General features: G+C 63.1%; 111 protein-coding genes and 1 pseudogene (1 of these 112 running past the window's edge). 56 read left to right on the top strand and 56 right to left on the bottom strand.

The window, feature by feature from the left end:
- Positions 1-60 precede the first annotated feature (60 nt).
- From NKJ01_RS01620 to NKJ01_RS01565, 12 genes are all read right to left on the bottom strand, one after another.
- On the bottom strand, positions 61-702 hold the full coding sequence (locus NKJ01_RS01620; protein ID WP_352725467.1) for a ribbon-helix-helix domain-containing protein: 642 nt from the start codon (positions 700-702) through the stop codon (positions 61-63).
- Complete coding sequence (locus NKJ01_RS01615) at positions 692-1981, bottom strand: HlyD family type I secretion periplasmic adaptor subunit (protein ID WP_352599806.1); 1290 nt, start codon at positions 1979-1981, stop codon at positions 692-694. Before NKJ01_RS01615 ends, NKJ01_RS01620 begins: the two co-directional genes overlap by 11 nt.
- A 42-nt stretch (positions 1982-2023) precedes the next feature.
- Positions 2024-4156: a type I secretion system permease/ATPase gene (locus NKJ01_RS01610; protein ID WP_352725465.1), complete on the bottom strand. Its 2133-nt coding sequence runs from the start codon at positions 4154-4156 to the stop codon at positions 2024-2026.
- A gap of 39 nt (positions 4157-4195) precedes the next feature.
- Positions 4196-5644 (bottom strand): TolC family protein, encoded by a 1449-nt coding sequence (locus NKJ01_RS01605; protein WP_352725463.1) that lies wholly within the window; start codon positions 5642-5644, stop codon positions 4196-4198.
- A gap of 355 nt (positions 5645-5999) precedes the next feature.
- Positions 6000-6536 carry an invasion associated locus B family protein gene (locus tag NKJ01_RS01600; protein ID WP_352725461.1) on the bottom strand — a complete coding sequence of 179 codons (537 nt, stop codon included), beginning with the start codon at positions 6534-6536 and terminating at the stop codon, positions 6000-6002.
- Positions 6533-7015 carry a DUF4189 domain-containing protein gene (locus tag NKJ01_RS01595; protein WP_352725459.1) on the bottom strand — a complete coding sequence of 161 codons (483 nt, stop codon included), beginning with the start codon at positions 7013-7015 and terminating at the stop codon, positions 6533-6535. Before NKJ01_RS01595 ends, NKJ01_RS01600 begins: the two co-directional genes overlap by 4 nt.
- A gap of 45 nt (positions 7016-7060) precedes the next feature.
- Positions 7061-7726, bottom strand: coding sequence for a hypothetical protein (locus NKJ01_RS01590; RefSeq protein ID WP_352725457.1), 666 nt, complete (start codon positions 7724-7726; stop codon positions 7061-7063).
- 13 nt (positions 7727-7739) lie between these two features.
- Positions 7740-8321, bottom strand: coding sequence for an invasion associated locus B family protein (locus NKJ01_RS01585; protein WP_352725455.1), 582 nt, complete (start codon positions 8319-8321; stop codon positions 7740-7742).
- Between the two features lie 7 nt (positions 8322-8328).
- Positions 8329-13344: a YadA-like family protein gene (locus NKJ01_RS01580; protein WP_352725453.1), complete on the bottom strand. Its 5016-nt coding sequence runs from the start codon at positions 13342-13344 to the stop codon at positions 8329-8331.
- 216 nt (positions 13345-13560) lie between these two features.
- Positions 13561-13977 carry a helix-turn-helix transcriptional regulator gene (locus NKJ01_RS01575; RefSeq protein WP_352725451.1) on the bottom strand — a complete coding sequence of 139 codons (417 nt, stop codon included), beginning with the start codon at positions 13975-13977 and terminating at the stop codon, positions 13561-13563.
- A gap of 613 nt (positions 13978-14590) precedes the next feature.
- On the bottom strand, positions 14591-14794 hold the full coding sequence (locus NKJ01_RS01570) for a hypothetical protein (protein WP_352599794.1): 204 nt from the start codon (positions 14792-14794) through the stop codon (positions 14591-14593).
- A gap of 164 nt (positions 14795-14958) precedes the next feature.
- Entirely contained in the window at positions 14959-15111 is a 153-nt protein-coding gene (locus NKJ01_RS01565; protein ID WP_352725449.1) for a hypothetical protein, read from the bottom strand.
- Between NKJ01_RS01565 and NKJ01_RS01560 the strand changes: the two genes are divergently transcribed.
- From NKJ01_RS01560 to NKJ01_RS01540, 5 genes are all read left to right on the top strand, one after another.
- Positions 15110-16573, top strand: coding sequence for a phospholipase D-like domain-containing protein (locus tag NKJ01_RS01560; protein WP_352725447.1), 1464 nt, complete (start codon positions 15110-15112; stop codon positions 16571-16573). The two genes, NKJ01_RS01565 and NKJ01_RS01560, sit on opposite strands and share 2 nt — an antisense overlap.
- 192 nt (positions 16574-16765) lie before the next feature.
- Positions 16766-17620: an endonuclease/exonuclease/phosphatase family protein gene (locus tag NKJ01_RS01555; protein WP_352725445.1), complete on the top strand. Its 855-nt coding sequence runs from the start codon at positions 16766-16768 to the stop codon at positions 17618-17620.
- Between the two features lie 63 nt (positions 17621-17683).
- On the top strand, positions 17684-18049 hold the full coding sequence (locus NKJ01_RS01550) for a hypothetical protein (protein WP_352725443.1): 366 nt from the start codon (positions 17684-17686) through the stop codon (positions 18047-18049).
- Positions 18050-18143: 94 nt separating this feature from the next.
- Positions 18144-18902: an SDR family NAD(P)-dependent oxidoreductase gene (locus NKJ01_RS01545; protein WP_352725441.1), complete on the top strand. Its 759-nt coding sequence runs from the start codon at positions 18144-18146 to the stop codon at positions 18900-18902.
- A 242-nt stretch (positions 18903-19144) separates the two neighbouring features.
- A complete protein-coding gene (locus NKJ01_RS01540) occupies positions 19145-20008 on the top strand; it encodes a hypothetical protein (protein WP_352725439.1) in 864 nt (287 codons plus the stop codon).
- 118 nt (positions 20009-20126) lie between these two features.
- On the opposite strand, the pseudogene NKJ01_RS01535 reads toward NKJ01_RS01540, so the two are convergent.
- The 13 genes and pseudogenes from NKJ01_RS01535 to NKJ01_RS01475 form a co-directional block, all read right to left on the bottom strand.
- Positions 20127-20596 (bottom strand): annotated as a pseudogene (locus NKJ01_RS01535) (IS1 family transposase); the annotation flags it as partial.
- Positions 20583-21008 (bottom strand): DUF6941 family protein, encoded by a 426-nt coding sequence (locus NKJ01_RS01530; RefSeq protein ID WP_352663746.1) that lies wholly within the window; start codon positions 21006-21008, stop codon positions 20583-20585. The pseudogene NKJ01_RS01535 and the gene NKJ01_RS01530, both read right to left, overlap by 14 nt.
- Positions 21008-21421, bottom strand: a complete 414-nt coding sequence (locus tag NKJ01_RS01525; protein WP_352663748.1) for a helix-turn-helix domain-containing protein — start codon at positions 21419-21421, stop codon at positions 21008-21010. The genes NKJ01_RS01530 and NKJ01_RS01525 overlap by 1 nt, the downstream gene beginning before the upstream one ends.
- Before the next feature lie 553 nt (positions 21422-21974).
- The gene (locus NKJ01_RS01520) at positions 21975-22214 is read right to left on the bottom strand and encodes an RNA-binding protein (RefSeq protein ID WP_352725437.1); all 240 of its coding nucleotides are present in this window, start codon (positions 22212-22214) and stop codon (positions 21975-21977) included.
- A gap of 1 nt (position 22215) precedes the next feature.
- Positions 22216-22395, bottom strand: a complete 180-nt coding sequence (locus NKJ01_RS01515; RefSeq protein WP_352725435.1) for a hypothetical protein — start codon at positions 22393-22395, stop codon at positions 22216-22218.
- 197 nt (positions 22396-22592) lie between these two features.
- On the bottom strand, positions 22593-24107 hold the full coding sequence (gene amaB / locus NKJ01_RS01510) for an L-piperidine-6-carboxylate dehydrogenase (RefSeq protein WP_352725433.1): 1515 nt from the start codon (positions 24105-24107) through the stop codon (positions 22593-22595).
- Between the two features lie 185 nt (positions 24108-24292).
- Positions 24293-25567 carry an RNA polymerase sigma factor gene (locus NKJ01_RS01505; RefSeq protein ID WP_352725431.1) on the bottom strand — a complete coding sequence of 425 codons (1275 nt, stop codon included), beginning with the start codon at positions 25565-25567 and terminating at the stop codon, positions 24293-24295.
- Positions 25564-25938, bottom strand: a complete 375-nt coding sequence (locus tag NKJ01_RS01500; protein ID WP_352599780.1) for a YciI family protein — start codon at positions 25936-25938, stop codon at positions 25564-25566. Before NKJ01_RS01500 ends, NKJ01_RS01505 begins: the two co-directional genes overlap by 4 nt.
- A gap of 109 nt (positions 25939-26047) precedes the next feature.
- On the bottom strand, positions 26048-27139 hold the full coding sequence (locus NKJ01_RS01495; protein WP_352725429.1) for a DNA topoisomerase IB: 1092 nt from the start codon (positions 27137-27139) through the stop codon (positions 26048-26050).
- A gap of 100 nt (positions 27140-27239) precedes the next feature.
- The gene (locus tag NKJ01_RS01490; RefSeq protein ID WP_352725427.1) at positions 27240-28124 is read right to left on the bottom strand and encodes a transglutaminase family protein; all 885 of its coding nucleotides are present in this window, start codon (positions 28122-28124) and stop codon (positions 27240-27242) included.
- 28 nt (positions 28125-28152) lie between these two features.
- Positions 28153-30564, bottom strand: a complete 2412-nt coding sequence (locus tag NKJ01_RS01485; protein ID WP_352725425.1) for a circularly permuted type 2 ATP-grasp protein — start codon at positions 30562-30564, stop codon at positions 28153-28155.
- A 6-nt stretch (positions 30565-30570) separates the two neighbouring features.
- Positions 30571-33930, bottom strand: coding sequence for a transglutaminase family protein (locus NKJ01_RS01480; RefSeq protein WP_352725423.1), 3360 nt, complete (start codon positions 33928-33930; stop codon positions 30571-30573).
- Positions 33931-34042: 112 nt separating this feature from the next.
- Positions 34043-35239 carry an acyl-CoA dehydrogenase gene (locus tag NKJ01_RS01475; RefSeq protein ID WP_352725421.1) on the bottom strand — a complete coding sequence of 399 codons (1197 nt, stop codon included), beginning with the start codon at positions 35237-35239 and terminating at the stop codon, positions 34043-34045.
- Between the two features lie 156 nt (positions 35240-35395).
- Between NKJ01_RS01475 and NKJ01_RS01470 the strand changes: the two genes are divergently transcribed.
- The 3 genes from NKJ01_RS01470 to NKJ01_RS01460 are packed head-to-tail and all read left to right on the top strand — an operon-like array spanning position 35396 to position 36905.
- Positions 35396-36292 carry a LysR family transcriptional regulator gene (locus NKJ01_RS01470; RefSeq protein WP_352725419.1) on the top strand — a complete coding sequence of 299 codons (897 nt, stop codon included), beginning with the start codon at positions 35396-35398 and terminating at the stop codon, positions 36290-36292.
- Between the two features lie 52 nt (positions 36293-36344).
- Entirely contained in the window at positions 36345-36599 is a 255-nt protein-coding gene (locus NKJ01_RS01465; protein WP_023761653.1) for a type II toxin-antitoxin system ParD family antitoxin, read from the top strand.
- Positions 36600-36602: 3 nt separating this feature from the next.
- On the top strand, positions 36603-36905 hold the full coding sequence (locus NKJ01_RS01460; RefSeq protein ID WP_352725417.1) for a type II toxin-antitoxin system RelE/ParE family toxin: 303 nt from the start codon (positions 36603-36605) through the stop codon (positions 36903-36905).
- Positions 36906-36965: 60 nt separating this feature from the next.
- On the opposite strand, the gene NKJ01_RS01455 is transcribed toward NKJ01_RS01460, so the two are convergent.
- From NKJ01_RS01455 to NKJ01_RS01420, 8 genes are all read right to left on the bottom strand, one after another.
- Positions 36966-39290, bottom strand: coding sequence for a Tex family protein (locus NKJ01_RS01455; protein ID WP_352725415.1), 2325 nt, complete (start codon positions 39288-39290; stop codon positions 36966-36968).
- A 127-nt stretch (positions 39291-39417) separates the two neighbouring features.
- Positions 39418-40599 carry a serine hydrolase domain-containing protein gene (locus tag NKJ01_RS01450; RefSeq protein ID WP_352725413.1) on the bottom strand — a complete coding sequence of 394 codons (1182 nt, stop codon included), beginning with the start codon at positions 40597-40599 and terminating at the stop codon, positions 39418-39420.
- Positions 40600-40634: 35 nt separating this feature from the next.
- Entirely contained in the window at positions 40635-41831 is a 1197-nt protein-coding gene (locus tag NKJ01_RS01445) for a serine hydrolase domain-containing protein (RefSeq protein ID WP_352725411.1), read from the bottom strand.
- A 67-nt stretch (positions 41832-41898) separates the two neighbouring features.
- Positions 41899-42927, bottom strand: a complete 1029-nt coding sequence (locus NKJ01_RS01440) for an extracellular solute-binding protein (RefSeq protein WP_031260861.1) — start codon at positions 42925-42927, stop codon at positions 41899-41901.
- A gap of 28 nt (positions 42928-42955) precedes the next feature.
- A complete protein-coding gene (locus tag NKJ01_RS01435) occupies positions 42956-43768 on the bottom strand; it encodes an ABC transporter permease (RefSeq protein ID WP_352725409.1) in 813 nt (270 codons plus the stop codon).
- A complete protein-coding gene (locus tag NKJ01_RS01430; RefSeq protein ID WP_023761661.1) occupies positions 43761-44693 on the bottom strand; it encodes an ABC transporter permease in 933 nt (310 codons plus the stop codon). Before NKJ01_RS01430 ends, NKJ01_RS01435 begins: the two co-directional genes overlap by 8 nt.
- Positions 44693-45787: an ABC transporter ATP-binding protein gene (locus NKJ01_RS01425; protein WP_352725407.1), complete on the bottom strand. Its 1095-nt coding sequence runs from the start codon at positions 45785-45787 to the stop codon at positions 44693-44695. The genes NKJ01_RS01430 and NKJ01_RS01425 overlap by 1 nt, the downstream gene beginning before the upstream one ends.
- A gap of 156 nt (positions 45788-45943) precedes the next feature.
- Positions 45944-47617 (bottom strand): amidohydrolase, encoded by a 1674-nt coding sequence (locus NKJ01_RS01420; protein WP_352725405.1) that lies wholly within the window; start codon positions 47615-47617, stop codon positions 45944-45946.
- A gap of 258 nt (positions 47618-47875) precedes the next feature.
- On the opposite strand from NKJ01_RS01420, the gene NKJ01_RS01415 reads away from it, so the two are divergent.
- On the top strand, positions 47876-48529 hold the full coding sequence (locus NKJ01_RS01415) for a TetR/AcrR family transcriptional regulator (RefSeq protein ID WP_352725403.1): 654 nt from the start codon (positions 47876-47878) through the stop codon (positions 48527-48529).
- 23 nt (positions 48530-48552) lie between these two features.
- Positions 48553-49584 (top strand): histone deacetylase family protein, encoded by a 1032-nt coding sequence (locus tag NKJ01_RS01410; RefSeq protein ID WP_352725401.1) that lies wholly within the window; start codon positions 48553-48555, stop codon positions 49582-49584.
- Positions 49585-49679: 95 nt separating this feature from the next.
- Here the strand turns inward: NKJ01_RS01410 and NKJ01_RS01405 are convergent, their stop codons facing one another.
- Positions 49680-50873: a TMEM43 family protein gene (locus NKJ01_RS01405; RefSeq protein ID WP_352725399.1), complete on the bottom strand. Its 1194-nt coding sequence runs from the start codon at positions 50871-50873 to the stop codon at positions 49680-49682.
- A 584-nt stretch (positions 50874-51457) separates the two neighbouring features.
- On the opposite strand from NKJ01_RS01405, the gene NKJ01_RS01400 reads away from it, so the two are divergent.
- Both NKJ01_RS01400 and NKJ01_RS01395 read left to right on the top strand, forming a co-directional pair.
- Positions 51458-52168, top strand: coding sequence for a helix-turn-helix transcriptional regulator (locus NKJ01_RS01400; protein ID WP_352599750.1), 711 nt, complete (start codon positions 51458-51460; stop codon positions 52166-52168).
- Complete coding sequence (locus tag NKJ01_RS01395; protein ID WP_352599748.1) at positions 52165-52935, top strand: helix-turn-helix transcriptional regulator; 771 nt, start codon at positions 52165-52167, stop codon at positions 52933-52935. The genes NKJ01_RS01400 and NKJ01_RS01395 overlap by 4 nt, the downstream gene beginning before the upstream one ends.
- Positions 52936-52940: 5 nt before the next feature.
- Here the strand turns inward: NKJ01_RS01395 and NKJ01_RS01390 are convergent, their stop codons facing one another.
- From NKJ01_RS01390 to motA, 6 genes are read right to left on the bottom strand one after another with little or no spacing between them, the layout of a single operon-like run.
- Positions 52941-53417, bottom strand: a complete 477-nt coding sequence (locus NKJ01_RS01390; RefSeq protein ID WP_352599746.1) for a BspJ family T4SS effector nucleomodulin — start codon at positions 53415-53417, stop codon at positions 52941-52943.
- Entirely contained in the window at positions 53414-54496 is a 1083-nt protein-coding gene (flhB, locus tag NKJ01_RS01385) for a flagellar biosynthesis protein FlhB (RefSeq protein ID WP_352725396.1), read from the bottom strand. Before flhB ends, NKJ01_RS01390 begins: the two co-directional genes overlap by 4 nt.
- 9 nt (positions 54497-54505) lie before the next feature.
- The gene (locus NKJ01_RS01380; RefSeq protein WP_352725394.1) at positions 54506-55516 is read right to left on the bottom strand and encodes a flagellar motor switch protein FliG; all 1011 of its coding nucleotides are present in this window, start codon (positions 55514-55516) and stop codon (positions 54506-54508) included.
- A 43-nt stretch (positions 55517-55559) separates the two neighbouring features.
- Positions 55560-55946: a flagellar motor switch protein FliN gene (gene fliN, locus NKJ01_RS01375; RefSeq protein ID WP_023761675.1), complete on the bottom strand. Its 387-nt coding sequence runs from the start codon at positions 55944-55946 to the stop codon at positions 55560-55562.
- A 15-nt stretch (positions 55947-55961) separates the two neighbouring features.
- Entirely contained in the window at positions 55962-56909 is a 948-nt protein-coding gene (locus NKJ01_RS01370; protein ID WP_352725392.1) for a FliM/FliN family flagellar motor switch protein, read from the bottom strand.
- A 32-nt stretch (positions 56910-56941) separates the two neighbouring features.
- A complete protein-coding gene (gene motA / locus NKJ01_RS01365) occupies positions 56942-57817 on the bottom strand; it encodes a flagellar motor stator protein MotA (protein ID WP_023761677.1) in 876 nt (291 codons plus the stop codon).
- A gap of 147 nt (positions 57818-57964) precedes the next feature.
- Between motA and NKJ01_RS01360 the strand changes: the two genes are divergently transcribed.
- The 31 genes from NKJ01_RS01360 (at position 57965) to NKJ01_RS01210 (ending at position 86225) form a co-directional block, all read left to right on the top strand.
- Positions 57965-59086, top strand: coding sequence for a DUF1217 domain-containing protein (locus tag NKJ01_RS01360; protein ID WP_352725390.1), 1122 nt, complete (start codon positions 57965-57967; stop codon positions 59084-59086).
- Between the two features lie 7 nt (positions 59087-59093).
- Positions 59094-59816: a flagellar basal-body rod protein FlgF gene (gene flgF, locus NKJ01_RS01355; RefSeq protein WP_352599738.1), complete on the top strand. Its 723-nt coding sequence runs from the start codon at positions 59094-59096 to the stop codon at positions 59814-59816.
- 3 nt (positions 59817-59819) lie between these two features.
- On the top strand, positions 59820-61223 hold the full coding sequence (gene fliI, locus NKJ01_RS01350) for a flagellar protein export ATPase FliI (RefSeq protein WP_352725388.1): 1404 nt from the start codon (positions 59820-59822) through the stop codon (positions 61221-61223).
- Positions 61204-62049, top strand: a complete 846-nt coding sequence (locus tag NKJ01_RS01345) for a hypothetical protein (protein ID WP_352725386.1) — start codon at positions 61204-61206, stop codon at positions 62047-62049. Before fliI ends, NKJ01_RS01345 begins: the two co-directional genes overlap by 20 nt.
- 84 nt (positions 62050-62133) lie before the next feature.
- Positions 62134-62514 carry a flagellar basal body rod protein FlgB gene (gene flgB / locus NKJ01_RS01340; RefSeq protein WP_023761682.1) on the top strand — a complete coding sequence of 127 codons (381 nt, stop codon included), beginning with the start codon at positions 62134-62136 and terminating at the stop codon, positions 62512-62514.
- Between the two features lie 2 nt (positions 62515-62516).
- Positions 62517-62933 (top strand): flagellar basal body rod protein FlgC, encoded by a 417-nt coding sequence (gene flgC / locus NKJ01_RS01335; RefSeq protein WP_023761683.1) that lies wholly within the window; start codon positions 62517-62519, stop codon positions 62931-62933.
- Positions 62933-63259, top strand: coding sequence for a flagellar hook-basal body complex protein FliE (gene fliE, locus NKJ01_RS01330; RefSeq protein WP_352599734.1), 327 nt, complete (start codon positions 62933-62935; stop codon positions 63257-63259). The genes flgC and fliE overlap by 1 nt, the downstream gene beginning before the upstream one ends.
- 11 nt (positions 63260-63270) lie before the next feature.
- Complete coding sequence (gene flgG, locus NKJ01_RS01325) at positions 63271-64059, top strand: flagellar basal-body rod protein FlgG (protein WP_013529795.1); 789 nt, start codon at positions 63271-63273, stop codon at positions 64057-64059.
- A 3-nt stretch (positions 64060-64062) separates the two neighbouring features.
- A complete protein-coding gene (gene flgA / locus NKJ01_RS01320) occupies positions 64063-64602 on the top strand; it encodes a flagellar basal body P-ring formation chaperone FlgA (RefSeq protein ID WP_352725384.1) in 540 nt (179 codons plus the stop codon).
- Complete coding sequence (locus tag NKJ01_RS01315) at positions 64599-65840, top strand: flagellar basal body P-ring protein FlgI (RefSeq protein ID WP_352599730.1); 1242 nt, start codon at positions 64599-64601, stop codon at positions 65838-65840. The genes flgA and NKJ01_RS01315 overlap by 4 nt, the downstream gene beginning before the upstream one ends.
- Positions 65841-65843: 3 nt before the next feature.
- A complete protein-coding gene (locus NKJ01_RS01310) occupies positions 65844-66431 on the top strand; it encodes a MotE family protein (RefSeq protein ID WP_352725382.1) in 588 nt (195 codons plus the stop codon).
- Positions 66428-67138, top strand: a complete 711-nt coding sequence (gene flgH, locus NKJ01_RS01305; RefSeq protein WP_352725381.1) for a flagellar basal body L-ring protein FlgH — start codon at positions 66428-66430, stop codon at positions 67136-67138. The genes NKJ01_RS01310 and flgH overlap by 4 nt, the downstream gene beginning before the upstream one ends.
- 19 nt (positions 67139-67157) lie before the next feature.
- Positions 67158-67652 (top strand): flagellar basal body-associated FliL family protein, encoded by a 495-nt coding sequence (locus tag NKJ01_RS01300; RefSeq protein ID WP_352725377.1) that lies wholly within the window; start codon positions 67158-67160, stop codon positions 67650-67652.
- A complete protein-coding gene (fliP, locus tag NKJ01_RS01295) occupies positions 67649-68380 on the top strand; it encodes a flagellar type III secretion system pore protein FliP (RefSeq protein WP_023761690.1) in 732 nt (243 codons plus the stop codon). The genes NKJ01_RS01300 and fliP overlap by 4 nt, the downstream gene beginning before the upstream one ends.
- 234 nt (positions 68381-68614) lie before the next feature.
- Positions 68615-69604: a flagellin N-terminal helical domain-containing protein gene (locus NKJ01_RS01290; protein ID WP_023761691.1), complete on the top strand. Its 990-nt coding sequence runs from the start codon at positions 68615-68617 to the stop codon at positions 69602-69604.
- Positions 69605-69870: 266 nt separating this feature from the next.
- Positions 69871-70938 (top strand): flagellin N-terminal helical domain-containing protein, encoded by a 1068-nt coding sequence (locus NKJ01_RS01285; protein WP_031260865.1) that lies wholly within the window; start codon positions 69871-69873, stop codon positions 70936-70938.
- 134 nt (positions 70939-71072) lie between these two features.
- Positions 71073-72719 carry a flagellar basal-body MS-ring/collar protein FliF gene (fliF, locus tag NKJ01_RS01280; protein WP_352725374.1) on the top strand — a complete coding sequence of 549 codons (1647 nt, stop codon included), beginning with the start codon at positions 71073-71075 and terminating at the stop codon, positions 72717-72719.
- Positions 72720-72722: 3 nt separating this feature from the next.
- Positions 72723-73343: a hypothetical protein gene (locus NKJ01_RS01275; protein WP_352725372.1), complete on the top strand. Its 621-nt coding sequence runs from the start codon at positions 72723-72725 to the stop codon at positions 73341-73343.
- On the top strand, positions 73340-74719 hold the full coding sequence (locus tag NKJ01_RS01270; RefSeq protein ID WP_352725370.1) for a MotB family protein: 1380 nt from the start codon (positions 73340-73342) through the stop codon (positions 74717-74719). The genes NKJ01_RS01275 and NKJ01_RS01270 overlap by 4 nt, the downstream gene beginning before the upstream one ends.
- Entirely contained in the window at positions 74716-76098 is a 1383-nt protein-coding gene (locus tag NKJ01_RS01265) for a MotC family chemotaxis protein (RefSeq protein WP_352725368.1), read from the top strand. Before NKJ01_RS01270 ends, NKJ01_RS01265 begins: the two co-directional genes overlap by 4 nt.
- On the top strand, positions 76095-77504 hold the full coding sequence (gene fliK, locus NKJ01_RS01260) for a flagellar hook-length control protein FliK (RefSeq protein WP_352725366.1): 1410 nt from the start codon (positions 76095-76097) through the stop codon (positions 77502-77504). The genes NKJ01_RS01265 and fliK overlap by 4 nt, the downstream gene beginning before the upstream one ends.
- Entirely contained in the window at positions 77434-78021 is a 588-nt protein-coding gene (locus NKJ01_RS01255; RefSeq protein ID WP_352725364.1) for a transglycosylase SLT domain-containing protein, read from the top strand. The genes fliK and NKJ01_RS01255 overlap by 71 nt, the downstream gene beginning before the upstream one ends.
- A 220-nt stretch (positions 78022-78241) precedes the next feature.
- Entirely contained in the window at positions 78242-78910 is a 669-nt protein-coding gene (locus tag NKJ01_RS01250) for a response regulator transcription factor (RefSeq protein WP_023761699.1), read from the top strand.
- Between the two features lie 100 nt (positions 78911-79010).
- Positions 79011-80267 (top strand): flagellar hook protein FlgE, encoded by a 1257-nt coding sequence (locus NKJ01_RS01245; RefSeq protein WP_023761701.1) that lies wholly within the window; start codon positions 79011-79013, stop codon positions 80265-80267.
- A 27-nt stretch (positions 80268-80294) separates the two neighbouring features.
- Positions 80295-81746 (top strand): flagellar hook-associated protein FlgK, encoded by a 1452-nt coding sequence (gene flgK / locus NKJ01_RS01240; RefSeq protein ID WP_352725361.1) that lies wholly within the window; start codon positions 80295-80297, stop codon positions 81744-81746.
- A gap of 3 nt (positions 81747-81749) precedes the next feature.
- Entirely contained in the window at positions 81750-82793 is a 1044-nt protein-coding gene (locus NKJ01_RS01235; RefSeq protein ID WP_031260869.1) for a flagellar hook-associated family protein, read from the top strand.
- 31 nt (positions 82794-82824) lie between these two features.
- A complete protein-coding gene (gene flaF, locus NKJ01_RS01230) occupies positions 82825-83172 on the top strand; it encodes a flagellar biosynthesis regulator FlaF (protein ID WP_023761704.1) in 348 nt (115 codons plus the stop codon).
- On the top strand, positions 83169-83612 hold the full coding sequence (gene flbT / locus NKJ01_RS01225) for a flagellar biosynthesis repressor FlbT (RefSeq protein ID WP_023761705.1): 444 nt from the start codon (positions 83169-83171) through the stop codon (positions 83610-83612). Before flaF ends, flbT begins: the two co-directional genes overlap by 4 nt.
- Positions 83612-84019, top strand: coding sequence for a flagellar hook assembly protein FlgD (gene flgD / locus NKJ01_RS01220; protein ID WP_352725359.1), 408 nt, complete (start codon positions 83612-83614; stop codon positions 84017-84019). Before flbT ends, flgD begins: the two co-directional genes overlap by 1 nt.
- A gap of 24 nt (positions 84020-84043) precedes the next feature.
- Positions 84044-84310, top strand: coding sequence for a flagellar biosynthesis protein FliQ (fliQ, locus tag NKJ01_RS01215; protein ID WP_352725357.1), 267 nt, complete (start codon positions 84044-84046; stop codon positions 84308-84310).
- A gap of 271 nt (positions 84311-84581) precedes the next feature.
- Entirely contained in the window at positions 84582-86225 is a 1644-nt protein-coding gene (locus tag NKJ01_RS01210; RefSeq protein WP_352725355.1) for an MFS transporter, read from the top strand.
- A 47-nt stretch (positions 86226-86272) separates the two neighbouring features.
- Here the strand turns inward: NKJ01_RS01210 and NKJ01_RS01205 are convergent, their stop codons facing one another.
- Together NKJ01_RS01205 and NKJ01_RS01200 are read right to left on the bottom strand one after the other, a co-directional pair.
- On the bottom strand, positions 86273-88054 hold the full coding sequence (locus tag NKJ01_RS01205) for a chloride channel protein (protein WP_352725353.1): 1782 nt from the start codon (positions 88052-88054) through the stop codon (positions 86273-86275).
- A gap of 112 nt (positions 88055-88166) precedes the next feature.
- A complete protein-coding gene (locus NKJ01_RS01200; protein ID WP_352725351.1) occupies positions 88167-88466 on the bottom strand; it encodes a putative quinol monooxygenase in 300 nt (99 codons plus the stop codon).
- A 146-nt stretch (positions 88467-88612) separates the two neighbouring features.
- On the opposite strand from NKJ01_RS01200, the gene flhA reads away from it, so the two are divergent.
- The 3 genes from flhA to NKJ01_RS01185 are packed head-to-tail and all read left to right on the top strand — an operon-like array spanning position 88613 to position 91838.
- Complete coding sequence (flhA, locus tag NKJ01_RS01195) at positions 88613-90700, top strand: flagellar biosynthesis protein FlhA (RefSeq protein WP_352725349.1); 2088 nt, start codon at positions 88613-88615, stop codon at positions 90698-90700.
- Positions 90697-91449 carry a flagellar biosynthetic protein FliR gene (gene fliR, locus NKJ01_RS01190; protein WP_352725347.1) on the top strand — a complete coding sequence of 251 codons (753 nt, stop codon included), beginning with the start codon at positions 90697-90699 and terminating at the stop codon, positions 91447-91449. Before flhA ends, fliR begins: the two co-directional genes overlap by 4 nt.
- 2 nt (positions 91450-91451) lie before the next feature.
- Positions 91452-91838: a hypothetical protein gene (locus NKJ01_RS01185; RefSeq protein WP_352725345.1), complete on the top strand. Its 387-nt coding sequence runs from the start codon at positions 91452-91454 to the stop codon at positions 91836-91838.
- A 97-nt stretch (positions 91839-91935) separates the two neighbouring features.
- Here the strand turns inward: NKJ01_RS01185 and atzF are convergent, their stop codons facing one another.
- From atzF to NKJ01_RS01145, 8 genes are read right to left on the bottom strand one after another with little or no spacing between them, the layout of a single operon-like run.
- A complete protein-coding gene (gene atzF, locus NKJ01_RS01180; RefSeq protein WP_352725343.1) occupies positions 91936-93741 on the bottom strand; it encodes an allophanate hydrolase in 1806 nt (601 codons plus the stop codon).
- On the bottom strand, positions 93738-94088 hold the full coding sequence (locus NKJ01_RS01175; protein WP_352725341.1) for a cupin domain-containing protein: 351 nt from the start codon (positions 94086-94088) through the stop codon (positions 93738-93740). Before NKJ01_RS01175 ends, atzF begins: the two co-directional genes overlap by 4 nt.
- Positions 94081-94749: a cysteine hydrolase family protein gene (locus NKJ01_RS01170; protein ID WP_352725340.1), complete on the bottom strand. Its 669-nt coding sequence runs from the start codon at positions 94747-94749 to the stop codon at positions 94081-94083. Before NKJ01_RS01170 ends, NKJ01_RS01175 begins: the two co-directional genes overlap by 8 nt.
- The gene (locus NKJ01_RS01165) at positions 94749-96281 is read right to left on the bottom strand and encodes an ABC transporter ATP-binding protein (RefSeq protein ID WP_352725338.1); all 1533 of its coding nucleotides are present in this window, start codon (positions 96279-96281) and stop codon (positions 94749-94751) included. The genes NKJ01_RS01170 and NKJ01_RS01165 overlap by 1 nt, the downstream gene beginning before the upstream one ends.
- 10 nt (positions 96282-96291) lie before the next feature.
- The gene (gene biuH / locus NKJ01_RS01160; RefSeq protein ID WP_352725336.1) at positions 96292-96993 is read right to left on the bottom strand and encodes a biuret amidohydrolase; all 702 of its coding nucleotides are present in this window, start codon (positions 96991-96993) and stop codon (positions 96292-96294) included.
- 16 nt (positions 96994-97009) lie between these two features.
- Positions 97010-97936 (bottom strand): ABC transporter permease, encoded by a 927-nt coding sequence (locus NKJ01_RS01155; RefSeq protein ID WP_352725334.1) that lies wholly within the window; start codon positions 97934-97936, stop codon positions 97010-97012.
- Positions 97936-99033 carry an ABC transporter permease gene (locus NKJ01_RS01150; RefSeq protein ID WP_352725493.1) on the bottom strand — a complete coding sequence of 366 codons (1098 nt, stop codon included), beginning with the start codon at positions 99031-99033 and terminating at the stop codon, positions 97936-97938. The genes NKJ01_RS01155 and NKJ01_RS01150 overlap by 1 nt, the downstream gene beginning before the upstream one ends.
- 45 nt (positions 99034-99078) lie before the next feature.
- Positions 99079-100206 carry a BMP family ABC transporter substrate-binding protein gene (locus tag NKJ01_RS01145; protein ID WP_352725332.1) on the bottom strand — a complete coding sequence of 376 codons (1128 nt, stop codon included), beginning with the start codon at positions 100204-100206 and terminating at the stop codon, positions 99079-99081.
- 318 nt (positions 100207-100524) lie between these two features.
- On the opposite strand from NKJ01_RS01145, the gene NKJ01_RS01140 reads away from it, so the two are divergent.
- From NKJ01_RS01140 to NKJ01_RS01120, 5 genes are all read left to right on the top strand, one after another.
- Positions 100525-101184: a GntR family transcriptional regulator gene (locus NKJ01_RS01140; RefSeq protein WP_352725491.1), complete on the top strand. Its 660-nt coding sequence runs from the start codon at positions 100525-100527 to the stop codon at positions 101182-101184.
- Positions 101185-101252: 68 nt separating this feature from the next.
- A complete protein-coding gene (locus NKJ01_RS01135; protein WP_031260324.1) occupies positions 101253-101864 on the top strand; it encodes a rod-binding protein in 612 nt (203 codons plus the stop codon).
- A gap of 94 nt (positions 101865-101958) precedes the next feature.
- Positions 101959-102384, top strand: coding sequence for a hypothetical protein (locus NKJ01_RS01130; protein WP_023759775.1), 426 nt, complete (start codon positions 101959-101961; stop codon positions 102382-102384).
- 85 nt (positions 102385-102469) lie between these two features.
- Complete coding sequence (locus NKJ01_RS01125; protein ID WP_023759774.1) at positions 102470-102985, top strand: hypothetical protein; 516 nt, start codon at positions 102470-102472, stop codon at positions 102983-102985.
- A 198-nt stretch (positions 102986-103183) separates the two neighbouring features.
- Positions 103184-103468 carry an SCP2 sterol-binding domain-containing protein gene (locus tag NKJ01_RS01120; protein ID WP_023759773.1) on the top strand — a complete coding sequence of 95 codons (285 nt, stop codon included), beginning with the start codon at positions 103184-103186 and terminating at the stop codon, positions 103466-103468.
- A gap of 95 nt (positions 103469-103563) precedes the next feature.
- Here the strand turns inward: NKJ01_RS01120 and NKJ01_RS01115 are convergent, their stop codons facing one another.
- Both NKJ01_RS01115 and odc2 read right to left on the bottom strand, forming a co-directional pair.
- The gene (locus NKJ01_RS01115) at positions 103564-104163 is read right to left on the bottom strand and encodes a GNAT family N-acetyltransferase (protein WP_352725329.1); all 600 of its coding nucleotides are present in this window, start codon (positions 104161-104163) and stop codon (positions 103564-103566) included.
- A 96-nt stretch (positions 104164-104259) separates the two neighbouring features.
- Positions 104260-105393 (bottom strand): ornithine/lysine decarboxylase, encoded by a 1134-nt coding sequence (gene odc2 / locus NKJ01_RS01110; protein WP_352599681.1) that lies wholly within the window; start codon positions 105391-105393, stop codon positions 104260-104262.
- A gap of 540 nt (positions 105394-105933) precedes the next feature.
- Between odc2 and NKJ01_RS01105 the strand changes: the two genes are divergently transcribed.
- The 4 genes from NKJ01_RS01105 (at position 105934) to NKJ01_RS01090 (ending at position 109978) form a co-directional block, all read left to right on the top strand.
- Positions 105934-107130 carry an amidase gene (locus tag NKJ01_RS01105; RefSeq protein WP_352725327.1) on the top strand — a complete coding sequence of 399 codons (1197 nt, stop codon included), beginning with the start codon at positions 105934-105936 and terminating at the stop codon, positions 107128-107130.
- 2 nt (positions 107131-107132) lie between these two features.
- Positions 107133-108032, top strand: coding sequence for a LysR family transcriptional regulator (locus NKJ01_RS01100; RefSeq protein WP_352725325.1), 900 nt, complete (start codon positions 107133-107135; stop codon positions 108030-108032).
- Between the two features lie 87 nt (positions 108033-108119).
- On the top strand, positions 108120-108788 hold the full coding sequence (locus tag NKJ01_RS01095) for a DUF1007 family protein (protein WP_352725323.1): 669 nt from the start codon (positions 108120-108122) through the stop codon (positions 108786-108788).
- Complete coding sequence (locus tag NKJ01_RS01090) at positions 108785-109978, top strand: nickel/cobalt transporter (protein ID WP_352725321.1); 1194 nt, start codon at positions 108785-108787, stop codon at positions 109976-109978. The genes NKJ01_RS01095 and NKJ01_RS01090 overlap by 4 nt, the downstream gene beginning before the upstream one ends.
- 24 nt (positions 109979-110002) lie before the next feature.
- Here NKJ01_RS01090 and denD read toward each other — a convergent pair whose 3' ends face one another.
- From denD to NKJ01_RS01070, 4 genes are all read right to left on the bottom strand, one after another.
- Positions 110003-110980, bottom strand: coding sequence for a D-erythronate dehydrogenase (denD, locus tag NKJ01_RS01085; RefSeq protein ID WP_352725319.1), 978 nt, complete (start codon positions 110978-110980; stop codon positions 110003-110005).
- Between the two features lie 16 nt (positions 110981-110996).
- Entirely contained in the window at positions 110997-111209 is a 213-nt protein-coding gene (locus tag NKJ01_RS01080) for a hypothetical protein (RefSeq protein WP_023759764.1), read from the bottom strand.
- 74 nt (positions 111210-111283) lie between these two features.
- On the bottom strand, positions 111284-112279 hold the full coding sequence (locus tag NKJ01_RS01075) for a cation diffusion facilitator family transporter (RefSeq protein WP_352725317.1): 996 nt from the start codon (positions 112277-112279) through the stop codon (positions 111284-111286).
- 26 nt (positions 112280-112305) lie between these two features.
- On the bottom strand, positions 112306-112992 hold the full coding sequence (locus NKJ01_RS01070) for a GNAT family N-acetyltransferase (RefSeq protein WP_352725315.1): 687 nt from the start codon (positions 112990-112992) through the stop codon (positions 112306-112308).
- Positions 112993-113076: 84 nt separating this feature from the next.
- On the opposite strand from NKJ01_RS01070, the gene NKJ01_RS01065 reads away from it, so the two are divergent.
- Positions 113077-113728, top strand: the 5' portion of a protein-coding gene (locus NKJ01_RS01065; RefSeq protein ID WP_023759761.1) for a pyridoxal phosphate-dependent aminotransferase. 533 nt of this gene lie beyond the right edge of the window; 652 of the gene's 1185 nt are visible here — the first part of the coding sequence; the start codon lies at positions 113077-113079; its stop codon lies beyond the right edge, outside the window.

Below are 113728 nucleotides of genomic sequence, written 5' to 3'. Positions count from 1 at the left end.
GTCTACTCTGGGGCAGGTCTACGCTGGGATTGGCAAAGCACGTCCGGTGAGCGAACCGGTCTAGCCGGCGAAGACGAACGCCATCAGCAGCTCCGGCTCGACCACCGGCGCGCGCACCGCGTTCAACTGCCCACGGTATCGACGTTCGCCGGCACCTATGACAAAGCCGGTGGCCACCGGCGTTTCGCCATTGGCATCGAGCCGCGCGAAGATATCAGCCACATTGAGGTCCAGCGCCAGCTTGAGGTCGTTGCGCGCATCATCGCTTGGGGCGATCGGCAGTTGACGCTTGACCAGCTGCTGGAACGGCGCGTTGAACGTCAGGATCTTCTTCGACGATGCCAGCGCAAAGGCCGGCGACGGGCAAGCGACCAGTATGGCGTTGATGGTATTGATCGACGCAAGCTTTCGCAACGTCAGGTTCTCGTCCCCCAATCCACGCATGCAGGCCACCCGGATCGCAGATGTCAGGTTGCCCGTCTGCGCCTGGCTTTCGGCGATCTCGTCGATGAGCATGCCGATCGTGCATTTGCGGATTTCGGCCATGTGCTTCAGCGCCATCCAGAATGCCCGCTCCAGACGAATGCCGCGTCGTATGCCGCCGCGCGCCACGACCCGAAATTCCAGCCCAAAATCCTCGGCTGTGACCGAAGGCAGCAGCCGCTCGCGATCGGGTTGATGGAGGCTGGCGCTACCGCTCACTCATCGCCTCCTCACGCGCCTTGTTGATCGGCTTCAGGAGGTAGTGCAGGATCGTCTTGCGCCCGGTCTTGATGTCGACTGAACAGATCATTCCAGGGATGATCGAATAGGCTTTGCCGTCTCTCAGAAGTGTCGATTTGTCCGTCGACACGCGCACCTGATAGTAGGGTTCCCCCGTCTTCTGATCGACCAGACTGTCTGCCGTGATGTTCGAAACCTTGCCCTCGATGCCGCCGAAGATCGAGAAATCATAGGCGGTGACCTTGATAAGTGCTTCCTGGTCGGGGCGGATGAACGCGACATCCCGTGGCGAAACCCGTGCCTCCACCAGCAAGGTCTCGGAGGTCGGCACGATGCCGGCCACGACGGCGCCAGGCTGGACGAAGGCGCCGACGGTGTTCAGCTCCAGCGTGTTGACGATGCCGTCCACCGGAGACCGGATATCGGTTCGGGCCACCTTGTCGGTCGCCCCCCTTATGGTTTCATCCACCACCGAAAGGTCCGCCAGCGCCTGGGTGAGGTCGTCCAACGCCTCCTGCTGCAGTTGCAGGCCGAGCTCCTCGACCTGAAGCTGTGCTTCCGTGATCGCCGCCTTGCCCTTCTTGATGGTCTCGCCCGCCAGGTTCAGCTGACCGTTGAGTTCGGTCTGCTCGCGTTCCACCCGGAGCTGCTCGGTCCTTGCCATCAGGCCTTTCTTGACCATCGCGTCGACCAGCGTTGCCTCCTGGTCGCTGACGGCCAGGTTCTTGGTCAGACGGTCGGAATTGGCGATCGCCTCGGCCAGTTCCTTTTCGCGCTGATCGAGGCGTGACTTGAGCACGGATAGCTTGTTGTCGGAATTCTCGCGTCGGGCGATGAGCAGCTTCTGTTCATTGTCGCAGATTTGCGGAGCGATCGACTGAATGTCTTGCGGGCACGGAAATGCGCCCGACAGATTGCCGGCCTGTTCGTATTTCAACCTTGCTATGCGCACTTCCAGCGCGCGCGCCTTGGCCTGCTGCTCGCCGAGGCTGGACGTGTTGAGCGTGTTGTCCAGACGGATGATGAGATCGTTCTTCTTGACGATCTGGCCGATCGTCACGGCGATCTCCTGAACGACACCGGCTTCACTCGCCTGAATGACCTGGGTCTTGGAAGCGGGTATGACCTTGCCGTCGCCGCGTGCGATCTCATCGACTTCAGCAAAGGATGCCCAGGCGACAAAAGCGACGAAGAGCGCTCCTATGATGAATATGGACGCCGACGCGAAAAGCGGCGGTCGATCTTCCCTGGCAAGCATTTCCCACGCCCCAACGCATTGGATGCATTACTGTTTGTTCAATCAGGCGCTTGTTTTCTGCAACGCCTGTATGACTTGGTCCTTCGGACCGTCGGCAACGATCTTGCCCCGCTCGATGACGATCAGGCGGTCGGCCAGTTCTAGCATGCTGAACCGGTGTGTGGAGACGATCAGCGTCGTGTCGCGGTCAAAGGCGACTTTGAGCTGCTTGATCAACTGGCGTTCCGATGCGAGATCCATCGAGCCCGATGGTTCATCCAGAAAGACGATTTTCGGTTTGGTCAAAAGCAGGCGTGCGATCGCCACCGTCTGCCTCTGGCCGCCGGAAAGATTGGTGCCGCGCTCGCCGACATTCATATCGTAGCCGCGCGGGTGGCGTGAGACGAAATCGTCGACGCCGGCGGCCTTCGCCGCTTCGATGATCTGCTCGTCGGTAGCCTCGGGGCATGCCATCAGGAGGTTTTCCTTGATCGTGCCCGAGAACAGGTCGCCAGCCTGCGCAACGATGCCGACCGCGGCGCGAACCTCGGAGGGGTGATACTGGCGAATGTCGATCCCATCCAGCAGCAGCTCGCCGGAAGTCGGCAGGAAAAGCCGGCCGATCAGGCGACCCATCGTCGTCTTGCCCGATCCTATGCGGCCAATGATGCCGACCCGCTCACCCGGCTTCACCGAGAAATTCAGGCCGCTCAAAACCTCGTTTTCCGTGCCGGGATAGACGAACCCGACGTTTCTGAACACCATCGCCCCGCTGCGAATGGGGCGGTTGACGAAACCCACCGTGTCCGGTCGGTCTTCCGGCTGAGCCATGATCGAGTTCACCATCCTCAACGAGAGCATGGCCTGGCGGAACCGGGACAGCGTGATGGCAATCTGGCCGAGCGGAGCCACGGCCCGGCCTGCCAGCATCACCGTTCCTATGATCGCTCCTGTCGAAACATGTCCTTCCGAGAAGGCGTAGGCACCGGCCACGACCAGGGCGACGGTCACCAGCTGTTGTATGGACTGGGTGATGTTGCCCGCGGCCGCCGAAAGCTGCTTGATCTTCTCGGAGGTGTTGGCGGCGTTCTTGGAGTGCTCCCCCCATTTGCGCAGCAGATACGCCTCGGCGCGCAGCGACTTGATCGTCTCCAGCGTGGAGATGGATTCGACCAGCAGCGACTGGCGTTGCGAAGCCTCGTTCATCGAGGCGGCGACGCGCTTGCCGATGCGACGCTGCGTGATCAGGCCGACGACAACCGACATCACGAAGGCCAGCGCCGGTATGATCACCAGCCAGCCGCCTATCGCATAGATGACGAGCAGAAAGACGAAGACGAATGCCGTATCGATGAACACGCTGATGGTGTTCGAGGTGAAGAACTCCCTGACGAACTCATATTGCGTGACCCTGTTTGCGTATTCACCGGTCGAACCGGGACGCGCCGACAGCGACGAGTTCAGCACTTTCTCGAACAGAAGATACGATATCCGAAGATCGGCTTTGCGCCCGGCATAGTCGATGAGGGAAGCCCTGGCCGTCTTCAAAAGCAGGTCGAACAGGATGACGGCGCCAATGCCGATTGCCAGAACCCACAGTGTCGATATCGCCTTGTTCGGCAGGATCCTGTCGTAGACGTTCATCGTGAAGATGGGCGAGGCTATGGCCAGCATGTTGATGAACACCGCCGCCAGGACGACCTTCGAATAGGTGCGCCAGAAAGCGCCCATCGTTCCGGTAAGCCAATGTCTTCGCTCGATCTTGGCTGCCGAGCCGACCGTCATCCCCTCGGCCGCGTTGGCATAGGTGATCGAGAAGGACGCTCCACCGCTGATGTAGCTGGCGGCGAGTTCCGACCTGCCGATTGCGGTTCGGCCGTCCTCCTGGGGCGCGGTGATATACGCACCGTCTTCGGTTTGCGCGAGCAGGGCGATGGGCAACTGGCTGACGCGAAAGACGATGGCGGGCAGGTCGATTCGGCCCCTGAGAAAGTCGCGGTGGCTGAACTCGGTGACTTCCATGCCGATGCGCTCGGCAAGGTGCCTGATGTCGTCGATTTCAATTCGCGTGTCCGACAGCGGCACGCCGGCGAACAGCACCGTCTCCGCGCTCGGCCTGCCGAGATATCCGGCAACGGCTGCGAAGCAGGCTTTGAACGCCTCCTTGGGAGACAGGATATGGGGTTGCTGGTTCACGATCTGCCCGTCGGAACTCTCGCTGGACTTTGCGCCGTCTTACTTCTTCCTCACCGGGGCGAGAATGTCGAAAGGCAGGTCGTTCTTCTGCTCCGACGGCGTCCGCGCATAGGTTTCAGTGTCCGCGGTTTCCGGCGCCGCAAACTCGGTACGCGCATAGGCCGTCGCTTGTTTCGCCGGCTGAAGGTTCATCGTTTTCAGCAACTGTCCGGTCGCGGCCAGCAGCCGGTACTCGGCAAACAGCGATGCATAGGACGAGGTATCAGCCAGCGTTGCGGTGTTGAACCGCGTATTCTGTGCATCGAGCACGTCGAGCAGCGAACGCTGTCCGACTTTGAACTGCTCGCGATAGGAAGCGACCAGCTTCTCACTGGAGGCGGCTTGTTGCCTCAGGGTCTTTGCCAGATCGGCTTGCCGGAAACGGCGATCCCATGAGGTGCGAACGGCTTCCTCGATTTCGCGCTGGACCTGATGCAGCGCCAGACGCTGTTCGCTGGTGCGGCGGATCTGCTCCTGCTCGTTGGCCTTGTCGATACCGCCGCGGTAGAGGTTCCAGCGCAGGACCACGCGCGCCTGCAGGTCGCTGGTGTCGCCATCGTCGCCGTCAATGTCTGCTCCCGCCCGGGCGCGACCTTCAGCAATGATGGAGGGGCCAAATTTTGCCCGCGCAGCATCCACGAGGGAAGCCGCCGCATCGATGTCGCTGTTGGCCATGTGCACGCGCGGATTGCTTTCCCGCGCCAACCCTATTGCCTCGTCAAGCGAGCGTGGCAGCGCGGCCGAGACATCGCCCGGCCTCGAAGGGCTGGTCAGTGGCTTTCCGACGGTCTTGAAGAAGCGGATCTTGGCCGCTTCCAGTTCTTCGGTCGCCTCCTGCATGCGCGCCTTGGCGGCGAACAGCCGTTCCTCGGCCTGTTGGCGGTCGGCCTCGTTTAGCGCGCCGCCCGAAATGCCTTGCCGGATGTCGCCGAGAATCGCCTGGTGGAAGCCGAGATTCTTCTTCGCTTCGGCAACGATCGACGCCTGCAGCATGTACTCCAGGTAATCCTGGACAACGGACAGCCCGATGAATTCGGAGCGCTCCAGCACCCGGAACGAAGCGCCATCGACGCGCGATGCCTGGCGGTTCAACTCGGCCCGCCTTGCGCCGCTGTCATAAAGCGTCTGCGAAACCGTAAGATCCGTTTCAGCCGGATAGAGCGCGTCGTCTTCGATGGAAAGCGATCGCCGGGACGGATTGTCGAGCCGGCGAACGCCAGCCGATGCCTCGACGTCGACACTGGGAAGATAAAGCCCCTTGGCCTGCCGCAGCTCGAATTCGATGGCTTCGCGGTTTTCGATTGCCTGTCCAATCTCGGGATTGGATTCAACCGCAACGGCCATCGCCTCCTTGAGCGTGAGCGCATGAGCGCCCCCGCAGGTCAGCATGGTGGCCGCCATCAAAAGACCAAGGCGCTTGCCTATGGTCGACATGCTTGTCGTATTCATATGAACCCACCCTACGGTTTCCCCAGCGCCCCTATTACTTGAGCGCTATGGCCAAGCCAAGGCCTACGTGTCGGGGGATTATTCACAGATTCAAGAAATTTGTGAGCGATTATTGGTTTAGCCGCCACTAAAAGGGCGATTCAGATCAGAAGAGCGGCGGGATGTAACAAAAATGGCACATCGAAATCGGCCCGCTGCGGTTGTACCCGGACGCCGCCACGTGTGCGAAAGCACAAGAAAACGGAAGCCCGCTGGCCGATGAAGCCAGAATCATACCGGCTACTAACGGCCGAAGCCGGGGCTGGATCGCTATTTCGGACAGCGCCACGAGGTGCAGACTGACCCCCGTTCCCCCTCAACGCGCGCTTAACGCGGTCATACGGTCGAGCGCCGCGGTCAGCCCGTGCAGCGACACCGGGAATGTCAGCGGAGTCTCGGCATCTGTCGTGACATTGAGCTTCAACACCGAGCCTTCCCGCAGTTTTCCAAGCACCGACCGTTCGATGGCAAAGACCGCGAGGCAACCCGTTGGCAGGCAGGTCCTGAAGCGCTGCTGGGACAATGGCGGCCGATCGTCGATCTGGAGCGTCACGCCTGAATCGAGCAGTATGCCGAAGGGTAGAAGCAGGGTAGCCGTCGTCGAACCGTCCGCGCGTCCCGCGATTTCCACCGCAAGAAGTCTCTGGCCGTTCTGCTGGACCTGGTCCTGCGAAAGTGAACACACCCTTGCCTTCTCGCGGACGGAACAGGCCACGCTCCAGTCCTGATAGACTTCGCGCAGCGACGACGGTCCGTCGAGGACCGCCGCCACCTGTTGCTGGGCCAAAGCCGGCGACATCAATGAGAATACGATTGCCCCAAACGCGGAGACGGCCTTGAGGCCACGCTTCATGTACAAACCCACTCGCGGATCTTGCATTTGCTTCCCGCCGCCTCGCAGGCCTGCAAAGCGAGGTCTTCCGCTTCACGACGCGTTTCGGCGGAATCCACGCCCCAGGGCGTGAACTGCCGGTCATTCGCCTTCTCGGCCAAGGCCAGGGCACCGCAGTGCTTGTAGGGAAAGCCGGTATCGTCGTCGTCATTCCAATGGCGATGATTGCGGAACACCGTTACCACGGTGCAGTTATCTCCGCCCGCGTTCTCGCAATGCTTGAGCGCGATATCCGACGCCTCCTGCCGCTTGTCGGCGCCCCAGAAGAAGCCGTATTTGACGTCTGTGCTGGAATAGGCGATCGCCGCCCAGATGCCTTTTTCCTCCTGCGGTGGTGGCGCCGGCGGTTCGGGCGGCGCTTCCGGCAGATCGGCCGAGATGACTTGCCCGGCCCAGAGCAAGGCAAAGCCAAGAACAGCAGCCAAAGGTCCGTATCTCATAGTCAGCAATCCTCTGCAGCAGCCGTCGCCATCAGCTTTGCGTCCTCACTTCGCCGCCGAAGCGACGGAGATCACCACACAGCTGTTGCCTGTCGGCAGGAGAAGGGCTTCACCAGCGTTCCCGCCAAGCTCGTACACCTCGACCTTGCCAAGATGGTCGGTGATCTTGCTGCCCTGCGGAAGAACGGAGGGAATCTCGGAACACGGACTGGCGAACGGCGCCACCCGCACCATCGCCCCCTCGCAACCCGAAGCGGTGGGCGATGCGAAGACGACGCCGGCGGCCGGTCCGCTATAGCGCTCGGTCGCATAGTCCATGCCGACAAAGGCCTGAACGGCGTGTTTGTCGGCTGCCTGGTCGTTCCACAGCGATTTGACGCTGTATTTGGCGCCGGTCGTCAAGATCTGCCCGAGCACCGGGTAGATCGTCGAACAGGCCTGCACACCGGCTTGCTTGACGTGCTCGAGGAAAGGCGTGTCCGGAAGTGCTGGCGCGGCTGCCTGCGCCTGTGCGGCCGTCGCGCCGCCGATCAGGTTGGTCATCGCGACGTAGTTCGCGGCGGCGAAGCCCAGGCCAGCCATCGTCAGCCCCATCAGCGAAAGTGCGACGACGCGCGGCCACCGCCGTCGCGGCGGTTCAGCAAGCCTCTGCCGATCCGGCTCGACGGTCGGGCTGCGTTTTGCGGACATGAACTGGTCCTGCTGGCTCATGATGCTTCCCCGGTCATTTGATTGGCGAAAGGGCTTCCGTCAGCCCCTTGAGTGTTGCGGTCACGGTGATCGTCTGGCCGTCGACGGTCGGGTAGGAGATCGCTGGCGTCGCGCTCTGCGATATCTGCTGGCGCATCACGGGCCCGACCGGCAACATGCCGACACAGACCACGTCGTTGCAGCCGTTCAAGTGAACGTCGATCGGCTTCGCCTGTCCGTCGAATTTCAGCGACACAAGGCCGTCGCTCCTGGCGTTCGGCGCGGTGCGCAGGATCATGTACGGCTTGCCGTCCTGTGTGGCGGCAAGCGACCAGCTGAAGGCCAGCTTGCCGGACGTGTCCTCGATCACCTGCGAGACGTTGCAGACCTTCTTGCGCGCCTTGATGTTCTCGTCGCAGATCAGCGTCCAGTTCTCGAAGGGGCGGATGGTGCGCTGGTATTCCCCGAGTTTCGCCTCGGGGGGTACCACGACGTCCGACGGCCTGATCCTGTATGTCGTGCCGGCCTGCCCGGCAGCCGGCACGAGGCTACCCGACAGAACCAGGCAAGTCAGTGCGGCGAGCCCGAGGCCGGCATGTCTGGTCGGTCTGTTCATCCCCGCCTCAGTTCAAGGTGAAGCTGAGGCCGGCGCCGACACCGACATGCCCACCCGCGGCCGTTCCGGACAGATTGCCGCGGATACGGCCATCTTCGCTGGTGTAGCCGGCGCCGAAGGCGAACGCGCCGGCGTCCCGCCACAAGCCGCCACCCGCCGCGACGCTCAGCTTTCCAGGCCGGTCGTCGTAGCGCAGCGAAGCAGCCGCAAGCCCGATTGCCGCCGCCTGCCGGGCTTCGTCCCTGATGCCGCTGATATCAGAATTGAGCTGGCCGAGCTTCTGGTCGGTATAGTCGTTGGCCTGTTGCAGGGTCGTGGCGGCCACCTTGTCGGTATAGGCGTTGGACGTGTCGATGGCGTAGGCCACGCGGTTGTCCGTATAGCTCTTGCCCTCGGTCAGGCCCTGGTTCAGCTGATTGACGTTGACCGCATCGGTGCCGGCGACGCCGGGGCCGACATTCGAGATGACGACCGGCGCGTTGACGTCGCCGCCTTGCAGCGTGATGCTGTTCTTCTTGCTGCCGTCCGGATTGGTGTCATACACCACCGCATTCTGGGTGAGATTTCCGACACCGGCTTTCAGATCGTCGATCGCCGTGTTGGTGGCAAAAAGCTGCGAGCCGTTGATCGCATCCGTGCTGTCGGCGGTAACCCGCCCGGCGGCGACATTGGTGATCGTCCTCTCGGCGCCTGCATCGCCGACGCTGACGGTTCCGGTCGGAGTCGTCCCGGCAAAGGCGTAGGTCTTGCCGCCGATGACGGTGCTGGCGGTGCCGACGGCAGCCTGCGTCACCGAGCCGGAGCCGAGGGCCACATCGTTGGCGTTGTTGGCCTGTGCGCCCTGGCCGAGCGCGACGGCGCCCTGCCCCGTGGCTGTCGATCCATGGCCGGCGGCAAGGCTGTCGGTGCCGCTCGCCACGCTTTCCGGTCCGATCGCCACGGCGTCGGTGCCGCCGGCGACACTATCGGCCAGCGTCGAATTGGCGTGGAAGTACTTGATGCCGCCGCCATTGTTGATGGTGGTGAGGGCATTGTCGACGGCTGTGAAGCCGTCAAAGACGGTCGAATAATTGTTGCCCTGGATATTGTAGGTCGGGCCGGTGATCGAACCGTCCGGATTGACAGTGGTGCCGCCGCCGAACAGGTCGGTGACGTTTTGCGTCACGCCGCGCAGCTGGGAGACGTTGACGCCATCGGTATCGGCCGAGCCCGCCGCGACATTGGTGAGCTTGCGCTCTGCCCCGGCGGCGCCGATCGACACCTCGCCGACCGAGGTTTGCGCGCCGGTCAGGGCAAAGGCCGTGTAGCCGGTCTGCGCGCCGACCGTGGTGATGGACTGCGCGCCCAGCGCGACGCTGTTGATGAAGGTGCTTTGGGCGCCGGCGCCGAGCGCCACCGACTGGATGCCGGAAGCGAGCGAATTGGTGCCGAGCGCGAGGCCGTCGGCCAGCATCACATGGGCGTTCTGGCCGATGGCCGTGCCGCCGGGCGCGGTCTGGTCGACGATGGCGCCATTGCCGATGCCGATGCCGTTGTCGCCGTTGACGACCGTTGTCGGGCCGACCGCTACCGATTCCGCTCCGACCGCCAGCGAGTCGCCGGCCGCCGAATTGGCATGGAAATACTTGGTCGACGTGACCGATACCGAGGCGATCGCCCCCTGCAGCTGGCGGAGCGTCACCGCATCCTGCGCCTGGGTGCCATCGGCCACATTGGTGATCTGCCGATAGGACGTGGCGGTGCCGACCGACACCGCGCCAAGCAGGTTTTTGTCGGTCGTGTTGTACTGGATGAAGTTCGATGGACCGGCGGGCAGTTGCCCGGAAGCAGGAGCAATCGCGCGATCCGAGATCGATCCGGAACCGAGTGCCACGCCGCCATCGATGCTGGCCTGGGTGCCGCGGCCGAGAGCCAGCGCGCTGTCGCCGGTGGCGGTCGCCTGGTAGCCGACGGCGGTCGAGCCGATCCCTTGCGCGAAGGAGTCCGTTTGCGCCAGGCCCGCCTCGTTGGTGCGGGCATAGCGGATGCCTATGCCATTGGCGTCGGTATAAGCAGTCGAGGTATCGCCGGCAATGTTGGCGATCGTGTTGCCGAGATTGGTCACGGAACCGCCGATGGTGCTGAGCGTGGTGCCAATAGCGTCGACGGCCTGGTTGGTGGCGAACAGCTGCGAACCATTGATCGCATCCGTCGAGGACCCGCTGATCCGCCCTGCCGCGACGTTGGTGATGGTGCGCTCGGCGCCGACCGCGCCGACGCTGACCGTCGAGGCCGGGGTAGTGCCCTGGAAGGCGTAGGTCGTTCCGTTGATCACGGTGCTGGGCGTGCCGACCGCCACAGCGGTCACCGAGCCCGAGCCGAGCGCTACGTCGCCCACATTGCTGGCGACGGAGAGGGCGCCCAGCGCCATCGCATTCTGGGCGCCGGCATTCGCTCCCACGCCGAGTGCGGTCGCTTGAACGCCGGTTGCGAACGCGTTCTGGCCGATCGCCGTGCTGGACGTGGCAGTGGCGTTTGCGTTGGCGCCGACGGCGGTGCTGTATTGGCCCGAGGCCTTGGATATGTAGCCCATCGCCGTTGCGTCGAGGGCCGATGCGACGGCGCCGCTGCCAAAGGCCGAGGCGTTGGCGTCGGTGGCGCTCGAATTGGTACCGGCCGCGATGGCGTTCGTCCCGGTCGCGGTCGCGACGGGTCCGATGGCGACCGAGTCCGTACCCGTCGCCGAGGAGTCCGCGGCCGTCGAGTTGGCATGGAAATACTTGATGCCGCCGCCGACATTGATGTTGTTCACGATGGCGCCGATGGCGTCGACGGCCTGGTTGGTGGCGAAGAGCTGCGAGCCGTTGATCGCATCCGTCGACAGCGCGCTGATGCGCCCCGCAGCCAGGTTGGTCAGGGTGCGCTCGGCGCCGACCGCGCCGATGCTGACCGTCGAGGTTGGGTTGGTGCCCTGGAATGCATAGGTCGTGCCGTTGACCACCCCGCTCGCCGTACCGACGGCCGTCGTGGTCACCGAGCCGGAGCCGAGCGCCACGTCACCGGAGCTCGCCGCCGCCGTCGCGCCGTCGCCGAGCGCGACATTGCCGGCGAGGCCAGCGGCACCGGCGGTCGAGCCGTTGCCCAGCGCCACCGAGCCTTGCCCGATCGCCTTGTTGTTGTTGCCGATGGCGACGGCGCCCGCCGCCTGGTTAGCCGCCGTGGCGCTCGCCGTGCCGTCGCTGTTGGCGATGTTGTTGGCACCGCCGGTGAAGGCGCCGGTGCCGCTGGCATAGCTTGGATCGCCTATGGCGACCGCGCCGTCGCCATAGGCAATGTTGTCCGCGCCGATTGCCACCGCCTTGCCGCCGCTTGCGTACGCGCTGGTGCCGATGGCGATCGCGTCGGCGGTGTCCGCGCCGGCGGCGGTGCCGATGGCGATCGCATTTACGTCATCTGCCACAGCGCCCGATCCGATTGCTGTCGAGGCCGCCGCGGTCGCGATGGTCGCCGTGCCCATGGCGATGGAATCGTCGCCTTGGGCAGTGGTCGAACGGCCACCCGCGAACGCACGGGCACCGGTGGCCTTGGAGGTGGAACCAAGCGAAGTAGCGTATGCTCCGCTAGCCGTGGCACCCAATCCCAGCGCGCTGGCATTTGCCGCCGTTGCTGCAGCGTTGTTGCCGAGCGCGGTGGTGGAGACGTCGGTAGCCTGGGCTCCAGAACCCGCCGCGACCGAGCCCACTCCGCTCGATACGGCCGAATTGCCCAGCGCGAGCGCGAAATTGCCCGAGGCGGTGGCAACGTTGCCGAACGCTGCCGAGTCTAATGCCGATGCATTTGCCTGGGGACCAACGGCTGCGGCATTGGCGCCAGCGGCCTGGGCCTGGAAGCCCACGGCTGCCGAATTGGCGCCACTCGCGGTCGAGGCAGCGCCCATCGCGGTGGCGAAAGCACCGGAAGAGACCGCATTGGTGCCGATCGCGATGCTGTTGGGCAGGGCCGTGTTGGCCTGAACGCCTGCAATCGCGCCCAGGCCGAGTGCGATCGACTGGTTGCCCCAGGCGCTGGCTGTCGTGCCCATCGCCATGGCGCCCGTTCCCGTTGCCTTGCTTGAGCGTCCGATGGCAGTGGTGTCAACTTGAGACGCTGTCACATCCGTGCCGATGGCGATGGCACTCTGTGCCAGCGCTCCCGTTCCGGCGGCGGTACGCGAGCCGAGATAGACGGAATTTATCGCCGTTGCGGTCGTCTGGAAGCCGATCGCGATGGCATTCTGGTTGCTTGCGACGGCGCTATTGCCTTGGGCAAGCGAATCCAGCCCGGACGCTGTTGCCCCAAACCCGAGCGCGGTGGCGCGCAGCCCGGTCGCCCGGGTGACATATCCGATCGCCGTCGAGTTCGTTCCGTCGGCTCGCGCGTTCAGGCCAAAGGCGGCCGCGCCTGTGGTTGCAACCGAATTGACGCCAATGGAGCTTGCTCCGTCCCCGTTGGCCTTGGCGTTCCCGCCCAGGGCGAGGGCGTTAACGCCCGTTGCGCCTGCAAAGACACCTATGCCTATGGCATTGAGGCCATTGGCACTCATCGTGTAGCCGATGGCGATCGAAGCATTGCCCGTTGCGGTGGCACCGGTGCCCAACGCCACGCCATCGTCGCCATTCACTTTGGCGCCATCGCCGACGGCGGTTGAGGCGGACCCGGTGGCGGTGCTGGCACAACCGATAGCTACGCTTTGCCCCCCTGCGGAGGGAGTCGTGCAGTTCGCGACGTTGGTCACAGTCCCGTTGCCAATGGCAAGCTGGGCGAAAGCCGTTTGCGGGATCATGATCCCCATCACGGCAAGCGCCGCCGCCGACATCCCGCCAGTGCCCAATGTTCCCAGACCCATATTCTTGCGGCCGAGGCCGAGCACGCGGTGCGCCATGCGCAGCACCGCCATCAGGCGGCGGCGTGTCGAGCGAGAGCCGTGACCGGCGCCCGCGATCCAGTGCCCGGCAAAATTCACCGCCCGCGCAAACGAGCCATTGGAAATGTGATTGTCGGTCATGGTCCCTCTCCGCCCGCCTGCCGGCGTAAAAATGTCTGACAATACGAACTGATGCTAAGAAGCCATGATTCTGGCTTGCGGTATTTCACGAAATTGCTGTCTCGTGACAAAACATCGGCGCAGGACCGTAGAGGTTAACGGCTCGTTACTTTAGTAATTGCTTTAATAAGAGATCATCCGCCAGCGTCAGAGTACTTGCGCAATCTACCGGCCCGCCTAAGCTTCCCGCCTAAGCTTTCCGGACCGCGCCTGCAATGGCGTGACACCGCGATACTTCTTCATCATCGTGGTAAAATGGCTCTGGCTTGAAAATCCGCAGAGATGAGCGATCTCCGCGATGGTCATGCGCCTGTCGAGAAGCAGTCTTTCCGCGAAGTCCAGCCGCAGATCGAGAACATACTGGTGCGGCGGCGCCCCGAACGTCTTCGAGAAAGCCCGCATGAAGTGATAGGGCGAAAGCCCGCAAACCGCGGCCATTTCAGAAAGTGCCAGTTTGCGCGAAAAGTTCTTGTTCAGGAATTCCTGCACGCGGCGCGCACCGCGCACCGAAAGCCCGCCTTTCACGTTCAGCGTCGGCTGTCGCGTCGCATCGGTCCCGGAAGTCGGTTCCCGGGGATCATCGTGGCGCCGCATGGCTCGGCCTCCGGATCTTTCCCGAATGGAACTCAACCTGATGCGGCATCCGTCGTTCCCTCGAAAACAATTCGTGATTGATCGAACTGGACCTATGCCGGCTCTCACGCATCGAATGCCGGGAGGACAAGAGTTGAACGGACGATCGGCCCCGGCGATCCCGGTCGGCTCGGCAGCGGCGGACGGTATCGAGAGCCCACGGGCCGGCTTTGCCGAACACGGACAGTTATGCGAGCCGGCAAAATCCCTGAGGAATGCTGTTCGCCAGAAGCTTCCGCGATCCAGTCGCGCGAAGACATCGCGCTCCGGCGCTGGGCTGCCCTTCTCGGGCTTGCACTCTCCGGAATAACGCCGAACACAGGTCGGGATACTCGTCCCCGACCGCCGCCCCGGAAAGCGCCGCCTTCCCAGGTCTCCGCATGTTTCATGGGCCTCGCCTCAGCCGCCTCGCCGTTCGAAATCCCCTTTAGCCCACCAACCCGGGAATCAAACTAACGCACATGCTAAGGCTATGGAAGAACTTCCATGCGCAAAGAAAGCGTTTTGTCCGGGATAAGGGAGGTCCGACACTGGACGCAGTCGAAGATCTTGCGGGCCTGCTGAATATCGCCAGCTATTGCTGATCCTCGCGACGCTCCTCGTACAGATTCCATGCAAGTTCGACAAGGCCGAGAAGAACATCCTCCTCGTTCCAACCGACCGCGACCGCCGCCTGAACGATTTCGCGCACGAGCGGCAACAACTGGCGCCGGCATTCGGCCGATAATTCGACGTCGTCGTCACCCATAGGAGGTCCGCCGAAGTTGAACTCCATCATTCGCGGCCCCCCCTCGCCCTCGACCGAAACGTTACATCATTGTTTTTTATTCCCGCTTGCATACAACAAGTCCGCCGCCAAGCATAGGAAGCCTTCGACAACCGGAGGCTGCATGGAATGACGTTGCGTCAGGTCGTCTCTATGCTTCGCCGCTCTGCCCAAGGTTACAATTTTTCGGCCAGGCAGCCTGTCGCCGGCACTGAGTATCTCTTCGCGATATCGAACGCTTGCCATCGCAATTTGCCTGGCAAGATCACTTCCAGCACATGATCGGCTGCATTGCCTTCTGCAATCGCTCGCTGGATAGTCTCGGCCATGTTGGAGACCCTGGCGACTCATTGGCCCCAAATTCTCGCGGTCATCTCCGTGGTGATGGCGACCGTCGGCATCGTTCACGCCGTCATGACCAAGGAGGATGTCCGCGCCGCCACCGGCTGGGTCGGCGTGATGGTGCTGTCGCCGATCCTCGGCGTGCTGATCTATGCCGTCGCCGGCATCAACCGCATCCGTCGTGCCACGATCACCGCACAGCGTCCGCTTGCCGGCAACGCGGTATCCGCCAAGCTTGAGCGCGACGTCGCCGCCGAAGAGGCCCTTGTCGTCGAGCGATACGGGCAGCGGTTCACCGGCTTGAGAACACTGGGCGACAGGGTGGCGCGGCGCGCAATGACGCCTGGAAATGCAATAGAGGTGCTGGAGACCGGCGACCAGGCCTATGCGGCCATGGGTGCGGCGATCGACGGCGCGGAACGCAGTATCCTGCTCGAAACCTACATTTTCGACAATGACGCCGTCGGCCGGCTCTTCGTCGAAGCGCTGGCCGGCGCCGTCCGGCGTGGCGTCGCCGTCCGCGTGCTGATCGATGCCGTCGGCGCCCGCTACTCCGTGCCGAGCATCCTGGGGCATTTGCGCGAGGCCAACATCACCGCCGATCTCTTCAACGGCAATCTCGTCATGGGTCTGCGCCTGCCCTATGCCAATCTCAGGACCCACCGGAAGATCCTTGTGGTCGACGGCATGGTCGCCTTCACCGGCGGCATGAACATCCGCAAGGGCTTCTCCGCCGAATTCGCCGGCTCCAACAGCGCCAGGGACACACATTTCCGGGTGATCGGTCCGGTCGTCGCCGACCTCTTTTCGGTCGCCGCCGAGGACTGGCGTTTCGCTACCAAGGAGGCGCTGAAGGGCGATGACTGGCGAATTGCCCCGCTCTCACCGCCGCCCGGTGTGCCGATGCTGGTGCGGGCGGTGGCGTCCGGCCCGGATGCCAGCAACGAAACCAACCACAAACTGCTGATCGGTGCATTCTCCGTCGCCCGCAAATCGATCCGCCTGATGTCGCCCTATTTCCTGCCGGATCGCGAACTGATCAGTGCGCTGATAACAGCGGGCAGGCGAGGTGTCGAAATCGACATCGTCGTGCCGGCGGTGAACAACCTTTTCCTGGTCGACCGTGCGATGACGGCGCAATTCGACCAGGTGCTGAAACATTATTGCCGCGTCTGGCGCACGGAAGGACCTTTCGACCATTCGAAACTGGTTTCGATCGACGGCGTGTGGGCCTATGTCGGCTCTTCCAATCTTGACGCCCGGTCGCTGCGGCTGAATTTCGAGATCGACCTCGAAATCCTCGACGCCGGCTTTGCCAGCGAGATCGAAGCGCGCATCCGGTCGGCGCTTGCAACGGCCGTACCGGTCACGCTGGAAGCGTTGAAGGCCCGGCCGTTCCTCATCAGACTGTTCGACCGGGCCCTCTGGCTCGGTTCGCCCTATCTCTAGATGGGTTAATCCCTATCTCTAGATGAGTTTATCCCTATCTCTAGATGGGTTCACCTCTGTCTCTGGATGAGAGTGAACCCATCTTTACCAAAACGACGTGTTAGGCGGATAGTTTGATGCCGATCATGGAATAAGGACTGAAAGACTCTATCTGAGGTGCATGGTGAAAGCAGGGGCCATGGTAGGCACACGATGCGCGTGACCGGACGCAGCCTTCCGGCAAGTATGCTGTTATCCATTCGTGACCGCCGGATGCAGAAGGCAAACCTTGCCGCACACAAGACCACGGCCATCACCGGCACGCTGGTTGCCTCCTACAATGTCCACAAATGCATCGGCGTCGACAGGAAATTCGACCCGGAGCGAACCGTCCGCGTCATCCGCGAAATCGATCCGGATGTCATTGCGTTGCAGGAAGTCGACAACCGCTTCGGCGACCGTGTCGGGCTTCTCGACCTCGCCCGGCTCGAGCGCGAAACCGGCCTGATTCCGGTGCCGATTTCCGCGACCGGCAAGGGCCATGGCTGGCATGGCAATGTCTTGCTGTTCAAGAAGGGCGTCGTTCGTGACGTGCACCAGATCAGACTTCCGGGACTGGAGCCGCGCGGCGCGTTGGTGGCAGAGATCGACCTCGATGGAAGCCAGACGCTGCGCATCATCGCCGCCCATCTCGGCCTGCTGCGCCGCTCGCGCTCCCAGCAGGCACGTGTCGTACTCGACCTGATGAACAGCCCGGACGAAAAGCCGACCTTGCTGCTCGGCGACCTCAACGAATGGCGCCTCGGCAACCGCTCCGCGCTCAATACGCTGCATGCGTCGTTCGGCCCGCAGCCGCCGGCGGTCCCCACCTTCCCCTCGAACCTGCCGCTGCTGGCGCTCGACCGCATCATGGCCAACAGGCATGGCATGATTGCCGCCGTCGACGCGCATGACACGCCGCTTTCGCGGGTTGCATCCGACCATCTGCCATTGACGGCTTTTGTCCAACTGGAGCGCATGGCTGACGCCGATAACGGCTTGATGTCCCAGGCGTCGCAAAGCGTGTAGATGTCCTGTGGAACGCCCGGTTCTTCCACGAGTTGATAGGTCTTGAGTTCGCAGGAGGACCGAATGAAGAAATTGATTTTAGCTTCCATCTTGGCATTTGCCGCAACGGCCGCGGTGGTGGCACCGACGCAAGCCGCAAGCGTGATTATCCAGTCCGACGACGACCAATATTCACCGGACGACCTGTATTCACCGGACGACCAATATTCACCGGATGATCAGTTCGACAATGGCGAAATCATCGTTCGCCGCCATCACGACCGGCGTATTTACGACAACCAGTATGATGACGACCAGAACGCGCAATATGGCGACTACAGCGACGGCGAATATCGCCGCCACTACCGGCATCACCGCTGCCACATCGAACTGATCAAGCACTGGCGCCACCACCACAGGGTGATCGAGGAGGTCCGCGTCTGCAGCTGATGTTTGGCCGTGCCAACCGGCTGGCGAAAGCCGACTGGTTCGCCCTATTGTCCCCTCGATCAGGCATTTTGGCGGAAGCAGACGAGGGGTTCAGATGATTGCTTACGATTTCACCGGCAGGCATGCGGTCGTTGCCGGTGCAGGCGGCGGTATGGGCGAGGCGATCACGCTGGCGCTGCTCGATGCGGGCGCCTCCGTCACTGCCATCGACGTCAAGCCGCGTCCCGTGTCCCTCGCCGCTTATGACGACAGCCTCACCTTCGCGCAGGGTGATCTCACCGACGCCGCCTTTGTCGAACGGACGATCGCTACGGCGGGCCGCGAGCGCAGCGGCATCGACTATCTCGCCAATGTCGCCGGCGTGCTGTGGTTCGGTCGCGACAAATCGGCTCTGGAGATGGATCTCGACGTCTGGGACGAGGTGTTCAACATCAATTTGAAATCCTTCGTACACACGGCGCGGTCGGTTGTGCCACATATGCGCTCCGGTGGACGCGGCGGTGCCATGGTGCATTTCTCGACCATCCAATGGTATCGCGGCGACGCCAATCCCCAGGATGCCTACCAGGCATCCAAGGCCGGCGTATGCGCGCTATCCAAATCGCTCGCCATGCAATTGGCCGGCGAGCACATCCGCTCCAACGCCATCTGTCCCGGCATGGCGCTGACCCCGTTGCAGGCGCGCTGGGACACCGAGGAAAAGCGCTCGGCCGTCGCAAGCTACGCGCCGCTCGGTCGCATCGGCACGCCACAGGACATGGCCAACGCAGCACTGTTCCTGCTCTCCGACGCGGCGAGCTACATCACCGGCATCGAACTCGCCGTCGATGGCGGCCTGCTGATGCGTATGTAGCCAGCACACCCGCTGCCGGTGTGCGATAGCAGAGAAACATCGGCGAATGCTCTATCCAAACTGCTGACCGCAGGCCGCAATGATCGAACGGAGCCTCCGGCGACTTTCGGCGCGGGCGTCATGAACGGGTCGCTACCCGGACGGGGCCTAACCTCGCTATTTGATACCCTCTGGACAGAGCTGCCGAAGGCTGAAAAATTTGGAGCGCAACTCGCTTTGGAGTCGAGCCGGAACACCAGGAGATGGCGCTGAGATTGGAAGACATTGCCGGCCATCCGGCGTTGCATCGGTGCGTTCAGGAGCAGTCGCTGGCGCTGATCCAGATTTATCAGGACAGCCCGCGGCTGGCTTCGATTTTCGCCACGCAGCAGCGTTGGCTGATGGGCCATGTCGGCCTTGCCATGCATTTCAGGCGCGACCCGCAGGACCGTCGCAAGGAGCTGACGGTATCGCGTTTCATCGAGTTCGTGCACCAGCACGCGGTGGCTAGCCGCAACACGGCCGACGCTTTCATCAAGGAGATGCTGCACTACCACATTGCCGAATACGTGTCGGGTGGCGACGGTCGTACCCACCCCTTGCAGCCGACAGCGGCAACCGTGCAGACTTTTACCGGCTGGGTCCTTGCCCATTTGCGCACGTTGGATCGCCTTGACGACGCAGACCGCTTGGCCAGATTCCTGGAGCATCCCGAAATGGTTGCCAGGCTGCAGCCTTTGGTAGCGGACGGCCTGCTAGCCTCCGCGCCGGTGCGCGAACCCAACCAGACCTTTTCCCTGTTCATCTGGCTCAACAATGGCGGCATCGTCATGGACTGGCTGATGTCGGGCATCGACCCCGATCATGCCGGCCTGGAGCGGATTGCGACCAGCGTGGTTTCGATCGGCGATTTCGCCAAATGGCTCAAGCTGTCGCGCACCCACCTTGCCCGCAAACTGCGCGCCGCCGAGAACCTCGGCAGCATCGGCTGGCTCGGCCAGCGCGGCCATTCGGTGATGTGGGTGTCGAACACCTTCTACCAGGAATACATGACCGTCCAGGCCGCCAAGCTGGCCATAGTCGATGCCGCTTTCGACGCGACTTTTGGCCAGCCGGTAGGCAGCTGATCGGTTGGGCAACCCTGCGGGAGACGCCCATGGCAACGAACTCGGGTTATCCTTCGCAGCCTTCGCCGGCGCGTTGGCTGACGAAAACGAAAAAACCCGCCTGCGCGGCGGCAGTGTCTCAGTTTGAAATTTCGGCCACTGACTTTTTATAGGGACCACGCTTACCCGGCTTCGGCGCAACGACGTCCATCTTCTCGCAAAGGTCGTCCATCGACCAGAGCGTCTGCGATACGCCAGCGGCCATTGCAGGCGAGGTCTTGAGCGTCTTGTGAATGCGGACGAAGCTGTACCAGACGGTGTATAGCGCAACCATATGAAACTGATTTTCGAACTTCTTTGAGAACGCATTGGTGAGGCGCGTAAAGCGGCGCATGTGCATCCGCATGGTGAGGTCTGGCGTTCAACATGCGACGTGCTGACGTGCGCCAGATCGGGCGAGCCTTCAATCCGGGTCTTCTTCGCGTCAGTGCAAACGGCGGGGCTGTAGCGGCGCTCCTGTGGCACTGCCTTGCCTTCCGGGTCGCCATACTGCTTGATCAGCATTGCGTAGTCGATGCAGGCTCCAAAGGCTTCCTCAGTTTGCGAGAGCTAGCCTCGCAACTTCAGATTCTATCTTGGGCATTCTGACGACGAAGCTTCCAATTTTTTTTGGCACTTTGCCTAAAGCAAAGTGGATGTCGTAATACCCCTCATCCTGAGCGGGGAAGCCTCTCATCCCGAAACCAAAGACACGGCCGGGTTCGTCGTCTGGCTGCTTTCCTACTTTTTCGGCTATCTTAAGGATTTCCTGCTTCCGTGGTCCGGTTAAAGAAAATGAATAATCACCTTCATAATCAGGGTCACAGTCAATCGAAAGCCGAACAAACAATCGATCTATAATTGCTGGAAACGATCCGACGACAACAACATCGTTGTAAACCCCTATGAGCATTTCCTTACCGTTGTCTTCTTTCCTGGCATCTTCGCAGATTATCACGCTCTTAAGGGTAAACTTGGCCATTATGCCGGCTCCGGTACCCGCTTAATGACTTCTATGTTTTTATAAACAACCTGAGCTGCAGCAGAGCTGGATCCCTCCCGACGACCAAGAGGTGGCGTTTTGGCAGGAGCATTATCAAATACCTTAAGGCTAGAAAGTGGAGTGATCGCGATATCCAATCTGCAATCCATAGCACGAGCCAGATTGTGTAGCGTCCGGAGCGTCATATTCTTCTGGCCAGATATGCACCTGGAAATCACCTCTGGATTATTCATACCCAGTCGCTTAGCCATCACTTTCTGTGTCAGGCCGGTTTCTTTCGCCGCGTTCCTATACGCAATCTGAACGCTGGAAATTACCTTATGAAGCAACCCATACCATTGCTCAGCTAGGCGCTCTTCCGGAATCCGGGTTTCTGAAAGATGCGTACTCATAGACACTCCTCTCGGGGAACATCATATCCCCTATTTATACAGTTTGAGAACGGTCTTGCCTGCATTCGATACTTGCCAGGGAATAGCTCTTCCCAATCATCAACAGCCCTTTGTATCTGCCGTTTCCATTTTGGATCGCTCTTCCCACCGAAATAACTTCTCGGGCGCTGAAAAAATGCAACAAACGTATCACAATCACCAAAGGCACCAAATATTCGAATGCGATCCGGTCGGGCTTGATTCTGGACTCGCAATTCAAAAATATCTGACTGCCAGCACTTCATATACTGGCAATTATCTATCTCATCACCTTTGATGTAACGCCCCAAGAACGCCTTCACATTGGCAGAGTACTCTAGCGCCTTCCTAGGGTCTTTTCTGGTGAGCGTTTGGAGCAGAGCCGGGGGCATCCATAACTCTCGGACAATGCATTCGTCGGGGTCTAAGGCCACGGGAAACTGCACCAGTTTCCCGTCAGCTATGTTCTCCCCCAATATCGTGCGAAATGACTTATAAGTCAATGCTTGCTTGCTCCCCCAGCAAGCAAATTATTTTATCCGCCCTTTGGAGTCCAACGCTTAATGGCTGCCTTCCTGGCGATCTCAGCTCGCCGCTCTGGCGTCATATTCTCGGCGCGCTTCTTTCCGCCCTTCGCGCCAAGCGCTTTGGCGGCAGGGTCTTTGCCGTCGTCAATCACGTCGTCGGCTTCCTCGCCTGTGGCAATGCGCATGACGCGGACGGCATTGCCGATCACGTCGGCTGGGCGCTTCTGGCCTTTAGGTCCGGTTGGCATGCTATTCCTCTTCGAACTTGCGAAGGTCACGTTCGATTTCTTTTATGATCTTTTTGCGCGCCTCAATCTCGGCCCGATCCGCCGGCTTGAGCCGCATACCTTGAACCCTATCCACAGTAGACTGGACTATGTCGCGCAGTTTACGGAGCTCTTCAAGCGCATTGATTTGGCCGGTTTCCATTGTGCCTTCCTGATGCTTTCCGCTAAGCATATAGGAGTTCGGCCCGGATCGCGACAAGCGCGCCGTCAAATTTCAAACTGAGACACTACCTGCACGGCGGGTCACTGGCGCAAATCAGCACCATGGACGATCAAGAAAAAATTCCTATCGTAAAAAGCTACCGGCACAAAAGCTGCCAATGCCCAACCCGGCCCTCGTCAGTCGATATCGAACGAGACGCCCTGGGCGAGCGGCAGTGCCTTTGAGTAGTTCACCGTGTTGGTGGCGCGCCGCATATAGGCCTTCCACGCATCGGAGCCGCTCTCGCGGCCGCCGCCGGTTTCCTTTTCGCCGCCGAAGGCACCACCGATCTCGGCGCCCGAGGTACCGATGTTGACATTGGCGATGCCGCAGTCCGACCCATCGACACCGAGGAAGCGCTCCGACTCCTGCAGGTCGCGGGTGAAGATCGACGACGACAGGCCGGCGCCCACCGCATTGTGCTCGTCGAGAACGGCGTCGAAAACCGAATATTTCATCACATAGAGGATCGGCGCGAAGGTCTCTTCCGTGACCGGGGCCACCTGCTTGGGCATCTCGACCAGGGCCGGATGCACGTAATAGGCATCCGGGTGACCATTCTCGACCCTTGCGCCGCCGGTCACCTTGCCACCGTGGGCGGCGGCTTCCTTCAGCGCCTTCTGCATGTTCTCGAAGGCCGCCTTGTCGATCAGCGGCCCGACCAGCGAAGAGGTCTCCAGCGGATTGCCGACCGAGACGCTTTCGTAGGCCTTCTTGAGACGTGGAACCAGGGCGTCGTAGACGCTGTCATGCACGAACAGGCGCCGCAGCGTCGTGCAGCGCTGGCCTGCCGTGCCCATCGCTCCAAAGGCAATCGCCCGCAACGCCATGTCGAGATCGGCTGTCGGGCAGACGATGCCGGCATTGTTGCCGCCAAGCTCCAGCACTGCGCGCGCAAAGCGCCTGGCCAGCCGCGGGCCGACGTCGCGGCCCATGCGGGTCGACCCGGTGGCCGAGACCAGCGGCACCTTGGGATGATCGACCAGGATCTCGCCGACGGCACGATCGCCGATCAGCACCGGCGCCAGGCCCTCAGGCGCATCCGCGCCGAAGCGTTTGACCGCACGCTTGAAGATGGCCTCGCAGGCAAGTGCCGTCAGCGGCGTCTTCTCCGACGGCTTCCACACCACCGCGTCGCCGCAGACCAGCGCCAGTGCTGCGTTCCACGACCACACCGCGACCGGGAAGTTGAAGGCGGAAATGACGCCGACGACGCCAAGCGGATGCCAGGTTTCCATCATCCGATGGCCCGGGCGCTCGGTGGCGATGGTCAGGCCGTACAATTGCCGGGAGAGGCCGACGGCGAAATCGCAAATGTCGATCATTTCCTGCACTTCGCCGAGCCCCTCGGACGGAATCTTGCCGACCTCGATCGAGACCAGCCGGCCAAGCTCGGCCTTGTGCGCGCGCAACTCCTCGCCGAGCAGCCGCACCAGTTCGCCACGCCTCGGGCCGGGCACCAGCCGCCACGCCTGGAAGGCCTTGTGCGCGGCATCGATGGTCTTGGCCGCATCGGCGGGCGAGATCGTCTTAAGCGCCGCGATCTGCTCGCCCGTCACCGGGCTGCGCACCATCAGGTCACCGCCGACAAGCGCATCCTTGGCCACACCCAGTTTGGCCAGAAGCTCGGTCGTTTCCTTCGCTATCGTCATTTTGTCCCTTTCGGATCCATCGCCATCAGATGGCGTTGAACCAATGCTCGCGCAATGTCGCCCGCGTGCCGGTCAGCACTTCGGGCACAGTCAAGGCGTGGCATTACTCGTTTCGGGGAAGAATCGCCACCCCGGGCATGGTACAAGCCCAGGCGACACGATTGAGCCAGACATGCTGACGGCGCTCAGTTTGCCTTTTGCGTCGGCGCGCGGGTGGCCCCGTCCTTCATCAGCCGGTCGATATGCATGCGGATATGAGCCGCTTCCGCCGCCGTGTTTGCCAACGCAATCGCGCGGTCAAAGGCGACACGCGCCTCCTCGCCTCGCTCAAGCTGCATCAGAAGCCCACCCTTGAGGCCGAAGAAGTGGAAATAGCCGGACAGCCGTTCTTCCAGCGGCTCGATCATGGCGAGAGCCTCTGCTGGACCACGCACCTTCGAGACGGCGACGGCCCGGTTGAGCGTGATCACCGGTGACGGCTGCATCTGCTCGAGCAGGCGGTAGAGCAGGTCGATCTCGTTCCAGTCGGTGTCCTCGGCCTTTTCAGCCCGCGCATGCAGCGCGGCAATAGCCGCCTGAACCTGATAGGGGCCGGGCTTGCGATGGCGCAGCGCCTTGTCGACCAGTGCCAGCCCCTCATCGATCATCTTGCGGCTCCACAGGCTGCGATCCTGATCCTCGAGCAGCACGATCTCGCCGTCTTCGTCGAAACGGGCCGGTGCGCGCGCATGCTGGAGAAGCAGCAGCGCCGTCAGCCCCATTATCTCCGGCTCGGTCTGGAACAGCCGCAGCAACAGCCGTGCCAGTCGGATCGCTTCCTCGCACAGCGGCGCACGGGCCGGCGCTTCGCCGCTGTTGGTCGAATAGCCTTCGTTGAAGATCAGGTAGACCATGGCGGCGACGGCGGCGAGCCGTTCCGACCGCTCGACTGCGCCCGGCGTCTCGAACGGCACGCCGGCATCCGCAATGCGCGCCTTGGCGCGGGTGATGCGCTGCTCCATGGCGCTTTCGCCAACCAGGAAGGCACGCGCGATCTGCTTGACGGTGAGGCCCGAGACAATCCGCAGCGCCACCGCGATCTGCTGCGTTGCCGGCAGGTCGGGATGGCAGCAGATGAACAGCAGCCGCAATATGTCGTCGCGGTAATGCGCCCCGTCCAGCCGCTCGGCGATATCGCTTTCGGCGTCTTCCAGATCCGAGATCTGGTCTTCCTCCGGCATCGGCGCCTGCTTGGCCCGCTTGCGCACCGCGTCGATGCCGCTGTTGCGGCCGACAAAGATCAGCCAGGCCGCTGGATCACGCGGCGGGCCGTTCTGCGGCCAGTTCTTGATGGCCCTGAGGCACGCGTCCTGGAAAGCTTCTTCCGCCGTATCGAGATCGCGGAAATAACGCAGCAGCGCGCCCATTGCCTGCGGACGGGCGGCGCTGATCGCCGAGCTGATCCAGGCAAGTTCGGTCATGCCGGGACCTTGTTGCGGTTGAAGACCGAGACCGGCCGGATCTCATAGGAGCCGCCACTCGGATTGACCTCGGAAAGTTCGCGGGCGAACTCCACGGCCTCGTCGAGATCGCCGCATTCGAGCGTGTAGAAGCCGAGGAATTGTTCCTTGGTCTCGGCAAACGGGCCGTCGATGACGACCGCTTCGCCCTTGACCCTCCGCAGCGTCGTCGCGGCCGTGGTCGGCAAGAGCCGTGCCACCGGCCCAAGCCTGCCAGCCTTGACATATTTGTCCTGGACGTCGCGGAGATTGGCCATGACCTCGTCGTCCTGTGCCTTGCTCCAGGAGCAGACGACATCTTCGGAAGCATAGCAGAGGATTGCGTAGAGCATGGTTGGTCCTTCTTCTCTGTCAAAGGACGAAACAGTAAGTCCGATCCCGACATGGCGTCGATAAAAAAATCCCGAGACGGCGGATTTGGCGACGCTCCGTCGCTGCCGGTCAGCTTTCGTGCAGCTTCAGCCATCGCAGCACGAGCGCTTCCTCGTCGTCCAGACCATCGATCGAGCGCCTGCGCTTGTTGGCCCGCGCCATTTCGTCCAGCAATCGCCCCTTTGACCACGCCTCGAAGACCTGCGGATGGATGTAGCATTTGCGGCAGACCGCGCGTGTGTTGCCCAGCCGCTCGGCGACCTTGTCGACGACGCTGTTCATCACCCGCTTTTGCTGTGCCTGGCTTTCCGGCAAATCCGTCTGTGCAAACAGCGACGCGGCGTGGATGGTGCCGCCCCAGGTGCGGAAATGCTTCGAGCTGAAGGCATCACCAACTGCCTCACGGATATAGCGGTTGACGTCCTCTGAGTGGACCGGCCGCCTGTTGCCGTCGTCATCTAGGTACTGAAACAGCTTCTGGCCCGGCAGATCCTGCGCGCCGCGAACAATCCTGGCGATCCGGCGGTCGACCAGCTTCAGCTTCCACTCCTTGCCGGACTTGCCGTTGAAGGCAAAGCGCAGGCTTGAACCGTCGATATCGACATGGCGGTCACGCAACGTGGTCAGCCCGAAGCTCTTGTTGTCGCGGGCATAAGCGGCATTGCCGACCCGGATCATCGTGTTGTCGAGCAGCCAGACGACCGCGGCAACGACACGCTCGAACGGCAAACCAGGACGACGTAGATCGCTGTCGATCCTGCGCCGCAGGGTCGGCAGGCTTTCGGCAAAGGCGACAAGGCTTGAATATTTGGCGCCGTCGCGTTCTTCGGCCCATTGCGGATGGTAGCGGTATTGCTTGCGTCCGCGCAGGTCCCTGCCCGTTGCCTGGATATGGCCGTCGGCGTCGGGCGAAATCCACACATCCGTCCAAGCCGGCGGAATGACGATTGCCTCGATACGCGCCCTGGTAGCATTGGCAACTGGCCGCCCATCCGGCCCCTTGTAGGAAAACCCCTCGCCTGTCTTCAGCCGCCGGATACCCGGCTCGGCATCACTGACATAGGTAAGCGACGCGTGATCGGCCGAGCTTTGCGACCCATTTTTCGGCACAGCATCTCCGTCAGCCGACCGGCTGTGCGACAATCCGGATTTCTGCAGCATGTCAGCTCCGCGCAAATATCCGTAGATAAGCCACTGGCCGATTGCTGGTTCCACACATGGTCGGAAAAGCCGGGGGCGGGCGAGAGCGCCGGCCCGAAGCTCACGCCTTTTCGAGCACGACCGGGATGACGTCGACAGCTTGCTCGCCGACCTGCCCTCCCGTGGTCTTGAGAACGCCCACGATCGGTGCCACGTCCGAGTAGTCGCGGCCGTAACCGACGGTGATGTGATCGTTGCTGGCCCGCATGCCGTTGGTCGGGTCGAATTCCTGCCAGCCGGCGTCGCGCCCGCACCAGACCTTGACCCAGGCATGCATGGCATCGGCGCCTTCCAGCCGGGGTTTGCCCATCGGCGGGATGGTGCGCAGGAAGCCGCTGACATAGCCGGCCGGAATACCGAGCCCGCGCAGGCCGGCGATCATGATATGCGAAAAATCCTGGCAGACACCGCGCTTCAGCTTGAAGGCGTCGCTGGCCCTGGTTCGCACCGTGGTCGCCTCGCCGTCATAGGTGAAATCGCGATGGATGCGATTGCACAGGTTCATCGCCGTGCCGGCGGCAGAGCCGGCGACGCTATCGCGAGCGTAGCCGGTGATCGCACCATCGATGCCGGCATGAATGCTGGCCGTCAGGAAATGGTGGGGTGTATCAGGCGCCAGCGACCGCACGGCAGCAAGCTCCTGCCTGAGCCTGCCGATATCGGGCGACACGTCGAGGCCGGGCTCGGGCCGCGACACCGATACGCGTGCGCTCATCCTTATGTCGAGTGTGTCATGCGCGTCGCGAAAGGCGATCGACGTGACGTTGTTGCCGAAGAAATCGGGAAAATCCGAACGCTCATTGGGCGCCGGCGCAAAGGACAAGGATGCCGCGATGACGCGCTGAACGTCCGATATCGTCGACGGCAGCACGCGGATCTGATGGCGGCCGCCACCGGCCGCCGCGGCATAGTCGTAATGGAGATGAAGCCTGATGTCGTAAAGCATGCTCTACTTTTCTCGTTTCGGAACCGGCTTAGCCGAAATAGGCTTTGGCGAGGCTGTTATAGAGGCCGCCGATTTCGTGGGCGAGATCATCCAGCGCCTTCGCTGTCATGTCCGAAGGCTCCTTGATGGCGATGGCAGTGTTGAGCTGCAGGATTTCCTTCGCCGCCGCCGACATGTGCCCTTGCCCGCCGAGCGATGGCAACAGGCCGATCTCGGCCTTCAGCCTTTCGAGCTGGAACAGGATGGAGCGAGGATTGAGCGGGTCGAGCGCCAAGAGATCGATCACCGTGCGCCGGCCGGCCTGCACCGGATATTGCCGACGGTGGGTCATCACGCTGTCGCCGATCTCCAGCATCATGTCGAGCGCGCCGTCCGGCGCCTTGGCGCTGGTCAGCCGCGATAGCGTACGGGCGATCTGGATGCCGCGCTCCAGCCTCCGGCCGATCTCGAGGAAGCGCCAGCCGGCGAAGCGGTACATGTTCTCATGCAGCAGGCCGGAAAAGCCAGCGAGCTTGCGCAGGATGACCGTCATCGCCCGGGTCGCGTCGTCGCCTGGCGCTACCGTCGTTGCGAACTGATGGACGGTCTTCGACAGGTCCTTCAGCGCCAGCCAGCCATCGGGCGAGAAGCGGTCGCGAATCTGACCGGCGCTGTAGACCGCGCTATCCAGCGTACCGATCAGCCCTGACGGGATCGCCGTCTCGATGTCGATGCCGAAAGGTTGGAGATAATCCCTGATGTCGGCGAGCAGCGGCATATCCGGGTCGGAGGTTTCGGCCAGCCGCACATGATAGGCGCGCAGGATACGCACCGTGTCTTCCGAGCGTTCGATGTAACGTCCGAGCCAGGTCAGGTTCTCCGCCGCGCGGCTGGGCAGGCTACCGGGCCTGGTGCGGGTGAAGCTGTCGCCTTCTTGCGGTAGCAGCGTCTCGCGCTCCACCGGTCGCTCGCTGACCACCCAGACGTCCGCCGCCTGGCCTCCGCGCTGCATCGCGATCGCCGTCGGGTCGAGCGACAGGCCGACGCGGGCAAAGCCACCCGGCATCACCGTCCAGCCCTCGGGCGTTCGCGCCAGGTAGACGCGCAGGCTCGCCGGCCGGGGCTCCAGCCAGCCGCCGACATAGACGGGCGTCGTCGAAAGCGTCACCGCTTCCTGGCCAACGAAGTTGCCGCCATCGCGCTCGATGCGCGACACCAGCTCCGCCCGCTCCCCGGCCGACAGCGCCGAGCCGAGCTTCGTCTGATCGTCATCCTCGAAGGCAAGTCTCGTCGACAGCGCCGGGCCAATGACCAGGCGATCGATATTGGCCAGCACATGCGCGCGTTCGGTTGCTTGCCCGCACCACCATGTCGCGACACTCGGCAGCAGCAATTCCTCGCCCCGCAACGCGCGTGAAATCTTGGGCAGGAAGGCAAGCAGCGCCCGTGTCTCCATCAGGCCGGAGCCCAGCGCATTGACCGTCGCAACCGCACCCTGGCGGATCGCCTCGACCAGGCCCGGCGTGCCGATCTGCGAGTCCGCTCGCAGTTCGAGCGGATCGGCGAAAGCCGCATCGAGCCGCCGCCACAACACGCTGATCGGCATCAGCCCGGAAACCGTGCGCACCATCAGCCTGCCGCCGGAAACGGTCAAGTCCTCGCCTTCGAGCAGCATGATGCCGAGATAACGGGCGATATAGGCGTGTTCGTAGTAGGTTTCGTTGAGCGGCCCAGGCGTCAGGATGGCGACGCGGCCGTCGGTCTCCTTGGCCATGCCGATCAGCGCGTCGCGAAAGCGGCGAAAGAAGCCGGCAAGGCGGTGCACATGCATCTCGCCATAGATATCGGACAGCGCGCGCGTGGTGGCGACACGGTTCTCCAGTGCGAAGCCGGCGCCAGACGGCGCCTGGGTGCGGTCGCCAAGCACCCACCATTGGCCGTCAGGCCCGCGGCCGAGCTCGAAGGCGCAGAAATGCAGAAAATGGCCACCGGCCGGCTTGGTACCGACGACGGGACGCAAATACTCCGGGCTCGCCGCGATCAGTCCCGCCGGCAATATGCCTTTTTCGACCAGCCGGTTCGGCCCGTAAACATCGGCGATTGTTTCCTCGAACAGTTCGGCTCGCTGCACGAGGCCGGCGCTGATCGCCGCCCACTCGCTCTCTTCGATGAGAACCGGGACATGCGCCAGCGGCCATTCGCGCTCATTGGCGCCGGCCTTGTCGTAGACGCGGTAATAGACACCAGCATCGCGCAGATACTGGTCGGCACGGGCAAAGCGCTGGCCAAGCTTTTCAGGCCCCAGCTCGTCGAGCGCCTCGATGAAGTGTTTCCAGGTCGGGCGGGGATTGCCTGACGCGTCGACCATCTCGTCGACGACGCCGTCGATCGGCTGGTAGTGCTCCAGCAGGCTGTGGATCTGCGGCTTGCCGCGTACCCGTCTGTGATTCCCCTTCGCCATCGCTGATCAGAGTCTTGCCGGCCGCCGAAGGTCAAGGGTCATCGGGAAATCTTCCGCCGGTTGTTCTTCACGCAGCACATAGGCGGACGGCGTATGCCCGCGCGGTTCGAAGCGGGCAAGGCGCCGAGCCTCCGCCTCGTTGCCGTTGACCGGGAAAGTGTCGTAGTTGCGCCCGCCGGGATGCGCGACATGGTAGACGCAGCCGCCGACCGCCCGGCCCGACCAGCGGTCATAGATATCGAACACCAGCGGCGTGTTGACCGGCAGCGCCGGATGCAGGCCCGAAGCCGGCTGCCAGGCCTTGAAACGGACGCCCGCCACAGCGACTTCGCGATTGTCCGTGACCTTCATGGGCACGATGCGGCCGTTGCAAACGATCGCGTGGCGCTCCGGATTGAGACCTTCGGTCTTGACCTGCAGCCGCTCGACCGAGGAATCGACGAAGCGCACGGTACCACCGATCGCTCCTTGCTCGCCCATGACATGCCACGGCTCCAGCGCCTGGCGCAGTTCCAGCTTGACGCCCGCGTGCTGAACCTCGCCGCAGAACGGGAAGCGGAATTCGAGCTGGGCGTCGAACCATTCGGGCCTGAACTCGAAACCGTTGAGCTTGAGATCGTCAAGCACGTCGAGAAAATCGGCCCAGACATAGTGCGGCAGCATGAAGCGGTCATGCAGCGAGGTACCCCAGCGCACGAAGCGGCCGTCGAGCGGGCTCTTCCACGCGCGGGCAATAATCGCCCTGACAAGCAGTTGCTGCGCCAGGCTCATGCGCGCATTGGGCGGCATCTCGAAACCGCGGAACTCGACAAGACCCAGCCGGCCGGTCGGTCCGTCCGGCGAGAACAGCTTGTCGATGCAGATTTCCGAGCGGTGCGTATTCCCGGTGACGTCGGTCAACAAATTGCGGAACAGCCGGTCGACCAGCCACGGCAAGGGTGCCGCGCCCCGATCGGGATGCGGCACCTGCGCCATGGCGATTTCGAGCTCGTAGAGCGAGTCGTGACGCGCCTCGTCGAAGCGCGGCGCCTGGCTGGTCGGGCCGATGAACAGGCCCGAGAAAAGATAGGACAGCGACGGACGCCGCTGCCATTGCAGCACAAGGCTCTTCAACAGGTCCGGCCTGCGCAGGAACGGGCTGTCGTTGGGCGTCGCGCCGCCGACGACGACATGATTGCCGCCGCCGGTGCCGGTATGACGGCCGTCGATCATGAATTTATCGGCGCCAAGCCGTGTCTGCCGCGCTTCCTCGTAGATCGCCGTCGTCGTCGCCACGCAATCCTGCCAGTTCGAAGCCGGATGGATGTTGACCTCGATGACGCCGGGATCGGGCGCCACGCGGATGACGTTGAGGCGCGGATCATGCGGCGGGCCATAGCCCTCGATATGCACGGGAAGGCCGATCGCCTTTGCCGCGTTCTCGGCCGCTGCGACCAGCTCCAGATAATCTTCCAGCGCCTCGACCGGCGGCATGAACACGCAAAGCCGTCCGTCGCGCGGTTCGACCGAAAGTGCGGTACGCACCGCGCCGCCGATCTCGGTGATCTCCTGTTCGACCCGATCCTGCTGGCCGGTCGCCGCCGTGAAGGACGCCGCCTGCTGGCGGCGCGCCATCTCGTCGGCGCCTTCCTGTTCGGCCGGAGCCGTACCGGGCAATATGGCTTCGCGCGCGGGCAGCGGTCCGCGCGGCAGCGACGGATCGACCGGCACGATGTAAGGGAACTGCGCCGGCGGCACATAGGGCAACGTGCCGAGCGGCAAGCGGTAGCCGACGGGTGAATCGCCCGGCACCAGGAACAGCCGGCCGCGCCGCGTATGCCATCTTTCCGAGCGCCAGCGCGGCCCTGACGCCTGGCTGTTCCAGCGCTGCACGGGCAACACGTAACCCGACGGCTTGGTCAGCCCGCGTTCGAACACTTTCGCCATGCGGCTGCGCTCTTCCGGGTCCTCAAGCTTGGAGTTGGACGGATCGACATTGTCCGGCAGCTTGCCCTCCTTGAGCAGCCACTCGGCCGGATCCTCATAGGCTTCGCTGACCATGCTTTTGTCGATGCCGAGTTCGCCGGCAATCGCGGTCAGTAGGCTTTCGGCCTGTTTCGGGCCGACATCGGCCTCGCTCTTTTCGCGCGCGATCAGCGACGGGTCGCTCCACACCGGCTCTCCATCGGCCCGCCAGTAGAGCGAAAAGGTCCAGCGCGGCAGGCTTTCGCCCGGATACCATTTGCCCTGGCCATAATGGAGGAAACCACCCGGCGCGAAACGCTCACGCAGTTTTCGGATCAGTTCATCGGCCCTTTCACGCTTGGTCGGGCCGACGGCCGCGGTGTTCCACTCGGCCGACTCGAAATCGTCGATCGACACGAAGGTCGGCTCGCCGCCCATCGTCAGCCGCACGTCCCCGGCCGACAGTGCAGCATCGACCTTGTTGCCGAGCGCATCGAGCGCCTGCCAGCTTTCATCCGAGAACGGTTTGGTGATGCGCGGATGCTCGGCGATGCGGTCGACCCGCATGTCGAAGCCGAATTCGACATTGGCGAAGCTCGCCATGCCGGAAATCGGGGCAGCGTTGCGGAAATGCGGCGTCGCCGCCAGCGGCACATGGCTTTCGCCGGTGAGCAGGCCCGAGGTCGGGTCGAAGCCGATCCAGCCCGCGCCGGGAAGATAGACCTCGCACCAGGCATGCAGGTCGGTGAAGTCGACGGCGGTTCCGGCTGGCCCGTCGAGCGCCACCAGATCCGGCTTCAACTGGATCAGGTAGCCGGAAACGAAGCGCGCGGCGATGCCGAGATTGCGCAGGATCTGCACCAGCAGCCAGCTCGAATCCCGGCACGAACCCTTTTTCGCCGCAAGCGTCTCCTCCGGCGAGAACACACCGGTCTCCATGCGAACGATATAGGCAATTTCGCGCTGCAGCCGCGCATTGAGATCGACGAGGAAATTGACAGTATTCGGCGCGCTGCGGTCGATTGTTCCGAGCAAGGCCGAAAGCAACGGGCCGGCCGGCTCCGGCGTCCGGTAGATGGCGAGATCGTCGCGTATCTCTTCCGGGTACTCGAACGGGAAGGTCTCGGCCGATGGTTCGACGAAGAAGTCGAACGGATTGTAGACCGTCATGTCAGCGACAAGGTCGACCTCGATCTTCAGCTCCGTCACCGGCTCCGGGAAGACGAAGCGGGCAAGGAAGTTGCCGTAGGGATCCTGCTGCAGATTGACGAAGTGGTTCGCCGGCTCGACTTTGAGCGAATGGCTGAGCACCTTGGTGCGGGAATGCGGCGCCGGCTGCAGCCTGATGATCTGGGGACCGAGAACCACCGGCCGGTCGTACTTGTAATGGGTCAGGTGATAGACAGCTGCCAGAATTGCCATGAAGCCCCGGAATTCAGCGTTTCAAACGATTTCGCTGAACCCTGACACATCAGGCGGCCATTCTCCAAGCAGAGATGTTGCGGTGCACCTAATTTAAGCAGCTGCCGAACGCTCAGAAGAACGCCTGTATCCCCGTCTGCGCCCGTCCCAGGATCAGCGCGTGCACGTCGTGCGTGCCCTCATAGGTGTTGACCGTCTCCAGGTTCTGCGCGTGGCGCATGACGTGGTAGCCGATCTGGATGCCGTTGCCGCCATGCATGTCGCGAGCCTGGCGGGCGATGTCGAGCGCCTTGCCGCAATTGTTGCGCTTGACGATCGAGATCATTTCAGGCGCCATCTTGCCTTCGTCGAGCAACCGCCCGACGCGCAAGGATGCCTGCAGCCCGAGCGCGATCTCGGTCTGCATGTCGGCCAGCTTCTTCTGGTAAAGCTGCGTGCCGGCCAACGGTTTGCCGAACTGCTTGCGATCAAGACCGTACTGACGGGCGCGATGCCAGCAATCTTCCGCGGCACCCATCGAGCCCCAGGAAATGCCGTAGCGGGCCCGGTTGAGGCAGCCGAATGGACCGCCAAGGCCCTTGGCGTTGGGCAGCAGCGCGTCTTCCCCGACTTCGACGCCTTCCATCACCACTTCGCCGGTGATCGATGCCCGCAGCGACAGCTTGCCGCCGATAGTCGGCGCCGAAAGCCCCTTCATGCCCTTTTCCAGCACAAAGCCGCGGATCTCGTCCTTGCCGTTCTCGCCCTTCAACTTCGCCCAGACGACGAACACATCGGCGACCGGCGCGTTGGAAATCCACATCTTCGAGCCGGAAAGTCTGTAGCCATTGGCGGTCTTCTCGGCGCGCGTCTTCATGCCGCCGGGGTCGGAGCCGGCATCCGGCTCGGTCAGGCCGAAACAGCCGATCCACTCGCCGCTGGCGAGTTTGGGCAGATACTTCTTGCGCTGTTCGTCCGAGCCATAGGCATAGATCGGGTACATCACCAGCGACGACTGCACTGACATCATCGAGCGATAGCCGGAGTCAACACGTTCGACTTCGCGCGCGACCAGCCCGTAGGTCACATAGTTGGCACCGAGGCCGCCAAACTCCTCGGGAATATTGATGCCGAGCAGGCCGGCCTCGCCCATTTCGCGGAAGATAGCGGTGTCGAAGGTCTCGTTGAGATAGGCGTCCTCGATCCGAGGCGCCAGTCTGTCGGCGGCAAAGGCTGCCGCACCATCGCGCACCATGCGCTCGTCTTCCGAAAGCTGGTCCTCGATCAAGAACGGATCTTCCCAGACGAATGCATTCTTGTCGGCAGCCATGGCGTTCTCCCAAACCAACGCATGTCGCCCAAAAGTATTCAGCGGTTTTGGGATGACGACATGCATGAAGCAAAATCTTGGCCCGGCTTATCGGCCCGCCGCCCGGAAAAATCAAACGAAATTGCCTAATCGATCAATGAGCGTTAGTAATGGATCATGAGTGTCCAGCGCCGTCTTTTGCCCAACATCAGCGCCCTTGCCGCCTTCGAGGCTGTGGCTCGGCTCGGCAGCTTCACCGCTGCTGCCCAGGAGCTCGATCTGACCCAGGGCGCGGTCAGCCGACAGATCAGGTTGCTGGAAGATCAATTCGGCCGCCGACTGTTCGAACGCGACAGCCGCAATGTCAGGCTGTCGACATCAGGCGAGATCTACGCCGACGCTGTGCGTTCAGCGCTTGGCCAGTTACGTGACGCGGCCCTTGGATTGATGAGCAATCGGCATAGCGGCATCCTGAACCTTGCCATATTGCCGACCTTCGGTACGCGCTGGCTGATGCCGATGATCCCCGATTTCGTCGAAAACAACCCGGACATCACCATCAACTTCGTCACCCGCATCGGCCGCTTCGACTTCGCTAGGGAGAGGCTGGATGCGGCAATCCACTACGGCCTGCCGGACTGGCCGGAGGCCGACTCGACGCTTTTGGTTCGCGAAACTGTGGCGCCGGTCGTCTCGCCAGAATTCCTCGCCGGCCGCGCTATCGCCTCACCGGCCGATATCGGCCGCCTGCCGCTGCTGCATATGGCGACGCGGCCCGGCGCCTGGACCGAATGGTTCGAGCATCAGGGGCTGAGCGCGCCGAGCGGACCCGGCATGCAGTTCGAACAGTTCGGCACCGCTGCCCAGGCCTGCATGGCTGGCCTCGGCGTGGCGCTGTTGCCGCTGATCCTCATCGCAGGCGAATTGCATCGCGGCCAACTCGTGCTGGCGCCCGGTCAGCCCATGCAAAGCCGCAGCGCCTACTATCTCGTCGTCCCGCATGACAAGCGCGGCCATCCCCCCGTCGCCAGCTTTCGCGACTGGCTTCTTAAGCATGTAGGTCATCAGATTTGATTTGGCAGATTTATCAAAAATTGATAATATTGGATAATAGGAAGGATAACTCATGCCTGCAAGTTACAGCATCGGCCCCCGCTATGAGACATTGGTGCGCGAGTTGGTAGAGAGCGGCCGCTATGCCAGCGCCAGCGAAGTTGTGCGCGATGGCCTGCGCCTGCTGGAAGAGCGCGAAGAACAGCGCGAGGCAAAGCTTGCGGCGCTACGAGAAGACATTCGAAAGGGCGTGGAGAGTGGCCCGGGCATCCCGGCCGAACAGGTGTTTAAGCGACTGGAAGCAAAATACAGCGGTGGAAAGCCGTGAACAATGGCGGTCATATTTGCGCCAGCCGCCGCGCAGGACGTCGAAGAGATCGGCGATTACATTTTCGCTGAAAATCCCGCCGCGGCTCGACGCTTCATAGCTGCGCTCAGGGAACGCTGTGGCCGCATTGCAGACGCGCCACGCGGTGGCGTTCCCCAGCTGAGTCTATGGCCCGGCCTGCGCTCCATCGCATTTCAGCGCTATGTGATTTTCTACACCGCCGATGGCGATGACGTGCGTATCGAGCGCATTTTGCATGGTGCCCGCGACATCCCGACCATTCTTGAGGGACGTAATGATTCTTGAACCCCGCGTCGCATGAATCTCATCAAACGCGGACGTGCCCAGGGGCCGGTCGCAGAATAGTCATTTCCGCTTCAGCGCATCAGCCAATGCCGCACCGAACGCGCCTTGCTGCGCCTGCCTTTCCGGCTGGCGTTGAGGTGCCGGCGAACGCGGCGCCGGCCTGCCGCCGCCATCGTCGCGCGGTCCGCCGCGCGGTGCACCGCCTTCGCCCCCATCCTTGCGCATCGAAAGCGCGATACGCTTGCGCTTGATGTCGACGTCGACGACGCGCACCTTAACCACATCGCCGGCCTTGACCACCTCATGTGCGTCCTTGATGAACCGGTCGGCCAGCTGCGAGACATGCACCAGCCCGTCCTGATGGACACCGATGTCGACGAAGGCGCCGAAGGCGGCGACATTGGTGACCGTTCCTTCCAGCAGCATGCCGGGCTTCAGATCCTTGATGTCGTCGATGCCGTCGGCGAAGGTCGCCGTCTTGAAACCGGGACGCGGATCGCGGCCGGGCTTTTCCAGCTCCGCCAGGATATCGCGCACCGTTGGCAAGCCGAAGCGCTCATCGACGAAGACGCGCGGGTCGAGCGCCTTCAGTGTTGCACTGTCCCCCATCAGCGAACGGACATCGCGCCCGCAGGCGGCGACGATCTTCTTCGCCACGCCATAGGCTTCGGGATGCACCGACGAGGCATCGAGCGGCTCGCTGCCATTGGCAATGCGCAGGAAGCCGGCGCTTTGCTCGAACGCCCGAGGTCCAAGGCGGGCGACCTTCAGCAGATCCTTCCGGCTGGCGAAAGGGCCGGTCGCATCGCGATGCGCGACAATGGCGTCCGCGAGTGACGCACCGAGACCTGAAACGCGCGCCAGGAGTGGCGCCGAGGCGGTGTTGAGATCGACGCCGACGGCGTTGACGGCATCCTCCACCACCGCTTCCAGCGAACGTCCCAGCCGGTACTGGTCGACATCGTGCTGATATTGGCCGACGCCGATCGATTTTGGCTCGATCTTGACCAGCTCGGCCAGCGGATCCTGCAGCCGCCGTGCGATCGACACGGCGCCTCGCAAGGATACGTCGAGGCCGGGGAATTCCGCCGCCGCCGTCGCCGATGCCGAATAGACCGAGGCGCCCGCCTCGCTAACGATCACCTTCAATGGCTTCGGGCCACCGTCCGCCGGCATGTCGGACAGCATGTCCGCCACCAGCTTTTCCGTCTCGCGGCTGCCGGTGCCGTTGCCGATCGAGATCAGTTCGACCTTGTGCAGGCGGATAAGCTTGGCGAGTTCCGCCTGTGTGCCACGCACATCGTTCCTCGGCGGAAACGGATAGACCGTCGTCGTGGTCAGCACCTTGCCGGTTCCGTCGACCACCGCCACCTTGACGCCGGTGCGGATGCCGGGGTCGAGCCCCATCGTGGCACGAGAACCGGCGGGAGCCGCGAGCAGCAAATCCTTTAGATTGCGGGCAAAGACGTGGATCGCTTCCTCTTCCGCTCGTTCGCGCAGATCGCGCATCAAATCGAGCGTCAGGTGCAGCGACAGTTTTATGCGCCAGGTCCAGCCCGCCACCTCCATCAGCCAGCGGTCGCCCGGCAGGCTGCCGCCGATGGCATAGGCATTGGCGATCATCCGCTCGACCGGCTTCACCGGCGAAGCGTCGTCGGCATCGACCTCGATGTCGAGCGACAGCACTTCCTCGTTGCGGCCGCGCAGCATGGCCAGCGCGCGATGGCTCGGCACATTAGCCCAGCGCTCGACATGGTCGAAATAGTCGGAGAATTTCGCGCCGGCCTCCTCCTTACCGTCGACCACCCTGGCCCGCATGAAGGCGCGTTCCTTCATGTGGGTGCGCAGTTTGCCGACCAGATCGGCATTCTCGGCGAACTGTTCCGACAGGATGTCGCGCGCGCCATCGAGGGCGGCTTTGGCGTCGACCACCTCTTCGCTGACATAGGCCAGCGCCAGTTCGGCCGGGACGAGCGAACGGTCGGCAAGAATGGCTTCGGCCAGCGGCCCCAGCCCGCGCTCTCTTGCGATTTCGGCCTTCGTCCGTCGCTTGGGCTTGTACGGCAGATAGATGTCTTCCAGCTCCGCCTTGGTGGTGGCGGCGACGATCTTGCCCTCAAGCTCTGCGGTCAGCTTGCCCTGCTCGCGGATGGAGCCAAGGATGGTGTCGCGGCGCGCATCGAGCTCACGCAGATAGGCCAGCCGCTCGGCAAGGTCGCGCAATTGCGTGTCGTCCAGCCCGCCGGTGACCTCCTTGCGGTAGCGCGCCACGAACGGCACCGTCGCGCCCTCATCGAGCAATTCGATCGCCGCCGCTGCCTGTTCAGGCCGCGCGGCGATCTCGGCCGCGATGATGGCTGCGATGCGCTTGATGTCGGATGCCATGTCGTTCCTGCTCTCGTCGAAAGAGCGGCGACCATAGGCGCAGACGTTCGGTCCGCCAACCGCCGCACTTCGATCAGCCCGGCGGGTCCACAGGAAAGCGCGCGCCAATGTGGCGACTAGATCCGGTCTAGACGAGGCGGCTAAGCGCCTCGAAAAAGGCGACGATCTCGGCATCGAGCCGATCGTCGACCGGTTCCGGCTGCGACGACATCTTGGCGATCACCACTTCGGTCTTGGGATCGACATAGAGCCACTGGCCATGAATGCCGATGCCGCAATAGGCGCCGTTCTCGTGTCCAGTCTGGTACCATTTGTTGCGGTAACGGCCTTTGGGGAACAGTGGCCGCATCGTGCCGCGCTGCCAGGCGGCGGCACTGCCGCCGGCAGCAACCGTGTCTCGCACCCAGGCTTCCGGCACGATGCGCCGGCCGTTGGCCACCCCACCTTGCCGCATCATCTCGCCAACGCGCGCCAGGTCGCGCGGCGTCACCGAAATGCCGCCGGCGGTGCGGGCCGTGCCTTCCATGTCGACGCCGATCGAGGCTTCGCTGATAGCGCCAAGCGGCAGCCACAATTTCTCGCGCATCAGGTCGGCGAAGCGCTGACCGGATGCGCGTTCGAGCAGCAGCCCGAGCAGGTCGGAATTGGGCGAGCGGTAGCGGAAGGTCTGGCCATGCGGCTCGGCCAGGCGCTGCAGGGTCAAGATGAATTCCCGCAGGCTCTCCGTGCCGCCGCCAGGATTCCACAGCGTGGCGCGGCGATAGCGGGCGAAAGCGCTCTCCGGATCGAGATAGGCTTCCTCGAAATCAAGGCTGACGCTCATGTCGAGCACATGCCGCACGCTCGCATCGCCATAGGCCGAGCCGGCGGCTTCCGGAATGTAATGCGTCACCGGCGCTTCTGGGTCGAACCCACCCTCGCCTTCCAGTATGCCAGCAATGATGGCGGTCAGCGACTTGCTGATCGAAAAGATGATGTGGCGGGCGCCGAAATTCATATGCGGTGCGAACCAGTCGCCGATGATCTTGCCGCCCTTCATCACCGTCAGCGCATCGGTGCTCGAACGTCCGAGAAATTCAGCCACCGTCTCCGGTACGTTGGCGATCGTGACCTTCTCGTCGAGCAGGCCACCCATGTCCCGGACCGGCATCTCAACACCAGCCGGCACCGCCGCCACGCGGGCGGTCGGCACCAGTTCGCCGAGATTCTGGAACGACCACCGGTTGAACGGGCTCTCGCGCCAGTTGGCGAGCAGTACCTCGTTGCGGCGGAAGCCGTACCGGGTCTCGAACGCGGTCTTGCCGGTCATGGCGGTTCCTTCCGGGTCGTTTCTTCTTGTGGGGCTCAGCGAAGTGCCGTGGCGATGGCGTGCACAGCCTTCAGCGTGGCCATGGAATAGGCGACATTGCTGAAATCCGGATAGGTCGAAAGCTTCACCACGACCATTCCTGTGTTCCAGTCGATATGGATCATCTGCCCGAACACGCCCCGGCACATCAGAGCGCGTGAGCGCGGGTCCTCGATCCAGAACTGGTTGCGATAGCTGCCCTCCGGCAGGCTGGGGCTGAAATCCGGCCCATGCGTGCCGTTGCGTGTCGTCTCGATCCATTCGGCCGGCACGACGCCGCCACCATTGTCGAGGATCAGCTGGCCAAAGCGGCCGTAGTCGCGCAGCGTGGCGTTGAAGCCGCCGTCGGCCACCGCATAGCCGGCGCTGTCGACGGTGAAGCAGGCGCTTTCATCAGTGCCTAGCTTTTGCCAGAGTTCTTCCGAAACCAGCTGCGGCAGCCGTTTGCCCGTCACCCGTTCCATGATGAAGGCAAGCACGTCGGTCTCGATCGAGCGGTATTCGAAGGCGGCACCATGCGGGCGGATCGTTTCCTTCAAGCCCAGGATCAGTTCGAACATATGCGAGGGCCAGCGAAAGGCCGGATCGCTGTCTGGCGGCACCGGCTTCCAGCCGGTGGCGACGTCGACTTGGCCGATGTCGGAATAGCGGTCGGTATATTCCTCGGAGAAGCGAACGCCGCTGGTCATGTCCAGCACATGCTGGACGCTGGCTCCGGCCCAGCCTGTCGCGCTGAGTTCCGGCAGATAGGTCGTCACCGGCCTGGCCGGATCGATCAAGTTGCGCCCGACCAGTATGCCGAACACCGAACCGGTGATGGATTTCGCCATCGATTGCGACAGGTGCAGCGTGCGTTCGCCCATGTCGTTGAAATAGCGCTCATAGGCAACCTTGCCGTCCTTGAGCACCAGGAAGCCGTCCGTATAGGTCTCGTCGAGCAGCCCGGCGAGCGTCGTCGGCGCGCCTGTGCTGTCCTCGACCGCCAGCCCGTCGAGATCGACCTCGGCGCGTTCGAGACGGTGGCGATGGCCATTGCCGCGCCAGACTTCGGCGGTCGGCAGGAATTCGCGGATGTGCTGGAATGCCCAGCGGTTCCACGGTGGCCGGTCCCAGTCGAGCTTGGGAACCACCATGGCGGGTGGCGAGCCCTGCATGATCGGCGGACGCGGATCGCTGTTGCGGTAAGACATCATTGAGCCTCTCCTAAGCGCAAAGAAGGGAGGCCGTTGCCCCCCTTCCGTAGGATTTTGAATCCGAGCCTTACTTGCGCAGGTTGGTCCAGATCTTGTTGTAGATCTCGACCACTTCAGGCGGGCACGGCGGAACGAATTCCGCTGCCGGCGCACCTGCCGGGGGGTTGAGTTCCGGCGAATTGGCGAAATCCGCTTGCAGGAACTTGTGGCTGCCGGCAATGCCGTTGTCATAGCCAGCGAATTCCGAGATCAGCGCCGCGTTTTCCGGTGCCATGACGAAATCCTGGAACAGCTTGGCATTATCGAGGTTCTTGGCGCCTTTAAGCACCGCCACATTGTCCATCCAGCCTTCGATGCCTTCCTTCGGATAGGCATACTTGATGGCGGGGATTTTCTGCCGCGAGCGGTAGGTCGCGCCGTTCCACTGTTCCGTCACGATTACGTCGCCGGAGGTGATCTTGGTGATGGTGTCGTAGCTGAAGGTCTTCCACGACGGCTTGGCGGCCATCAGGATGTCGTTGACCTTTTTCAGATTGGCCTTGTCGGCACCGCAGCGCGGCACGCCGGCATAACGCTCGGCCGCATGCATGACGGTGTTGACGTCGTCGAGCACGTTGATCTGGCCCTTGAGCTCTGCCGGCGGGTCGAAGAGGATGCTGAGCGTGTCGATGTCGCCCTTGAACTTGTCCATGTTGACCGCGAAAGTCGTGGTGCCGAACTGCCACGGCGCGGTGTAGTGGCGGCCCTTGTCCCAATAGATGTCGACAAAACGCGGATCGATATTCTTGCCGTTCGGCATCGCGTTGGGCTCGGTCTTTTCGAGCAGGCCCTCGTCCACCATGATCTTCACGGTGTAGTCGGAGGGCACCACGATGTCGTAACCGGAATTGCCGGCGCGCACCTTCGACAACATGGTTTCGTTGGAATCGTAGTCATCCAGCGTAACCTTCACATTGTACTGTTTCTCGAACTTTTCGATCAGCTTGGGATTGGTGTAGTCACCCCAATTGTAGATATGCAATTCGCCATCGGCGAGCGCAGGCAGTGCCCACAAAAGCGCTGCCGTCGAAACGGCAGCCATCATCTTCCTAGACATTTTTGTTCTCCTTTGCCTTCCCATTAATTCAATTGGCGCGTCGGCGCGCGATCAGGAACGATATCGAGACGAAGAGGATCGAGACCAGCAGCAGAATGGTGGAGATGGCGTTGATCTCCGGCGTCATCGGCCGCCTGATCTGGTTCCAGATATAGAGCGGCAGTGTCGTCTGCCCTGGCCCCGCGACGAGTTGTGTGATGGTGAAATCGTCGAAGGACACGATGAAGGCGAGTGCGGCACCCGACATTATGCCGGGAACAAGTAAGGGCAGCGTCACACGCTTGAATGCATTCCAAGGCGTCGCATAGAGATCCGCGGCCGCGTATTCGAGCGTCAGGTCCATATCCTCCAACCGCGCCCGAATCGGCATGTAGGCAAAAGGAATGCAGAAAACAGTGTGGGCGAGGATGAGGTTGCCGATGCCGAAGTTCAGCCCGAACATTCCGGCGATCAGGGCAAAGAAGGACAGCGTCGCCACCGCCGTGATGATTTCCGGGACCATCAGCGGCAGGTTGATGATCATAAAGGCTGTAGACAAGCCCCGCCACGGCTTGACCCGGGTCATGCCGATCGCAGCCAGAGTGGCTGTGATCGTCGAGATGATCGTTGCGGTCACCGAAATGATCATCGTGTTCTTGGCAGCGCTGTGGAATTCCTCGTTGAGCAGCGCACTGCCGTACCAGCTGAGCGTAAGACCTTCCCACTGCGTGACCAGCGAACCACTATTCAGCGAGAAGATCATCAGGATCAGGACAGGCACGTAGAGCACGCATAGGCAGATGATGGCGATAGAGCGGAAGCCCGGCTGGTCCTTGATGTCGATATTGCGGGGATCAGCCATGTTGTATCCTCCCCGACGTGTTGCGGACGTAGAAGAAAAGGGCCACCAGCACGGCAGCCATCAGGATCAACGCCTGGGCACAGCCCAACGGCCAGTTGCGCCCGGATCCGAATTGCTGGGCAATGAGATCGCCGATCATCAGATGTATGCCACCGCCGAGGATAAGCGGGGTCACATAGGCGCCAAGGGCGGGAATGAAGACCAGCAGGCAACCGGCAATGATGCCAGGCCGCGACAGCGGGATGATCACACGCCATAGGACTTGCCGTCGTGTCGCGTAGAGATCGTACGCGGCCTCTATCAGCCGGAAGTCCAGCTTCTCCAGGCTCGAATAGAGCGGCAGCACCATGAACGGCAGAAAGGCGTAGAGCAATCCGAGTTGGATGGCGAAATTGGTGTAGAGCATCGTGATCGGTTTATCGATCACACCCAATGCCATCAGCGCATTGTTGATCAGGCCTTCGTCGCGGATGATGAACATGATCGCCAACGTGCGGACCAAAAGGTTCGACCAGAACGGGATGGTGATCAAAAGCACCCACCAATTGCGCTGCGCTGGCGCCCGCGTCGCCATGAAGTAAGCGGTGGGAAAGCCGAGCAGCAGGCAGATGACCGTCGTCACCACCGCAAACAGAAAGGAGCGCAAATAGATGATCAGGAAGTCCGGCGTGAACTGCAGCGTGTCGTCGAAAATATCGCGCTGGAACAAGAAGTTCAGATAGGCGTCGGTCGAGAATTGCCATTGTACGCCGCCATAGGGTGCCGCGACGAGGAACGAATAGACGCAGATGATGATTAGCGGCAGCACTCCGAAAATGCCGATGATGACCAGCGCCGGAACGGAGAGCAGTCGGTTGCGCCGCGCGGTGGCCTTGGCAGCCCCTGTCTCGAACAAAGCGGCTTTTGAGAGTGTGGTGGCTACCATCAGTCCCTCAACACCTGTGCGGCGTCGTTGCCGATGGCAATGCCGACCTTGTCACCCTGCTCGAAACCGCAGCCTGCACTGCGGGTGTTCTGCTGGCGAACGGTGAAGGCCTCGCCACTATCGAGACGGACCTGAATGTGTGTATCAGTGCCGAAATAGACGATGTTTTCCACCGTCCCGGAAAGGTCACCCTTGGCGGCGGTCAGCTTGGCGTGCTCAGGCCGCACCACTATGGTGGCTTTGTCTTTCGGCTGGAAGCCTTCCGCGACCGTGGCATTGATCGTCGCGCCGGATTTGAGTGTCGCTTGAGCCTTTCCATCGCTGACGCCGGCAATTGCGGCAGTCAGGAAGTTGGTTTCGCCGATGAAATCGGCGACGAAGCGTTCCGCCGGCTTGTCGTAAATATCCCAGGGCGAGCCGACCTGCAGGATCTTACCCGATGACATCACCGCGATGCGGTCCGACATCGTTAGGGCTTCCTCCTGGTCGTGGGTGACGAAGATGAAAGTGATGCCGGTCTCGTGCTGCAGCCGCTTCAATTCGATCTGCATCTCCTTGCGGAGCTTGTAGTCGAGCGCCGACAAGGGCTCGTCGAGCAACAATACCTTGGGTTGGGGCGCGAGCGCCCGGGCCAGCGCCACGCGCTGCTGTTGGCCGCCGGAGATCTGGCTGGTGCGACGACCGGCGAGTGCTTCCATCTTGACCAGCTTCAGCATCTCGGCCACGCGCACCTTGATCTGGGCCTTCGGCTTGCCCAGCATCTCCAGGCCAAAGCCGATATTGTCGGCCACCGTCATGTGCGGGAACAGCGCATAGGACTGGAAAACGGTATTGACCGGCCGCTTGAAGGGCGGCAACGGCGCGATGTCCTGGCCATAGAGCAGGATTTCACCGGCCGTTGGAAAGTCGAAGCCGGCGATCAGCCTGAGCAACGTCGTCTTGCCGCAGCCGGATGGGCCAAGCAGCGTGAAGAACTCGTTCTCGCGGATGGATACCGAGACCGTGTCGAGGGCAGCGACCTGCCCCTCACCTGATCCGAAAATTTTGCTGACGTTTACTACTTCAATCGCATTCCGACCCGGTTTGTCCGGCACGATTACGCCTCACTGTTGACCCCGCTCTTGCTGGCGGAGCTCTTCCCCTGTTCGATGTGACCACATGGCCGGTAGGTTGGCAAGTCCGGCATTGAATCACAGTTCAGTTCATTATCTCGGCTAGCAAGCCATGCACCAGCAAGCCTCATGCCATTGTCAGGCCTGATAGGTTACCTTTCCGCCGCAGATCGTCGTCACCGGTCGCACCTTGTCCAGATCGGCCGGAGCCGTCTTCTCGATATCCGCCGACAAAACCACCAAATCGGCCATGTAACCGGGTTTCAGCGTGCCTTTGCGGTGCTCGGCGAATTCGGCATAGGCGCCCTCGACCGTATAGCCGGCAACCGCTTCACGCAGCGAGAAACTCTGGTCCGGCAGGCCTTCTGCCCAAGGTTTGCGCATCACCGCCGCTTGTATGCCCAGGATCGGATCGATCGGCGACACCGGCCAGTCGGAAGCGAACACAACGCGAGCGCCAGCATCCTTGAGCGTGCGCCAGGCATAGCTCAGCGGCCACCTCTCGCGGCCGATGCGCGAGAGTGTCGGTTCCAGCGGGAAGTTCAGCGCGCCGGGCGGATGTGGCGGCTGCATGGATGCAATGACGCCCAATTCGGCGAAGCGCGGCACGTCGGCTTCGGTAATGACCTCAATGTGCTCGACCCGATGCCGGCTGTCGCGCTTGCCATTGGCCTTTTGCGCCGCCTCATAGCCGTCGAGAACCGCGCGTACCGCGCCGTCACCGATGGAATGCACCGCGATCTGCAGTCCGCGCCGATCGGCCTCCACCGCGACTTGCGCGAAATGTTCTGGCGTAAACAGCGGCTCGCCGACCCAGTCCGGACGATCCGCATATGGCTCGACCATCACCGCCGTCCATGAATCGAGCACACCGTCGTAAAAAACCTTGACCATGCCCGACGACAGCCATTCCGACTTGTAGGTCGAGGCCATCGTCGATGCCTTTTCAAGCATGTCTAGGTCCATGAAGTTCTTGAAGTGGAAAGGAATTTTCGTGCGGCATAGCAATCGCCCTTCCTTTTCCAAGCCGGCAAGCAGCTCAAGCTGGTAGAGGTTGCCGTCCATGTTCTGGATCGACGTGATGCCGTGCCTGGCGCACCATTCGAGGCCGCGATGCATCAGATCGCGGTCGGCAGCCAGCTCCTCGGCTAAGGGGTAAGGCTCTGGCTCGCCGCCGGTCAGGCCAAGCCGCGTGCGGTTCTGGCCGAAGAATTCCAGGATCGGGCCGAATGCCTCGCCTTCGCGCAATTCGCCTGCGGCGAGCCCGTCGGCGCCCATGACGATTTCGTTACCCGGTCCCAATTGGCGGCCGTGCAGAAGCCCTGCCTGCTCCAGCGCCATGGTGTTCGCCCACATCGTATGGTGGTCGGAAGCCGACATGGCAAAGGGGCGGTCGGGGATGATGCGGTCGAGATGATGCCGCGTAACCGGCTCGGAAAGGATCGCATAGTCGACGCCGGCGCCGATCAGAAGCCTGGCGTTGGGCCGTGCCGCCGCAAAGGTCTGGATCGCATCACGCAAGGCGTCGAAGCCGTGCACGCCAGCCAGATGCAGATTATCGAGTTCGGCAGCGCCGCCGAACAGATGCATATGGGCCTCGATGAAACCCGGCAAGACTGAGCCGCCCTTGGCGTCGATGACTTTGGTGGCCGGTCCCTTGAGCTGTTCGATGGAGGCGCGGCTGCCGATGGCGACGATGGCGCCGTCCTTGACGGCAACTGCCTCGGCGGCGGGATTGTCATCGTCCATGGTCAGCACGCGACCGTTGATGACGATCAGATCCGCGTTTCGACCCGCACCCGTGACTGACATCGCGACTCCGCGTTTTTGACGACCGACTGAGACCGACAGCCCCGGTGTCCACAACCTGCCACTCCACTGGAGCGGCGCTATCGGACAGAAGTGATGTCAACTCGCCGTCTTCGAAATTTCCCTTGTTATGCCAAGAGACAGCGTGGATAAAGAATGCGACTGATCATTCGCGTTTGTCAACATGCGGAATATCGAATGTATTGTGGACAGCACGCTCCGCCTGTGTTGAGACCAGGCGGGGAACGAGGACAGCAGGCCATGAAGCGCAGTCTCGACCGCAAAACCAGGATAGCGCTCGAGCCGCGCAAGCAGCCGCGGCAACAACGGTCGAGCAAGGTGGTCGACAGGATCCTCGACGCGGCGCTGGTCTTGACGCGGGAGCAAGGAACCAGGACGCCGACGACGCTCGCCATTGCGCAGCGCGCGGGCCTGTCGGTCGGTTCGGTCTACCAGTACTTTCCCAACAAGGAAGCCATTCTTCTGGATCTCGCCCGGCGCTGGCTGTCATCCTTTCCCGAGGTGATCGCGAGGCGCATCAAGGTCGCCCCGCCCACCAACCGCGAAGAGTTCCGGCGTGAAGTGCGCAAGCTCTTCAAAGACACGTCCAGGCTCTATCTCGATAATGCCACCTTGATGCCGGTGATCGAGGCTATTTCAGGCAATGCCGATCTCCGGCCGATCCAAAACGAATATGACGAGCAGATCATCGCGCTCTATGCCGCATGGCTGCAGCATGTGAATCCGGCTCTTGAAAACAAGGTCGCCAGCCGGCTTGGCGTGCTGATGATGGAGGTCGGCCATGCCTGCCGGCTTGTAGGGCTGAAAAAGGACCGCAGGACATACGACCTCATCGAGGACGATGTTGAAACCATGTGGCTCGCTCTGGTGACCCCCTATCTCAACCTTGAATGATTTCGCATTTCGAGAGGAATTTGATGAAGACTGTCTATTCGCCGCTACACGCTGGCCATGCCGGCCAGATGGAACTGGTTACGAGTGCGATCGTGCCGGGTTTCGAGAAGCCCTCGCGGGCCGAATTCATCAAGGCGCGGGTCGAAAGCGTGAGACTGGGACCGATCGTCCTGCCGCTCGAGCATGATCTTGCCGCCGCCAAGCGCATCCACAAATCAGACTATGTCGACTTCCTGCCGACGGTTTGGCCGCAATGGGTGGAAGCCGGTCTGAAGGGCACGGCGATGCCCTTCACCTGGCCGACGCGCGGCTTGCGCGGCGACGTGCCGCCGAAGCGCATCGACGCCCTGCTTGGCTACTATTCCTTCGATGGCGGCGCCACCTTCGTCGAAGGCACATGGGCCGCGATCAAGTCGTCCTATGACGTGGCGCTGACCGCTGCCGGCCTGGTCAAGGATGGCGACGCTTCCGCCTTCGCGCTCTGCCGTCCGCCCGGCCATCATGCCGGTGCCGGATTCATGGGCGGCTATTGCTACATCAACAACGCCGCTGTCGCCGCCCAATGGTTCCGCGACCAGGGCGCTGCCCGTGTCTCCATCCTCGACGTCGACTACCACCACGGCAACGGCACGCAGGAAATCTTCTACGACCGCGCCGACGTGCAGGTCCTCAACCTGCACGGCGATCCGATGGTCGAGTACCCGTTCTTCCTCGGCCATGCCGACGAAATTGGCGCCGGCGAAGGCGAAGGCTTCAACGTCAATTACCCGATGCCCTTCGGCACCGACTGGGACGCCTGGAACGCCTCGCTCGAGCACGCCTGCGCCAAGCTTGCCGCTTACGCCCCGGATGTCGTCATCGTCTCGCTGGGTGTCGACACGTTCGAGAAGGACCCGATCAGCCAGTTCAGGCTGACGACGACAGACTATCCCAAGATCGGCCGCCGCGTCGCCAGGCTCGGCCTGCCGACGCTTTTCGTCATGGAAGGCGGCTATGCCGTCGAAGAGATCGGTATCAACGCCGTCGGCGTGCTGACCGGCTTCGAGGATCGGTAATGCCTGTCGCCCAAAAGTGTGTAGCGGTTCTGGGACAACGACAGGCATAGGTAGAAGACCGCCAGGACCGGGCGGCGATGCCGCCCGGATTTCGCTCAGGTCGCGGCGCCGATGCTAGGCGCCACAACTGGCTCGGCCGGTTTGCGCGAGCGCCCGAGGTAGTAGACCCCCGCCGCCGCGATGACGCCGGCCACCAGGATACCCGCCGCCAGGACCGGCCGATACCAGAACCAGGCAATAGCAATTGTCGTCGTGCCGACCAGGATCGCCAGGAAGAAGGCGATGATGCCTGTTCCCATCCGCGCTATGCTGCCGAGGAACGGGATGACGTCGAGGATCACGCCGATCGGGCTGAGGAACAGGGCAAAGCCGATGGTCAGCAGCAAAAGGCCGGCGGCGCGCAGCAGCCAGGTGATGAGGGTGTTTGCACTGACCGCCTCGGCGAACATCTTGTCGGCGGGGACAGTGCCGGTATCGACCATCAGCAACGCATCGCCCGCCTCGGTCTGGTAGGGCTCGAACCGGCTGCCGGCCTGCCGTGCGACGATGCTGACCACGCCGAGCGGCGCCAGGTCGTAGCTGATGCGGTAGTCACCCAGCGCCGGCGTAGTCGTGTCTGCGCCGAGATAGATCTCGCCGTCGACCATGCTGAGCGGCCGGCTGCCGGTATACGCGGCTTTGATCGCGGCAGACTGGTCGGACGACAGCGAATAGTCCTTGTCGCCCTCGATGTGATCGAGCACCGGCGTGTCGAGATCGAAGGCGACGAGCTTGCCTTGTGGAATTTGGAAGGTGCGGCTGTGGATCGCCATCGGGGGGTTCTGGTGGCCGTCCGGTTTCTTGAAATCCGACGAGTCGATCTGGCTGTCGTCCCACCCCTTCGAATAGCTGTAGGTGGTCACCGTCTCTTCGCCACCACCCAGCTTCTTGGTCGTCTCGGATTTGGATTCTTCCTTCCACTGGTACATCTCGACTCTGCGCGACAGCCGCAGCCCTTGCGGCGCAATGCCGAAATCCGGATCGGCGAGACCACTGTCCGTCGTCACCGGCCCGCTGACATGCACCAGCTTTCCGTCATTGGCCGCATCGACGCTGTCGGCGCTAGCCGAAATCACGGCACCCGCCCCTTCGGCCAGCGAGCGCGCCGTCTGTACCGCGCGGCCCTCGTTCCAGAACAGCCCGATCACCATCAACACGACCAGAAGCAGGCCGAAGATGACCCCACCGACCGCGCGCTTGATCCGCCCGAACCACGAGACCGACGTAATTTCCTGAAATGAATCGCTCATTATTTCCCCCGAAACCATTGATGCCAGAATTTGAACTCGGCCGTTGGCCGCGCATTGAACCGATCAGTTGGCGTAAATCTATGCTCTGCCCCAATGCCTATGGCCGAGAAGCGCCAGTCATCTCGCCCAGTCCGATCCAAAGGACGCCCATCCCTGCCGATCACCGAGAACCTATCGGAATCGATCGGTCTTCGATACGGCAGCTTTGCAACACGGTTCGGTCTTTTCGTGTCGACTTTTCAGGTGCGTAAGGGCAGCGAAAGGGGTGGGACTCCGCCTCCGAGTCGCACGCAAGTCCACCGGATTCGATTTTGTCAAATCGCGTTTGATGTCGGATTCAACTGCGGGTAGATTAGACCCGAATCAGCCGGTCCTCGGGGGGCGCGGCGACCACCCAAAGTCTCTTGTTCCGGAGCTTTTCCGGCACCAGACGCGGACGGCTTCGCGTTCCCTGAATGGATTCGAAACTGGTTGGCGCAGCCCTGCGCCACGCGTGTGTCTTCGTCAAAGTGATGCGTATTCGGGTTCGGCGGCTGGCTTCCAGCAACCGGGCGGCAGAAACGATTCCGGCCAAAAGCAACAGAATGAGCAGTCCCGCAGCGCCACTTCAATCCGACACATTGGGCTCGCGCCTGACGTCGCGCGGCGATCTCACCAGCTTTTTCATGCAACTGACCGCCGAGATCGGTGCCGACAGCTATATGCTGGTCGCCATCGTCCACGACCAGGACCGCAACGACGCGCGCATTGTCTCGTCCAACTGGATTTTCGACGCCATCGAACTGACCGGCAAGCGGCTGATCGCCGGGCTTGCGCAAGGAGCGCTCACGGTGGGGCCGGGTATCCGCCCGATCGCTCTGGTGGCATCCCAGGCGCCCGAGGCTGACGGGTTGATCACCGGTGAGGAAGCGCGCCTTCTCGACGTGCTTGGCCATGCCGAGATCTATTCGCTGCGCCTCAACGTCGGCCGCCAGCGTCTGTTCGCCCTGTTCTCCGCGGCGACTGCCGGCAACATCGACCAGCCAGCGCTGATGCGGGCGCAGCTGAAATGCTGCTATGCGCTGTCGCACATCCCGCAGCTGATTGCCGCCGCCGCGATGCAGGATCCGCTGTCGGATCGCGAGCGCGAATGCCTGTTCTGGGTCTCCGAAGGCAAGACCACCGACGAGGTCGCCGTTATCCTTGGCGTCTCCTCCAACACCGTCAACAGCTACATCACCCACGCCATCCAGAAATTCGCGGCCAGCAACCGTGCGATGGCCATCGCCACGGCGATCAGGAGCGGCATCATTTGAAACACGCCGATATCAAAGAAGCTGCCGAAGCCCTTTTCAACGAACAGCGCAATCCGTTCGGCGCCTTTTCTCTCGGCTCCGAGACTCATCACGCCGTCACCATTCCCGATGCCGTGCGGCGCTGCCGCTGGATATCAGTCGACATCAACGCCTCCGCCTTCGGCCTGTTCTTTGTCAGCCCCTCGCCCGAACGCGCACGGCTCGTCCCTTGCCTTGATTCCGACTATCCCGGCATTTCGGTGGCGACGAAATTCATTTCAGGCGCCAATGGCGAGGAGATCGTGCGCCACACCCGCATCTCGACGGAACCGCGCTGGTGGACGGATGACGGCGCGGCCGCCATGGCGGCGATGTTCGGCAACCTCGCTTGGACCGAGCAGATGGCCCCGCTGGCGCCCGGCACCAGTGGCATCGCCTTTCCCGTCCACGCCGATCGTGGGCAGTGCGGACTCGTCGTTTTCATGGGCTCTGAGATAGCCTTGCCGCAGGACGCGCTCTACGAGATCCACGCCCGCTGCTTCTCGTTGTTCGCCGCCGTGGCGCGCATCCGTCCCGGCGATGCGGGCCGCATGCGCTCTATCTCCAAGCGCGAACTCGAATGCCTGAAGCTGACCGCCAATGGCAACACCAGCGAGGAGATCGCGCGGCTGCTGAAACTGTCGGTGCACACAGCCAACCAGTATCTGACCCAGTCGACCCAGAAACTCAACGCCGTCAACCGCAACCAGGCCGTTGCCAAGGCGCTGCGGCTTGGCCTGATCGAATAAGGCAACTATAGGATTGGCCCGCTTCTGTCGGAAGCGGTCGATGTTCCGCGAAAGGCCCGCGGCTCGACCTTGCGGATACGCGCCTGTTCGATGACCGCCTCGAGCAAGGCCGTGTTGTGCTCCGGGTCTTCGCCCGGCTTCTCGAACGAAACGTAGTTGACCACCACCGACGCGCCGTTCTCGCTCAGCGTCAGCTGGAAATAGACGGTGACCCCAGGCGGCCTCAACTCCAGATCAAGCACGATGCGCGGGCTGCCGGTCCAGTCGACATGCGCCTCGCCGCCATGGCCGAGCCGCAGTGTGCCAGGCATGAAGAACAGCTCCACCGCTGAATCGACGAGATCCGACAGGCATGCGAAATGTTCCAGCCGGATGAACGCTATATAGTCGGCGACATCGATCAGCCTCAGTTCCCCCACCACCTGCTCGATGGCACTGGCGACGATGATCTCGCGGGATTTTGCATGCGGTTGACGGTTCATGAAATCTGTCTGCGCTCAGCCTTTTTCGAGTAGACGATCCGCACCAGTTCGGCGACGGCCTGGTAGAATTGCGATGGGATAACACTATCGACCGAAACTTGCTTGTACATGGAGCGGGCGAGCGCCACGTCCTCGAAGATCGGGATGTTGTTTTCGCGTGCGATCTCGCGGATTTTCAGCGCCACCAGATCCTGCCCCTTGGCCAACACCATTGGTGCCGAGTCCTCGTCGCGCACGTATTTTAACGCGATCGAGAAGTGCGTCGGGTTGGCGATGATCAGCGTCGCGCGCGGCACCGCCGTCATCATCCGTTTGCGCGCCCGGTCGCGCGCCAGCGAGCGCAGCCGCGACTTGACGATCGGGTCGCCCTCGGACTGCTTGAACTCGTCCTTGACCTCCTGCTTGCTCATGCGCAGATCCTGCTTCCAGTGAAAGCGCGACCAGACGATGTCGACTGCCGCGATCAACCCCATGACGAAGACGATCGCCACCAGGATGTCGACGGCAATGCCTCGGATGACGAGTCCGAAAGCGACCGGATTGGTGATCATGCCGGCGAGCAGCTTGCGGTGGTCTTCCGACAGAGCGAAGCTCAGCACGACGATGGCAAAGCCGACCTTGCCGAGTGACTTCAGGAACTCGACCCAACCCTGAATGCCGAACAGCCTGTTCCACCCCTTGGGGATCGAGATGCGCGAGAGTTGCGGCCGCACCCGCTCGCCGACGAACTGCGGCATGTTCTGGAACACCGAGGCGCCGACACCGGCGACAGTCAGCAGCACGAACAGGCTGATGACGGCCCGGCCCACCTCGAAAATGACAGTCTTGTAGAGCGCGATGACGTCCGTCTCGGTGTCCATCGGCCAGGCTTCCGGCTTCTCCAGGAACATCGACAGGAACATGCCGAGATCGATGACCGCGTCCTTGGCGTAGAAGACGGTGAACACCAGTATGGCAACGAAGGATGCAAGGAGCGCCGTTTCCCGCGAATGGGGCAGTTTGCCCTGTTCGACAGTGTCGCGGATCTTCTTTTCCGTCGCCTCTTCGGTTTTCGAATCCTTGTCGACCGCGTCAGCCATGGCGCGGTCTTAGGCGGCGTCTTGGGTCGACGGAAGTTCGAAGGCGCCTTCGCGCGACAGCCGGATCGTCGTCGTCACGATCGTCTTGCGTGCTGTTGTGATATCGGCGAGGGGAACCCCTTCCGAACCTTGTCCGAGTTCGGCTTCGATCATGCGCCGCGACCGCGCGCCGATCGCCGACAGCACGGATTCGGCAAGTCCCGCCTGCGCGCCGCGCAAGGCCAGCGTGACCAGTTCGGTCGAAAGCCCGTCGAACAGCAGCACCCGCGCCTTCTGGGTGAGCAACGGCAGGTCGTCGAAGGCGAACAGGCGCGCCCGGACACCATCAAGGTCGGGCGTGCCGGCGGCCTCCAGATCCTGCATGACCTCCTCGAGCAGCGGCTTGTCCAGTTCGTTGAGAACGCTGGCGACACGCGCCTGACCGGCAGAAGTGTCTTTGGTCGAGGTTTCCGCCAGCACGCTGGTGCGCAGCCGGTTCTCGACGATCTTGCTGGCGGCGTCAGGAACATTGGCCATCGTCACCATGCGCTTGATGATTTCGCCACGCATCGGCTTGGTCAACGTCAGCAGCACGCTCGCCGCCACCTGCGGCGCCAGCTTCGACAGCACCATGGCCGCAGTCTGCGGATGCTCACCGGCCAGGAACGCGCCAAGCCTCGCCGGTTCGAGCTTTTCCAGCTCGGGCCAGATGGGCGGGGGGCCTTCCGGGACGACCTCGAATCTCTTGTCGCCCATGATCGCGCTCATTTCTTCGGGCGACAGCGACTCATTGAGGATGGTGTCCATCCTGTCGGCGGAATCGAGCAATCCCGCCCCTTCGGTGAACTCGGCCTCGAACTCGGCGACGATGCGCTCGAGATCGCTTTGCGGAATCGTCCGCAGCAGTCGGGCGCCCTCGATCAGCGCCTTCAGTTCTTCCTGCTTGAAGAATTTCAACAGGCGGCTGGCCGACGGCTTGCCCATCGCCACCAGTATGGCGGCTGCCTTCTGCGCGCGGGTCAAGGTAGCCGGCGTCGTCATGCCACTCGCCTTCGTTGCCACCGGCAAGCTCCGCGACCCATGTCTAGGCGCCCTTCGTGCCAGCGATGATTTCGGTCAGCCTGATGCCGAAGCGCGACGGATCGCTTTCCAGCACGGTGATCTCGCCGCGCGCGATCTTGCGGCCGTTGACCACAACGTCGACGGGTTCGCCGATACGACGATTAAGCGCCACCGTCGAGCCCTTCTGGAGCGCCATCAGGTCGGAGACCGGCATCTCGGTGCTGCCGAGGATGATCTGAACATCGACGGGGATGTTCATGATGACGCTTGAATTGGCGCCGGAGGCCGCCCTGAACGCCGCATCCGGGCGTTGTTCCTCTTCGTGCAGGACCCCGCGCAATTCTTCGATGGCACGGTCGAGTTGTTCGTCCGGCTGGTCGAGGTCGGCTTCCACCTTGGTCTTGGCCATGAATGTCTCCAGTGCTCAGGCGCGTCCGGCGGCAGCCGGCATCAGCCCGTCGATAAAATCCTGCCCGGCATCGTAGGGATGCTTGATTCGGACGGTATAATTCTGTCCCAGTTTGCCGAATTCGCAGACGAACAGCGTCTGGCCGCGGGCACTGAGACGCGCCTGGGATTGCGCCGTCTCCTCGAATTCGATGATCTGGCCGATGTCGAAGTTGGCGAGGTCGCCGAGCGTTAGCCGGGCCAGCGGCATGGTGGCTTCGAGCGCTACCGCTGAACGCATCACCTCTTCCGAAAAGCGCGCGCGCCAGTTGGCGTTTTGATCCTTCTCGCTGACCGCGGCAACGCCGTCCCGACCGGCCAGCACGATACGCTGCGGCATCGTCACGGTGATGCTGCCGCTGTCGGCCGGCGTCGAGACGCCGAGGACGATGCGCAGTGCGGCGCCGTCGCGCAGCACGTGTCGCTTGGCTTCCATGCCAGACATCGCCCGCGGCGCCGGAAGCCGTAGCTCAAGCGAGCGCCGACCGGATCCGTTCAGCGCCTGCGCGACCTGTTGAAACACCATCGTCGAAACGTCGGTCTCGATCGGCGACAGGTCACGCTCGATCGGCGACACCGGCATGTCCGGGTCACCGCCAAACAGCGTCGAGACCATGATGGCGATCGCGGCGCCATCGATGACGAGGGTCACGGCATCGGAAGACGCCGGCGAGGCAACGACGGTCATCGCGAAATTCTCACCGGCGCGGGAACGCGCCTCGGGAACACGACTGATCTCGATCGCTTTGAGATCGACAATGACCGGAACGCCAAGCTCGCCGGTCAGGCTTTTCTGCAGCAGCGGCACAGCGCGCTCGGCCATGGCGCGACCCGCATCGATGACCTGCGCGGCCTCGCCGCTGTCACCGACGAGGCGCTCGATGATCAGCGAGCGCGCTTCCGATGGGCTGCCTGGACTGGTCATGACGGTGCTGGGACCGATCTGTCGCGCATCGTTCAGGCGGCCTTCTTTTCGACGGCGCCGGTGTTCATCGTGCTCTGCTCGACGGCGTCGATCGTCGGTCGTTCGTAGGACGAAATGGTCTTGCGGCCGAACTCGATTGCCACCTGCGGCAGCGCGCCGTTCATGTAGGCCAGCAGCGTCTGCTTGACGATGATATAGAGGCGATTCTTCTTCTCGCGCACAGTCTTGATCTTGGTGGCGACAGGCCCGACCACCGCGTAGGACAGGAAGATGCCGAGGAAGGTGCCGACCAGGGCCGCGCCGATCAGGCCGCCTAGGATTTCCGGCGACTGGTCGAGCGCGCCCATCGCCTTGACCACGCCAAGGACGGCAGCGACGATGCCGAGCGCCGGCAAGCCATCGCCAACCGCGATCAGCGCGTGATAGGCCTTCATCTTGTCGGATTTGATGGTCTGGATTTCCTCGTCCATCAGCGCCTCGATCTCATGCGAGCGAGCATTGCCGATTATGATGATGCGACAGTAGTCGCAGATGAAATGCGTCAGATCATGGTTCTTGAGCACGGTCGGGAATGCCTGGAAGATCGCCGACTCCTCGGCATTGTCGATATGGGCTTCGACCTCACTGCGCGACTTCGAGCGCAACTCGCGCATCAGTGAGTGCAGCACGCCCAGCGTTTCGAGATAGTCCCGCTCCTTCGGCACAGCCTGCTTGAACGCTTCGAGGATGGCCTTGCCGGTGTCCTTGACCGTCTTCATCGGGTTGGCAACGAGGAAGGTGCCGAGCGCCGCTCCGCAGATGACCACGGCTTCCCACGGCTGTACCAGCACATGAAGATGGCCGCCCATGGCCATGAAGCCGCCAAGGACGCAGCCGAGCGTCACCACAAGTCCAATCAGAATGCCCACGAAAGGTCCTTCCGCATTTCACATCAGGAGCAAGGAATAGCCCTCGTGCCTTGTGTGAGGCTTGAATCGAAGCCGCCGGATCCGATTCAGTTTCGCGCAAGGAAGTAGGGATATTGTCCTGACATAGCTTCGGCCGGAGGCACGTTTTTGCTGAATACCTTTACCAGCTACCAGCTCATCACCAAGGACATCTCGAAGTCGATCGACAGGATCGAGCAGCAGCCGGTGGTTGATCGCGACACAAAATATTATCTCGCCAACATCACCAAGGTGAAATCGATCGACGATTTCGTCAAGAATGACCGTTTGTTCAAATATGCCATGAAGGCCTACGGGCTCGAGGACATGGACTACGCCAAGGCCTTCATGGTCAAGGCCCTGAAGGAAGGTGTCTCCAATCCCGACAGTTTCGCCAACAAGCTGACCGATAAGCGCTATGCCGAATTCGTCAGCGCCTTCAATTTCGCCGCCAACGGCACCAATGCGACCATCTACAACAAGACGCAGCAGATGGTGACCAAGAACTACGCCACGCAGGCGGAAATCGCCGGCCTCGATCCGGCTTCGGCCTATGTGAAGAGCGAGACCACATACTATCTCGCCAACATCACCAAGGTGAAGTCGATCGACGATCTGATGTCGAACGACCGGCTCTACACATATGCCCTGGCTTCTTTCGGTCTCGATTCGGCGACGGAGGACAAGGACCTCATCAAGCGGGTCCTGCAAGGTGGCGTCCGCGATCCGGACAGCGTCGCCAACAAGATGACGGACAAGACCTACGCCGCACTTGCCTCCGCCTTCAACTTCGAAGCCTATGGTGCGAACACCACCACAATCAATCCGGCACAGCAGCCGACCGTCGACAAATACATGCGCCAGACCCTCGAAGAGGATGCCGGCAACACCAACCAGGGCGTGCGGCTGGCGCTTTATTTCGACCGCAAGGCGCCTGATATCACCAGCTGGTTCGACGTGCTGGCCGACACCGCGCTTGCCAGCGTCGTGCGCACCGTGCTCGGGCTGCCCGATTCCTTCGCCACCGCCGATGTCGACAAGCAGGCGCAGCTGTTCGAGCAGAAACTCGACATCTCGGATTTCTCCGACCCCGAGAAGCTCGGTAAGTTTCTGACACGCTTCACCAGCATGTACGAGATCAACAACCCGACGTCATCGGCCGTCACCTCGGTCGGCGTGCTTTTTGCGCAGCCGATCACGGTCGGCATCTCAACCGACCTGATGATGGCCATGCAGAAGCTGAGGTTCTGAGAGCATCATGCGGGACAGTCTATACGTCGCCCTTTCCTCGCAGATCGCGCTCGAGCGCCGCCTCGATACGATCGCCGACAATGTCGCCAACGCCTCGACGATCGGTTTTCGCGCCACCGGCGTGAAGTTCGAGGACGTCGTCTCCGGCACCGGGTCGAAATCGGTGTCCTTCGCATCCTCCGGCAAGACGTACCTTTCCGGCGCCCACGGAGCCTTGAGCGAGACCGGGAATCCCTTCGATTTCGCCGTCCAGGGCGACGCCTGGTTCGCCATCGATACACCTGTCGGCACCGTCATGACCCGCGACGGGCGCTTTTCGATGAACGAGAACGGTGAACTCATGTCGATGGAAGGCCACGCCGTGCTCGATGCCGGCGGCTCGCCGATCCAGCTCGATCCGCGCAACGGTCCGCCCAAGGCCGGGGCCGACGGTTCGCTGCGCCAGAACGGTCAGCTTGTCGGCTCGATCGGTCTCTACAATTTCGATCCGGGCGAGAATTTTGTCCGCTACGGCAATTCCGGCATCGTTCCTGCGCGCACGCCGGAGCCTGTTACCGATCGCTCCGATATAGGCATCGCCCAGGGGTTTCTCGAAGAATCCAACGTCAATCCGGTGCTGGAGATCACCCGGCTGATCATGGTCCAACGTGCCTTCGAGAACACCGCTGCCCTTATGCGGCAGACCGACTCCTCCACTGACGAGGCGATCAAGACGCTCGGCTCGAAATAGCCCATGTCACTTGACCAGCTATCCCTACGCGCATCCGAAAGACAGCTCCATCCAGCCCCGAAAGACAGGCTTGCCGCGCTGGAACGGGTATGGCAGCGTTTCGCCGACGCCGAGACGCTACTCAAGCGCGGAGGCCGCGTCACCGAAGTCACGCCCACGCACTACAAGGTGCACGGCCTATCCGATTTCGCCAGGCTCGGCGACATCGTCGAGCAGCGCGGCCATGGCGGCACGCGCCATGGCGAAATCGTCAAGATCAGCCGCGACGAAGTCGTCGTGGCGCCCTTCGAACGCAGTGCAGATGCCGGCATCGGCGATGCCGTGTTCCGCCGCGGTCCGCTCGCGGTGGCGCCGCATGCCTCGTGGCGCGGCCGCACCATCGACGCGCTCACCAGGGCAATCGATGGCGGCGCGCCGCTCGTCAGGGGTGACGACGCGTCGAGCGGCGCCCAGAGGACGCCCGGCGCAATGGCGCGGCAGCGTGTCGGCACCGCCTTCATGACCGGGGTCAAGGTCATCGACATCTTCACGCCGCTCTGCTTCGGCCAGCGCCTCGGCATCTTCGCCGGCTCCGGCGTCGGCAAGTCGACGCTGCTCGCCATGCTTGCCGGCGCCAACGCGTTCGACACCGTCGTCGTGGCGCTCATCGGCGAACGCGGCCGCGAAGTCCGCGAATTCCTCGAGGACACGATCGGCGACAGCATGGCCAAGACCGTCGCCGTCGTCGCCACCAGCGATGAGAGCGCCATGATGCGCCGTCGCGCGCCGGACACTGCCATGCGCATTGCCGAACATTTTCGCGATCAGGGCCACCGCGTGCTCCTGGTGCTGGACTCGATCACCCGCTTCGCCCACGCGCTGCGCGAGGTGGCGACGGGAACCGGCGAGCCACCGGTCGCGCGCGGCTACCCGGCTTCGGTGTTCACCGAACTGCCCAAGCTGCTCGAACGTGCCGGGCCAGGCACGGAAGGCAAAGGATCGATCACCGCCATCATCTCCGTGCTGGTCGACGGCGACGACCACAACGATCCGGTCGCTGATTCAGTGCGCGGCATCCTCGACGGTCACGTCGTGCTCGACCGCACGATCGCCGAACAGGGCCGCTACCCGCCGGTCAATCCGCTGTCGTCCATATCGCGGCTGGCCGACAAGGCCTGGAGCACCGAACAGCGCGCGCTGGTGACACGACTGAAGTCGATGATCTCGCGGTTCGAGGATACGCGCGACATCCGCCTGCTGGGTGCTTACCAGGGCGGCGTCGATGCCGAACTCGATATTGCCGTGCGCCAGGTGCCGCTGATCTACGAAGCGCTGACGCAAGCGCCGAAGGACCGCCCGTCAACCGATCCGTTCTCCGATCTCGCCCGCCACCTCAAGAGCAAGCTGAATGCCGATGCCGGAGACTGAACGCGAATATACCGAGCGCATCCTACGCGACATGATCGCCGAGGCCAACGCGGCGGAGAAAGCCCGAGCTGACGAAGCCAGAACCGCCAAGGCAAAGGTTGCCCGTGCGATCGCTGCCAAAGCCGAGGCCGTTCTGGCCAGAGCCGTAAAGCCGGCCCTGCCACGGGTTGCCAAAGCCGATTCCGTTCTGGCCAGGGTCGCCGAGCCCGCCCTGCCCAGGGTTCCCCAGGCCGCGGCCGCCGAGATGACTCAAGCCAGCCGCGAATCGCTGATCGATGGGCTGTTCCCGCGCACCGAATGGCCGCAGCCGCCAAAGGCGCAGTTTCCCAGGCTGAAAAAGAAATCCGACCGGCGCAGCGACTTCGTCATTGCCGCGCTCGGCATCACGCTCGGGCTGATTTGCGCCCTGTTTCCGTGGTATATATTCTTCAATCAGGACCAATTCGGCGTACAGGCGATCAAGTTCGGCGGCACCGGCACCAATTCGGGACGGGCGGGCGGCGGCGTGGTCGCCCAACGCAGCGCGCCGCTGACGGCCAAAGACGTTCCGGCCGCCAACCTCGATCTGCTCGCCACGGGAACCGTGCAGGATGACGCCAATCCCTCGCCGGCACCCGACGATCAACCCTTTCCGGCCGACGCGGCGAAATTCCGCATGGTCCATGTCGCCAATGGCCGCGCCATGATCGAGGACGACGCCGGCCTCTGGATCGTCCAGCCTGGCTCGATACTGCCGGATACCAGCCAGGTGTCATCCATCGAGCAGCGCAACGGCAAATGGGTGATGGTCACCAGCACCAACCAGGTGATCCAACTCTCCAGATAGGCGCCCCGTCTGAAGCCTGCTGCTATCCGCAAGGTCCGCGCAAGACTGGCGGCCTAGTCTTCGGGAACCCGCCCGGAGATTCCCATGGAGCCCGTTTCCCTTTTCGACCTCGCCGCCAAGCAAGCCCAGTGGCTGGCCGTGCGCCAGTCGGCCGTCGCCGGAAACATCGCCAACGCCAACACGCCGGGTTACACGGCAAACGATGTCGAGCCGTTCGAAAAGGTGCTCGACCGCACAGCGGTGTCGCTTCAGGCCACGCAGGCCGGTCATCTCGGTAACGCAGCGACCAATGCCGGCTTCACCATCAAGCCGCAGGAAGATGACGGCGTCATCATGCCGTCCAAGAACTCGGTCGTGTTGGAAGACCAGTTGATGAAGGCCGGCGAGGTGCGCCGCTCCTTCGAGCTCAACACGGCGATCGTCAAGGCGTTCCATTCCATGATGATGATGGCGGTGAAGAGCTGACCATGGACGCGCTGACCGCAGCCCTCAAAGTCGCAGCATCCGGCCTCGGCGCCCAGTCGGAGCGGCTGCGCGTCGTTTCCGAAAACCTAGCCAACGCCCAGTCGACGGGAACTGCTCCCGGCTCCGATCCGTATCGCCGCAAGACCATCAGCTTCGTCTCCGAGCTCGACCGGACCTCCGGCAGCTCGACGGTTGCAGTGAACTCGATCGATCGTGATCCCAGTGACTTTCCGGTCGAGTTCCAGCCCGGCAATGAGGCCGCCAATGAGAAGGGCTACGTCAAGATGCCCAACGTCAACGTGCTGATCGAGATGGCTGACATGACCGAGGCCAACCGCTCCTATGAAGCCAATCTTCAGGTCGTCAAGCAGGCGCGCGACCTTATTTCGATGACCATCGACCTGATGAGGAACCAGTAATGATCAGCGGCCTCGCAGCCCTTCAGTTCAAGTCGCCGATCGGCGGCGACGATGCGATGACAAGCCTGCTCCAGGGCAGCGCGACATCTTCGGCCGGTGGCAATGTCGGCACCTCCTTCGCCGAAGCGTTGAGCCAGGCCGCCTCCAAGACGGTCAACACGATGCAGAACGCCGAACAGGTGTCGATACAGGCGCTCAAGGGCGACGCCGACACCCGGCAGGTGGTCGACGCCGTGATGAGCGCGCAGCAGGCGCTTCAGACCGCCGTCGCCATCCGCGACAAGGTGGTTTCCGCCTATCTCGAAGTCAGTCGAATGGGCATCTGAGGAATTCCGCCATGAAAGCACTCGCCATCGCCGCCACCGGCATGAATGCCCAGCAGACAAATCTGGAAGTCATCGCCAACAACATCGCCAACATCAACACCACCGGCTACAAGCGCGCCCGTGCCGAATTCTCCGACCTCCTCTACCAGGTCGATCGCACGCAGGGTGTGCCCAACCGCTCCAATGCCTCGCTGGTACCGGAGGGCGTCTCGATCGGCCTCGGCGTCAAGACGACGGCCGTGCGCAACGTTCACACCCAGGGCGAACTGACCAGCACCGGCAACAGTTTCGACCTGGCGCTGACCGGCAGGGGCTGGTTCCAGATCGAAGGCGCCGACGGCGGCACGCTCTACAGCCGCGCCGGCGCCCTCAACACCAACGCGACAGGCCAGTTGGTGACAGTCGACGGCGCTGCCGTCATTCCGGCCATCAACGTCCCCGTCGATGCCGTCGAGGTTATCGTCAACAAGACGGGACAGGTCTTCGCGCGCATCGACGGACAGACCGACCTCCAGAACCTCGGCCAGCTTCAGATCGCCAACTTCGCCAACGAGGCGGGCCTGGCGCCGCTCGGCGACAATTTGTTCCAGGAAACCACGGCCTCCGGTCCGGCGAATGTCGGTGTCCCGGGCGATCCAGGGTTTGCCACCATCCAGCAGGGCTATCTCGAAGCCTCGAACGTCGATCCGGTCAAGGAAATCACCGAGCTGATCTCGGCACAGCGCGCCTATGAGATGAACTCCAAGGTTATCCAGGCCGCCGACGACATGGCCTCCGTCGTCTCCAAGAACATCCGGTAACGCATGATGTCGACGCCCGGCCTCCTGTCCGCATTCCGCCGCACCGCGCTCGTCCTTGCGCTGGTAGCGGGAGGCATGCCGGCTTTTGCCCAGGAATCGACAAACCAGTCGGCCGACCAGTCAGCCACCCAGATCGCCAGCAATCAACCTGTCGGTGACGTCGTGCTGATACCCAACCGGGTCATCTATCCCGGCCAGACCATCGAACTTACGGCTTTGAAACAGGTGACCCTCGTCGCCGGCAAGCACAAGCCGGACGGAGTCGTCACAAGGGCCGAGGAACTCGACGGCAAGGTCGCCAAGCGCACCCTGCTGCCCGGCCGCTACATCCCTTCTACCGCCATCCGCGAAGCCTGGCTGGTCGAACAGGGTGCGTCCGTGCAGGTCTTCTTCATCGCCGGCGGACTGACGATCTCGGCAACCGCCGTGACGCTGCAGCCAGGCGCCGCGGGCGACCTCGTCAAGGTCCGCAACATCGATAGCGGCAAGATCCTGTCCGGCACGGTGATGGCGGATGGAACCATCCAGGTCAGCGCTTCATGATGCGCGGACTTACCCTGATATTGGCAGCCGTACTTGGCCTGCAGCCGGCTCTGGCCGACGGCCTGACACCGAAGGCCAAACGCGATCTCGCCGCCAAGAATGGCGGCGTCTATAACGATCCAGAATATGATCCGGCCACCACCAGCCGCATGTTTCGGGTCTCGACCGGACCGAGTTCGCTGCCGCCGGGCCAGGTCGCCTCGCGCATCAAGGACATCGCCCAGCTACAGAGCTCGCGCGACAACCAACTGGTCGGCTACGGCCTGGTCATCGGCCTTGCCGGATCGGGCGACAGCTTGCGCAACTCGCCGTTCACCGAACAGTCGATCCGCGCCATGCTCGAAAATCTCGGCATCGCCACCGAAGGCGGCAGCGCGCGCGCCAAGAACGTCGCCGCCGTCATCGTCACCGCCAACATGCCGCCCTACGTGCAGTCGGGCGCCCGCATCGACATCGACGTCTCCTCGATGGGCGACGCGACTTCGCTCGCCGGCGGAACGCTGATCATGACGCCGCTTAAGGCGGCGGACGGCGAGATCTATGCCGTCGGCCAGGGCTCGGTGATCGTTTCCGGCTTTACCGCCAAGGGACAGGCCGAGCAGCTGACGCAAGGCGTGCCGACCTCCGGCCGCGTGCCGAACGGTGCCATCGTCGAGCGTGCCGTCCAGGCCGAGTTCGACGATCAGGCAACACTGACGCTGCAACTGCGCAATCCCGACTTCTCGACCGCCATCCGTATCGCCGATGCCATCAACGACTACACCAGCCAGCGTTTCGGCGCGCGCGTAGCGGCCGAGCGCGATTCGCGCACCGTGCAGATCAGAAGGCCAAAGGGTGTTTCGGCGGCTCGCTTCTATGCCGAGATCGAGAACCTTGTTGTGGAATCGGACACGCCGGCCCGTGTCGTCATCGACGAGCGCACCGGCACCATCGTCATCGGCAACGACGTCAAGATCTCGCGGGTCGCCATCAGTCACGGCACGCTCACCGTGCGGATCACCGAAGCACCGCGCATCGTGCAGCCCGAGCCCTTCTCCAAGGGCGAGACCGCCGTCGAACCGTTCACCGCCATCGAAGCCAGCCGGCCCGACGCCCGCGTTGCCGTGCTTGACGGTCCCGATCTCCAGACCCTCGTTTCCGGCCTCAACCGGCTCGGTGTCAAGCCGGACGGCATCATTGCCATTCTGCAGGGCATTAAATCGGCCGGAGCCCTGCAGGCCGACCTGGTTCTGCAATAGGCTATGCCGATGACACGCTCCTTCCCACGCCGTGAAAGATATCGCCCCGTCGCTATCCTGCTCGTGACCGCCGTTCTCGCGGCTCTGCCCTTTGCCGGCGATACCGCACGCGGTGAGGAGGCGGTCCGCCAGGTCCTGCCGGGAGCCCCGGTCGCAGCGGCGCCGCAGCTATTGGCGCGAGAGAAGTCACCCGACCAAAGCGAGATCGAGCGTTTTTGCTCCAACATCGCAGACGCCGCCCGTGACCGCCGCTATGTCTTGCAGGCGGAGGAACTGAAACAGCTCCAGGCCGGCATCGACCAGCGCATGAAGGCGCTGGAGGAAAAAAAGGCCGAATACGAGACCTGGCTGAAGCGACGCGAGGTTTTCCTGGCCCGGGCCGAGGATGGCGTCGTCCAGATCTATGCCGGCATGAAGCCTGACGCCGCCGCCGAACGGCTGGCCATCGTCAACGCCGATCTGGCGGCGGCCATATTGATGAAGCTCGACCCCCGCAAGGCGAGCGTCATCCTCAACGAAATGGACCAGAAGGCGGCGGCGACGCTCACCGGCATCATGGCAAGCGCAGCCCGAAGGGTAGACCCGTCATGATCCGCAAAATGCTCGTCCTGTGCGCGGTCCTCATGTTGTCCGGTTGTGGAACCAACCTGAAAGAGGTCGGCAGGGAACCGGCTCTGTCGCCGGTCGGCTCCGGCATCGACGACGGCAGCAGCTCTTCCCTCTATCGCTATCCGGAAACGCCGCCTGCGCCGCCCAGGAAATTCTCGCTGTGGGATGACCGCCAGAGCCGGTTGTTCACCGATCCGCGGGCGCTGTCCCAGGGCGACATCCTGACCGTCAAGATCAGGATCAATGACCGCGCCAACTTCAAGAACCAGAACGACAGGAGTCGAACTGCCAACCGCAAGCTCGGTTTCGATATCAGCGCGCAATGGGACAAGATCGGCAGCACCGCCGGCAAGGGTGCTGGCGCTCTCAACTCCACCACGGACACGACCGCTGATGGCGAGATCAAGCGATCGGAAACCCTGGAGCTCAATGTCGCCGCCATCGTCATCGATGTCCTGCCGAACGGCAATTTGATGATCAAGGGATCGCAGGAAGTGCGCGTCAACGCCGAACTCAGGGTGCTCACCATCGCCGGCATCGTGCGGCCGGCCGATATCGGCGCCGAAAACACCATCCCCTACGAACGCATCGCCGAAGCGCGCATCTCCTATGGCGGACGCGGCCGCATCACCGAGATCCAGCAACCTGCCTACGGCCAGCAGGTGCTCGACCAGGTTCTTCCGTTCTAGGATTGGGGAACACCGAGCCGTGGCAAATATCGAACAGGTTCAGCCCCGCAAGGGTCCTTCGCTCGCCGTCCAGGGCGGCATGCTGCTGGTTGTGACGGCGGCCGCCATCAGCATGGGCTGGATGTCCGGCGGCTACCTGAAGGGCGTCGGCGCACCTCCGACGGTACCGGCGGCGCCTGAGAACCAAGGCAAGACCGAGCAGCAGGCTGCGGCCGAGCAGCCAGGCGTGGGGCCAACGCTCGTCGTGCTGGCGCCGATCACCACCAACATCGCTTCGCCTGCCGATACCTGGATCAGGATGGAGGTCTCCGTCGTCTATGATGGGCCGCAGCCACAGGCAATGTCGGACGACATCCACCAGGATCTTCTGGCCTTGGTGCGCACCTTGAAGATGCATCAGATCGAGGGCGCCAGCGGCTACCAGCACCTGAAGGCCGATCTCGAGGAACGCGCCTCGATCCGCAGCCAGGGTCACGCCAAACAGGTTCTCATCAGGACATTGCTGCTCGAATGAGGAAGTTCCTTCTCGCCATGGCGTTGATCGCCGCCGCCACGTCCGTCGCGGCGGCCCAGCAGCTGGATCTCGGCGGCATCGGTAAGGCCGATGGCACCACCGTCGGCTACATCATCCAGATGTTCGGCCTGCTGACCGTGCTGTCGGTGGCGCCGGGCCTGATGATCATGGTGACCAGCTTCACCCGCTTCGTAATCGCCTTCTCGATTCTGCGCGCCGGCATCGGCCTGCAGTCGACGCCGGCAAACCTCATTCTCATCTCGCTGTCGCTGTTCATGACCTTCTATGTCATGGCGCCGACCTTCGATCAGGCCTGGAACACCGGCGTCAAGCCGCTGATGGACAACCAGATCACCCAGACCGAGGCGTTCGAGAGGATTTCGGATCCGTTCCGCACCTTCATGCTGCACAACGTGCGCGACAAGGACTTCGACCTGTTCGCCGATCTCGCCCGCGAGCGCGGCCAGACAGTTTCGCGCGACACCGTCGACCTCCGCATTCTCGTGCCCGCCTTCATGATCTCGGAGATCCGGCGCGGCTTCGAGATCGGCTTCCTGATCGTGCTGCCATTCCTGGTCATCGACATGATCGTCGCGACGATCACCATGGCGATGGGTATGATGATGCTGCCGCCGACAGTGGTGTCGCTGCCGTTCAAGATCCTGTTCTTCGTCCTGATCGACGGCTGGAATCTGCTCGTCGGCAGTCTGGTGCGCTCCTTCAACTGATCCCGCGCGACTGAATCCTCCAGCGCCGCTCTGGCGCGCTACTCCGGCGCAGAATTCACGCAATATATTTTCGATTAACCGTCCGGTTTAGCCCTTTGGTAGGGACTTGCCCGCATATTCGCTCGCAGATGGCGGGTGATCGATTTCCAGAGATCATTGGCATGATGCCGCACCGTCATACCGGTAGAGCCGGTATGTCAAAAAAACACGTGTAAAATCAGGGTACGAGTAGCCATGTCCAGCATCATGACGAACACTGCCGCGTTGACGGCACTGCAGAGCCTGAACTCCACCAACAAGAACCTCGAAGCCACCCAGTCCCGCATCTCGACCGGCTACAAGGTCTCGCAGGCCTCCGACAACGCCGCTTACTGGTCGATCGCCACCACGATGCGTTCCGACAACCAGGCAATGTCCACCGTTTCGGACTCGCTCGGCCTCGGCGCTTCGAAGGTCGACACCGCTTACACCGGCATGAACAGCGCGATCAGCACGATCAACCAGATCCAGCAGAAGCTGACCGCATCCTACGGTCAGACTGATGCGGCCAAGGAAAAAACCCAGGTCGAAATCGCCGCTCTTCAGAACCAGTTGAAAGCCTACGCTGACGGCGCCACCTTCTCCGGCACCAACATGCTGTCGGTGTCCACGGCTTCGGGCACGGCGGCAGACGTCAAGATCGTTTCGGCCTTCAATCGCAGCTCCACCGGTGCGGTTTCGATCTCGACCATCGACGTCAAAGTGGAAAGCATCAAGCTCTATGACGCCGGCGCCGCGCCGACCGCCAAGGGCATCCTCGACACGGCCCGCCTCGGCACCACCGGCGCTGCGGCCGCAGCCTCGGGCTCGCAGTCAGCCCTGGGCGCGGCTGCACTGGTCACCGATACCTATTCGGTCGCCTCGCTGACCATCTTCTCGGGTGGCGTTGCTGCCAGCGATAGTCAGATCGCGCAGCAGATGACCGTCGTCGACGCGGCGCTCAAGGACATGACCAACGCCGCCACCAAGCTCGGCGCCGCCAAGAGCTCTATCGACCTGCAGAAGACCTTCACCTCGAACCTGATGGACTCCATCGATCGCGGTATTGGCCAGCTCGTTGACGCCGACATGAACAAGGAATCGACGCGTCTGCAGGCCCTGCAGGTCCAGCAGCAGCTTGGCATCCAGGCGCTGTCGATCGCCAACGGTTCCTCGCAGTCGATCCTGTCGCTCTTCCGCGGCTAATCGCCTCCGCTCCACCACATTTCGCACCAAGAAATCGGGCCGCGCCAAAAGCGGGGCCCGATTTGCGTTTTTCTCCAGCCCCGCGCAACCGTCGCTCCTTAACTCTGGAAGCCAGCGTTTAACAGGCTGTTAACCATGTCGCGCTAATTATGGTTAACCAATAGCTTACAACAGTTGGCGAATCGGCCCAACCGGCACGATAGCAGCGTTGAACAGTCCTATCCGGCGTGTCTGAGCATGTCGGCTTTTGAGAAGGAGCGACTTTCTTGGCGAGCATCATGACAAACGCTTCGGCGTTAACCGCACTCCAAAGCCTCAGCGCCACAAGCAAGTCGCTCGAACAGACGCAGGCTCGTATATCGACGGGCTATCGGGTCTCGCAGGCCTCCGACAACGCCGCCTATTGGTCGATCGCCACCACGATGCGTTCGGACAATCAGGCCCTGTCGACGGTCCAGGACGCACTCGGCCTCGGCGCCTCGAAAGTCGATACCGCCTACACCGGCTTGAACAATGTGCTGACGACGATCGGTCAGATCAAGACAAAGGTGCTCTCGACCGTCGGCCAGACGGATGCCGCCAAGGCGAAGACCCAGACCGAGATCAAGGCCCTTCAGGCGCAGATGAAGTCCTTTGCAGATGCAGCCACCTTCTCGGGATCTAATTTCCTTGCGGTGACCTCCAAGCAGGTCGCGGCCGCCAATGACGGCGTCCAGCCCGACTCCCAGATTGTTTCTTCATTCAATCGCTCCTCATCCGGCGCCATCTCGATCGGAACGATCGACATCGATGTCGAGAGCACTAAGCTCTTTGACTACGGCCTTGCCAGCGACGTGAAGAACTATGGCACCCTCGATCGCCAGACTTCCATCTATTCCACAGGAGCCGCCCAGACGGAGTATGACACGGCCTATGCTGCCGCGATCGCCGGCGGAGGGACTGATATCGCCGCGAACACCGCGGGCCAGGCCGCTGTTACCGGCACCCCCGCCAAGATTGACAACATCTCGGCCTACAACCTCGATATCACGGCGGCCGGGGTGACCGACGATATCATCACGCAGATGGTGAATAGGATCGACAAGGTCATGGCTCAGCTGACCGACTCCGCCACCATCCTCGGCGCCGCCAAGAGCAGCATCGACCTACAGAAGACCTTCACCCAGAGCTTGATGGACTCCATCGACCGCGGCGTCGGCCAGCTCGTCGATGCCGACATGAACAAGGAATCGACCCGCTTGCAGGCATTGCAGGTGCAGCAGCAGCTCGGCATCCAGGCGCTGTCGATCGCCAACAGCGCCTCGCAGTCGATCCTGTCGCTGTTCAAGAACTGATCACAGGCGCCACTAGCGCGATCCCCACTCATCCCGATTGACGGGCCGCGTCGCAAGCGCGGCCCGATTTCATTTTCGCACAAGCTTCGAAGACTACTGTTCCGGCGGACAATCATGCTGGGAGTCGTTGAACCGTGCCGGAACAGATCCAGAGCATCATCTCGAATCTCCGCGGGTTTGGCGTGAAGCGCCTCGCCATGCTGGCGGGCATCGCGGTTCTGGTGATGGGTGTCATCGGCATCGCCTCGGTCTATCTCAACCGCCCCGCCTACGACACGCTCTATGTCGGCCTCGACCGCGCCGACGTGAACCAGATCGGCCTGGTGCTGGGCGAAGCCGGCATCGGCTTCGACGTCGGTGCCGACGGAACCTCGGTGCTGGTGCCGGCCGGCACCACCGCGCAGGCGCGCATGCTGCTGGCCGAAAAGGGGCTGCCGACAAGCGCCAATGCCGGCTACGAACTGTTCGACAATGTCGGCTCGCTCGGCCTCACCTCCTTCATGCAGCAGATCACCCGCGTGCGTGCGCTGGAAGGCGAGATCGCCCGCACCATCCAGTCGATATCGGGCATCAAGGCGGCGCGCGTCCATATCGTCATGTCCGAACGCGCCAATTTCCGCCGCGACGAGCAGCAGCCTTCCGCCTCGGTGGTCATCCGCTACGCCGGCATCGACGCCGAGAAGAGCGCCATGTCGATCCGCCATCTCGTTGCCGCCGCCGTCCCCGGCCTGTCGGCCGACAAGGTGACGGTGCTCGATTCCAGCGGCAATCTGCTGGCCGCGGGCGATGACCCTTCCAACACCAGCGCCGCCCGCACGCTCGGCGTCGAGCAGACCGTCGAGGCTCAGATCGGCGACAACATCCGCCGTGCGCTGACTGCCTATCTCGGCCCCGATAATTTCCGCGCCAGCGTCAAGGCCGAGGTCAACACCGACACCCGCCAGACCGAAGAAACCATCTTCGATCCGAACTCCCGCGTCGAACGCTCGGTGCAATCGGTGCGCGCCAACGAGAACAACAATCAGAAGCAGGCCTCGACCCCGGCCAGCGTCGAACAGAACCTGCCCGAGACCCAGGCAACCGCCACCGATGGTCCGCAGTCCTCTTCGCAGAACGATCGCAGAGAAGAGATCACCAACTACGAGATCAATTCAAAGAAGATCGCCACCGTCTCCAACGGCTACAGCGTCACCAAGATGTCCATTGCCGTCGTCGTCAACCAGCAGCGGATCATGACCATACTCGGCAAGGACGCCACGCCGGAGCAGATTGCCAAGCGCGTCGCCGACATCCAGAAGATGGTGACCTCGGCCACCGGCCTGGACGAAAAGCGCGGCGACGTCATCGATGTCTCGGCTGTCGAGTTCATCGACGGGCTGGAGGGCGAGGCGATCCCGCAGGCCGGAATGCTCGATTCCATCGGCCAGCATGCCGGCACGCTGATCAACGCCGGCGCCTTCATCGTCGTGGTGTTCCTGGTCGCCTTCTTCGGCCTGAGGCCAATGGCGTCGGCGCTGACGGCTAAGGCAACACCGGCCCTGTCGGGCCCCAGCTTCGGTGACGTCCAGCGCTCGCTGCCAATGCCGGAAGCCACGGCGGTCGCCGACAATGTCGCGGTTGGCGCCTTGCCCGGTTCGCGACCAGGTCCGACACCGCTCGATGATCTTCGCCAGAAGATCAGGCCGGCGCCGCAGGATCGGCTTGCCCGAATGGTCGACCTCAACGAGGAGCGTACCGCGCAGATCCTGCGCAAATGGGCAGCCCAGGAAGTTGCGGTGTAGACCATGCCCTCCGCAGCCCTCTTCGACCTTCTGCCTGATTTCGGCACACGCACGCAACGTGCCAGCCGGGCCACGGTCGATCCCCAACACAATCAGGAGACGCCTGCCCCGCAAGCCGATATCGGCACGCTGATCGCGGAAGCGGTTGTCCAGGCCGAGGTTGCGCTTGAGGCGCGCCTTTCGGTTGCGCATGAAGCAGCGCTCGAAGCCGAACGCCAGGCCAATGCAGAAGAAGCAAGGGTATTTCTCGAAAGCATTGGCGACGATATCGGCAAGGCGGTCTCGCAGCGCATCGATGCCATGGAGGCGCGTGTGACCGGACTTGTCGCCGCCACGGTCGCTCGCATCGTCGGCGGCATCATCAGCGACGATCTGCAGAAACGCTCGATCGAGGTGCTCGCCAGTGCGATACGCGAGGCAGTCGGCGATGCCGAAGCGGTGCGCATCGCCGTACGCGGGCCGCTCTCACTATTCGAAACGCTGAAGGCATCGCTCGGGCCACGCGCCGCCAATCTCGACTTCGTCGAGACACCGGGCTTCGACCTCACTGTCGCCATCGACGAGGCGGTGTTCGAAACGCGCATGGCCGAATGGTCGACGACCCTCTCAGAGGTTCTGGCATGAGCGTCGCAGAGGCCGGACACGCCCCCCACGAAATCATCATCGTGCGGCATGCGCATGGCGACCACGACGACGCCCACCATGGCGGCGTCTGGAAGATCGCCTTCGCCGACTTCATGACGGCCATGATGTGCTTCTTCCTGGTCATGTGGCTGATCAACGCCGCCAACGAGCAGACCAAGGCGGCCGTCGCCAGCTACTTCAACCCAGTCAAGCTGGTCGACCGCAATTCGAGCCGCAAGGGCCTGGAGGATCTCGGCGACGGTCCGCGCGCGATCGGCACGACGGCCGACAATCCGCAGAAGGCGACCAACAAGGCCGGCCAGGACGGCGACGGCTCGGCGGACCGCAAGCAGGAAAAGCAGGAACTGCCGCAGGCGGAGCACTCCGACGAGCATCTGTTCGCCGATCCTTATGCGGTGCTTTCGGAAATCGCCACCGACACCGGCGTCATGCAGAACGTCAGTCAGAAGGGCGACGGCGGCGCGCAGGCTGCCGGCCCGGCGACAGGCGCCTCTGGCGGCGCCTCCTACCGCGATCCCTTCGAGCCGGATTTCTGGTCGCAACAAATGGCGGCGCCCGCCGCGGAGGCCAGTGCCGAGCGCACTAGGATCGAGGGCGATCCGGTCAAGCCCGGCGACAAGGCCGCCGAAACGCAAGTGCCGAAAGTCAAAGCCGTACCGCCCGTCGCTGCCGCACCGCACGAACCGCTGGCCAAGGACGCGATCGGCAAGCAGGCCACGAATCCGGAAATGGCCAAGGTCGGCGACACGAAATCAAGCGAAACCAAACCGGGCGAGACCAAGCCAGGCGAGACCAAACCGAACGACATCAAGGCCGCGGACCCAGCCAAGGCCGACGCCGAGGCGCAAAAGGCTGCCAAGCCCGAAACCAGCGGGAAGGCGCCTACCGCGGCCGCTGTCAAGGCCGCGGCCGACGTCAAGCGGCAGTTGGCCGATGCCTTCAAATCCGGCGACAAGCTGCACGACGGCGTCTCGGTCGAAGCCACCGACAAGGGCGTCGTCATCTCTATCACCGACCAGTTCGACTTCGGCATGTTCGAGGTTGGCTCGGCGCTGCCGAGACGCGAACTTGTGCTGGTGATGGAGAAGATCGGCCGCATCGTCAACAGCCAAAAGGGCACCATCAGCATCAACGGCCACACCGACGCACGACCGTTCCGTAGCGACAGCTATGACAATTGGCGACTGTCGACGGCGCGCGCGCATTCCGCCTACTACATGCTCGTGCGCGGTGGCGTCGACGAACGCCGCATCACCGAGGTCGCAGGCTTCGCCGACCGCCAGCCGAAGGACCCCGCAAATCCATTGGCGGCCGTGAACCGCCGCATCGAAATCCTGATGGCGACCGACGGATGAGGCGAACGGCCGCCACCAGCCGATTGATTGGCCTGTTGCTGCTGGCCGGCGGACACCCGTCGGCCGGCTTCGCTCAGGAAGCGCTGCAGCCATATCAGCTGGTGCGCTCGCTGCAGCTGGTGCAGGATCGCATAGCCACCGGCGATCATGCCGCGCTGCCGATGCAGGCCAAGCTGCTGGAGATGGCGGATGCGCGCCTGCGCACGGCGGATGCCGAGGACTACAAGGATCCCAAGAACTTTCGCGCCCTGCTTGTCTACGGCATGAGCGGCGGCAATCCGGTGACCGTCGAGGCCGCCGCGTCGCGCGCCACGACGGACCCGCAAAACCTTGCCATAGCCAAAGGCGTGATCAACTACCTGACCGGCCGGCCCGGCGAGGCGATCGAAGCCTTGAAGCCGATCGATCCCATGGCGCTGCCTCCAGATCTCGGCGCCTTCCTGGCGCTGGTCAAAGGCTCGTTGCTTGCCGGCGACCAGCCGGCGGCCGCTCTTGGTCTGCTCGACGAGGCGAGGTTGCTCAGCCCCGGCACGCTGGTCGAGGAAGCGGCACTGCGCCGTTCGGTCGGCATTGCAGCCACGCAAGGTGACGCGGCACGCTTCGCGCTTGCCTCCACCCAATATGTCGAGCGCTATCTCTATTCACCCTATGCCAGCCAGTTCGCCGACTCTTTCGTCTCCGGCCTCATCGCACTGCATATGTCGATCAGCCAGGACAAGCTGGCCGATATTACCTCGATGATGGATTCCGAGCGCGAGAAGGTGATCTATCTACGCATCGCCCGCCGCGCCGCGATCGACGGTCTGAACGACCTGTCGGCCTTCGCCTCGGCGCGGGCCGAGCAGGGCCGCGACGGCAACACCAACCAGGATGATCCCCGCGCCCTGCTCTATGCCAGCCTTTCCACCGTCACCTCGGGCACTATCGAGGATGTTCGCGGCAAGCTTGGCAAGATCGACCGCAGCCGGTTGTCGGATGGCGACCGCGCCTTGCTCGACGCCGCGCAGGCCATTGCGGGCGAAGTCGTGGCGCCGCCCACCGCCCTTCCCGAGGAAAAGCCTGCCCCTGTTGCGGTCGGGCAACCACCGGTGCCCGAGACTGTCACACCGCAAGGCGTCGATGTCAGCGGACTGCCACCGGTCGAAGGTGCGATCCCGGAGCAACCTGCCGCCGCCGCGGCCTCCGGCGGACCAGCAGCCAGTGCGCCGGACACGCCCGCAGTTCCGTCCGCGCCTGCCGATGCGGCGGCTGTCATGCCGGCGTCGGCACCGTCGCCTGCTGCCAGTCCCCAGCCCACCGATCCGACCGATGCCGCCATGACCAGAACACGTCGACAGCTCGACGTGATCGACCAGATGCTTGGAGCCGCCCCAAAATGACCACCAGACTCGGCCCGGCCCTGCCAGGATCTGCCTCTACGCGTGCGACGTCGGAGCGACTGGCAGCGAATGGCAGGAACGATGACGATGGCTTCGGCAAGGTGCTGCGCGGCGACACCGATCCTGCCCACCCGCAACGGCAGCCGACGACCGAAGCGGGAACACGCAACCCGCGCTGGAGCAAGCTCGCTGCCGGCCTTGCCGGCCATGTCGGCAAGGCAGAGCCACCGTCGGCCGATCCAGGACCGATCGCCCCCGCCAAAGGGCCGGCCGTGAAAGCCGGCAAGGACGACCTGGGACCAGGGCTACACAGGGACGATGCCGACGCCGACAAGGCGGCTCCAGAAGCCGATGCCGCGCCGCTTCAAGACGACCTGCCGCTGCTGATCGCGTTTCATGACCTGCGCCATTTCTCGACATCGTCCAAAGGAGCCGGGCGCGAGGCATCAACTGGCGAGAGCCCGCCGGCCCCGGCACTCGACGGGCAAGCTCCACTGCCGAAGTCCTACCGCTCGAAATTGACGGCCGGACGCGAAGCCCTCGAAACCGTATCGAAGCCGGAGCAGGTCTCGATCGTCGAGGGGTCTCTGACGGAGCTTGATGCTAAGCCGCCGAGTGCTGCCGGTGCTGCGTCGAGCACGTCGAAACGCGACACCACGGTGGCGCCCCAGAAGCTGCCGGAGGCGCAGGCTGCCGAGGCGCCCGGCGTACGGTCGAGGCACGCCGCCGCGCCGGCGATGAAGAGCATTGAGGATGTCCAGTCCGCGATGCGGCCCGAAGCGGGAAAACAGTCTCCGTCCGCGACACGCATCGACGTGGTGTCCGAACGGAGCTACCCAGCACCGCCGCAAAGTCCCATCAGCCAGGCAGCTCTCAATGTGATCAACGCCATAGCCGCCGATAGCGGCCCGCAAAACCCCGCTTCAGCCTCATCCACGACCGCCCGGCTGGCCAGCTCTGTTGCCGTTCCGACACATGTGTTGAAGATCGAGCTGCACCCAGCAGAACTCGGTATGGTTACGGCCCATCTTCGCCTCTCCGGAGAACAACTTTCGATTGAGCTGAAGCCTGAAACACATGACGCCTATCGTCGTCTGTCAGCCGACAGCGAGGCCATCGTCAAATCGCTGCGCGGGCTTGGCTTCGAGGTCGACAAGGTCACAATCCTGCAACCTTCGGTAGCAGCCCCCGCCACAACCCGCTCCGATGCAACCGCACCCCTGCCGGCGGCAACGGGCCGCGATCCGTCGTCCTTTCAACCCGGGAATTCGGGCGGCGGCAATGGTGGAGCCGGCGGCCAGAAATCGGGTCAGCAACCCTCGGGGAAACGCAACGATGATGCGCAGGATTACGGCCGCGGCGCTTCGCCTTCTCGCGAGCGCGGTGGCGGCGATATCATTATCTAGCGCGGCAAGCGCTGCCGCTGCCGTGGCCAACCCTTGCGAGCCGGAGATCCTGCGCGCCGCCGATCGCTATGGCGTACCCGCCGGCATCCTCTACGCCGTTGGCCTGACGGAGACTGGAAACAAGGGCAGCCTTAAACCCAACGCCTTGAATATAGAGGGAAAAGCGGTCTTTCCACGAAGCCGGACCGAAGCCCTTGCCGCCTTTGCCAATGCCCGCCGCGAGGGCAAAACGCTGATCGATCTGGGTTGCATGCAGATCAACCATCACTACCACGCGTCGCATTTTCGCAGCGTCGAGGACATGCTCGACCCACGCCAGAACGTCGATTACGCGGCGCGCTTCCTGGCCGGCCTCCATGCCCGTCACGAGACCTGGTCGATGGCTGTCGCCCGCTATCATGCCGGTCCCGACAACGATCCGGCGCAGAAGATCTATGTCTGCCGCGTCATTGCCAACATGGTCGCCACCGGCTTTGGAAAATGGACCGCGAACGCTCGCGGCTTTTGCAACCCATAAGCGTATTTCCCGGTTCAGCGATTCGATCCCGCAACCCTGACTCGTCGCTTGGACCAAGTCGGCTCTTACCCTCGAAAGCATATTTGGCTGCATGCTAATGCAACCGATACGATTCCGGACTCCCAAGAAACTAGCTACAAGAAATGACGGTTGTTCAGGAATCTCGCCAGCGGATACGCCTTTCTTCACGGGGCAAATGATTTGATTCGGAGGCGGGCCGATGATTGTTATCGTTGACGAGCGCGAGCTCGTAACAGAGGGATACAATTCACTTTTCGATCGTGAGGGCATCGCCTGTGCAGGCTTTGCATCCGGCGAGTTTGGTGAGTGGGTGAACTCGGCTGCTGACACCGATCTTCGCTCGGTCAGGGCCTTCCTCATCGGCGACTGCCGCGATGGCTCCATCTCTCCCCGCCAGATCCGCGATCGCACCGGCGCTCCGGTCATCGCGCTCAGCGAACAGCACTCCCTGGAGAACACGCTGCGGTTGTTTGAAAGCGGCGTCGACGACGTCATTCGCAAGCCCGTCCACATCAGAGAGATACTGGCCCGCATCACCGCCATCCGCCGTCGGGCCCAGGAAGATGTCGCCTACACCGAGATCGGCGCCATGCGCATCTTCATGGACGGCCGCGACCCAGAAATCGACGGCCAGCCCCTGCCCCTGCCGCGCCGTGAGCGCCGCATCCTCGAATATCTGGCGAGCAATCGCGGGCGTCGCGTCACCAAGACCCAGGTTTTCAACGCCATCTACGGCATCTTCGACGAAGAGGTCGAGGAGAACGTGGTCGAAAGCCACATCAGCAAACTGCGCAAGAAGCTGCGCGAAAAGCTGGGCAGCGACCCGATCGATTCCAAGCGCTTTCTTGGCTACCGGCTGGTCTTCTGATGCAGCTTCGCGCCAGCCTCGCGCAAGAAAACACGCGTAGCCTCGTTGCCAGTGGCATCCACTTTGGAGCCAGCGGCATGCACATTGGGGAGACGTTTCGATGAGCCTCTACGGAATGATGCGGACCGGCGTTTCCGGCATGAACGCGCAAGCAAACCGCCTGTCGACGGTCGCCGACAACATCGCCAATTCCGATACCACCGGTTACAAGCGGTCCTCCGCAGAGTTCTCGACGCTGGTCATGCCATCTACAGGCGGCGCTTATAATTCCGGCGGCATCACCACGACGATCCGTCAGGCGGTCAGCGATCCGGGCGTGCTTCAATACACGACCTCGGTCTCGGATCTTGCTGTCAGCGGCGATGGTTTCTTTGTCGTTCAGGATCCGAGCGGCACACCTTACCTGACCCGCGCCGGCGCCTTCGTGCCCGATGGGCAGGGCAGGCTGGTCAACTCGGCCGGCTTCCAGCTGATGGCCTATAGCTACGACAACGGCGTGCCGGCAGCGACGGTCAACGGCTTCGAGGGATTGGTCCCGGTTGTCATCTCCGACCAGGGAATGACCGCGACGCCGAGCACCGACGGTAGCTATGCCGGCAACCTGCCGGCAGGCGCGACACCGGTCGCGACCGCCAACCTGCCCGCCGCCAACGCTGCGGGCGCACAATACACGTCGAAATCCTCGATGGTCGCCTATGACAATCTCGGCAACAAGAAGCTGCTCGACGTCTATTTCACCAACACCGGCACCGGCACCTGGCAGGTAGCGGTCTTCGACCAGTCGAAGGCCACTGCCGGAACCTCATTTCCCTACACAGGCGGCGCGCTCGGTTCGGCCAATCTGACCTTCGACACCACCACCGGCAAGCTCACCGGCACGCCCACCAGCGTTTCATTCACCGTGCCGAACGGCTCTGCCTTTTCGCTCGATCTGTCGGCGCTGACCCAGCTTGGCACCGGCTTCACCGTTTCCGATGCCCAGGTCAACGGCAACGCGCCGAGCACCATCGACAAGGTCCAGATCAGCAAGGACGGCACCATCTACGCCCAGTACAAGGACGGTTCCACCAAACCGCTCTACAAGATCCCGCTGGCCGACGTGCAGAGCCCGGATCAACTCACCGCACTGCCCGGCAATGTCTACTCGCAGGGCACCGAGTCGGGCGCGGTCCGTGTCGGCTTCGCCAATGAAGGCAAGCTTGGCTCCATTATCTCCGGCGCGATCGAGAACTCCAACGTCGACATCGCCGAGGAGCTGACCAACATGATCGCAGCGCAGCGCAGCTACACCGCCAATTCGAAAGTCTTCCAGACCGGCTCCGATCTGATGGACGTCCTTGTCAACCTGAAGAGATAAAACGGGCACCGCCCCGCGAAAGACCGCATGTCACTGTCTACCGCATTGAGTATCGCCCAGTCCGCGCTTATGAACACCGCGCGACAGACCAGCGTTGTCTCCCGCAACGTTGCCGACGCCTCCAATCCGGACTATTCGCGCCGCCAGGCCATCGTCACCAGCACGGCGCCGGGCGCGCGTTCGGTTGATATTCAACGCGTCACCAACGATCTCTTGTTCCGCCAGAATCTCGGCGCACTGTCGGCCTGGAGCGGCCAGAACGCGCTCTTCAGCGGCATGGATCAGCTGGGCGTTGCGGTCAACGGCGTCGACAATGCGTCCTCGCCCTCGTCCGCGATCGCCAACCTGCAGCAGGCGCTGCAGCTCTACGCCACTTCTCCGTCCAACCAGAACCTCGGAGCCAGCGTCATCGACGCCGCCAAGCAGGTTGTGCGTTCGCTGAACGAGGGCTCCAAGGCCGTCCAGGATTTCCGCACCCAGACCGATGGCCAGATCGCCACGGCGGTCGACGACCTGAACTCGCTGCTCAGCCAGTTCCAGGATGCCAACACGGCCGTCATGACCGGAACCCGCTCCAGCAACGATGTTTCCGATGCGCTCGACCAGCGCGACGCGCTTTTGAAGAAGATTTCGAACTATGTCCCGGTGTCGACTTTCACGCGAGGCGACAATGACATGGTCATCACCACCGGTGACGGCACGACATTGTTCGAGACGATACCGCGCACGGTCAGTTTCGCGGCGTCGGCTGGCTATACCGCGGGCGCCGCCGGCAATGCAGTCTATATCGACAATGTGCCGATCTCGGCGGGAGCCGGCGGCAACACCAGCGCCAGCGGCACGCTTGCCGGCCTGCTGCAACTGCGCGACGGCGTCGCCTCGACCATGCAGAGCCAGCTCGACGAGACCGCGCGCGGCCTGATCACGGCCTTTGCCGAAACGGCGCCATCGCTACCTAACAAAACCGGCCTGTTCACATGGTCGGGCACGCCGGCGGTGCCGGCAGCGGGCACGCTGGTCAACGGGCTTGCCGCATCCATCAGCGTCAATGCGGCGATGGACCCGAGCAGCGGCGGCAATCCGACGCTGCTGCGCGACGGCGGTGCCAACGGTGCGGCCTATGTCGCCAACACCGGCGGCGCATCCTATTCCGCCCTGCTGATTGCCTATGGCGATCGGCTCGACCAACCGATGACCTTCGATCCCGCCGCCGGGGTTTCGGCAATGTCCAGCGTTTCCGACTACGCGGCCAACTCGATCGGCTGGTTCGAGGGCGTGCGCCAGCAGGCATCGACCGCTTCCGACGCCAAGGAAGCACTGGCCTCGCGCAGCGCCGAGGCTCTGTCCAACGCAACCGGCGTCAATGTCGACCAGGAAATGTCGCTGCTCCTCGACCTCGAGCACACCTATCAGGCGTCGGCCCGGATGATGAAAACCGTCGACGACATGATGGCGGCCTTGCTCAACGCGGTGGGATAATCCATGACTTCTGTCTCGTCAGCCGCCATATCGAACGCCATGCGCTCCCAGCAGATGCGCATGCAGGCCGATCTCGTCAAAGCTACGAAAGAGTCCTCGAGTGGCAAGGTCGCCGATGTCGGTCTAGCTCTCGGAGGGCGCACTGCCCAGTCCGTCACCTTCCAGCGCGATCTCGACCGGCTCAATGTCATCATCGACTCCAACGGCCTGGTCGGCGCTCGCCTTTCCTCGACGCAGACCTCGCTTGGCCAGCTCTCCGGCGCCGCTCAGACATTCCTGTCTGCCCTGACCACCGCCTCATCAAGCGATTCTTCCAACAGTCTCACCCGGGATTCCGGCAAAGCGACCATCCAGCAGCTGACCTCGATCCTCAACACCAGCGTCAACGGCGAGTACCTGTTCGCCGGCACCAACACCGACGTCAAGCCGATCAACGACTTCAGCGCCGCCGGCTCGCCGGCAAAGGCGGCATTCGATGCTTCCTTCGTCACCAATTTCGGTTTCACCCCGGATGACCCGGCAGCCGCCAACATCACTGCCGCGCAGATGGACGATTTCATCACCAACGACGTCGTACCGCAGTTCATGGGTCCGGGATGGCAAGGCAACTGGTCGAACGCCACCGACCAGCAGATCGTCAGCCGCATCGCGCTCAACGAAACCACACCGACCTCGACCAGTGCCAACAGCGACGGCATCCAGAAGCTCGCCATGGCGGCAACCATGGTTGCCAGCCTGATGTCCAGCAACATCAGCCAGGCTGCGAAGAACACGGTCGTCAGCCGCTCCACGTTGCTGGTCGGCGAAGCGCTGAGCGGCATTGCCCAGGTTCAGTCCGAGACCGGCATCGTCCAGAAGCGGCTGTCCGACGCAAACGACCGTATGAAAACTCAGACCGATCTGTTCGAACGGCATATTGTCGATCTGGTTGGCGTCGATCCAGCCGAAGCCGCGACCCGCGTCGCCGACCTGACGCAGCACATCGAAACGTCCTTCGCGCTGACCGCACGCCTGCAGCAGCTCAGCCTGCTGAATTACCTGACCTGACAACGCTTAACGGAACGGTAGAGCCCCAACGATGTACCAATTCTCCTACGCCGACATCCAGAGCACCTCAGTAGCCGATGCGAAGGACCGCGAGCGGGAACTCCTGACCCGCTCGATCGACATGCTGGCGGCAGCGGCGGCGGCCGGCCACAGTTCGATGGAGGCGATCGAGGCACTGAATTTCACCAACCGTGTCTGGACCGCCTTCGTCGAGGACCTCGGCTCCAGCGACAACGCCCTGCCCAAGGAACTGCGCGCCAACCTCATTTCCATCGGTCTGTGGCTGCTGCGCGAGGCGGAGGACATTCGCCAGGGCCGCACCAACAATTTCGAAGGGCTGATCGAAGTGTCCCAGATCATCAGGGACGGCATTCAATGACCAACACACTGAAGATATCGCTCAAGCCGAATGAAAAGATCTACATTAACGGCGCCGTCATCCGTGTCGACCGCAAGGTCACCGTCGAATTGATGAACGACGTGCAGTTCCTACTCGAAAGCCACGTGATCCAGGCCGAAGATGCCTCGACGCCGCTCAAGCAGCTGTATTTCATCCTGCAGGTCATGCTGATGAACCCGGCCGGCGCGGCCGCCGCGCGCGACATGTTCCGCCGCTCGCTGCCGTTGCTGCTTGTAAGCTTCGAAGACACCCAGATCTGCGGCGCCTTGAAACAGATCGACCGCATGGTCGGCGAGGATTATATTTACGAGGCGCTGAAAGCAATTCGCGCGCTCTATCCGCTTGAACGCCGCGCGCTGGGCGGCAATGACGACGTTCCGGGTGCCGAGCGCCCGCTGGCTGTGGGAGCACGATACTGATGAACGTGGACATGACGACGAAGATACCGACCGGCGCCAACCAGGCCACCGCGTCGACGTCGAAGACAGCGGTCGACTATCAGTCCTTCCTGAAGCTTCTGATCGCCGAGATGAAGAACCAGGATCCGACCAAGCCGATGGACTCGACGCAGTACGTCGCCCAGCTCGCCACGTTCTCGCAGGTCGAGCAATCGGTGCAAAGCAATACCAAGCTCGACCAGATCATGCAGTCCTCGGCGCTGTCGCAGGCCGACGCGCTGATCGGGCGATCGATAACCTCCGCCGACGGCAACACGACAGGCACAGTGGCGTCGGTGCGCCTCGCCAGCAGCGGCCTCATCGCCGTGCTGCAGAACGGCACCGAAGTCGCGGTCGGGCCGGGAGTCTCGGTCAAGGCAGCGAGCTGAGGCTTTCGACAGAGAGCCAGTCCCATGAACGAGGCCGACGCTCTCGATATCGTCCAGTACGCGGTATGGACGGTGCTCACCGCGTCCGCCCCGGTGGTGCTTGTCGCCATGGTGGTCGGCATCGGCATCGCCCTCGTCCAGGCGCTGACGCAGGTCCAGGAAATCACCTTGACCTTCGTGCCGAAGATCGTCGCCATCATGCTGGTGGTGGCGCTGACCGGCCCTTTCATCGGCAGCCAGATATCAGCCTTCACCAACGTCATCTTCGAGCGCATCCAGAACGGCTTCTGAGCGGCAGCTATCCGACTTTGTTGGAACGAGTGCCAAGGCTTGCAGACGGCTACGGCTGGATTGTCCTTTGCATTCGGGCAGGTCGGTTGCCGACCCGATGCATCTCCTCAGGTCTGGCGGCAGATAGGGCGTGGACCTCCTCTATCCCATTGTTGGACCATGAGCTTTTTCGAAAGACATTCGCCCTTTGCGGGGTCATGCCCTACTTTCGGCAAACGGCCTGAGCAAACGGATCGTCTGACGAATCGGCACGACATGGCAGGAACCACCGATGATTGACGAAAAGCCGGACAGCGAGAGCGTCTCGGCACTGGCGCCCTTCCGGCACGGCATTTTCCGCGCCGTCTGGGGTGCAAGTCTCGTCTCCAATTTCGGCGGCCTGATTCAGGGCGTTGGCGCCGCCTGGATGATGACGACGATTGCCACCTCGCCCTATCAGGTGGCCCTGGTCCAGGCTTCGACCACCTTGCCGATCATGCTGTTTGCGCTTGTCGCCGGCGCCATTGCCGACAGTTTCGACCGGCGCAAGGTGATGCTGGTCGCCCAGACCTTCATGCTGGTGGTCTCGGTGCTCCTGACCCTGTTCACCTATTCCGGCCTGATCACGCCGTGGACGCTGCTTGCCTTCACTTTCCTGATCGACAGCGGCACCGCGCTCAACAGCCCGTCATGGCAGGCCTCCGTCGGCGACATCGTGCCCCGCAACAAGGTGCCGGCCGCCGTCGCACTCAATTCGATGGGCTTCAATCTGACCCGCAGCGTCGGCCCGGCGATCGGCGGCATCATTGTCGCCGCTGCCGGTGCGGCGGCCGCGTTTGCGGCAAACGCGGTGAGTTATATCGGCCTGATCGTCGTCCTGGCGCGCTGGAAGCCTGACGTGCCGGTATCGACCTTGCCGCGCGAGTCGCTGGGTGCCGCCATGGGCGCCGGCCTGCGCTATGTCGCCATGTCGCCCAACATCGGCAAGGTGCTGGTCAGGGGCGCGGCTTTCGGCTTCAGCGCCGGCGCCGTGCTGGCACTGCTGCCGCTGGTGGCGCGCGATGTCGTCAAGGGCGATGCCCTGACCTACGGCATCATGCTTGGCGCCTTCGGCATCGGTGCCGTCGGCGGCGCCTTGATCAGCGTCAGGCTGCGGCAATTGCTGTCCAGCGAGACGATGGTGCGCTGTGCTTTCGCCGGCTTCGCCGTCTGCGCCTTCAATGCCGCCTTCAGCCATCATGCCTGGCAGACCTCACTCGGCCTGCTCGTCGGTGGTGCTTGCTGGGTGATCGCGCTGTCGCATTTCAATGTCACGGTGCAGATGGCCACCCCGCGCTGGGTGGTCGGCCGGGTGCTGTCGGTCTATCAGACCGCGACCTTCGGCGGCATCGCGCTCGGCAGCTGGATCTGGGGCGTCGTCGCCGATGCCCATGGCGCCGAAACCGCGCTGATCGCGGCCAGCATCGCCATGCTGGCCGGCGGCGCCATCGGCCTGCTCTTGCCGTTGCCGCAACAGCAAGTGCTCAATCTCGATCCACTCAACCGCTTCAGGGAACCGCACCTGGCGCTCGACCTCAAGCCGCGCAGCGGGCCGATCGCCATCATGATCGAATACGTCATCCGCGAAAAGGACGTACCCGAGTTCCTCGCCATCATGGCCGAACGTCGCCGTGTCCGCCGCCGTGACGGCGCCCGCAACTGGACGCTGGCGCGCGACCTCGAAAATCCGGCGATCTGGATCGAGCACTACCATACGCCGACCTGGATCGAATATGTGCGCCACAATGGACGCATCACCCATGCCGACGCCGTCATCGGCGAGCGCGTGCGGGCGCTGCACAGCGGCGACGAGCCGCCGCGCGTGCGGCGCATGATCGAGCGCCCGACGACCGCCGGCACCGCTCTCGTGATGGCCAAGGGGCCGATCGAGCATTAGGCTTGGCAACCGCGCCGGCTCTCGTAAGGATTTTGCCCTGGGTTACGCTAACCCTCGCCCGACAGGTCCCGGCGCGCCTTGTCGAGTTCCTCGGCGTAGCGCCGCATCAAATGGCCTTCGGTCAACAGCCCCAGCACGATATGGTCGGTGAAATCCTCGACCACGGCGAGTTCTTCGGCGCCAGCGCGCTGGAAGGTCTCGGCGGCGGCCTGCACGTTCATGCTGGGCACCAGCACCGCGTCCTTGTACTTGGCAAGATCGCGCACCGCGACCTCGCCGTCGGATAGATCGCTGTGCAGTTCGGCCACGATCAGCATGCCGACATAGTGGTCGCCCGCATCGACGGCGATGACGCGCTGGGCCGAGCCGAGCGGCACTTGCCTGCGGAAGGCTGCCAGCGTCGTCGAGGCAGAGATGGTCTTGATATCCTTGCGCATCATCGAACCGACGGTGAGGCTGCGCATCCAGCCGACGTCGTGGGCGCTGCGGATAGTCTCGCCGCGCAGGTGGAAGCGCCATGTCGAGAACGAGTAGCCGAAGGTTTCCCGCACCAGGATCGCCGCCATGAGCGAGGCCGCCAGCACGACGCCGGTCAGCGTCAGGTCGCGGGTCGATTCCAGCGCCAGGAAGGTCATCGTCAGCGGTCCGCCGACGACGCCGACGGCGAGCGACGTCATGCCGACGACGGCGGCGACGGCAGGGTCGATGCCGGTTGCCGGGGAGACGACGACCATCACATCCGCAAACGCCTTGCCGAGCAGCGCGCCGAGGAACAATGAGGCAAAGAACAATCCGCCGCGAAAGCCCGATCCCAGCGAGACCGCCGATGCCGCCAGCTTGAGCACGAAGACGCTGGCCACCACGGTCAGTCCGTAATTCATCGAGAATTCGCGATGCAGCGCGCCATGGCCGCTGGACAGGACCTGCGGCGTGATCAGCCCCAACAAGCCGACCACGATGCCGCCGATGACGGGGCGCAGCGACGCATCGATCGACAGCTTGGCAAAACCGCGCTCGATCAGCGTCACCAGATGCATGATGGCGATCGAGGCGGCCCCGCCAAGCAGACCAAGCAGTAGGAACGGCACGTACTGGCTGGCGGTGAGCGGCGGCAGGCCCGAAAGCTCGAGCGGAAACGGCACTCCGCCGAACATTTCGGCGGTCAGCGAGGCTGAGATCGCCGCTGTCATGACAGGCGCGACATTGGCGACCGAATAGATGCCGATAATCAGTTCGAAGCCATAGAAGGCGCCGGTCAGCGGTGCATCGAAGGCGGCCGCTATGGCACCGGCCGCACCACAGCCAACCAGGATGCGGACATCGTTGCGGCGCAGCCTGAAGAAGTGCGCCAGCCGTGACGCCAGGCCGGACCCGACCTGCGTGTAGCCGGCTTCCAGCCCGACCGAGGCGCCAAAACCGCTGGAGATCATCGTCTGGCCGGCGATGATGAAGGTGTCGGTCAGCGACATGCGTCCGCCATAGAGCGCGTTGGCTTCGATCGGGTCGATCGGGGCGCGGAATTTCCGGATTCTGAGCCAGATCACCGTTAGCCCGAGCAGGATGCCGCCGATCGCCGGTACCAGCGCCTGTACCGGATTGGTGAGCGAGAACATGCCTGAAAGCCGACCACCGGGCTGGACGCCGAACAACAGCCCGTGCAGGTCCTGCACGATCTGGCTCATCGCCGTGACCAGTAGGCCCGCCATCATGCCGACGGCGCCGGCCAGGATGACCACCGCGATGCCGCGCGCCTCGAGCAGCGGCACCGATCGGATCAGCACCGCGCGCAGCCGGCGGGCGTAGACTTCGCTGTGGTTTCTGGAAAGCACCGGGGCGGCTCGCCGACATCACAAAAGGCAGTGGAAAGGCCGCCTGATACGCCCGGCGACAAGGCATGGCAACCACAATGGCGACAGACGAGGCGCCATTGTGGCAAACCGATCAGGTCGGCGTGGGCTCGCCGGCTTCATAGAGCACGAGGTTGCGCTCGCCGATGCCAAGTGCCGGCCAGCTCGCACGCCAGTCCGCAAGGTGCGGCGAGGCGAAATGCGCGTCCAGCGCTGCCCGGTCGCTCCAGACTTCCGCGACCCGGATGAGCCCGGCATCGAGCACATCCCGCGCGTAGGAATATTGTACACAGCCGGCCTCGGCACGGCTGGCCAAAACCATGCGCTCCATGGCGGGTTTGGCTTCCTCCAATTTGTTTGGCGGCAAGCGGATGGTGCCGATGATCAGAAGCATGGGTTTTCCCTTCTTTGCCAAGCCGGCCCGCACGGCCACCCGCGCATGACCGTTCGAACTAGCCAGTCTCCCACCCTCGCGCAAGCTTGGCGGGCTACCTTCACCAGGCTGTCGCGCGCTCGGCAGTCTATGGTTTTGGGGACGACATGGCGATCAGCGAAAGCATCCAGCCCGGCGCGGTAGCCAAGAACGGCCGCGACGTCTTCTTCGCCATCGGCATCGTCATCATCCTGGCCGTGCTGTTCCTGCCGATCCCGGCCTTTCTCATCGACATTGGCCTCGCCTTCTCGATCGCGCTTTCGGTACTGATCCTGATGGTGGCGCTGTGGATCCAGCGGCCGCTCGATTTCTCGTCATTCCCGACCGTGCTGCTCATCGCCACCATGCTCAGGCTATCGCTCAACATCGCCACCACGCGCATGATCCTGTCGCATGGCAATGAGGGCACGCATGCGGCCGGCTATGTCATCGCCGGTTTCTCCAAGCTGGTGATGGCCAGCGACTTCGTCATCGGCCTCATCGTCTTCATGATCCTGATCGTGGTGAACTTCATCGTCATCACCAAGGGCGCCACCCGTATCGCCGAAGTCGGCGCCCGCTTCACCCTCGATGCCATTCCCGGCAAGCAGATGTCGATCGACGCCGATCTCTCCGCCGGCATGATCGACGACAAGACGGCGCAGCTGCGCCGCCGCGAGCTGGAAGAGGAATCCTCCTTCTTCGGCTCGATGGACGGCGCCTCGAAATTCGTCCGCGGCGATGCCATCGCCGGCCTCATTATCACCGCCATCAATATCGTCGGCGGCATTGCCATAGGCTACATCAGGCACGGCATGGGCATGGGCGAAGCCGCCGACGTGTTCATCAAGCTGTCTGTCGGCGACGGCCTCGTAACCCAGATCCCGGCACTCATCGTCTCGCTCGCCGCCGGCCTGCTCGTCTCGAAGGGCGGCACCCGCGGCTCGACCAACCAGGCGGTGTTCGGCCAGCTCGGCGCCCATCCGCGCGCCCTCTACGTCGCCGCATCGCTGCTGGTGCTGCTCGGTCTGATGCCTGGCCTGCCGGTGTTCCCGTTCTTTGCGCTCGCCGCCGGCATGGCCGGCCTCGGCTACGTCATCCCGATGCGCCACAACCGCGCCCTCGCCGAAGCTGAAGCGATCAAGGACCAGGAGAAGGCGACCAAGGTCGAGGAGGAGAAGAACTCGGTCAAGGCCTCGCTCGCCACCGCCGAGATCGAGCTGCTGATCGGCAAGCAGCTGTCGACGAGGCTGCTGACGTCGCATCAGGAACTGGTTTTCCGCATGGCCAAGATGCGCAAGAAATTCGCCACCCAATACGGCTTTGTCGTGCCGGAGGTGCGCGTCGCCGACGATTTCGCCATCCCGCCGAAGAGCTATCAGATCAAGGTGCACGGCACCGTGGTGGCCGAATACCAGATGCGTGTCGGCGAGATCATGGTGCTGCTCGGCAGCCGCGACATGCCCGAAATACCGGGCGAGGAAATTCGCGAACCCGCCTTCGGCATGCGGGCCTACTCCGTGCTCGAAACCTTCTCTGAAGACCTTAAGCGCGAAAACTACACCTTCGCCGACAACATGTCGGTGCTGCTCACCCATCTCTCGGAGGTCATCCGCAACAACCTGCCGCAGCTTCTGTCCTACAAGGACATGAAGGCGCTGCTCGAACGGCAGGACCAGGAATACCGCAAGCTTGCCGACGAGATCTGCACCACGCACATCTCCTATCCAGGCCTGCAGGCGGTGCTGAAGCTGCTGCTCGCCGAGCGGGTCTCGATCCGCAACCTGCATCTGATCATCGAGGCGATCGCCGAGATAGCACCGCATGTGCGCCGCACCGAGCAGATCGTCGAACATGTCCGCATCCGCATGGCCCAGCAGATCTGTGGCGACCTCTCCGAGGGCGGCGTTTTGAAGGTGCTGCGCCTCGGCAACCGCTGGGACCTCGCCTTCCACCAGAGCCTCAAGCGCGACGCCAAGGGCGAGGTGCGCGAATTCGACATCGACCCGCGCCAGCTGGAAGAGTTCGGCCAGGACGCGACCAAGGCGATCAAGAAATTTCTCGAAGCCGGCGAGCGTTTCGTGCTGGTCACCGCGCCCGATGCCCGCCCCTATGTGCGCATGATCATCGAGCGGCTGTTCACCACGCTGCCGGTGCTCAGCCATGTCGAAATCGCCAAGGGCGTCGAGATCAGGGTGCTCGGAACCATATCGTGAGCGTGCTCTCGCAAGGCGTCGTCATCGCGGCGTTCCTCGCCTTCTGCCGTATCGGCGCCTGCTTCATGCTGATGCCGGGCCTGTCCAGCGCCCGCATTCCGGTCCAGGTCAGGCTGTTCGTGGCGGTCGCCGCCACCGGCGGCCTGCTCGCTTTCCTCTGGGACAAGATCTTTCCCTTCGTCGACCCGCGCCCGCAAATCCTGATGCCGATGATCATCTCGGAACTGCTGGTCGGCGGCCTGATCGGCGCGATGACCAGGCTTTACATGGAAGCCCTGCGCTTCATGGGGTCGGCCATTGCCATGCTGATCGGTTATGGGGGCACCGGCGGACCGGCGATCGAGGAGCCCGAACCCCAGGCGGCGCTTGCAGCCATCATCTCGTTTTCGGCGTTGCTGATGCTGTTCGTCTTCGATTTCGATCACGAGATCGTGCGCGCGCTGGTGTCTTCCTACACAGTCGCGCCGGTCAACATCTTCTTCAACCCGCAGGCCGCGCTGGTCGATGTCACCGACACGGTCTCGGACACCTTCTTCCTGGTCATCCGCCTCGGCAGCCCGTTCGTCGCCTATGCCATTCTCGTCAATCTGACGATCGGGTTCGTCAACAAGCTGACCCCGCAGATCCCGATCTATTTCATCTCCCAGCCCTTCATCATCGCCGGCGGCATGATCATCTTCTACTTCGCCATCGGCACAATGCTGTCGCTGTTCGTCGACGGTTTTGTCGACCTGACGCTGGCGAGATGACCATGGCCGCGCGCAAGGACCGCCTCAGGAAACTGGTCAAGGTGCAGGAGCAGGTGAAGGCGCTGCACGAAACCCGTCACGCCACCTTCCTTGCCGCGGCCAGCAACGCCGAGGCCGAAGCCCGCGATCTGGTCGGGCATTTCGACCAGGCCGATTCCCTCTCCGGCCTGTTTCCCGATCTCTACCACCGTCGCATCGCCCAAGCCGTCGTCCGCCAGGAGGCGAACCTGGCAAGCGCCAAGCAAGAAGCCAGCCTCATCGCCGCCGCAACCGCGCGCACCAACATGGTCGAACGCGCCTACAAGGAGGTGCGCAACCGCGACGAGCGTGAACGCTCCGACCGCGAGCGGCTGGATCTGATCGCGCAGAAGCTGGGACATGAGAAGTAGGTGGCATCCGCTACCCGCTTGCGCAAGCCAACGAAGCCGAGCCCGAATTTAGGGTTCATTCGAAGTGACGGGCCTTTTTGACCAGAGGTCAGTTCGATCAGCCATATTTTTGGTCGCGGCTGATAAAATTGCGCCAACCACCATAGGCAGAGATATCGGACGCGTTCGCTAGGCCGGCGGTCTCTACGAGAAATCCCTTGGCCGCGCTGCCATCCTCGAGTTCGATCGTTCCTACACCGAGTGGCGCCGGAATGGCGGCGACGAAATGACCGAAGGCCTCCGGTCCAAGCCGCCAGACCTCGACATCGATCCGCATGCCGCCATCCGCAACGCGGATCAGGCCGGGTTTCGGCACCGACTGCCCGGCCAGTGCATAAAGCTTGTAGGCGGCGGCGGTTCTTGTGGCGCGCAGGAATTGCGCGCAGAGCTGGTTGAGCTGGCCGTTGAGTGGCATGCCCGACAGATGCGCGCCGACCACCACCAGATCGATCATGCCGTCGCCGGCCGGCACGGTGGCCGGCTGCGCGTCGGGCTGGGGCCAGCCCGTTGCGCCGAGCGAAGCGCCGCTCGCCGCATGCAGGTCGCGGGCGAGCGCCGCTGTCAGCGCATCGCGGCTTGCCGACGCCAGCAAGGTCACGCTCATCGGCAGCCCGTCGTCGCGCGTGCCTGTCGGAACGGCGATGCCGCACATGTCGAGCAGGTTGACGAAATTGGTGTAGGTGCCGAGGCGGCTGTTGGTCTCGATCGGATCGGCGAGCACAGCGGCGGTTGTGTAATGCGTCGGCGCGGTCGGCACGCAGAACAAGTCGACAGAGGCGATGACGGGAGCGAGCTTTGCCCTGTAGGCCTGCAAGGCATAGAGGCCGCGGAAGGCGTCCGCCGCCGAAAGCTTACGCGCGCCGCCGATGATCTTGCGCGTCACCGGATGCAGGGCCGCTTCGTTGGCCTCCATGAAATCGCGGATCGCCGCATAGCGCTCGGCCACCCAGGCGCCCTCGTAGAGAAGGTTGGCGGTGGCGTAGAAATCGCCGAAGGGGATTTCCACCAGCCGGCAGCCGAGCCGCGACAGCGTGGCAAGCGAGGCCTCGAAGCCGGCTTGCATCGCCGCATCGCCGAAGAATTTCAGGTCGGCCTTTGCCGGGATGCCGACGCTCAGCACGGGCGGGCGTACGGCGAGCGGCTGGACAGCGATGTCGCGCGAATATGGATCGGTGGCGTCGCGCGCCGCCGCCACCGAGAACACCCGATAGGCGTCGTCGACGGTCAATGCGAACACCGACACGCAGTCGAGCGTGCGGCAGGCCGGCACGACGCCGGCGGCCGACAGCGCGCCGACCGTCGGCTTCAGCCCGACGATGTTGTTGAGGCCGGCGGGGATGCGGCCGGAGCCGGCGGTGTCGGTGCCGAGCGCAAACGAGACGATGCCTCGCGCCGTCGCCACCGCCGACCCAGACGAGGAGCCGCCCGGCACCAGCTCGGCGTCGATGGCGTTGCGCGGGATCGGCCATGGCGTGCGCACGCCGACAAGGCCGGTGGCGAACTGGTCGAGATTGGTTTTGCCGACGACCAGCGCGCCGGCCGCCTTCAGCCGTGCCACCACGGTGGCGTCGCTGTCGGGCCAGTAGGTGTATTCGGCGCAGGCCGCGGTCGTCGGCATGCCGGCGACGTCGATATTGTCCTTGACGGCGAAGGGGACGCCCCAGAGCGGCTGGGCCACCGGGTCGAACGGGCAGAGGGCGGCGGCGGCCGCCAGCAGCGCGGCCTTGTCGGCCAGATGAATGAAGATGCCGGGATCGTCGGCGGCCCTCAGGCGGGCATGCACCGTCTCGATGACTTCGTCTACGCCGATGCCTGCCTGATAGGCGGCGTGCAGGCTGCTTATGTCGAAGCGCAGGTCGCTCATTTGGCCTCCCCCAGAATGATCACCGGCAGGTCCCACTGGATCAGCACGACGCAGCCGTCTTTCGTCCACACCGAATGCTCTGTGCCGACCGGATTGAGCACCACGCTGCCGGTGGGATAGTCGCCATTCTCGTCACTCTGCGTTCCCTCCAGCACGACGATGGTTTCCAGCCCGACATGGCGATGGCGCGGCACGCCGGCGCCGGGCCGGTAGCTGAGGACGGCGACCGACGGCTCCACCGGCCCGCCCTTCAGCAGCCAGTGCACACTGATTCCATCTCGGAAAGGCTCGAACGCCAGATCGCGCCAGCCGCCGTCGAGCAGGCCGGCAAAGGCAAGATTAGGCATTGGCAATTCCCTCGAGTACCTGATCGGTGGTCGCTGTCCAGCCGACGATGGCGCCCTGCGCCCTGATCATGGCGATCGCCGCTGCCTTGAACTCAGGGAAATAGCTTTCCGTCGCGTCCTCGGCGAGCAGGCACTCATAGCCACGGTCGTTGGCCTCGCGCATCGTCGTCTGCACGCAGACTTCGGTGGTGACGCCGGCAAAGACGAGTTGCTGCGCGCCGAACCGCTTGAGGTCCTCACCGAAGCTCGTGGCATAGAATGCCCCCTTGCCAGGCTTCTCGATGACGATCTCGCCAGGCAGCGGCGCAAGCTCGTCGAGGATAGCCGTGCCCGGCTCGCCGACGATCAGAACGCGGCCCATCGGCCCTACATCGCCGATGCGGATCGAGGGATTGCCGCGATTGCGCTTGGCTGGCGGCAGATCCGAAAGGTCCGAACGATGGCACTCCATCGTGTGGATCACCGGCAGGCCGGCGGCGCGAAATCCCTCGATCAGCCGCTTCACCGTCGGCACGATCGCCACGACCCGGCTGACGTCGTTGCCGAGGCTGGCGCCGAAGCCGCCGGGCTCGGCGAAATCGCGCTGCATGTCGATGACGACCAGCACCAAGCTCTCACGCTCGAAGGCGAACGGAAACGGCTGCGCTGCGATTTCAGCCATCAATGATGTCCAGCCATATGCGCGCCGATCGTCTGCACGCTCGCCTGCGCGATAGGCGTCTCGTAGACCAGTGCGCCGTCCGACATGACCAGGATACGGTCGGAGAGTTCGAGCAGCTCGTCGAGGTCTTCCGACATCAAAAGCACGGCCGCACCCGCATTGCGCGCCTTCATGATGCGGGCGCGGATTTCGGCCACTGCCGAGAAGTCGAGGCCGAAGCACGGATTGGAGACGATCAGAAGGTCGACTTCGCCGGTGAGTTCGCGGGCGAGCACGGCGCGCTGCACATTGCCGCCCGACAGCGAGGCGATCGGCGAGGATAGCGAGGCGGTCTTGACCTTGAACTGCTCGACCAGGCGGGCGCTGAAGGCCTTGATGGCACCGGCGCTGATCCAACTCACCGGCTTGCCGTTGTCGTCAATATCGAAGGTGCGGAAGGAGATGTTTTCGGCCACGGTCATCTTCGGCGCGCAGGCGTTCTTCAGCGGCTCCTCCGGAATGAGGCGGACGTTGAGCGCACGCGCCTCGGCGCGCGTCGCCGCGTAGGCAGTGCCGCGCACCATCACTTCGCCGGCATCGCGCGGGCGCTGCCCGGCCAGTACTTCGAGGAATTCCTTCTGGCCGTTGCCGGAAATACCGGCGATGCCGACGATCTCGCCGGAGCGCACGCCAAGATCCTCGATCCGGATCGACTTCAGCCCGGTGCGATCAGGCGCCTTCAGTGCCTTGACCTTGAGTACGATCTCGGCGTCCGGCTTCGGCTCGGCGCGGCTGTCGAGCGCTGCGATCGGCTGGTCGCCGATCATCATCGCCGCCATCTGCCTGTGGTCAAGGTCGGCGACGCGGCCGGTCCCGGTCAGCCTGCCCTTGCGCAGCACGCTGACGTCGTCGGCGAACGCCGTCACTTCGTGGAACTTGTGCGAGATCATCAGCACGGTGAGGTCGCCGGCCCTTGTCATGGCGCGCACGAGGCCGAGCACCTCCTGCGCCTCGGCGGGGGTGAGTACCGAAGTCGGCTCGTCCAACACCATGAAGGAGCGGCCGAGATAGAGCTGCTTGACGATCTCCAGCTTCTGCTTCTCGCCAGCGGCAAGCTCGGCCACCTTGACATCGAGCGGAAGCTTGAAAGGCATCCGGTCCATGAACACGGCAAGTTCGTCGCGCTCCTTGCGCCAGTCGATGATGGCAGGCACCTTTTCGCGCGAGATGACCAGGTTTTCCGCGCCGGTCAGCGACGGCACGAGGGTGAAATGCTGGTAGACCATGCCAAGGCCGAGCGCCGAGGCGTCCTGGGGGCTGGCGATTGCCACCTCGCGGCCGTCGACCCGCATCTCGCCGGAGGTCGGATGGTAGAAACCCATCATGCATTTGACCAGCGTCGACTTGCCGGCGCCGTTTTCGCCGAGCAGCGCATGGAATGATCCCGCCGGCACCTTGATCGACACATCGCCCAGCGCCGTGAAGGCGCCGAAGCGTATGGTCATGCCGATGGTCTCGACGCCGACGGCCTTGTGGCCGATGATCTTGCTCATCCTCGGTTCCTCACGGCAATTGAGCGACGAATGAGGCCGAGTTCGATACCGCGCCGAAGACGCCGCCCTGCATCTTGATCATCTTGATGGCAGCCAGATGGTTGCCGTAGTCGGTGGCGCCGCAGCAATCCTCCAGCATCACGCATTCGAAGCCGCGGTCGTTGGCCTCGCGCATGGTGGTGTGGACACAGACATCGGTCGTGATGCCGGTAAGCACGATGTTGTCTATGCCGCGCCGGTTGAGGATCAGCTCCAGGTCAGTGGCGCAGAAGGAGCCTTTGCCCGGCTTGTCGATGATCGGCTCGCCCTCGGCCGGATAGAGGTCCGGGATGATGTCCCAGCCCGGCTCGCCGCGCACCAGGATGCGCCCGCAGGGGCCAGGATCGCCGATGCCGGCATTGATGCGACGCGAGCGCCAGCGCTTGTTGGCCGGCAGGTCGGCGAGGTCGGGCCGATGGCCCTCACGGGTGTGGATGATCGTGTAGCCCTTGGACCGCATCGCCGACAGCACCGACTTGATCGGCTCGATCGGCGCACGCACTAGCGACAGATCGTAGCCCATATGATCGACATAGCCGCCCGGCCCGCAGAAATCGGTCTGCATGTCGATGATGATCAGCGCCGTGTTGTCTGGACGAAGCTCGCCATTGTAGGGCCATGGATAAGGATCGGCGTCGATATAGCGCTGGGTGATACCGGCTCTGGCGTTCATGGCAAAAACTCCGGTCTCATTTGGTGATCGACAGTTCGCCCGGAGCGCCGGCGAGCGAGCGGCTCGGCGACGAGGTGGCGATCATGATGACCAGGGTGAGGATGTAAGGTGCGGCGTAGAAGAGGTAATAGCCTTGTGTGACGCCGACCGACTGCAGCGCCGGCCCGAGCGCCCCAGCACCGCCGAACAGAAGTGCGGCGGCAAAGCAGCCGAGCGGGTTCCAGCGCGCGAAGATAACCAGCGCCACCGCCATCAGCCCTTGTCCAGACGAGATGCGCTCAGTCCAGCTGCCGGGATAATAGAGCGACAGATAGGCGCCGCCGATGCCGGCGAGCGCGCCGCCGACGCCGGTGGCGATCAAGCGCACGGTGTTGGGGTTGAGGCCCATGGCGCGCGCGGCGTCGGAACTGTCGCCGACGACGCGCACGATGAGGCCGGCGCGGGTGTTGCGGAAGGCCCACCACAGGAACACCGCAAGAGCGGCGCCGATCAGGAACAGCACGTTGACGTCGAGGGCTGCCTGCACCTGCGGAATGTCGGACCATGCGCCCAGGGGGATGGCCGGCAGGTCGGGCGCCGAGGGCTGGATAAACGGCTTGCCGAAGAAGAAGGCGAGGCCCGAGCCGAACAGCATCAAGGCGATGCCGATGGCGATGTCGTTAACCCCTGGGAATTTGCAGATCCAGCCGTGGAAGAGGCCGAAGCACAGGCCGGCGAAGGCGGCGGCGGCGAGGCCGAGCCAGGGCGAGCCGGTTATAACGGCCACCGCATAGGCGGCCATGGCGCCGAACACCAGCGTGCCTTCCAACCCGAGGTTGATCCGGCCCGAACGCTCGGTGATGGCTTCGCCGAGCGAGACGAAGATGAAGGGCGTGGAGACGCGGATGGCGCCGCCGAGGATGGCGAGCGGCACGCCCCAGAGGCCGATCCCGCTGGCGTCCATCAGCTGCTCCTCTGCCACAGATCGGGGTTGAAGGCCTTGAAGCGGCCGTAGAAGGTCTCGCTGAACAGGATGACGATGAACAGCATGCCCTGCAGCACCAGCACGGTGGCATCAGGCAGGTCCATGCGGCGCTGGATCAGCCCGCCGGAGGCGTCGATCCCGCCGAGCAGGAAGGCGACCGGGATGATGGCCAGCGGATTGTGGCGGGCGAGGAAGGCGACGAGGATGCCGGTATAGCCGTAGCCGGCGGCAAGCGAGGCGTTGGCGCTGCCCTGTACCGCCGCGACCTCGAGCATGCCGGCAAGACCGGCGAAGGCGCCGGCCAACCCGGTGAAAACGACGATCAGCGAGCCGACGGCAAGCCCCTGCACCTGGGCGGCCCTGACGTTGCCGCCGGCGATGCGGGCGGCGAAGCCCCAGCGGGTCTTTTCGATCAGCACCCAGGACACGACGCAGGCGATGACGCCAACGGCAAGGCCCCAATGCACCTCCATGCCCGGCATGTCGCCGATGCGGTAGATATCGGCCAGCGGCTGGGTGGAGGGCTTGTTGAGCGAGGCTGGATCGCGCAGCGGCCCTTCGACGAGCTGGTTCATCAGGGCGATGGCGATATAGGCCATCAGCAGGCTGGAAATGGTCTCGTTGACGGCACGGTAATGGCGGAGCGCGCCGACGGCACCTATCCAGATGCCGCCGGCGGCCATGCCCGCCACGCCCATGACGAGTATCACGATGAAGGAAGGCGCGCCGTCGAGCGCCGTGCCTGCTGCCGCGGCGGCGACGCCGCCGAGCACGATGGCGCCCTCGCCGCCGATAACGACGAGGCCGAGCCGCGCCGGCAGCGCCACGCAGAGCGCCGCCAGCAACAGGGGTGCGGCGCGTGACAACGAGTTCTGCATCGAGAACCACGAGCCGAAGCCGCCACGCCACATCGTTTCATAGAGCTGGACCGGCGACTTGCCGACAGCCAGGATGAACAGGCTGAACAGGGCCATGCCGACGACCAGCGCGGCCAGCGGAATTACGAAAGCCTCGGCCCGCCGGGCCATCCATTCCAGCGCTGCCGGATGACCCCTGGCGCCGAACGTCACCGGCATGCCGACTTCTGTCACTATTTCGGCCATCGCCCCGCTCCCCTTCGATCAGGCGGTCGAGCCGACGACCCCGTCGACCAGATAGTCCATGCTTTCGAGTTCGATCGCGTTCTCGGGGAAGGCTTGGCCCGCAGTGGCTACAACAGCGCCCTTGTTGCTGTTCAGAGGACCCTTGATGACGGCGAAGCCGCCCTTCATCATTTCGGCCAGCGTGGCGTCGAACTGTTTGCGCGCCGGCTCACCGACGGCCGGGCCGAGCGGGCTCATCTTGACGAAGCCATCGGCCAGTCCGCCGCGGGTGAAATTGGGCAGCGGGTTGCCGGCGACGAGATCGTCGACGAACATCTTGTAGACCTTGGCCCAGTTCCATTCGGCACCAGTCAGGTATTTCTCGGGCGCCAGTGGGCTCTGGTTGGCGTGGTAGCCGCAGACGAAGGCGCCGCGGCCGGCGGCCGTCTCGACCACGACCTTGGGGCTGTCGACATGGCAGGTGACGACATCGACGCCCTGGTCGACCAGCGCGTTGGTGGCCTCCGCCTCCTTGACCGCCAGGGACCATTCGCCGGTGAAGATCACCTGGCAGGTGATGGTCGGGTCGACGGAGCGCGCGCCGAGCAGGAAGGAGTTGATGTTGAGCAGCACCTGCGGGATCGGCTTGGCGGCGACAAAGCCGAGCTTCTTGGTCTTCGTGGTGTGGCCGGCGACGACACCGTTCAGGTACTGGCCCATGCCGATATAGCCAAAATAGGATCCGGCATTCTTCGGATGCTTGTCCTTGTTCCACATGCCGCCGCAATGGCGGAACTGCACGTCGGGGAATTTCGTGCACATGACCAGCATATGCGGGTCGAAGTAGCCGAAGGAGGTCGGGAAGATCAGCGAGGCGCCGTCGAGGTTGATCATCGATTCCATCGTCTTCTGGACATCGACGGTCTCGGGCACGTTCTCCTCCTCGACAATGGAGAGGCCCTCGATACCCTTCAGCGACGCGGCCCCCTCGGCATGCGCCTGGTTATAGCCATAGTCGTCCTTCGGGCCGACATAGATGAAGCCGACAGTGGCCGAAGCGGCGAAGGCGCGGCCGATGGGAAAAGATGCCGACGCGAGCCCAAGTGCGGCTCCGGCAGCGGAGGTCTTGAGCAACTCGCGGCGGTTAAGCGTGAATTTCGCGGTCATAGTGAATGCTCCCCTGTAAGACCCTTTTCCGGGTCGGTTAACATGCCTTCGAGAAAGTGCATGCAATCGCCGTGCCAATTCTGAAGACGAAATTTATCTAATAAAATCAGCACCTATATGAAACGCACCTGCTCACGTCAAAGGCAATTGCATGCACTTTTTGCCTTGAAAACAGCCAGTTTGACAGGCAGATTAAAATAGAGGCATAAACAAGAAATATCGATTCGACGGCCGCTGAGCCGCCCAACGAGAAGACCAAACGGAGGAAACTTGTCGGGGAAGCGCAGCTTGATCAGGTCGGGTACGACTGTGGATCAGATGGTGAGGGCGATCGGTGACCGGATCGTCACCGGCTTCTTGCGCCCCGGCGAAAAGCTGGACGAGACCTCTCTCGCCGCGCGCTTCGACGTATCACGCACCCCGGTGCGAGAGGCGCTCGGCCAGCTGAGCGCCATGGGCCTGGTCGAAAGGCGGCCCAACCGCGGCGCCATCGTCGCCGTGGTGACGCAGGAGCATCTCGCCTCGATGTTCGAGAGCATGGCCGAACTGGAAGCGATCTGCGCGCGCTTCTCAGCCGAGCGCATGACCAGCAGCGAGCGCCGCGCGCTCGAGGTCGAGCACCAGGCCTCGGCGCGGATGGTGCGTCTGGGCGCCGAGGAGGACTACGAATACTTCAATACCGAGTTCCACAGCCGGCTTTATCGAGGCGCCCACAACGCACATATCTACGAAATGACCGTGATGACGCGCAGTCGGCTGGCGCCGTTCCGCCGAGCCCAGTTCATGCTGCCAGGCCGGCTCGCCAAATCCTGGCAGGAGCACGATGCCATCGTCACCGCGATCATGCGCGGTGACGGAGTTACTGCGGGAAACGCCGCCAAGGATCACGTTTCCATCGTCAGCAAGGCCAGTTCCGTCTTTGCGCTCGGCGAGCAGTCAAAGGGCACAAGTACGACAATGCCGGTTACCGCCGGTTGACCGCCCACACGCCTTCATCTCGCTTTCCTCCCTTACGCCGCGCAAGCCTGCCACAAGCTTGTTGAGGCATGGTCTGGCTAAGGAAAACCGACAAAAGGCGGACTTTCTTGGCGATTTCTCCACCCAGCGACATCGTTATGGATGTGGCCCGAGCCGTCGACCCGACGGATATTGAAGCCGCCCGCGCCGCGCTTACAAAGCGAGCCGGTGGTGCTGCTGGCGCATTTTCGGTCGGTGACGCCGCTTCGGTGAATGCCGGCTCGATCCTGTCGCGCGCCACCGCCGACAAGGCCGCCGCTTCAACCGACCCCGCCAAGAAGTTCAAGAAGTTCGAGGCCATGGTGCTGCAGACCTTCATCCAGAACATGCTGCCCAAAGACACCGAAGGCGTCTACGGCAAGGGCCTGGCCGGCGACATGTGGAAATCGCAGCTTGCCGAGCGGGTGGCCGACGTCATGGCCGACCGCGGCGGCATCGGCATCGCCAAGTCGATGCTGGCCGACCACTATGTCGAAGGCAAGCGCATCGTGCCGGTCGGCCCGGTTTCGGGCGGGCCGGAAAAAACCGAGATCGATCAACAGAGCAGCCTGTCGACCTCGCTGGTCCACGAATTGCAGCGCAAGGCGGCGCGGTCAATCACCGGTGGCGAGACCACCATCAGGACAGACATCAAGATTTAAGGCATGCCCGGAAGCGGAACCAGTTTTGGAAAGTCATGCTGAACCAAGCAGATAGTGCGTATCCGAGTTCAATCTAACCAGACCGGGATTTCTCATGGCCGACTTTTCGGAATTCACCGCCAACCTGCCAGCACGCACGACCGTGTCGGAAGCGCCGATCCCGTTCGCGCGGCCTGGCAACCTCGCTGCCATCATCGGCCGCATCGAGGACGTGGTTGAGGAAGAGACGGCCGGCATTCGCAACGCCACCGATTATGATCTCAAGGCATCGAACGCCCGCAAGAGCCGCTACCTCTATGAACTGACCCGCGCCATGAAGGGCGGCAGCGAAGCCGAATTTCTCGAACAGCACCGCGAGGGCCTGACCCGGCTGCGCCATAAGCTGGCGAAGAACGAGGCGGCGATCCTGGCGCACCTCAGCGCGGTCAACGAGGTTGCCAACCTGCTGCGGCACGCCATCCAGCGCGCGGAAACCGACGGCACTTATTCGGCCGGCGAATTCGGCTGGGCAAAGGCATGATGCGGGACACAAGGAACGCATCGGCGACCCTGCTCATGCAGGAGGGCAGCGCCGCGTTGCCATCGCAAGTCAATGACGGGGCCCGATGATCAAGGTCATCGCGATCGCGGTCTGGATCTGCGCCGCGACGCTCGGCGCGGTGTTCTATTCGTTCCAGGCTGCGGGCGAAAAGGGCGTCGGCGAAACGCCGAAGCCGATGCTGGGCGGTCTCGACTACGTCAAGACGGATATCATTTCAGTGCCATTGATCCGCGATTCGCAGATCGGCGGCTATTTCCTGACAAAGCTCGTCTATACGGTCGAACCCGAGCAGATAAAGAAGCTGTCCATTCCGGCGGAAGCGCTGATCACCGACCAGGTCTATTCCTACCTCTATTCCAATCCTCAGATCGACTTCACCAACAAGGCGACGATCGATCTCGATGCCTTCCGCGCCGCGATCCGCGATACCGTCAACACGCGTGTGGGCGCCACTTTGGTGCATGAGGTTCTGATCGATCAGGTCAATTTCCTGTCGAAGGACGAAATCCGTGACAACTGGCTGCGTCGCAAGAAAAGCGAGACGGCCGCGGAAATGACCAAGGCTTTCAAGGAACACTGAGTTGCCCTGCCCACGGGTTCCGATCACATCGGGCCCCACCTGCCGCCAGCGCAGGAACCAGCCACCGGAATCCGCGTTGACGTAAACGTCAACCCAAAGCTATATGCGCCAGCGACCGTGATCGCGAAACCGCGGCATGGGCTTCGGCCGGATCGAAGCGCCGTTGCGAGACAGATGCAACCAGACAAGGAGAACAGCGTGAGCGTTCAGGAGATTGCCGAGAAGATCAAGTCGCGCGTGGCAAGCAGCGGGTTCGATCGTTCCGTGAAATTCGACACCGGCAGCGACGGCGTCATCGTCATCGACGGCGCGACAATTTCAACCACCGACGCGCCCGCCGATTGCACCATCAAGCTTTCGATCGACGACCTGGATTCGCTGATCGCTGGCGACCTGAACCCGACCATGGCCTTCATGACCGGCAAGATAAAGGTCGAAGGCGACATGACCGTCGCCATGGCGCTCAGCCAGTTGATCGGCTGAAAACATGCAGCCGCCCAAGGCGGCGCCCACCAATCGCGAAAAAAACGCCGCCTTTTCGGGCGGCGTTTTTGCATGAGCTGCTGGCGCTTCGTGTCTCAGGCCGCCGATGTCAGTTCCTGCGCCTTCAGCTTGCGGCCGGCCGCCTTCAGCGTGCCGTGCACGCCGTCGAGCGCGCCTTCCACCAGTTCCAGGGCCAGCAGGCGGTGCCGCTCATAGGGTCCCGGCATGGCAAGCGAACCGGTCCTGGCGGCCGAGAAGCCGAAGCGTTCATAGTAGGGCGCATCGCCGACCAGCAGGATCGCCGCGTGGCCAAGACGCGCTGCTTCGGCAACGGCATGGCGCATCAGTGCCGAGCCGATGCCGGCACTCTTGAGCGACGGATCGACGGCAAGCGGTCCAAGCAGCAGCGCTGCCGGGCCGCCCTCGCCCAACGTGACATCCCACAGCCGCACGGTGCCGGCCACGCCGCCCGCCGCATCGCGGGCGACGAAGGCCAGGCCTTCCGATGGCCGCCGGCCACGCCGCAGCTTCTCCGATGATTTTTTCCGCCGCTTAGAGCCCATGGCCTCATCCAACAGCGCTTCACGCGCGGCAGCGTCGGCCGCGGTTTCGGCAACGATGGCAATGGCACTCTCCCTCCTCGAGGGGGAGATTTCGCACGGAGCGCCTTCAACAATGAAATTTGCAATATCCATTTCCGCGATCCTTCACGAGCGGAGGTTGTTCCACAGGCGAGCCCGGGCGGGCGACGGACGCCCACCTGGGATGATCTGACCGGCTCTTTCGAACCGTCAGATCACGTAGGATCGGAGAGGCTCGAAGCCGTTGAAGGCGACCGCCGAGTAAGTGGTCGTGTAGGCGCCGGTGCCTTCGATCAGCACCTCGTCGCCGATCGTCAGCGACAGCGGCAGCGGGTACGGCGTCTTCTCGTACATCACGTCGGCCGAATCGCAGGTCGGGCCGGCGAGTACGCAAGGTGCGGTCTCCGTGCCGTCATGGCGGGTGACGAGGGGATAGCGGATAGCCTCATCCATCGTCTCGGCCAGGCCGCCGAACTTGCCGATGTCGAGGAATACCCAGCGCACATTGTCGTTGGCCGCCTTCTTCGAGATCAGGACGACTTCCGACTTGATGACGCCGGCGTTGCCTACCATGCCGCGGCCCGGCTCGATGATGGTTTCCGGGATGGCATTGCCGAAATGCTTGCGCAGCGCCGAGAATATCGCCTGGCCATAGGCCTGCGCTGCCGGCACGTCACGCAGATAACGCGTCGGGAAACCACCGCCCATGTTGACCATCTTCAAGACGATGCCTTCCTCGGCGAGCGTCGCGAACACCGCCTTGGCATCGGCCAACGCGCGGTCCCAGGCGGTCAGGTCGGTCTGCTGCGAGCCGACGTGGAACGACACGCCATAGGCATCGAGGCCGAGCCCCTTGGCATGGCGCAGCACGTCGACGGCCATCGCAGGCACGCAGCCGAATTTGCGCGACAGCGGCCACTCGGCGCCCTCGCCATCGGTCAGCACGCGGCAGAACACGCGGGAGCCTGGAGCGACACGGGCGATCTTCTCGACCTCTTCGACGCAGTCGACCGCGAACAGGCGGATGCCGAGCTGGTAGGCGCGTGCGATGTCACGTTCTTTCTTGATGGTGTTGCCGAAGGAGATGCGGTCCGCCGGCGCACCGGCGTCCATCGCCATCTCGACTTCGGCAACGGAAGCGGTGTCGAAAGACGAGCCCATCGCAGTAAGCAGGCGCAGGATTTCCGGCGCCGGGTTTGCTTTCACCGCATAGTAGATTTTCGAATCGGGCAGCGCCTTCTCGAAGGCTCGGAAATTGTCGCGCACGACATCGAGGTCGACAACGAGGCAAGGGCCGGACGGACGTCGGGTGGCGAGGAAGTCAAGGATGCGCTGGGTGGCCATCGGGGTCTCTCCATCAGCGCCTTTCGGCGCGCAATAAGGCTGCGGGACGCGGGCTGTTGGCCTCGCGAACACGCGGTGGACAAAGGCGGGACGGAAATCCATGGAACCAGCCGGTGGAGACCCCGGAACCATGAAACGCCGTCTCGCGGCGGTGAACCTTGGCCTTGCCCGGCCTCGGTTCGCTTTGTCTGCCTTGGCTTGGATGGGAGACCCGTCCGCACTGCCGGCAATGAAGGTGTGCCTCTTCAGTAACCCCGGTCTTTGGACAACCGGCAGAACACCAGAAAGGCCCGCACCGTCGTTGCTTCAAGGTGTCCTCGGGCTTGCGGTTGGCCGCTAGACCGACTGGAGGGGTTAGCTCCAGTTACCTTACCGATTTCCCTCACCATTCGAGGATCGGCGGACACCCACAGGCACGTGCGACTTTGGGCAAGCGCGATATAAGGTTGAACGATTTCACAATCAATAAAAATCGTATTCCAGGTTGTAAAATTCCTGGCATCGAACAATGCTGCGCCAACCGTATCCGGATAGCGAACGATGACAGGCACGCACGGCCCTCTAAACGCCTTTCTCGACCTTCGCCAGATGCCGGTGGCGCATGCCGAAACTGGCCCTCTGGCCGGCTTGCGGCTGGCCGTCAAGGACATCTACGACGTCGTCGGCTACCGCACCGGTTGCGGCAACTTGCAGAAATTCGCAGACAGCCCCGCCGCCTCGCGCACGGCGCCGGCCGTGCAAGTGATTCTCGATGCCGGGGCGCGCTTCGTCGGCAAGACCCAGACCGACGAGCTTGCGTTCGCGCTGTTCGGCCAGAATGCGCATTTTTCGTTTCCGGTGAACCCGGCCGCGCCCGACCGTGTCACCGGCGGCTCGTCATCGGGATCGGCGGCCGCGGTGGCGGGCAGGCTTGCCGATATCGCCACCGGCTCCGACACCGGCGGCTCGATCCGCGCGCCGGCGAGTTTTTGCGGACTGATCGGGCTGCGCACCACGCATGGCCGCATTTCGCTCGATGGCACGATGAAGCTGGCCCCGAGCTTCGACACGTTCGGCTGGTTCGCCGACGACATCGAGACCTACGAGACCGTTGGCAGGCTGCTGCTCGGCCGCGACCCGCACCAGAACACGCTCAATCGGCCGCTGGCGCTGGACTGGCTGGATGGGATGGTCCACCACCCGGCGCTTGCCGAATATGCCCGAATGAAGGCACTGGCGAGTACGGTGTTCGGCGCGCCGGCGCCGGCAACGACGCGCTTCACCTCATCTCCCGATGAACTCTACTGGTGCTTTCGCCGGCTGCAGGCCAAGGAGGCTTGGGCGGTGCATGGCGAATGGATCACCAGCGGCGAGCGCGACCTCGGTCCGGGCGTCGAAGAGCGCTTCGGCTTCGGCCGTGCCGTCGATGACAAAACAGCCCAGGCCGAGAAGGTGCGCCGACTGACCTTTCGCGGCGAATTGAGCGCCCTACTGGGCAAGGATGGCTTCCTCATCCTGCCGACGGTGCCGGGCCCAGCTCCCTACGTGGACAGCACGCCGGAGCAGTTCCAGGCCTATCGCGAACGGGCGCTTCAACTTCTGTGCCTGGCCGGCCTGTCCGATTTTCCACAGATCACCCTGCCCATCGGCTCGGTCGCCGGCGCCCCGTTCGGCCTGTCGCTGCTTGGCCCTTCCGGCAGCGACATTGCCCTGATACGGCTCGGCCGGAAACTTCTCGACGCCGCACGAAAGGCCTGACCATGGACACACTGACCCGCATGCGTGCCTTCATCGACGTGGTCGAGGCCGAGGGCTTTTCGGCGGCGGCACGCAAGATCGGCCGTTCCAAGGCCCTTTTGTCGAAATATGTGCGCGAACTGGAGGACGAACTCGGCGCGCTGCTGCTCAACCGCACCACGCGCCAGTTCTCCATGACCGAGGCCGGCCACACCTATTACCGGCGCGCCTCGGAGATCGTGCGCGAGGTCGACAGCCTGGCCGACGCCGTGCGCGAATCCTCCGGCGACGTGCGTGGCCGGATCAAGCTGTCGGCGCCGCGCACCTTCGCCGACGCGCCGGTCGGCCAGTCGCTGATCGATTTCGCCAAGCAGCATCCCGACATCGTGCTCGACGTCCAGCTCGACGACCGCTTCGTCGATTTGGTCGAGGAAGGCTTCGACCTCGCGGTACGCATCTCGCGGCTCGAGAACTCGTCGCTGATCGCGAGGCGGCTGGCGCCATTTTCTATTAAGCTCTGTGCCTCTCCCGAACTGATCGCCAAGCATGGCATGCCGACGCGGCCGCAGGATCTTAGCCGCATGCCCTGTATCGTCGACACCAATGGTCGCGGATTGAGCAACTGGCCGTTCAAGGGCGACAATGGCGATCCGGTGAGCGTTTCGGTGTCGGGTCCCATCGAGGTCAACAGCCCGATGACGGCGCGTGCGGCGACCGTGGCCGGGTTGGGGTTTTCCGTCCTGCCGGATTTTATCGCCGCGCCCGACCTCGAGAGCGGCCGGCTGGTGTCGGTGATGGATGACCGCATCCTGCCGGGCGGCGGCATATTCGCCGTCTACCCGCACCGCCGTTACCTGCCGGCCAAGGTTCGCGTTTTCGTCGATTTCCTGGTGCAGTGGTTCAGGACGCGTGAAGCTGCCTGACCCATTCAGTCGAGTCCCGGTCCCAATTTCGCCCCCTTTCTGATAACTCTCGACATTACTCCAAGGCACATGGAATCGCGACTGAGAATGCACCTGAAACGGCACGCAATCATGCTGGCTTCGGCCTTGGCGGCAACCATTGCCGCCACCGGACCGGCTGAGGTGCACCCGCACGTCTTCGCCGAGGCCCGCCTGGACGTGATCCTCTCCCCGGATCACCAAAGTGTGAAAGCGCTGCGTCATCTCTGGCGCTTCGACGATCTCTTCTCCAGCACGGTGATGATGGAGTTCGACAAGAACTCCGACCTGAAGCTCGACGACAACGAGCTCAAGGAGGTCGCCGACACCGTCCATGCCTCGCTGGCTGAATTCAATTACTTCCAGCTCGTCACCGTCGACGGCAAGGACGTGGCGATGACGCCGCCGCCGCATCTGATGGCCAATTTCGACAACGATCAGTTGATCATCCTGTTCGAGTCCGAGCCGAAAGTGCCGATCAGGCTCAACGGCAAGATAGACATCGGCGTCTACGATCCGACATTCTACACCGCGATCGACTTCACCGACGATTCCAACATCACGGTTGAAGGCCTGCCGTCGAACTGCACCAGTAAGGTGATCCGTCCGGACCCGGACGAGGCCATCAAAGAAAACCAGAAGACCCTCACCGATGCCTTCTTCAACGATCCGACAGGCACCGACATGAGCAAGATCTTCGCCACCAAGCTCGAACTGACCTGTCAGCCAGAAGGATGAAGCCGGTGACGAAACCGTCCCTGCGTTTGGCATTCGGCCTGTTGGCCGCCACTGTCGTCATGATGCATCTCGCCAACTCCGCCCACGCCCAGAGTTCGCTCGGCATCGGTGTCAACGACGGCATCGCGCCCAGCACCGGCCCCTTCGCCCACATCCTGATTTGGATCAATCTGCGGCAGCAGGAATTCTATCGCGCGCTGGCAACGGCAATGAAGGCGATGCGCCAGGACGGCAGCAAGATTTGGATACTCGTCGGCCTGTCCTTCGCCTACGGCATCTTCCACGCCGCCGGACCGGGCCACGGCAAGGCGGTGATCTCGTCCTACATGGTCGCCAACGAAGTGGCGCTGCGGCGCGGCATCCTGTTGTCCTTCGTCTCGGCGCTGCTGCAGGGCCTCACGGCGGTCGCGGTGATGGGGGTAGCCTATTTCGTCCTGCGCGGCACCTCCGTGACGATGACGGACGCGGCCTGGTTCATGGAGATCATGAGCTTTGTCTTCGTCACCCTGTTTGGCGCCTGGCTGCTGTGGCGCAAGCTCGGCCCTGCCGTTCTGCGCTTGTTTGGCAAAGGTCCAGCCTACAGCCTGTCGGCGGCGCACGCCGGCCATTCTCATGGTGGCCATTCGCATGCCGGTCATTCGCATGCAGCCCATGGCCATTCGGCGCATGGCCATTCGCATGCGCTGCAGGTGCATCACGATCATGACCACGTGCACAACCATTCCCACGATCATCACGACCACGGAACGCATGACCATGATCACGCCACCCACGATCATGCCCATCACGATCACGCGGCGGGCGAGGTTTGCGACACCTGCGGCCATTCGCACGCACCCGATCCGGCGTTGCTGTCGGGCGATCGCTTCGATTGGCGCACCGCATGGTCGGCGGTGGCGGCGGTCGGCATCCGCCCCTGCTCCGGCGCGCTGATCGTGCTCAGCTTCGCGCTTCTCAACGGACTTTGGCTCGGCGGCCTGCTGTCGGTGCTGGCGATGTCGCTGGGCACTGCGATCACCGTCTCGGCGCTGGCGACACTGGCGGTGACGGCAAAGAACTGGGCGGTGTATTTCGCCGGCGACGGCCGCATGGGCAACCGCATCCACTCGATCGTCGAGATCGGCGGCGCCGCCTTCGTGTTCCTGTTCGGACTGTTGCTTTTGTCGGCGAGCCTGGCGTCAGGCGGATGATATCCCCACCGTAGTGCTGCGGGTTTAACTCGCGATCTTGCCGCCGAGTTCATCCTCGATATGGGCGCGGATGATCTCGTCGAAACTCTTTTCGGCGCTGAAACCAAGCTCTCGTGACCGCCGCGCTTCGAACCTTGTCGGCCAGCCCTTGACGATCGCCCAGATCGTCTCGTCCGGCTCCTCGCGGATAAGGCTTGCCACCTTCGGCCCGGCGATGCGTTCCAGCGCCTCGATCTGCTCGCCAACGGTGACCGCGACGCCGGGCATCGTCAGGTTGCGGCGCGGCCCGACAGCGGCGCCATCGATCTCCGCAGCATGGATCAGGAAATTGACCGCCGAACGCGGGCTGGCGTGGGTGTGCACGACAGAGCGCGGCACCGGCAGGATCGCCTCGTGGCCGCTCAAGGGCTCGCGGATGATGCCAGAAAAGAAGCCGGACGCCGCCTTGTTCGGCTTGCCGGGTCGCACGCAGATGGTCGGCAGCCGGATGCCGATGCCATCGAAGAAGCCGCGCCTGGTATAGTCGGCCAGCAGCGCTTCGCTCATCTGCTTCTGGGTGCCGTAGGAGGTCAGCGGCGTCGGATGGAATTCGTCCGGTATGACATCCGGGAACGGCGCGCCGAACACCGCGATCGACGAGGTGAAGACGACACGCGGTGCAAAGCCCGCCAGGCGAATGGCATCGAACAGCGCGCGCGTGCCGTCGAGATTGACGCGGTAGCCGAGTTCGAAATTTGCCTCCGCCTCGCCGGAGACGATGCCGGCGAGATGGAAGACGACATCGGGGCGCGATGCGACCAGGCGCTCGGTGGCACCCGCCTCGGCTAGATCGCCGGTGTGGAGGGTGATGCTGGCCCCGTCCATGCTAGGTGCCTGCGGCGACACGATATCGTGCAGTTCGAGCGCGGTGATCTTGCCGCCGCGCAACGTGCCGTCCTTGGCCAGCCGGGCGATGAGCTTGCGGCCGACCATACCCGCGGCGCCGGTGATCAGAATGCGCATGTCGAAAATCCCTTGCCTATTTACCCTGGTTTTTGCGCTGGTTGCGGGCCCGCAGCCAGAACACCGAGAAGAACGCCAGCACGAAGACGATGGCAAAGGCGCCGGCCAGCACGGTCGAAAGGCTGCCGAGCGCCAGCATCATGGTCGGCAGATAGTAGGCGCCTATGCCGAACAGAAGCATGATCCACACCGCTGCGATGGCCGCATTCCTGGTGTCGCGGTCCATCATGCCGCGTCCGGGCAGTGGGCGTTCATCAAGCTGGTTTTCAAGGTTTGGAGCTCCTGAGGCAGGACCAATCGGTCCTAGTGACGGTGGTCGTGATGCGCGGCAGCGTGCCCGTGCCCGTGGTCGTGCCCGTGGCTATCGTCGGCGCACTGTCCGAATTCCGGTTCCACGGTGGCATGGCTGATGCCGTGCTCGCTGGCAAGCCGCTTCTTGACGGCGCTGACCGCCTGGTGCGCGTCGACGCCCTCGTCGAGACAGGCATGCAGCGTCGCCATGTTGCTGGTCCCGTCGAGCGACCAGACATGCATGTGATGCACTTCGCGGACGCCGGGGACCGTCGCTTCGATGTCCATGGCGATGAGATCGCGGTCGAGGCTGGGCGGCACGCCCTCGAGTAGGACATGGGCGGCTGCGCGCATCAGCGACCATGCCGTATACAGGATCAGCAGCGAGACCAGGACCGACAGGATCGGGTCTATCGGCGTCCAGCCGGTCGCAAGGATGACCAACGCAGCCGCGATGGCGGCGGCTGAGCCGAGCAGGTCGCCCAGCACATGCAGGATGGCGCCGCGCATGTTCAGGTTCTCGTGATCGCCGCCATGCAGCACCAGGAAGGACCCGATATTGACCAGCAGCCCGAGGGTCGCCACCACCAGCATCGGTCCGCCAAGCACCGGTGCCGGCGCCTGCAGCCGCCTCCAAGCCTCGTAGACGATCCAAAGCGCGATGACGAAGATGGCGATGCCGTTGGTATAGGCCACCAGCGTCTTGACCCGGCCGAAGCCATAGGTGAGGCGCACGGTCGCCGGACGCCCCGCAAGATGAAACGCATACCAGGCAAGGCCGAGCGCGATCGAATCGGCGAGCATGTGGCCGGCATCGGCCAACAATGCCAGTGAGCCGGTAAGGATGCCGCCGAGCGCTTCGGCGACCATGAAGCCGCCAGTCAGGCAGGCCGCGGTAAGCACGCGTTTCTTGTCGGTCGAGCCAGGCACATGACCGGGCGCATGATCGTGCCCAATGTGATCGTGCCCGCTGTGATCATGCCCGCTGTGATCGTGGATGTGGGCCAATGGCAACTCCCGTTACGCGCCTGATCTCACGCACCGAACTGCACGCGAAAATCCTCAAGCCGTCGCTTCTGCTGGCCGTCGCCATCGAAATTGGCCGGATCGAGCCACGCTTCATAGGCCTTGCGCAAGGCCGGCCACTCCTTGTCGATGATCGAATACCATGCCGTATCGCGGTTTTCACCCTTGACGATGAGATGCTGGCGGAAAATGCCTTCAAACTTGAAGCCGAACCGTTCTGCCGCCCGCTTAGATGGCTCGTTGTGGTTGTTGCATTTCCATTCGTAGCGGCGATAGCCAAGCTCGTCGAAGATGTATTTCATGAACAGGAACTGCGCTTCGGTCGCTCCCGGCTTGCGCGAGATGAGTGGCCCCCAGTAGATGTTGCCGATTTCGATGACGCCGTAGGCCGGATCGATGCGCATCAGCGTCTGGCGTCCGGCGACCTTGTCGCTGGCCTTGTCGATAACCGCGAAGAACAGCGGATCTTCACTGGCCTCCACCTTGTCCAGCCATGGCTGGAAGGCGGCACGGGTCTCCGGCGGATAGTCGGGCAGCCAGGCGAAGCGCCCATCGACATCGGATACGGACGACGCTTCATAGAGACCGTCGCCGTGTCTTGCAGCGCTCAGCGGTTCAAGCCGGACATACCGGCCGTCGATGGCCTTTCGTTCGGGCCGCGGGCGCGGTTGCCAGTCTTTGAGATTTTCCGACACCGAAAAGCTCCAATCCGTTTGACTTTTGCGGCCTGAGGCTCACAAAAACGCGACCCAACAGTAAGAACCACACGGACGGGAAAAATGCTCCACACGATTTCGGCCTTCGACCGTCTCGGCGAGGAAAACGCCTTTGCCGTGCTCGCGAGGGCCACAGCACTGGCCCAACAAGGCCGCGACATCGTCAATCTCGGCATCGGCCAGCCCGACTTCAAGACGCCGCAGCACATCGTCGAGGCGGCGATCAAGGCGCTGCGCGACGGCCATCACGGCTACACGCCGGCCAATGGCCTTTTGGCGACGCGCGAGGCGGTGGTGCGGCGCACGCTGACCACCACCGGCGTAGAGGTGTCGCCCGAAGCGGTGATGATCCTGCCCGGCGGCAAGCCGACCATGTTCGCCGCGATCCTGATGTTCGGCGAGCCTGGCGCCGAGATCCTCTATCCCGATCCCGGCTTTCCGATCTATCGCTCTATGATCGAGTTCACCGGCGCGGCACCTATTCCAGTGCCGATGCGCGAGGAAAACGGCTTTGCCTTCTCCGCAGAGGAAACGCTGGCGCTGATCACCTCCAAGACCAGGCTGTTGATCCTCAATTCGCCCGCGAATCCGACCGGCGGCGTCACGCCGCGCGCCGAGATCGAGAAACTGGTCAAGGGTCTGGAGGCACATCCCCAGGTTGCCATCCTCTCCGACGAGATCTACGACGTCATGACCTATGACGGCGAGACGCATT

This window comes from Mesorhizobium sp. M0276 (genome assembly GCF_040321755.1).
Lineage (GTDB): Bacteria > Pseudomonadota > Alphaproteobacteria > Rhizobiales > Rhizobiaceae > Mesorhizobium.
This window is presented reverse-complemented; position numbering and strand designations above follow the sequence as displayed.

Excerpts from the sequence above, each read along its gene's own strand:
- NKJ01_RS01455 (WP_352725415.1), bottom strand. The coding sequence starts at position 39,290 with ATGGCATCCGACATCAAGCGCATCGCAGCCATCATCGCGGCCGAGATC.
- NKJ01_RS01115 (WP_352725329.1), bottom strand. The coding sequence starts at position 104,163 with ATGGATATTGCAAATTTCATTGTTGAAGGCGCTCCGTGCGAAATCTCC.
- fliE (WP_352599734.1), top strand. The coding sequence starts at position 62,933 with ATGATCAGCGGCCTCGCAGCCCTTCAGTTCAAGTCGCCGATCGGCGGC.
- NKJ01_RS01265 (WP_352725368.1), top strand. The coding sequence starts at position 74,716 with ATGAGGCGAACGGCCGCCACCAGCCGATTGATTGGCCTGTTGCTGCTG.
- flaF (WP_023761704.1), top strand. The coding sequence starts at position 82,825 with ATGTACCAATTCTCCTACGCCGACATCCAGAGCACCTCAGTAGCCGAT.
- NKJ01_RS01145 (WP_352725332.1), bottom strand. The coding sequence starts at position 100,206 with ATGACCGCGAAATTCACGCTTAACCGCCGCGAGTTGCTCAAGACCTCC.
- flgG (WP_013529795.1), top strand. The coding sequence starts at position 63,271 with ATGAAAGCACTCGCCATCGCCGCCACCGGCATGAATGCCCAGCAGACA.
- NKJ01_RS01460 (WP_352725417.1), top strand. The coding sequence starts at position 36,603 with ATGGCGGTCATATTTGCGCCAGCCGCCGCGCAGGACGTCGAAGAGATC.
- NKJ01_RS01475 (WP_352725421.1), bottom strand. The coding sequence starts at position 35,239 with ATGGCTGCCGACAAGAATGCATTCGTCTGGGAAGATCCGTTCTTGATC.
- NKJ01_RS01500 (WP_352599780.1), bottom strand. The coding sequence starts at position 25,938 with ATGCTCTACGCAATCCTCTGCTATGCTTCCGAAGATGTCGTCTGCTCC.
- NKJ01_RS01555 (WP_352725445.1), top strand. The coding sequence starts at position 16,766 with ATGCGCGTGACCGGACGCAGCCTTCCGGCAAGTATGCTGTTATCCATT.
- NKJ01_RS01090 (WP_352725321.1), top strand. The coding sequence starts at position 108,785 with ATGAAGCCGGTGACGAAACCGTCCCTGCGTTTGGCATTCGGCCTGTTG.
- NKJ01_RS01270 (WP_352725370.1), top strand. The coding sequence starts at position 73,340 with ATGAGCGTCGCAGAGGCCGGACACGCCCCCCACGAAATCATCATCGTG.
- NKJ01_RS01465 (WP_023761653.1), top strand. The coding sequence starts at position 36,345 with ATGCCTGCAAGTTACAGCATCGGCCCCCGCTATGAGACATTGGTGCGC.
- NKJ01_RS01565 (WP_352725449.1), bottom strand. The coding sequence starts at position 15,111 with ATGGCCGAGACTATCCAGCGAGCGATTGCAGAAGGCAATGCAGCCGAT.
- NKJ01_RS01595 (WP_352725459.1), bottom strand. The coding sequence starts at position 7,015 with ATGAGATACGGACCTTTGGCTGCTGTTCTTGGCTTTGCCTTGCTCTGG.
- NKJ01_RS01255 (WP_352725364.1), top strand. The coding sequence starts at position 77,434 with ATGATGCGCAGGATTACGGCCGCGGCGCTTCGCCTTCTCGCGAGCGCG.
- flgF (WP_352599738.1), top strand. The coding sequence starts at position 59,094 with ATGCGGGACAGTCTATACGTCGCCCTTTCCTCGCAGATCGCGCTCGAG.
- fliK (WP_352725366.1), top strand. The coding sequence starts at position 76,095 with ATGACCACCAGACTCGGCCCGGCCCTGCCAGGATCTGCCTCTACGCGT.
- NKJ01_RS01185 (WP_352725345.1), top strand. The coding sequence starts at position 91,452 with ATGGCCGCGCGCAAGGACCGCCTCAGGAAACTGGTCAAGGTGCAGGAG.
- NKJ01_RS01315 (WP_352599730.1), top strand. The coding sequence starts at position 64,599 with ATGATGCGCGGACTTACCCTGATATTGGCAGCCGTACTTGGCCTGCAG.
- NKJ01_RS01435 (WP_352725409.1), bottom strand. The coding sequence starts at position 43,768 with ATGGCTGATCCCCGCAATATCGACATCAAGGACCAGCCGGGCTTCCGC.
- NKJ01_RS01545 (WP_352725441.1), top strand. The coding sequence starts at position 18,144 with ATGATTGCTTACGATTTCACCGGCAGGCATGCGGTCGTTGCCGGTGCA.
- fliQ (WP_352725357.1), top strand. The coding sequence starts at position 84,044 with ATGAACGAGGCCGACGCTCTCGATATCGTCCAGTACGCGGTATGGACG.
- NKJ01_RS01080 (WP_023759764.1), bottom strand. The coding sequence starts at position 111,209 with ATGATGGACCGCGACACCAGGAATGCGGCCATCGCAGCGGTGTGGATC.
- NKJ01_RS01495 (WP_352725429.1), bottom strand. The coding sequence starts at position 27,139 with ATGCTGCAGAAATCCGGATTGTCGCACAGCCGGTCGGCTGACGGAGAT.
- biuH (WP_352725336.1), bottom strand. The coding sequence starts at position 96,993 with ATGAACGCCAGAGCCGGTATCACCCAGCGCTATATCGACGCCGATCCT.
- NKJ01_RS01175 (WP_352725341.1), bottom strand. The coding sequence starts at position 94,088 with ATGCCTAATCTTGCCTTTGCCGGCCTGCTCGACGGCGGCTGGCGCGAT.
- NKJ01_RS01605 (WP_352725463.1), bottom strand. The coding sequence starts at position 5,644 with ATGAATACGACAAGCATGTCGACCATAGGCAAGCGCCTTGGTCTTTTG.
- NKJ01_RS01345 (WP_352725386.1), top strand. The coding sequence starts at position 61,204 with ATGCCGATGCCGGAGACTGAACGCGAATATACCGAGCGCATCCTACGC.
- flhB (WP_352725396.1), bottom strand. The coding sequence starts at position 54,496 with ATGGCTGACGCGGTCGACAAGGATTCGAAAACCGAAGAGGCGACGGAA.
- fliP (WP_023761690.1), top strand. The coding sequence starts at position 67,649 with ATGAGGAAGTTCCTTCTCGCCATGGCGTTGATCGCCGCCGCCACGTCC.
- NKJ01_RS01100 (WP_352725325.1), top strand. The coding sequence starts at position 107,133 with ATGGACACACTGACCCGCATGCGTGCCTTCATCGACGTGGTCGAGGCC.
- NKJ01_RS01490 (WP_352725427.1), bottom strand. The coding sequence starts at position 28,124 with ATGCTTTACGACATCAGGCTTCATCTCCATTACGACTATGCCGCGGCG.
- flgH (WP_352725381.1), top strand. The coding sequence starts at position 66,428 with ATGATCCGCAAAATGCTCGTCCTGTGCGCGGTCCTCATGTTGTCCGGT.
- NKJ01_RS01155 (WP_352725334.1), bottom strand. The coding sequence starts at position 97,936 with ATGGACGCCAGCGGGATCGGCCTCTGGGGCGTGCCGCTCGCCATCCTC.
- NKJ01_RS01485 (WP_352725425.1), bottom strand. The coding sequence starts at position 30,564 with ATGGCGAAGGGGAATCACAGACGGGTACGCGGCAAGCCGCAGATCCAC.
- NKJ01_RS01200 (WP_352725351.1), bottom strand. The coding sequence starts at position 88,466 with ATGCTTCTGATCATCGGCACCATCCGCTTGCCGCCAAACAAATTGGAG.
- flgD (WP_352725359.1), top strand. The coding sequence starts at position 83,612 with ATGAACGTGGACATGACGACGAAGATACCGACCGGCGCCAACCAGGCC.
- flhA (WP_352725349.1), top strand. The coding sequence starts at position 88,613 with ATGGCGATCAGCGAAAGCATCCAGCCCGGCGCGGTAGCCAAGAACGGC.
- NKJ01_RS01550 (WP_352725443.1), top strand. The coding sequence starts at position 17,684 with ATGAAGAAATTGATTTTAGCTTCCATCTTGGCATTTGCCGCAACGGCC.
- flgB (WP_023761682.1), top strand. The coding sequence starts at position 62,134 with ATGGAGCCCGTTTCCCTTTTCGACCTCGCCGCCAAGCAAGCCCAGTGG.
- NKJ01_RS01445 (WP_352725411.1), bottom strand. The coding sequence starts at position 41,831 with ATGATGTCTTACCGCAACAGCGATCCGCGTCCGCCGATCATGCAGGGC.
- flgA (WP_352725384.1), top strand. The coding sequence starts at position 64,063 with ATGATGTCGACGCCCGGCCTCCTGTCCGCATTCCGCCGCACCGCGCTC.
- flbT (WP_023761705.1), top strand. The coding sequence starts at position 83,169 with ATGACCAACACACTGAAGATATCGCTCAAGCCGAATGAAAAGATCTAC.
- NKJ01_RS01095 (WP_352725323.1), top strand. The coding sequence starts at position 108,120 with ATGCACCTGAAACGGCACGCAATCATGCTGGCTTCGGCCTTGGCGGCA.
- NKJ01_RS01515 (WP_352725435.1), bottom strand. The coding sequence starts at position 22,395 with ATGGAAACCGGCCAAATCAATGCGCTTGAAGAGCTCCGTAAACTGCGC.
- NKJ01_RS01235 (WP_031260869.1), top strand. The coding sequence starts at position 81,750 with ATGACTTCTGTCTCGTCAGCCGCCATATCGAACGCCATGCGCTCCCAG.
- NKJ01_RS01170 (WP_352725340.1), bottom strand. The coding sequence starts at position 94,749 with ATGGCTGAAATCGCAGCGCAGCCGTTTCCGTTCGCCTTCGAGCGTGAG.
- NKJ01_RS01210 (WP_352725355.1), top strand. The coding sequence starts at position 84,582 with ATGATTGACGAAAAGCCGGACAGCGAGAGCGTCTCGGCACTGGCGCCC.
- NKJ01_RS01370 (WP_352725392.1), bottom strand. The coding sequence starts at position 56,909 with ATGACCAGTCCAGGCAGCCCATCGGAAGCGCGCTCGCTGATCATCGAG.
- NKJ01_RS01380 (WP_352725394.1), bottom strand. The coding sequence starts at position 55,516 with ATGACGACGCCGGCTACCTTGACCCGCGCGCAGAAGGCAGCCGCCATA.
- NKJ01_RS01400 (WP_352599750.1), top strand. The coding sequence starts at position 51,458 with ATGAGCAGTCCCGCAGCGCCACTTCAATCCGACACATTGGGCTCGCGC.
- NKJ01_RS01540 (WP_352725439.1), top strand. The coding sequence starts at position 19,145 with ATGGCGCTGAGATTGGAAGACATTGCCGGCCATCCGGCGTTGCATCGG.
- NKJ01_RS01310 (WP_352725382.1), top strand. The coding sequence starts at position 65,844 with ATGCCGATGACACGCTCCTTCCCACGCCGTGAAAGATATCGCCCCGTC.
- NKJ01_RS01390 (WP_352599746.1), bottom strand. The coding sequence starts at position 53,417 with ATGAACCGTCAACCGCATGCAAAATCCCGCGAGATCATCGTCGCCAGT.
- amaB (WP_352725433.1), bottom strand. The coding sequence starts at position 24,107 with ATGACGATAGCGAAGGAAACGACCGAGCTTCTGGCCAAACTGGGTGTG.
- NKJ01_RS01450 (WP_352725413.1), bottom strand. The coding sequence starts at position 40,599 with ATGACCGGCAAGACCGCGTTCGAGACCCGGTACGGCTTCCGCCGCAAC.
- atzF (WP_352725343.1), bottom strand. The coding sequence starts at position 93,741 with ATGAGCGACCTGCGCTTCGACATAAGCAGCCTGCACGCCGCCTATCAG.
- NKJ01_RS01245 (WP_023761701.1), top strand. The coding sequence starts at position 79,011 with ATGAGCCTCTACGGAATGATGCGGACCGGCGTTTCCGGCATGAACGCG.
- NKJ01_RS01125 (WP_023759774.1), top strand. The coding sequence starts at position 102,470 with ATGATCAAGGTCATCGCGATCGCGGTCTGGATCTGCGCCGCGACGCTC.
- NKJ01_RS01560 (WP_352725447.1), top strand. The coding sequence starts at position 15,110 with ATGTTGGAGACCCTGGCGACTCATTGGCCCCAAATTCTCGCGGTCATC.
- NKJ01_RS01530 (WP_352663746.1), bottom strand. The coding sequence starts at position 21,008 with ATGGCCAAGTTTACCCTTAAGAGCGTGATAATCTGCGAAGATGCCAGG.
- NKJ01_RS01150 (WP_352725493.1), bottom strand. The coding sequence starts at position 99,033 with ATGCCGGTGACGTTCGGCGCCAGGGGTCATCCGGCAGCGCTGGAATGG.
- NKJ01_RS01520 (WP_352725437.1), bottom strand. The coding sequence starts at position 22,214 with ATGCCAACCGGACCTAAAGGCCAGAAGCGCCCAGCCGACGTGATCGGC.
- NKJ01_RS01130 (WP_023759775.1), top strand. The coding sequence starts at position 101,959 with ATGGCCGACTTTTCGGAATTCACCGCCAACCTGCCAGCACGCACGACC.
- odc2 (WP_352599681.1), bottom strand. The coding sequence starts at position 105,393 with ATGGCCACCCAGCGCATCCTTGACTTCCTCGCCACCCGACGTCCGTCC.
- NKJ01_RS01600 (WP_352725461.1), bottom strand. The coding sequence starts at position 6,536 with ATGAAGCGTGGCCTCAAGGCCGTCTCCGCGTTTGGGGCAATCGTATTC.
- NKJ01_RS01470 (WP_352725419.1), top strand. The coding sequence starts at position 35,396 with ATGAGTGTCCAGCGCCGTCTTTTGCCCAACATCAGCGCCCTTGCCGCC.
- NKJ01_RS01585 (WP_352725455.1), bottom strand. The coding sequence starts at position 8,321 with ATGAACAGACCGACCAGACATGCCGGCCTCGGGCTCGCCGCACTGACT.
- NKJ01_RS01505 (WP_352725431.1), bottom strand. The coding sequence starts at position 25,567 with ATGACCGAACTTGCCTGGATCAGCTCGGCGATCAGCGCCGCCCGTCCG.
- NKJ01_RS01480 (WP_352725423.1), bottom strand. The coding sequence starts at position 33,930 with ATGGCAATTCTGGCAGCTGTCTATCACCTGACCCATTACAAGTACGAC.
- NKJ01_RS01440 (WP_031260861.1), bottom strand. The coding sequence starts at position 42,927 with ATGTCTAGGAAGATGATGGCTGCCGTTTCGACGGCAGCGCTTTTGTGG.
- flgC (WP_023761683.1), top strand. The coding sequence starts at position 62,517 with ATGGACGCGCTGACCGCAGCCCTCAAAGTCGCAGCATCCGGCCTCGGC.
- NKJ01_RS01250 (WP_023761699.1), top strand. The coding sequence starts at position 78,242 with ATGATTGTTATCGTTGACGAGCGCGAGCTCGTAACAGAGGGATACAAT.
- NKJ01_RS01525 (WP_352663748.1), bottom strand. The coding sequence starts at position 21,421 with ATGAGTACGCATCTTTCAGAAACCCGGATTCCGGAAGAGCGCCTAGCT.
- NKJ01_RS01105 (WP_352725327.1), top strand. The coding sequence starts at position 105,934 with ATGACAGGCACGCACGGCCCTCTAAACGCCTTTCTCGACCTTCGCCAG.
- NKJ01_RS01420 (WP_352725405.1), bottom strand. The coding sequence starts at position 47,617 with ATGTCAGTCACGGGTGCGGGTCGAAACGCGGATCTGATCGTCATCAAC.
- NKJ01_RS01575 (WP_352725451.1), bottom strand. The coding sequence starts at position 13,977 with ATGCGGCGCCACGATGATCCCCGGGAACCGACTTCCGGGACCGATGCG.
- NKJ01_RS01135 (WP_031260324.1), top strand. The coding sequence starts at position 101,253 with ATGGTCTGGCTAAGGAAAACCGACAAAAGGCGGACTTTCTTGGCGATT.
- NKJ01_RS01165 (WP_352725338.1), bottom strand. The coding sequence starts at position 96,281 with ATGAGCAAGATCATCGGCCACAAGGCCGTCGGCGTCGAGACCATCGGC.
- NKJ01_RS01580 (WP_352725453.1), bottom strand. The coding sequence starts at position 13,344 with ATGACCGACAATCACATTTCCAATGGCTCGTTTGCGCGGGCGGTGAAT.
- NKJ01_RS01410 (WP_352725401.1), top strand. The coding sequence starts at position 48,553 with ATGAAGACTGTCTATTCGCCGCTACACGCTGGCCATGCCGGCCAGATG.
- NKJ01_RS01275 (WP_352725372.1), top strand. The coding sequence starts at position 72,723 with ATGCCCTCCGCAGCCCTCTTCGACCTTCTGCCTGATTTCGGCACACGC.
- denD (WP_352725319.1), bottom strand. The coding sequence starts at position 110,980 with ATGCGCATTCTGATCACCGGCGCCGCGGGTATGGTCGGCCGCAAGCTC.
- NKJ01_RS01570 (WP_352599794.1), bottom strand. The coding sequence starts at position 14,794 with ATGATGGAGTTCAACTTCGGCGGACCTCCTATGGGTGACGACGACGTC.
- flgK (WP_352725361.1), top strand. The coding sequence starts at position 80,295 with ATGTCACTGTCTACCGCATTGAGTATCGCCCAGTCCGCGCTTATGAAC.
- NKJ01_RS01590 (WP_352725457.1), bottom strand. The coding sequence starts at position 7,726 with ATGAGCCAGCAGGACCAGTTCATGTCCGCAAAACGCAGCCCGACCGTC.
- fliI (WP_352725388.1), top strand. The coding sequence starts at position 59,820 with ATGTCACTTGACCAGCTATCCCTACGCGCATCCGAAAGACAGCTCCAT.
- fliN (WP_023761675.1), bottom strand. The coding sequence starts at position 55,946 with ATGGCCAAGACCAAGGTGGAAGCCGACCTCGACCAGCCGGACGAACAA.
- NKJ01_RS01430 (WP_023761661.1), bottom strand. The coding sequence starts at position 44,693 with ATGGTAGCCACCACACTCTCAAAAGCCGCTTTGTTCGAGACAGGGGCT.
- NKJ01_RS01415 (WP_352725403.1), top strand. The coding sequence starts at position 47,876 with ATGAAGCGCAGTCTCGACCGCAAAACCAGGATAGCGCTCGAGCCGCGC.
- NKJ01_RS01290 (WP_023761691.1), top strand. The coding sequence starts at position 68,615 with ATGTCCAGCATCATGACGAACACTGCCGCGTTGACGGCACTGCAGAGC.
- NKJ01_RS01405 (WP_352725399.1), bottom strand. The coding sequence starts at position 50,873 with ATGAGCGATTCATTTCAGGAAATTACGTCGGTCTCGTGGTTCGGGCGG.
- NKJ01_RS01615 (WP_352599806.1), bottom strand. The coding sequence starts at position 1,981 with ATGCTTGCCAGGGAAGATCGACCGCCGCTTTTCGCGTCGGCGTCCATA.
- NKJ01_RS01140 (WP_352725491.1), top strand. The coding sequence starts at position 100,525 with ATGGTGAGGGCGATCGGTGACCGGATCGTCACCGGCTTCTTGCGCCCC.